The organism is Azotobacter vinelandii CA (genome assembly GCF_000380335.1).
GTDB lineage: Bacteria > Pseudomonadota > Gammaproteobacteria > Pseudomonadales > Pseudomonadaceae > Azotobacter > Azotobacter vinelandii.
In genome coordinates this window covers 2,595,723-2,711,065 of record NC_021149.1, presented here as the reverse complement: position 1 = coordinate 2,711,065, position 115,343 = coordinate 2,595,723, and the positions used below count along the sequence as shown (strand labels likewise).

General features: G+C 66.7%; 81 protein-coding genes (2 of these 81 cut by a window edge). 44 read left to right on the top strand and 37 right to left on the bottom strand.

Going from position 1 to position 115,343, the window contains the following annotated elements:
* Window positions 1–161, bottom strand: partial view of a hypothetical protein gene (locus AVCA_RS12085; protein ID WP_012701217.1) — the start only. Its footprint begins 2,434 nt before the window's first position; the window shows 161 of its 2,595 coding nt (coding positions 1–161); it begins with the start codon at window positions 159–161; its stop codon lies off the left edge, out of view.
* A gap of 1,303 nt (window positions 162–1,464) precedes the next feature.
* Here AVCA_RS12085 and nifA point away from each other — a divergent pair.
* A complete protein-coding gene (gene nifA, locus AVCA_RS12080) occupies window positions 1,465–3,039 on the top strand; it encodes a nif-specific transcriptional activator NifA (RefSeq protein ID WP_072432498.1) in 1,575 nt (524 codons plus the stop codon).
* 60 nt (window positions 3,040–3,099) lie between these two features.
* Here nifA and AVCA_RS12075 read toward each other — a convergent pair whose 3' ends face one another.
* Window positions 3,100–3,990, bottom strand: coding sequence for an alpha/beta fold hydrolase (locus AVCA_RS12075; RefSeq protein WP_012701215.1), 891 nt, complete (start codon window positions 3,988–3,990; stop codon window positions 3,100–3,102).
* A 108-nt stretch (window positions 3,991–4,098) separates the two neighbouring features.
* Between AVCA_RS12075 and AVCA_RS12070 the strand changes: the two genes are divergently transcribed.
* A complete protein-coding gene (locus AVCA_RS12070) occupies window positions 4,099–5,004 on the top strand; it encodes a LysR family transcriptional regulator (RefSeq protein ID WP_175555890.1) in 906 nt (301 codons plus the stop codon).
* A gap of 57 nt (window positions 5,005–5,061) precedes the next feature.
* On the opposite strand, the gene AVCA_RS12065 is transcribed toward AVCA_RS12070, so the two are convergent.
* The 6 genes from AVCA_RS12065 to AVCA_RS12040 form a co-directional block, all read right to left on the bottom strand.
* Window positions 5,062–5,805, bottom strand: a complete 744-nt coding sequence (locus AVCA_RS12065; protein ID WP_236616123.1) for an NADPH-dependent F420 reductase — start codon at window positions 5,803–5,805, stop codon at window positions 5,062–5,064.
* A gap of 63 nt (window positions 5,806–5,868) precedes the next feature.
* Window positions 5,869–6,663 (bottom strand): ABC transporter ATP-binding protein, encoded by a 795-nt coding sequence (locus AVCA_RS12060; protein ID WP_012701212.1) that lies wholly within the window; start codon window positions 6,661–6,663, stop codon window positions 5,869–5,871.
* Between the two features lie 12 nt (window positions 6,664–6,675).
* Window positions 6,676–7,674, bottom strand: a complete 999-nt coding sequence (locus AVCA_RS12055) for a FecCD family ABC transporter permease (protein ID WP_012701211.1) — start codon at window positions 7,672–7,674, stop codon at window positions 6,676–6,678.
* Between the two features lie 100 nt (window positions 7,675–7,774).
* A complete protein-coding gene (locus AVCA_RS12050; RefSeq protein ID WP_012701210.1) occupies window positions 7,775–8,857 on the bottom strand; it encodes an ABC transporter substrate-binding protein in 1,083 nt (360 codons plus the stop codon).
* Window positions 8,858–8,966: 109 nt separating this feature from the next.
* On the bottom strand, window positions 8,967–9,764 hold the full coding sequence (locus tag AVCA_RS12045; RefSeq protein WP_012701209.1) for a class I SAM-dependent methyltransferase: 798 nt from the start codon (window positions 9,762–9,764) through the stop codon (window positions 8,967–8,969).
* Window positions 9,765–9,771: 7 nt separating this feature from the next.
* Entirely contained in the window at window positions 9,772–11,970 is a 2,199-nt protein-coding gene (locus AVCA_RS12040; protein WP_231876344.1) for a TonB-dependent receptor, read from the bottom strand.
* Window positions 11,971–12,435: 465 nt separating this feature from the next.
* Between AVCA_RS12040 and AVCA_RS12035 the strand changes: the two genes are divergently transcribed.
* Window positions 12,436–13,407 (top strand): LysR family transcriptional regulator, encoded by a 972-nt coding sequence (locus AVCA_RS12035; RefSeq protein WP_081434884.1) that lies wholly within the window; start codon window positions 12,436–12,438, stop codon window positions 13,405–13,407.
* Window positions 13,408–13,465: 58 nt separating this feature from the next.
* Here AVCA_RS12035 and AVCA_RS12030 read toward each other — a convergent pair whose 3' ends face one another.
* The 10 genes from AVCA_RS12030 to AVCA_RS11985 form a co-directional block, all read right to left on the bottom strand.
* Window positions 13,466–14,485, bottom strand: a complete 1,020-nt coding sequence (locus AVCA_RS12030; protein ID WP_236616121.1) for a YncE family protein — start codon at window positions 14,483–14,485, stop codon at window positions 13,466–13,468.
* Window positions 14,486–14,594: 109 nt separating this feature from the next.
* Complete coding sequence (locus tag AVCA_RS12025; RefSeq protein ID WP_012701203.1) at window positions 14,595–15,902, bottom strand: NTP/NDP exchange transporter; 1,308 nt, start codon at window positions 15,900–15,902, stop codon at window positions 14,595–14,597.
* Between the two features lie 7 nt (window positions 15,903–15,909).
* On the bottom strand, window positions 15,910–16,833 hold the full coding sequence (locus AVCA_RS12020; protein WP_012701202.1) for an aldo/keto reductase: 924 nt from the start codon (window positions 16,831–16,833) through the stop codon (window positions 15,910–15,912).
* A gap of 348 nt (window positions 16,834–17,181) precedes the next feature.
* A complete protein-coding gene (locus AVCA_RS12015) occupies window positions 17,182–20,496 on the bottom strand; it encodes a bifunctional diguanylate cyclase/phosphodiesterase (RefSeq protein ID WP_012701201.1) in 3,315 nt (1,104 codons plus the stop codon).
* A gap of 389 nt (window positions 20,497–20,885) precedes the next feature.
* Window positions 20,886–22,451 carry an alkyl hydroperoxide reductase subunit F gene (gene ahpF, locus AVCA_RS12010; RefSeq protein WP_012701199.1) on the bottom strand — a complete coding sequence of 522 codons (1,566 nt, stop codon included), beginning with the start codon at window positions 22,449–22,451 and terminating at the stop codon, window positions 20,886–20,888.
* 198 nt (window positions 22,452–22,649) lie between these two features.
* Window positions 22,650–23,477 carry an alpha/beta fold hydrolase gene (locus AVCA_RS12005; RefSeq protein WP_012701198.1) on the bottom strand — a complete coding sequence of 276 codons (828 nt, stop codon included), beginning with the start codon at window positions 23,475–23,477 and terminating at the stop codon, window positions 22,650–22,652.
* Between the two features lie 115 nt (window positions 23,478–23,592).
* Window positions 23,593–24,981, bottom strand: a complete 1,389-nt coding sequence (locus AVCA_RS12000; RefSeq protein ID WP_012701197.1) for a formimidoylglutamate deiminase — start codon at window positions 24,979–24,981, stop codon at window positions 23,593–23,595.
* A 15-nt stretch (window positions 24,982–24,996) separates the two neighbouring features.
* Window positions 24,997–26,526, bottom strand: coding sequence for a histidine ammonia-lyase (gene hutH, locus AVCA_RS11995; protein WP_012701196.1), 1,530 nt, complete (start codon window positions 26,524–26,526; stop codon window positions 24,997–24,999).
* Between the two features lie 886 nt (window positions 26,527–27,412).
* Window positions 27,413–28,084 carry an RES family NAD+ phosphorylase gene (locus AVCA_RS11990; protein ID WP_012701195.1) on the bottom strand — a complete coding sequence of 224 codons (672 nt, stop codon included), beginning with the start codon at window positions 28,082–28,084 and terminating at the stop codon, window positions 27,413–27,415.
* Between the two features lie 2 nt (window positions 28,085–28,086).
* The gene (locus tag AVCA_RS11985; protein WP_175555886.1) at window positions 28,087–28,494 is read right to left on the bottom strand and encodes an MbcA/ParS/Xre antitoxin family protein; all 408 of its coding nucleotides are present in this window, start codon (window positions 28,492–28,494) and stop codon (window positions 28,087–28,089) included.
* 161 nt (window positions 28,495–28,655) lie between these two features.
* Between AVCA_RS11985 and AVCA_RS11980 the strand changes: the two genes are divergently transcribed.
* On the top strand, window positions 28,656–29,111 hold the full coding sequence (locus AVCA_RS11980) for a hypothetical protein (protein ID WP_012701193.1): 456 nt from the start codon (window positions 28,656–28,658) through the stop codon (window positions 29,109–29,111).
* Between the two features lie 213 nt (window positions 29,112–29,324).
* Entirely contained in the window at window positions 29,325–29,486 is a 162-nt protein-coding gene (locus AVCA_RS24895; RefSeq protein WP_012701192.1) for a hypothetical protein, read from the top strand.
* A gap of 223 nt (window positions 29,487–29,709) precedes the next feature.
* Here AVCA_RS24895 and AVCA_RS11975 read toward each other — a convergent pair whose 3' ends face one another.
* The gene (locus tag AVCA_RS11975) at window positions 29,710–29,988 is read right to left on the bottom strand and encodes a hypothetical protein (RefSeq protein WP_012701191.1); all 279 of its coding nucleotides are present in this window, start codon (window positions 29,986–29,988) and stop codon (window positions 29,710–29,712) included.
* 974 nt (window positions 29,989–30,962) lie between these two features.
* Between AVCA_RS11975 and AVCA_RS11970 the strand changes: the two genes are divergently transcribed.
* A complete protein-coding gene (locus tag AVCA_RS11970; RefSeq protein WP_231876346.1) occupies window positions 30,963–31,235 on the top strand; it encodes a hypothetical protein in 273 nt (90 codons plus the stop codon).
* 149 nt (window positions 31,236–31,384) lie between these two features.
* Here the strand turns inward: AVCA_RS11970 and AVCA_RS11965 are convergent, their stop codons facing one another.
* The 3 genes from AVCA_RS11965 to AVCA_RS11955 form a co-directional block, all read right to left on the bottom strand.
* The gene (locus AVCA_RS11965; protein ID WP_041807553.1) at window positions 31,385–32,308 is read right to left on the bottom strand and encodes a sugar ABC transporter substrate-binding protein; all 924 of its coding nucleotides are present in this window, start codon (window positions 32,306–32,308) and stop codon (window positions 31,385–31,387) included.
* Between the two features lie 179 nt (window positions 32,309–32,487).
* Window positions 32,488–33,684: a phytanoyl-CoA dioxygenase family protein gene (locus AVCA_RS11960; RefSeq protein WP_012701188.1), complete on the bottom strand. Its 1,197-nt coding sequence runs from the start codon at window positions 33,682–33,684 to the stop codon at window positions 32,488–32,490.
* A gap of 38 nt (window positions 33,685–33,722) precedes the next feature.
* Window positions 33,723–34,556 (bottom strand): SDR family oxidoreductase, encoded by an 834-nt coding sequence (locus AVCA_RS11955; protein ID WP_012701187.1) that lies wholly within the window; start codon window positions 34,554–34,556, stop codon window positions 33,723–33,725.
* Window positions 34,557–34,718: 162 nt separating this feature from the next.
* Between AVCA_RS11955 and AVCA_RS11950 the strand changes: the two genes are divergently transcribed.
* The 9 genes from AVCA_RS11950 to AVCA_RS11910 all read left to right on the top strand — a co-directional run bounded on the left by AVCA_RS11950 (window position 34,719) and on the right by AVCA_RS11910 (window position 45,037).
* On the top strand, window positions 34,719–35,741 hold the full coding sequence (locus AVCA_RS11950) for a LacI family DNA-binding transcriptional regulator (RefSeq protein WP_012701186.1): 1,023 nt from the start codon (window positions 34,719–34,721) through the stop codon (window positions 35,739–35,741).
* A 238-nt stretch (window positions 35,742–35,979) separates the two neighbouring features.
* Window positions 35,980–37,659: a urocanate hydratase gene (gene hutU, locus AVCA_RS11945; RefSeq protein ID WP_012701185.1), complete on the top strand. Its 1,680-nt coding sequence runs from the start codon at window positions 35,980–35,982 to the stop codon at window positions 37,657–37,659.
* Between the two features lie 91 nt (window positions 37,660–37,750).
* On the top strand, window positions 37,751–38,962 hold the full coding sequence (gene hutI, locus AVCA_RS11940) for an imidazolonepropionase (protein WP_012701183.1): 1,212 nt from the start codon (window positions 37,751–37,753) through the stop codon (window positions 38,960–38,962).
* Window positions 38,955–39,764, top strand: coding sequence for an N-formylglutamate deformylase (gene hutG, locus AVCA_RS11935; RefSeq protein ID WP_012701182.1), 810 nt, complete (start codon window positions 38,955–38,957; stop codon window positions 39,762–39,764). The genes hutI and hutG overlap by 8 nt, the downstream gene beginning before the upstream one ends.
* Before the next feature lie 198 nt (window positions 39,765–39,962).
* The gene (locus AVCA_RS11930) at window positions 39,963–41,078 is read left to right on the top strand and encodes a branched-chain amino acid ABC transporter substrate-binding protein (RefSeq protein WP_012701181.1); all 1,116 of its coding nucleotides are present in this window, start codon (window positions 39,963–39,965) and stop codon (window positions 41,076–41,078) included.
* Between the two features lie 182 nt (window positions 41,079–41,260).
* Complete coding sequence (locus AVCA_RS11925) at window positions 41,261–42,175, top strand: ABC transporter permease subunit (protein ID WP_012701180.1); 915 nt, start codon at window positions 41,261–41,263, stop codon at window positions 42,173–42,175.
* 2 nt (window positions 42,176–42,177) lie between these two features.
* Entirely contained in the window at window positions 42,178–43,452 is a 1,275-nt protein-coding gene (gene livM / locus AVCA_RS11920) for a high-affinity branched-chain amino acid ABC transporter permease LivM (protein ID WP_012701179.1), read from the top strand.
* The gene (locus AVCA_RS11915; protein WP_012701178.1) at window positions 43,449–44,324 is read left to right on the top strand and encodes an ABC transporter ATP-binding protein; all 876 of its coding nucleotides are present in this window, start codon (window positions 43,449–43,451) and stop codon (window positions 44,322–44,324) included. Before livM ends, AVCA_RS11915 begins: the two co-directional genes overlap by 4 nt.
* Window positions 44,321–45,037 carry an ABC transporter ATP-binding protein gene (locus AVCA_RS11910; protein ID WP_012701177.1) on the top strand — a complete coding sequence of 239 codons (717 nt, stop codon included), beginning with the start codon at window positions 44,321–44,323 and terminating at the stop codon, window positions 45,035–45,037. Before AVCA_RS11915 ends, AVCA_RS11910 begins: the two co-directional genes overlap by 4 nt.
* Before the next feature lie 301 nt (window positions 45,038–45,338).
* Here the strand turns inward: AVCA_RS11910 and AVCA_RS11905 are convergent, their stop codons facing one another.
* From AVCA_RS11905 to gcvP, 5 genes are all read right to left on the bottom strand, one after another.
* Window positions 45,339–47,579, bottom strand: coding sequence for a xanthine dehydrogenase family protein molybdopterin-binding subunit (locus tag AVCA_RS11905; protein ID WP_012701175.1), 2,241 nt, complete (start codon window positions 47,577–47,579; stop codon window positions 45,339–45,341).
* A gap of 11 nt (window positions 47,580–47,590) precedes the next feature.
* Window positions 47,591–48,049 (bottom strand): (2Fe-2S)-binding protein, encoded by a 459-nt coding sequence (locus AVCA_RS11900; protein WP_012701174.1) that lies wholly within the window; start codon window positions 48,047–48,049, stop codon window positions 47,591–47,593.
* A 157-nt stretch (window positions 48,050–48,206) separates the two neighbouring features.
* Entirely contained in the window at window positions 48,207–49,331 is a 1,125-nt protein-coding gene (gene gcvT, locus AVCA_RS11895; protein ID WP_012701173.1) for a glycine cleavage system aminomethyltransferase GcvT, read from the bottom strand.
* Window positions 49,332–49,407: 76 nt separating this feature from the next.
* The gene (locus tag AVCA_RS11890; RefSeq protein WP_012701172.1) at window positions 49,408–50,784 is read right to left on the bottom strand and encodes an L-serine ammonia-lyase; all 1,377 of its coding nucleotides are present in this window, start codon (window positions 50,782–50,784) and stop codon (window positions 49,408–49,410) included.
* Window positions 50,785–50,909: 125 nt separating this feature from the next.
* On the bottom strand, window positions 50,910–53,774 hold the full coding sequence (gene gcvP, locus AVCA_RS11885) for an aminomethyl-transferring glycine dehydrogenase (protein ID WP_012701171.1): 2,865 nt from the start codon (window positions 53,772–53,774) through the stop codon (window positions 50,910–50,912).
* Between the two features lie 626 nt (window positions 53,775–54,400).
* Here gcvP and AVCA_RS11875 point away from each other — a divergent pair.
* The 5 genes from AVCA_RS11875 (at window position 54,401) to AVCA_RS11855 (ending at window position 60,780) form a co-directional block, all read left to right on the top strand.
* A complete protein-coding gene (locus AVCA_RS11875; RefSeq protein WP_012701170.1) occupies window positions 54,401–55,324 on the top strand; it encodes a LysR family transcriptional regulator in 924 nt (307 codons plus the stop codon).
* 109 nt (window positions 55,325–55,433) lie between these two features.
* The gene (locus AVCA_RS11870) at window positions 55,434–56,627 is read left to right on the top strand and encodes a CaiB/BaiF CoA transferase family protein (protein ID WP_041807200.1); all 1,194 of its coding nucleotides are present in this window, start codon (window positions 55,434–55,436) and stop codon (window positions 56,625–56,627) included.
* Window positions 56,624–57,562: a hydroxymethylglutaryl-CoA lyase gene (locus AVCA_RS11865; RefSeq protein ID WP_012701168.1), complete on the top strand. Its 939-nt coding sequence runs from the start codon at window positions 56,624–56,626 to the stop codon at window positions 57,560–57,562. The genes AVCA_RS11870 and AVCA_RS11865 overlap by 4 nt, the downstream gene beginning before the upstream one ends.
* 168 nt (window positions 57,563–57,730) lie before the next feature.
* Window positions 57,731–59,080: an MFS transporter gene (locus tag AVCA_RS11860; protein WP_175555887.1), complete on the top strand. Its 1,350-nt coding sequence runs from the start codon at window positions 57,731–57,733 to the stop codon at window positions 59,078–59,080.
* A 404-nt stretch (window positions 59,081–59,484) separates the two neighbouring features.
* On the top strand, window positions 59,485–60,780 hold the full coding sequence (locus AVCA_RS11855) for an OprD family porin (protein ID WP_085930871.1): 1,296 nt from the start codon (window positions 59,485–59,487) through the stop codon (window positions 60,778–60,780).
* Window positions 60,781–60,980: 200 nt separating this feature from the next.
* Here the strand turns inward: AVCA_RS11855 and AVCA_RS11850 are convergent, their stop codons facing one another.
* Window positions 60,981–62,498, bottom strand: coding sequence for a sigma-54-dependent transcriptional regulator (locus AVCA_RS11850; RefSeq protein WP_012701164.1), 1,518 nt, complete (start codon window positions 62,496–62,498; stop codon window positions 60,981–60,983).
* A 95-nt stretch (window positions 62,499–62,593) separates the two neighbouring features.
* Window positions 62,594–62,791, bottom strand: coding sequence for a hypothetical protein (locus AVCA_RS11845; RefSeq protein WP_012701163.1), 198 nt, complete (start codon window positions 62,789–62,791; stop codon window positions 62,594–62,596).
* Window positions 62,792–63,017: 226 nt separating this feature from the next.
* On the opposite strand from AVCA_RS11845, the gene AVCA_RS11840 reads away from it, so the two are divergent.
* The 5 genes from AVCA_RS11840 (at window position 63,018) to AVCA_RS11820 (ending at window position 67,979) form a co-directional block, all read left to right on the top strand.
* A complete protein-coding gene (locus tag AVCA_RS11840; protein WP_012701162.1) occupies window positions 63,018–63,374 on the top strand; it encodes a metalloregulator ArsR/SmtB family transcription factor in 357 nt (118 codons plus the stop codon).
* A gap of 16 nt (window positions 63,375–63,390) precedes the next feature.
* Window positions 63,391–63,861 carry an arsenate reductase ArsC gene (locus tag AVCA_RS11835; protein ID WP_012701161.1) on the top strand — a complete coding sequence of 157 codons (471 nt, stop codon included), beginning with the start codon at window positions 63,391–63,393 and terminating at the stop codon, window positions 63,859–63,861.
* A 385-nt stretch (window positions 63,862–64,246) separates the two neighbouring features.
* The gene (locus tag AVCA_RS26410) at window positions 64,247–64,561 is read left to right on the top strand and encodes a YnfA family protein (protein ID WP_175555888.1); all 315 of its coding nucleotides are present in this window, start codon (window positions 64,247–64,249) and stop codon (window positions 64,559–64,561) included.
* A gap of 23 nt (window positions 64,562–64,584) precedes the next feature.
* A complete protein-coding gene (locus AVCA_RS11825; RefSeq protein WP_012701159.1) occupies window positions 64,585–65,589 on the top strand; it encodes an ArsJ-associated glyceraldehyde-3-phosphate dehydrogenase in 1,005 nt (334 codons plus the stop codon).
* Between the two features lie 236 nt (window positions 65,590–65,825).
* Window positions 65,826–67,979, top strand: a complete 2,154-nt coding sequence (locus AVCA_RS11820; RefSeq protein ID WP_012701158.1) for an LTA synthase family protein — start codon at window positions 65,826–65,828, stop codon at window positions 67,977–67,979.
* Between the two features lie 21 nt (window positions 67,980–68,000).
* Here the strand turns inward: AVCA_RS11820 and AVCA_RS11815 are convergent, their stop codons facing one another.
* Window positions 68,001–68,903 carry a LysR family transcriptional regulator gene (locus AVCA_RS11815; protein WP_012701157.1) on the bottom strand — a complete coding sequence of 301 codons (903 nt, stop codon included), beginning with the start codon at window positions 68,901–68,903 and terminating at the stop codon, window positions 68,001–68,003.
* A 117-nt stretch (window positions 68,904–69,020) separates the two neighbouring features.
* On the opposite strand from AVCA_RS11815, the gene AVCA_RS11810 reads away from it, so the two are divergent.
* From AVCA_RS11810 to AVCA_RS11790, 5 genes are all read left to right on the top strand, one after another.
* Window positions 69,021–70,010: an aldo/keto reductase gene (locus AVCA_RS11810; RefSeq protein WP_012701156.1), complete on the top strand. Its 990-nt coding sequence runs from the start codon at window positions 69,021–69,023 to the stop codon at window positions 70,008–70,010.
* A 137-nt stretch (window positions 70,011–70,147) separates the two neighbouring features.
* The gene (locus AVCA_RS11805) at window positions 70,148–70,618 is read left to right on the top strand and encodes a (2Fe-2S)-binding protein (protein WP_012701155.1); all 471 of its coding nucleotides are present in this window, start codon (window positions 70,148–70,150) and stop codon (window positions 70,616–70,618) included.
* A complete protein-coding gene (locus AVCA_RS11800) occupies window positions 70,615–72,927 on the top strand; it encodes a xanthine dehydrogenase family protein molybdopterin-binding subunit (protein ID WP_012701154.1) in 2,313 nt (770 codons plus the stop codon). Before AVCA_RS11805 ends, AVCA_RS11800 begins: the two co-directional genes overlap by 4 nt.
* On the top strand, window positions 72,927–73,916 hold the full coding sequence (locus AVCA_RS11795; protein ID WP_012701153.1) for an XdhC family protein: 990 nt from the start codon (window positions 72,927–72,929) through the stop codon (window positions 73,914–73,916). The genes AVCA_RS11800 and AVCA_RS11795 overlap by 1 nt, the downstream gene beginning before the upstream one ends.
* Window positions 73,913–74,515 carry a nucleotidyltransferase family protein gene (locus AVCA_RS11790; RefSeq protein WP_012701152.1) on the top strand — a complete coding sequence of 201 codons (603 nt, stop codon included), beginning with the start codon at window positions 73,913–73,915 and terminating at the stop codon, window positions 74,513–74,515. Before AVCA_RS11795 ends, AVCA_RS11790 begins: the two co-directional genes overlap by 4 nt.
* Window positions 74,516–74,521: 6 nt before the next feature.
* On the opposite strand, the gene AVCA_RS11785 is transcribed toward AVCA_RS11790, so the two are convergent.
* Window positions 74,522–75,085 carry a thermonuclease family protein gene (locus tag AVCA_RS11785; protein WP_231876273.1) on the bottom strand — a complete coding sequence of 188 codons (564 nt, stop codon included), beginning with the start codon at window positions 75,083–75,085 and terminating at the stop codon, window positions 74,522–74,524.
* A 348-nt stretch (window positions 75,086–75,433) separates the two neighbouring features.
* Here AVCA_RS11785 and AVCA_RS26405 point away from each other — a divergent pair, with 348 nt between their 5' ends.
* From AVCA_RS26405 to groL, 3 genes are all read left to right on the top strand, one after another.
* Window positions 75,434–75,607: a hypothetical protein gene (locus tag AVCA_RS26405; protein WP_175555889.1), complete on the top strand. Its 174-nt coding sequence runs from the start codon at window positions 75,434–75,436 to the stop codon at window positions 75,605–75,607.
* A gap of 72 nt (window positions 75,608–75,679) precedes the next feature.
* Window positions 75,680–76,615: a universal stress protein gene (locus tag AVCA_RS11780; protein WP_012701150.1), complete on the top strand. Its 936-nt coding sequence runs from the start codon at window positions 75,680–75,682 to the stop codon at window positions 76,613–76,615.
* Window positions 76,616–76,618: 3 nt separating this feature from the next.
* A complete protein-coding gene (gene groL / locus AVCA_RS11775) occupies window positions 76,619–78,232 on the top strand; it encodes a chaperonin GroEL (RefSeq protein ID WP_012701149.1) in 1,614 nt (537 codons plus the stop codon).
* A gap of 187 nt (window positions 78,233–78,419) precedes the next feature.
* Here the strand turns inward: groL and AVCA_RS11770 are convergent, their stop codons facing one another.
* Complete coding sequence (locus AVCA_RS11770) at window positions 78,420–79,016, bottom strand: Hsp20/alpha crystallin family protein (protein ID WP_012701148.1); 597 nt, start codon at window positions 79,014–79,016, stop codon at window positions 78,420–78,422.
* A gap of 228 nt (window positions 79,017–79,244) precedes the next feature.
* Between AVCA_RS11770 and AVCA_RS11765 the strand changes: the two genes are divergently transcribed.
* Window positions 79,245–80,069 carry an FAD/NAD(P)-binding protein gene (locus tag AVCA_RS11765; protein ID WP_012701147.1) on the top strand — a complete coding sequence of 275 codons (825 nt, stop codon included), beginning with the start codon at window positions 79,245–79,247 and terminating at the stop codon, window positions 80,067–80,069.
* Between the two features lie 18 nt (window positions 80,070–80,087).
* Here the strand turns inward: AVCA_RS11765 and AVCA_RS11760 are convergent, their stop codons facing one another.
* Complete coding sequence (locus AVCA_RS11760) at window positions 80,088–80,567, bottom strand: BCAM0308 family protein (protein ID WP_012701146.1); 480 nt, start codon at window positions 80,565–80,567, stop codon at window positions 80,088–80,090.
* Window positions 80,568–80,684: 117 nt separating this feature from the next.
* Between AVCA_RS11760 and AVCA_RS11755 the strand changes: the two genes are divergently transcribed.
* Complete coding sequence (locus tag AVCA_RS11755; RefSeq protein WP_012701145.1) at window positions 80,685–81,371, top strand: phosphoribosyltransferase; 687 nt, start codon at window positions 80,685–80,687, stop codon at window positions 81,369–81,371.
* Between the two features lie 23 nt (window positions 81,372–81,394).
* Complete coding sequence (locus AVCA_RS11750) at window positions 81,395–82,027, top strand: dienelactone hydrolase family protein (RefSeq protein WP_012701144.1); 633 nt, start codon at window positions 81,395–81,397, stop codon at window positions 82,025–82,027.
* Between the two features lie 712 nt (window positions 82,028–82,739).
* On the opposite strand, the gene AVCA_RS11745 is transcribed toward AVCA_RS11750, so the two are convergent.
* Window positions 82,740–83,717, bottom strand: a complete 978-nt coding sequence (locus AVCA_RS11745) for a site-specific integrase (protein ID WP_012701142.1) — start codon at window positions 83,715–83,717, stop codon at window positions 82,740–82,742.
* Between the two features lie 177 nt (window positions 83,718–83,894).
* On the opposite strand from AVCA_RS11745, the gene AVCA_RS11740 reads away from it, so the two are divergent.
* Complete coding sequence (locus tag AVCA_RS11740; RefSeq protein ID WP_012701140.1) at window positions 83,895–84,917, top strand: DNA-binding protein; 1,023 nt, start codon at window positions 83,895–83,897, stop codon at window positions 84,915–84,917.
* Window positions 84,918–85,036: 119 nt separating this feature from the next.
* The gene (locus AVCA_RS11735; RefSeq protein ID WP_012701139.1) at window positions 85,037–86,329 is read left to right on the top strand and encodes a tyrosine-type recombinase/integrase; all 1,293 of its coding nucleotides are present in this window, start codon (window positions 85,037–85,039) and stop codon (window positions 86,327–86,329) included.
* Between the two features lie 15 nt (window positions 86,330–86,344).
* Here the strand turns inward: AVCA_RS11735 and AVCA_RS11730 are convergent, their stop codons facing one another.
* Window positions 86,345–87,958 carry an FMN-binding glutamate synthase family protein gene (locus AVCA_RS11730; RefSeq protein WP_012701138.1) on the bottom strand — a complete coding sequence of 538 codons (1,614 nt, stop codon included), beginning with the start codon at window positions 87,956–87,958 and terminating at the stop codon, window positions 86,345–86,347.
* A gap of 644 nt (window positions 87,959–88,602) precedes the next feature.
* The gene (locus tag AVCA_RS11725; protein ID WP_085930851.1) at window positions 88,603–89,115 is read right to left on the bottom strand and encodes an RNA polymerase factor sigma-70; all 513 of its coding nucleotides are present in this window, start codon (window positions 89,113–89,115) and stop codon (window positions 88,603–88,605) included.
* 380 nt (window positions 89,116–89,495) lie between these two features.
* Here AVCA_RS11725 and AVCA_RS11720 point away from each other — a divergent pair, with 380 nt between their 5' ends.
* The 5 genes from AVCA_RS11720 to AVCA_RS11700 all read left to right on the top strand — a co-directional run bounded on the left by AVCA_RS11720 (window position 89,496) and on the right by AVCA_RS11700 (window position 105,953).
* Window positions 89,496–102,452, top strand: a complete 12,957-nt coding sequence (locus AVCA_RS11720; protein ID WP_012701136.1) for a non-ribosomal peptide synthetase — start codon at window positions 89,496–89,498, stop codon at window positions 102,450–102,452.
* A gap of 34 nt (window positions 102,453–102,486) precedes the next feature.
* A complete protein-coding gene (locus AVCA_RS11715) occupies window positions 102,487–103,881 on the top strand; it encodes an aspartate aminotransferase family protein (RefSeq protein WP_012701135.1) in 1,395 nt (464 codons plus the stop codon).
* Between the two features lie 76 nt (window positions 103,882–103,957).
* Window positions 103,958–104,200 carry an MbtH family protein gene (locus tag AVCA_RS11710; protein WP_012701134.1) on the top strand — a complete coding sequence of 81 codons (243 nt, stop codon included), beginning with the start codon at window positions 103,958–103,960 and terminating at the stop codon, window positions 104,198–104,200.
* 11 nt (window positions 104,201–104,211) lie between these two features.
* A complete protein-coding gene (locus tag AVCA_RS11705) occupies window positions 104,212–104,958 on the top strand; it encodes a thioesterase II family protein (protein WP_012701133.1) in 747 nt (248 codons plus the stop codon).
* Between the two features lie 11 nt (window positions 104,959–104,969).
* Entirely contained in the window at window positions 104,970–105,953 is a 984-nt protein-coding gene (locus AVCA_RS11700) for a TauD/TfdA family dioxygenase (RefSeq protein WP_012701132.1), read from the top strand.
* Between the two features lie 765 nt (window positions 105,954–106,718).
* On the opposite strand, the gene AVCA_RS11695 is transcribed toward AVCA_RS11700, so the two are convergent.
* Window positions 106,719–108,080, bottom strand: coding sequence for a lysine N(6)-hydroxylase/L-ornithine N(5)-oxygenase family protein (locus AVCA_RS11695; protein ID WP_012701131.1), 1,362 nt, complete (start codon window positions 108,078–108,080; stop codon window positions 106,719–106,721).
* A 638-nt stretch (window positions 108,081–108,718) separates the two neighbouring features.
* Here AVCA_RS11695 and AVCA_RS11690 point away from each other — a divergent pair.
* Window positions 108,719–115,343, top strand: partial view of a non-ribosomal peptide synthase/polyketide synthase gene (locus AVCA_RS11690; RefSeq protein ID WP_012701129.1) — the start only. 7,619 nt of this gene lie beyond the right edge of the window; 6,625 of the gene's 14,244 nt are visible here — the first part of the coding sequence; it begins with the start codon at window positions 108,719–108,721; its stop codon lies off the right edge, out of view.

The window sequence follows — 115,343 nt, the reverse complement described above, 5'->3', positions numbered from 1 at the left end:
AACCAGGCCCGGAGTTCGGCGCGCCGTCCGCTCGGGGCCACGCCGAATATTTCGTTGGCGATGGACTGGACGAATATACGGATATCTTCGGTGTTCAGAACATTGCGCGCTTTTTTTCCGACGCCTACGGTATCGGTCGTCGTGTCGGATGATTTCGACATGCCCGGCTCCTTTTATTCGGATACAAATGCATTGCCGCAGGACCGAGTCGAATACCGATGACTTATTCGGTCGCTGCAGGTACTCGATGAACTTGTCCCGGCTGGCCATGGCGGCTGGATGTCCGGTGCGTGGTTTTAACGCCCCGCCGATTGGCCGGCCGGGGTTTCGCGATTATTTCCGGGAGCGACATCCGTATTGCCGTGCGCGCTATTGCGATTGCTGGCGCAAGCATGATTCAACCGACCTTTTGCAATATCTCTGGAGTTGCCGCTCCGATACCGGGAGGGCCATCCGGGGAATATTGGCCAAGCCGTTTTCTGATTTTTCAGCCAGTTCGTCTGGTTGCTGTACGAAAGTACCGCTCGTGGATTGCAGTAAAGTGAATTCCTGCCGATATTTGTCCACCGGCTCCAGTCATGAAGATGGGCGGAGTTTCGTGGATATGCTCGAAAGAGCAGGCGCAGCCGTTTCGGGCGCGGATTCACGGGTAGTATCGAGGTCGCTTTCCCGGCGAGAGGCGGTGCGCCTCTTTTAGCGGGGTGGTTCGTTTAATGACGATGCGACCCGAGCGAATGTCGCCATGGCAGTCGATACCACGCCGGAGCCCAGGAAAATCAATCGATTGGGCGAGGGATTCGGAGGATTGCCGATGATCGGGCAAACGACCTGTTGTATCGGGAAGCGGTTTTTATATAGGCGAATAATTTCATGTTCGTTATCTGTAGAAATGTGAGGGGGATTCGCTGTGAGGCATCCCGGCAGGCGCTGGCGGATGTATCGATATCATTGATGCGGCATTTTGTCGCAATATGCTGAAGTTAAACTTCAGCAATTCCGCTTGCAGTCAGGATTCATGCACTGGGCTGCTGTGTTTTTCTTGTTTTCATGTTATCGCTCATGCGGCGTCGTGAAGCTCGGCCGACAATGGCTGTCGATAAAGTCAGAATGCCATTGTCTGTCGATGTGTCCTGCCGGTGTGGATCTGGACATATCCTCGTCATAGTTCTTTGCAACACTGCTTCATCGAGAAGGTTGGCGAAGTGGCATTATCGATTATCCGAACTTCTGGATTCTTCGATCACTTTTTTCGAAGCGCCGATATTATCGGCATGGTTGAGTACTTGAGTAATGCGTGGCCCGGGTTCGATTGCGCGACCGGGCCTGCGCCAGGGAGGCTGAAGCCTGCCCGTGGGTTCGATGGCAGACGATGTTCGAGTCGGGAACGATAATAAAAATTAATGTGCAGCGATGATGTCGAGTCGTTGCCGGGCCGTTCTCTCGACTGGATATGGAGGAATGTTCATGAATGCAATCTTTCCCCTTAGCACTCCGACCTACTTCAAACCTGACCAGCCAAAGTCGAACAGGCTAGAGCCCGATGATTGTCAATTACGGGCTCTCGCCCGTATCGCCGGAGTTCTGCGCCGGACCCGACAGGCCAAGGAGGCAGTGGCGCAGGTATTGGCCATATTGCATGACTACCTGGGATTGCTGCACGGCCTGGTATCCATCATTGCCGCCCCGCAGCCCCGCATGCTGCGGGTCGTCGCCATCCATACGAGTTCCAGGCTGGTAGCCAAGGCTGCCGAGGAGGTCCGCTATCGGCGCGGTGAGGGCGTCATGGGCCATGTGCTCGAGCACAGCGAAAGCGTCATGCTCGAACGCGTTTCCCTGGCTCCCCGTTTTCTCGACCGGCTGGCGCTCTACGATCCCGAGTCGCCCTTCATCGCCGTGCCGATCAAGGGGCCCGAAGACGACACCATCGGTGTTCTAGCGGCCCAGCCCGATGGGCGGAAGGACGTATCGCTGCCGGAACGCGCCCATTTTCTCGAAATCGTCGCCAACCTGCTGTCGCAGACGGTTCATCTCATGGCGAAACTCACGGGCAGCCGCTGCACGACGAGCGAGCGCGACGAACCTCGCGGCAATGTGCGAACCCAACATGGCATCGAAAACATGATGATAGGCAGCACCCCCTCCATGCGTCGGGTATTCGAGCAGATCAGACAGGTGGCCAGATGGGACAGCACCGTCCTGGTTCTCGGCGAATCCGGTACGGGCAAGGAACTGATCGCCAGCGCCATTCATTGCAACTCGCCACGCGCGCGTTGTCCGCTGGTCCGCCTGAACTGTTCCTCCCTGCCCGAGACGCTGCTGGAGTCGGAACTCTTCGGCCATGAGAAGGGCGCCTTCACCGGTGCGGTCAAGCAGCGCAAAGGGCGTTTCGAGCAGGCCGATGGCGGTACCCTGTTCCTCGACGAGATCGGCGAAATTTCACCCACGTTCCAGGCCAAGCTCCTGCGGGTGCTCCAGGAGGGGGAGTTCGAGCGGGTCGGCGGCAACCAGACGGTGAGGGTGAACGTACGCATCGTGGCCGCGACCAACCGCGATCTGGAAAGCGAGGTGAAAAAGGGCAATTTCCGCGAGGATCTCTACTATCGCCTGAACGTCATGCCCATTCAGGCTCCGCCGCTTCGCGAGCGCCTTGCCGACATTCCCGAACTGGCCAGATTCCTGCTCGACAAGCTGTCGTCCCAGCAGGGGCGATCCCTGGACATAACCGATTGCGCCATCGAGGTGCTGAAGAAGCACCACTGGCCGGGCAACGTGCGCGAGCTGGAAAATTGCCTGGAGCGCTCGTCGATCATGAGTGAAAACGGCGTCATCACGCGCAACGTGCTTTCCCTGGCCGGCCTGGATGACGGAGGTTCTCCATCGCTGGCCGATGATGGAACCCTGGACGATCGCGAACGGCTGATCGCCGCCCTGGAACAGGCGGGATGGGTCAAGGCGAAGGCGGCCCGCCTGTTGGGGATGACGCCCAGGCAGGTCGCCTACCGGATTCAGACCCTGAATATCTGCATGCAGAAGATCTGAACGCCGGCTTCCCGGCTGTTCCGTTCGCGGTTTCCGCAGCGGGATGCGGCCGGGCTCCGTTCACTCCGTGGAGCAGAACCGCACGATGGCATCGCTCACCCGCGAGGGCGACTCGCGCTGCGGGAAATGCCCGATGCCATCGAGCAGCAGGCGTTCGTAGCGAGCGCTGAAAAAGCGCTCGCGCCCGCTGGAACTCTCGGGATCGTTGCAGGCGTCCGCGGCGCCGTGGATCGCCAGGGTCGGGATGGACAGCAGCGGTGCGGGATTCAGGCGCTGCTCGTCTGCGGCGAAGCGCGCGTCTCCCCCGACGAATCCCCAGCGATGGCGATAGGAATGCAGCACGACGTCCGCCCAGTCGGGCCCATCGAAGGCCTGCGCGGCCTGGTCGAAATCGGCCTCGTCGTACCAGCCGGCGGGCGACCAGGTATCCCACATCCGGCGCGCGAAGGCCCGGCGCTCTTCCCGCACCGTCCTTTCCCCGCGCGGTGTGGCCATGAACCAGTGATACCAGTAGTTGCGCGCCTGTTGCAGCGAAATGGACTGGTTCGGATCGTTGGTGCCATAGCCCACCGACAGCATCACCAGGTGCGAGGCGACCCGCTCCCGCAGTCCGCAGGCATTCGCGGCGGCCCGCGCGCCCCAGTCGTGTCCGACCAGCACGGGGCGGCGCAGGTCCAGCGCGTCGATGAAATCCAGCAGGTCGCGGCCCAGCGCCGCCAGTTGCCCGCTGCGCGGCGTCGCCGCATCGCGAAAGCGCGTCGGCGCGAAGCCCCGCAGCGCGGGGGCCAGGACCCGGTAACCGGCATCGGCCAGCGCGGGCGCCACCGCTTTCCAGCAGGCCGGGCTGTCCGGCCAGCCGTGCAGCAGCACGGCCGTGCGGATTCCGTGCGGGTTCCATTGCCGATAGGCGATTTCGAGCTGTGGGGTGGTGACGAAGGCGTATTCGGTCATCGCGATTCTCCGGACGGGCATGGTTCGCCATGATGTTAAGTGGATGGAAAAACGCGATTGATGAATAATCTCCATCCATTATTGAGTTATCTCGTTGAATGGGGCGCCATGGACAAGACCGTGGGTACGAGCTCTCCGACGCTCGATATCGTGCTGCTGCGTACCTTCCTGGAGGTGGTCGACAGTGGTGGCTTCGCCCTGGCGGCGGAACGTCTGGCGCTCACACCGTCCGCGGTCAGCGGCCATATCAAGCGCCTGGAGCTGGCCGCTGGCGACACCTTGCTGGCGCGTACCACGCGACGCCTGGATCTGACCCAGGCCGGAGAAACCCTGTACGCCTATGCCCGCAACATCGTGGATCTGGAGCGCGAGGCGCGGGCCAGGCTGCGCGGCTCGACGATTCAGGGCCGGCTGCGCGTCGGTGCCTCCGAGGATTTCGCGGGCACTTGGCTGCCCCAGGTGTTGCAGGGCTTCCACCGCTGGCATCCGCAGGCGTCGATCGAGCTGAAGGTCGGTATCACCGCCGACCTGTTGCGCCAGCAGGAGCGGGGCCATCTGGATGTGGTCTTCGGCAAGCGCTGCAGCCGGACGAACGGCGAGGGCGAATTGCTGTGGCGGGAGCCGCTGGTCTGGGCCTATGCCTCGGCGTGCGCGGCGGACCTTGCCGAAGCGCTGCCGCTGGCGGTGTTCCCGGAGCCCTGCATCTACCGCGAGGCGGCCCTTGCCGCTCTCGGCAGCGTGGCCCGTCCCTGGCGCGTGGTCTTCGAGAGCGGCAGCATGGCCGGCTGCCTGTCCGCGGCGCTGGCCGGTTTTGCGGTGACGGTCGTCGCCCGCAGCCAGTTGCGCGAAGGTTTGCGCGAACTGGGGGAGGAGGAGCGCTTGCCCGCGCTGCCGGCCGCCTGCTTCTACGCTTTTTCGCCGCGGACGAATCCGGCCGCGCGCGCCCTGATCGAAGCGGTGCGGAGCATTGGGCAGCGCAGCCGGTTCATGGCGGCGCGGCTCCACGGCGGCTGAGCGCCATGCGGCCATCGGGCCGTGGGCGGTTTCCGTCGCGGCCGGAGCCGCTGCCTGTCAGCGCTGTTCGTCCAGGCGGCTGCGCAACCGTTCGGCGCTCATCACCTGCCGGAACAACGGTGTGCCCGGCTGGAACAGGCGTGCGCTCGCCAGGGGCCCGGCGACGACCGGTTCGAAGCCGGCATCGCGGACCAGGGCCGAGACCTCTTCCAGCGCCGCCTGGTCGTCGCCGGCCAGCGGGATGCCGATCGCAGGCGAAGCCTTGTGGGCGTTGCCGGCGACCGCGCTGGCATCGATCGAATTGAAGCCGCGCACCAGATGCGCGTCGGGAAAGTAGCCCGCGCTGGTCAGGCCCACGCCTTGCCGTTCGGCAAGGTCCGCCGCCTCGCCGTCGCGCCAGCGGTAGGGGTTGGTCGCGTCGAGGACGGGCTTGCCGCGCAGCAGGGGCGCGAGATCGCGGCCGAGCTGGGGCAGCGCGCCGTAGGGCACCGCCAGGAGAACGATTTCGCCGAAACGCGCCGCCTCGGCCGGACTGCCCGCGCCGGCCCGCTCGCCGAGTTCGGCGACCAGCCCGCCGAGCCGGTCCGGATGGCGGGAGGCGAACATCACCCGGTGCCCGCTTTCGATCCACAGGCGGCCGAGCGTCGAGCCGACCTGCCCGGCGCCGATGATGCCGATCCTGCGTTCCCGTCCGGTCCGTGCCGGGGCGGCCCACGAGGCGGGCGCGATCCCGGCCGCCAGGGCGACCGCGGCCGTCGCGCCGGCCAGGAGCCGGAGTGTTCTTCTACGCTGCTTGTCCATGTCCATCTCGTCGACGTGGGAGGAAGAGGATTATCGCTTCGAACCCGTCGACGCCGGTTGCGTTCAGGTTTTCCCCGTGTCGCCGGCGGGAATGCAGATACGGGTCTTGCGGCCGTCATGGCGGTCGATCTCGTGGATTTCCGTTTCCACGCCATAGGTGCGGCGCAGGTAGTCTTCGCTGATGAGCGTGGCCGGGTCGCCGACCCGGTAGCGTTTTTCCCGGTCCAGGGTCAGCACCCGGGAAGCGTAGAGCAGGGCGTGATCGGGGTGGTGGGTGGTGAGGATGATGCCCATGTCCCGGCCATGGGCGATCTGGCGGATGTGCGCCATCACTTTCAACTGGTTGCCGTAGTCCAGGTTCGAGGTGGGTTCGTCCATCACCAGGATGCGCGGCTGCTGGGCCAGGGCGCGGGCGATCAGCACCAGTTGCCGTTCGCCGCCGCTGATTTCCGTGTAGCTGGCCTTGGCCAGGGCGCTTATGCCGAGGGTTTCCAGGGCTTCGGCGGCGACTTTCCGGCCCTCCTGGCCGGGGCCGGAAAACAGGCTGCCGTGGGCCGTGCGGCCCATGGCGACCACGTCCTCGACCTGAAAGGGAAAGGGCGGCGTATGGGCCTGCGGCACGTAGCCCACCCAGCGGGCGAACTCGCGTCGCGACCAGTGGCGGGTCGGCCGGCCGTCGAGGCGGATTTCCCCGGATCGCGGCGGCAGCAGGCCGAGCAGGGTCTTGAACAGGGTGGTCTTGCCCACCCCGTTGGGGCCGAGCAGGCAGAGCAGTTCGCCCGGGTTCAGGTCGAAGGTGATGTCTTCGAGGACGGTCCGGCGGGCGTAGCCGCAGTTCAGGCGCTGCACTTCCAGCATGGTTTCGCTCCCTCAGATCCAGGCCTTGCGGCTGCGGTTCATCAGATACAGGAAAAAGGGCGCGCCGATGATGGAGGTGACGATGCCCAGGGGCACTTCCACTTCGAACAGGGAACGGGCCAGGTCATCCACCGCCAGCAGGAAGCCGGCGCCCAGCAGGGTCGAGACCGGCAGCAGGACCCGGTGGTCCGGCCCGACCAGCATGCGCGCCAGATGCGGGACGATCAGCCCGACCAGGCCGATGATCCCGGCGATGGCCACCGCGGCGGCACTGACCAGAGTGGCGCAGAGGATGACGACGAAACGCAGGCGGCCGGTTTCCAGCCCCAGGGCCCTGGCCTCCTCGTCGCCGAAGCAGAGCACGTTGAGGGTCCAGGACATGGCCAGCAGTCCCGCCAGGCCGGCGAGGATCGGCAGGGCGGCGATGGACAGGTCGGGCAGATCGACCGAGGCCAGGCTGCCCATCAGCCAGAAGGTGATGGCGGGCAGGGTGTTGTAGGGATCGGCGACGAACTTCACCAGGGAGACCAGGGCGGTGAACAGGGTGCCGATGACGATTCCGGCCAGCACCATCACCAGCACCGGGTCGCCCTGGCGACCGATGGTGACGCCGATCGCCCAGGTGGCGCCGACGGCGGCCAGCCCGCCGGCGAAGGCCAGGCCCTGGATGCCCGGCATGCCGTGACCGAGCAGGATCGCCAGGGCCGCTCCCAGGCTGGCGCCGGCGGACACGCCGAGGATACCGGGCGAGACCATGGGGTTGCGGAACAGGCCCTGGTAGGCGGCGCCGGACACGGAAAGGGCGGCGCCGACCAGCAGCGCGGCGAGAATCCGCGGCAGGCGGATGCCCATCACCACGGCCTCGGTTTCCGGCGTCCAGAAGGGGTCGATGGAGAAGAGCTTGCCCGCCAGAATGGCCAGCACGGTATCCGGCGAGACCGGGTAGCGGCCGATGCCGAAGGAGACGAGGACGAGCATGAGCAGGAGTGCGCCGAGGCCGATGAGTCGCATGCGGGGTTCCGGGGGAATGATGTGATGATCGAGCGCGCCGGCGGGGGCGCGGCGCTTCCGGCTCGCGGGAGTCTTTTGCGCCGGGGGCCGGTCGAGCGGCTCAGGAGCGTGGCTGCAGGAATTCGGCGATTTCATCGTCGTTCAACCGATAGCCGTAGAAGCGCTGGTAAAAGGTCCGGGTCTCCTCGCGCATGTCGATTCCGGCGAGCGCGTCCGGGTAGAGCAGCCGGGCCAGCCAGAGGAATTGCAGGGCTTCTTCCGAGGTTTCCCGGCACCACCAGAACATGCCGCGCGGGTTGGCGTGCACCTGGCCTTCGCGCACGGCACGCAGGCCGGCCCAGCGCGGATCGCGCCGGATCAGCGCGGCATCGTCGGCGCGCATCGCCACGATGACGTCGGGGTCGGCGGCGATGATCTGCTCCAGGGAGACCTTGCCGCTCGGAACGGGGGTGGCGAACCAGTGTTCGGCGACATTGATGGCGCCGCCGAGATCCATCCAGTCCTGGTTCAGCGAGGGACGCCCGGAAGTGCTGAGCGGATCGCCCATGCAGTGGTAGAGGCGCCGGCGTTTTTCCGCCGGCACCCCTTCCAGCGCGCGCCGCACCCTGGCGACGTTGTCCTGGAAATACGCCTGGTAGTCCCGCGCTTTCTCCTGGGCCTGCGGGCCGAGGATTTCTCCGCTGATCCGCACGCGCTCCAGCAGGGCATCGAGGGAGTTGGCGCGCAGTTCGACGATGGCGATGCCCGCGCCTTCGAGTACCTTGCGCTTGGCCGGCGGCAGGCTGCCGGCGACGAACAGCAGCTCGGGGCGCACGCGCAGCAGTTCCTCGACGTTGACATCGTTGGCGCCGCCGCCGCTGGCCAGCGCGGCGTCGGCGATGGAGGGCACGAAGCGGCGGAACACCGGCATCTGGCGCACGATGCGCGTGGAGGCGACGATGTCCTGGCCATGGCCGAGCATGGCGATGACCGCGTTCTGTGCCTCCCAGGCGGTGGCGATGCGGGTGATGCGTTCCGGTAGCCGGAGTTGTCCGCCGTAATAGCTCAGGGTGCGCCGGGTTTCCGCCCTGGCGCCGGGCATGCCCAGCAATGCCAGCAAGGCGCCGCCGGCCATGGCGCTGCACAGGCGGCGGCGTGTCGGGCCGGCCGGCAGCGTGGCGGTGAGGGGGGCTTCGATGCTCATGGATTACCTCTTTCGGGGCCGGAGCGCTGGTTCGCCGGCCGTTTCCGCGGGAGTGCGGCGAAGAACGATCGGTCCGGGTCTCGCGGTTCTCGACGCTGCGCCTCGCGGCTCATTTGCACCACCAGACGACCGCGGTGCGGGTTTCCATGCGCAGACGCAGCCCACCGTTCTCTTCCTGCAGGTAGGCGGCGAGGTTGGCGCGCAGGCGCGCCTCGCTGCCGGCGGGCAGATCCAGCCAGGCGAAATCCGCCACGGCGGCCTCTTCGTCGGGATACCAGCGGCTGAAGCCGTCGGCGAGGTAGTCCACGCGGGCCTCGATGCCCATGTCGAGCAGGCGGTTGAAGATCAGGGCGTGGCCCGGCAGGGCCGAGCGGCCAGCGCCCACCGGCGGCGTTTCTTCGATGCCGGCCACCAGGCGGTCGTGGAAGGACTTCAGGCTGGGGCCGGAATACAGCATCACGTAGGCGGCGCGGCGCACCAGGGCGTCCACCTTGGCCAGGTCGCGCATCGCCGGCGAACGCGACAGCAGCACCACGTCGTGCAGCGGGACGTTTTCGCCCGGCAGCACCTTGTCCCAGGCGATTTGCAGGGGCTGGATGTTGTCGACGCCGGCCGCGGCGGCGTTGCGTTCCAGTTCGTCGAGCATGGGGCGCGAAATGTCGAGCGCCGTGACCTGCCGCGCCCGGCGCGCCGCCGGGATGGCGAGGCGCCCCGGTCCGGCGCCGACGTCGAGCAGGCTTTCGTCGGGCCGCAGGCCGAGGATGTCCACCTGCGCATCCACGTAGTCGGCGCTCAGGCGGGTGTAGCCGTCGTAGCGGCGGGCGAAGCCGTCCCACATGGGCGCGCGTTCGAGCGCCGGCGGCCAGGTGAGCTGCATGAGGAGTTCCCAGTTGATCAGTCCGGACATGAGGTTTTCACAGGTCGAAGGATACGGAGGCGCGGAATTCCCGCGGTGCGCCCAGGTAGGCGCCGTTGCTGGTGGCGGAGCCGTCCACGGAGTTGGCGAAGATGGAGGCCCAGTAGTGCCGGTCGGTCAGGTTGTACAGGTCGGCCCGCCAGACCACGTTCCTGCCCATGACCTTGTGGGTGTAGCGGGTACCGATGTCGAAGGTGCTGTAGGCGCCCACCCACTGGGTGTTGGTCTGGTTGGCCGCGCGCTTGCCGGTGTGATGCAGGTTGGTGATCAGCACCAGGCCGGGCAGCCGGGGAACGTCGTATTCGAAGAGCAGGTTGGCCTGGATCTTGGGCACGCTGACGATGCGCTTGTCGCTGGTGTCTTCCCGCGCCGTGTCGCGCAGCCTGGGGTCGAGCCAGGTGGCGCCGCCATAGACGGACAGGCCGGGGAGGATCTCGCCGTTGGCGCTCAGCTCCAGGCCACGGTTCACCTGGGTGCCCTGTTCGCTGAAGACACCGTTGTCGAGGTAGGCGAAGGGGCGCTCGATGCGGAAGATCGCGGCGGCCAGATCGATGCCGCGGGCGCGCCACTTGAAGCCGGCTTCCCATTGCTCGCTTTCGTAGGGAGAGAGGGTCTCGCCCTCGTTCAGCGCGCCGGTGGGCGCGGTATCGCCAACTTCCAGGCTTTCCGCGTAGGACACGTAGAAGGTCATGTCGTCCCGCGGCTTGTAGCTTATGGAATAGGTCGGGTTGATGCCGTCGTCGCTGCTGTCGTTGGTCCGCTGGCTGTTCCTGTCGTAGCTGCGGGACTGGATCCAGGTCTTGCTGAACATGGCCATGAGCGACCAGCGCCCGTAGCCGATGGTGTCGCCCAGGGTCACCGTGCGGTATTCGGTGGTGCCGGAGCGGTAGCGGTCATCGGTGTGGAACAGGTCGATCTCCGGGAAGTTGCGCGGCGAATCGATGTTGGCCGTGCCGAGGATCTGGTTGGCCTGCCGGGGGGGATTCTCCACACCGTAGATGTCCCAGTCGAAACCGGTGGTGCCGAGCACCAGGTCGTGGCTGAAGGGGCCGCTTTGCAGCTTGCCGTTGAAGCGCAACTGGTCGCTGGTGACGATGAAGCGGCTGGCCGCCTGGCTGGCGTTGACCAGGGTGGTGTAGTCGCCCCGGTCGTTGTCCAGCCGGTTGGTGCCGTTGTACATGTCGCGGTCGGCGATCTGCCGGGAGACGCCGGCGACCATCTTCCAGTCCTCGTTGAAGTCGTGCCGCAGGCGCAGGGTGCCGGTGTTGGTTTCCAGGTAGGCGCCGGTGAAGCCCTGGCCCAGTCCGGAGTCCTCGGGGTCGGGCGCGTGGGGCAGGCGCCGGTTGTCGCCGTAGGAGAACTGGTTGGGGAGGCCCCAGGCTTCGTATTCGTAGTGGCTGGCGTTGACTTCGAGCACCGTGGCGGGGCTCAGGTGGAAGTCCAGGGCCAGGTCCACCAGGCTGCGCTGGGTATCGCTCTTGCCGGAATAGCTGTCGCCCTGTTCGTTCAGCAGGTTGAGCCGGTAGCCGAAGAAGCCGAGGGTATCGCTCAGGTCCACATGGCCGAGCAGCCGGCTGTCGTCGGCGAAGCCTAGGCGGACGTGCTGCAGCGGCGTGGCGGTGGGGCGCTTGTGGACCAGGTTGAAATCGCCGGCCGGAGCCGCGGGTCCGTACAGGGCGCCGCTCAGGCCGTTGATCACTTCCAGGCGTTCCACCTGCTCCATGGGATAGGCGGTGGTGATGGCCACGTTGAAGCCATCCAGATGGCTGTTCGAGACTACGCCACCCTGGAAGCCGCGGGTCTGCGGGCGGCCGATCTCCATGCCGCCGCGGGCCTGCATCTGGGTGCTGGGCAGGTACTTGAGCAGATCGCTCAGGCCGGTGGCCTGGGTGTTGCGGATCATGTCCGAGTTGATCACGCTGATGCTCAGCGGGGTATCGCGGATATCGCGATCCCCCAGCAGCCCGAACTCCGCATTCCGCGAACGGAAGCCGGCGCCGGCTTCCAGGCCGGCGGCGCCGACGGTGACACCCTTGGCCGAAACGTCCAGGGTGTCGAGCACGACGGTTTCTTCTTCGTTTTCCTCGTCCTGCTCCACCGACTGCGCGGGGAGGGACAAGGAGGCCATCGAGATGGCCAGGGCCAGCAGCAGGGAAGGGCGCGGCGTAGGGGCGGGCGGGGCGATCGAGGTGGACATCGGGATTCTCGCGCAGGGAATGAACAGCATCCCGTACCGGCGAGCCGTATCGACCCGATCGAGGGAGCGCTACGGGCAGTTCGAGCAGGCGTGGTTTCCTGAAGGGGGGCCGGATGGGACAGAACGCCCGAAATATATCCTTATACATAGAAAAATGATTAGCGTACAATTTCGAACGATCCGTTCGCGACGATAGTTCTTTTGCTTGGCTATCTGTATGAAATATATTGAATATTTTTTATTTTTAGAGTGCCTTGCAGGCCGTCTGCCAAAGGTGTTCCTGCGCTTCCTGTCGATATCGATATGTATACATTCATATAGATTGGTTGTGTCGTCGTCATCGAGCCATTCGTTGCATTGTGGGGCGCTGCCGGCGTGAGGCGGGGTCGTTCGGCCACCGGGCGCACGCCGGTTTCGTTCCGGTCGACGGCGCGGATGTCGGTCCGACGGGGCACGGGAGGTTGAATGGATCGTCTGCTTTGCATGGAGGCATTCGTCCGTGTGGCGGAAACCGGGAATTTCGCCAAGGCGGCCAGGCAACTGGGCGTCACGCGCTCGGTCATCAGCCACCGTATCCAGCAACTGGAGCAGTTCATCCAGGCGCCGCTGTTCCATCGCAGCAGCCGGCACGTCCGCCTGTCCGAGGTGGGCGAGACCTATTACCAGGATTGCGTGGAGATGCTGGCCGGTTTCGAGCGGCTGACCGAGAACATGCGCAACCTGCGCGCCAAGCCCCAGGGCAGGTTGCGCATCCAGGTGACTTCGGCGTTCGCCATCGATTACCTGGGTTACCTGCTGGCCGAGTTCATGCAGTTGTATCCCGGCATCGAACTCGAAGTGGTCGTCCAGGACCGGATCGTGGATCTGATCCAGGAGGGTTTCGACGTCGCCCTGCAGTTTTTCCCCGCGCTGGTCGACACCCTGGTCGAGCGCCAGTTGTTCCGGGTCCGGCGGATTTTCTGCGCGTCGCCCGGCTATCTGCGCAATCACGCCGCGCCCTGTCATCCCGGTGACCTGCTGCGGCATACGATCGGCCTGTACGACGGTTATCCGAGTCGCTATCAGTTCGTGTTCCGTCGTGGCGACGAGCGGCTGGAAATCAATCTTCCCGGCCAGGTGCGTTCCAGTTCCGTCCATCTGCTGCGTGATTTCGCCCTGGGCGGGGCGGGGATCGTGTGCCTGCCAAGCCTGGTCGCCGGCAAGGAGCTGCTGGCGGGGCGCCTGGTGCCGGTGCTGGGCGACTATGTGGTGGGTACTTTCGCGTTCCGCGCGGTCTATCCCACCACCCAGCGCGGTTCCCTCAAGGTCCGCAAGCTGATCGAGTTCCTCGCCGAACGCCTGGCGCAGATGCCGCACTGGGAGGGGGATGATTCCTTCGCGCCGCTTGGCGAGGCCCTGTCCGCTGGCGGTGTGGAGCCTGCATGGCGACCGGCCTGACGCTCCGGCCGTCCGGCGGCGGCCGGCGTCTCCTGCCCGCCCGGCGCCGCCATCGGGGTCATGCGCCGGCCAGGACGACCGCGCTGTCGGGGCCCGCCTGCGTCGGGAAATAGCCGTCGACCTTCCAGCCGGCGAGGTCGACGACTGCCACGCGGTTGTCGTCGAGCGCGGCATACAGCCGTTGCCGGCCGGCGTCCAGGTTCAGCCCGGGAGCCGCCGCTTCCAGCGCTAGCCGACGTTCCTCGGTCAGGGTTTCCGGGTGCAGCAGCGACAGGCTGCGGTCCGCTTCGTTGGAAACGATCAGCCGTCCGTCCGGCAGCGAAACCACGCGCACCGCTTCGCCCCGCGTCGGCGCGCGGCGCAGCTCCCGCAGGTCCTGGGCGTCCAGCGCGACGATCTCTCCGCCATAACGGTTGACGACGTAGAAGACCTTCTCGTCCGGGCTCAGGCAGCAGCCTTCCGGCCCCTTGCCGGTGAAGCGCTTGAGCGGCGCCCTGGATGGATCCTGCGGATCGACCAGGATCGCCAGGCCGCTGAGGGAGTCGGCGACATAGGCGCGCTGGCCGTCGCGCCGCAGCACGAAATAGTGGCTGCGCACGCCGCCCACCGGCACCGCCTGGTCGGGCAGGTCGCTGTTGGCCGGATCGTCGAAGCGCAGCAGCACCGACTCCATTTCGGCCAGCACGTAGAGCCGCCCGGCCTGGTCCATGCGGATGCCGTGCAGGCGCCGGTACGGAGACAGGTCGATGGTGCGGTGCAGGCTGCGGGCGGCCAGGTCGATGACGAACACCTTGTCGCCCCCGGCGCCGGGACCGCGCCAGCGGGCCACGCCGTATTGCGCGATGTAGGCGTAGCGGCCCGCCGGGTCGGCCACGATCTCGTGCGGCTGGGTCGGCAGCGGGACGCTGGTCAGTCGCTTGCCCTGCGGCAGTTCGTAGAAGCTCACGGCGGGCGCATCCTTCTCGACCAGCACCAGGGTCGGGCCGGCCTCGGCCGCGCGGGCCGGCAATCCCAGGGCGGACAGGGCCAGGGTCGAGCCGGTCAGGGCGAGCATCTCACGTCGGGTCAATCGCCACATGGCGTACTCCTTGCGTTCATGAAGTGGGGTTTGAGGGGATGGGGCCGTCGCGTGCCGGACGGGGGCGCATGGCTCCCGACCGATCTCGCCACGCGGCGGCCGGAGGAGGCTAGGGGGCGGCGTCGGGCTGTTGGGCGTGCGTTTCGCGTCTGTGCTGGGCACGGCCCAGGCCGGCGCCTACCAGGCCCCAGCCGAGCGCGATGAACATGCCGGTGAACATCGCCAGGGCGGGATGCTCGGCCACCAGGTCGAGGCCGCGCTTGATCCAGCCGCTGAGCGCATCGCCGCCCCGGTACACCACGGTGTCGATGAAGTTCTTCGCCTTGTATTTCTGCTCGACCGGCACGACGGTGTAGAGCATTTCCCGGCCCGGACGCACCAGGGCGTATTCGCCCGCCCGCCGCGCCACCATCACGATCACGAACACCGCGAACTCCGGAGCGAGGGCCAGCCACAGGAAGCCGGCGGCCACCGCCAGCGGCACGGCCACGAGCAGCACGCCGACGCCCAGCTTCTGCGCGATGCGGCCGGTGAAAAACACCTGGGTCAGGATCGCCAGGGTCTGCACGACGCTGTCGATCAGGCCGAACACCTGGGTCTGGCGGGCGCGGTCCGGAAAATGCTCGGCCATCATCCGCGCCTGTTCGAAGTACAGGAAGGTGCTCACGGTTGCCAGCAGCAGCACGAACACCGCGATGCCGATCAGGTAGGGGGAGCCGAACACCGCCGTGGCGCCCGCGAACGGGTTGCCGCCCAGCGGCCGGCCGCGTGGCTCGTGGCCGGAGGGACTGTCCGCGGGCGGCGGGTTGCGGTCGCGCCAGCGATGCAGCCAGGCTGCCGCCAGCGCACTGGCGGCCAGCATGATCGCGGCCAGGATCAGCAGGCCGGCATGCCCGAGCGGTTCGACCAGCAGGGTGCCGAGGATCGGCCCGACCAGGCCGCCGATGCTGGCTCCGCCGGCGATCAGCGCGAACAGGCGCTTCGCCTCGCCGCTGGCGAACACGTCGGTCAGCACGCTCCAGGCCAGCGAGATCGCCAGCAGGTTGAACACCGACAGCCAGATGTAGAAAACGCGTCCGGCCCATACGCTGTCCGGCCAGGCCAGCAGGGCGATCGCGAAGCCGAGCAGGTTGAGCACGAAGAAGCCGTAGACCCACGGCAGGATGCGGCGGCGCGATACCTTCGAGGCCAGCCAGCCGAACAGCGGCAGCGCCACCAGCGTGGCGACGAAGGTGCCGGTGAACAGCCATTGCAGGTTGTCCACGCCGCCGGCCACGCCCATGGTTTCGCGCACCGGGCGCAGCATGAAATAGCCCGCGAACAGCAGGAAGAACATCAGCAGGCCGGCCAGTACGGCCGGCGCTTCGTTCGGCTCCAGATTGAACAGGCCGGCCAGTCGGGAAGAGGCTGTGTTCATTTCGGCCTCAGGCTAGCAGTTCGATCAGGGATTGCCGCTGTGCCTCCGTCAGGGTCGGACCGCTGCCCGCCTTGAGGTTGTCGCTCTGCCGATCCGGCTTTCCGGTGGCCGGGATGACCGCGGTGACCGCCGGATGGCTCAGCGCGAACCTGAGGAAGGCCTGCGCCCACGAGTCGATGCCGGCTTCCGCTGCCCAGCCCGGCAGGGCCTTGTCCTTGACCCTGGAGAACAGCCGTCCGTCGTCGAAGGCGCGGTTGACCAGGACCGCCACGCCCAGCTCTCGGGCCAGCGGAAACACTTTCGCTTCGGCGCTGCGCGAAATCACCGAATAGTTGACCTGCAGGAAGTCCGGGCGTACCGCACGGACCACTTCGGCCAGTTCGTCGTGGCCGCTGTCCTGCCAGTGGGTGACGCCCGTGTAGCGGGTCTTGCCCTGTGCCTTCAATTCGCCGATCAGCGCGATCTGCGTCTTCCAGTCCTGCAGGCTGTGCACCTGCAGCAACTCGACCTTGTCGGTCTTCAGCAATTCCAGCGAGCGGCGGAACTGGGCCAGCCCGGCCTCGCGGCCCACGGCGCCGATCTTGGTGGCCAGAAAAGCCTTTTGCCGCAGGTTCGTTTCGGCCAGCAGCTCGCCGATGACCGCCTCGGCGCGGCCGTAGCCGGGCGCGGTATCGATCAGGCTGGCGCCCGCTGCGAAGAAGCGCCTGAGCACTTCGCGCAGCGGATCGCGCTCGGCGGGGCTCGCGCCGACGTCGAAACTGCCGGAGCTGCCCATGCCGATCACCGGCAGAAGCTCGCCGGTCGAGGGGATGGGGCGGGATTGCAGGACTGTGGCGGCATCGGCGGCGCGAGCGAGGCGGATCGGCTGGGCCAGGGCCAGGCTTGCGGCGGAGAGGGCGAGAGCGGAGAGGACACGACGACGGGACGGCATTGGCGCACTTCCTTTGTGTGGCTGCTGTGACCCGTCTAGTCTAGATCGATTATTATTAATTCATAATTAATAATGATTGATCGGATAATTAATGGATTATTGCTTCCGGTGGGAAGAATCCGCTCCGGCCAGCATTTTCATGCAATACCCGATCAACAGGCTTTCAGCTCCTTCTCCCCCGATCCCTCTCCCAGGCATGGGAGAGGGGAGAAATCCGTGCATGCCGTTCGCTACGAAAGGTGAGCGGGAATCGTGCTGGAAATGCTCTGACTTCCGGCGTGGCCAGTTCCGCGCCCACGAACTTGCCGGCGTCAGCAATGAGCTGCAGGCGATGAAGGACTCAACGCGTCAGGACAAGTGCTTGCCGGCGCGCAGCATCGTCTCGAACGCCTCGGCCGTCACGGGTTCGCTGAAATAATGGCCCTGGATCTCGTCGCAGCCGTTCGAACACAGGAAACGGCTGTGCTGTTCGGTTTCCACGCCCTCGGCGATCACCTTGAACTTGAGGTTGTGGGCGAGGGCGATGACCGCCAGCACGATGGTCTCGTCCTCCATTTCGGTCAGCATGTTACGCACGAAGGACTGATCGATTTTCAGCGTATCGACGCGGAAGCGTTTCAGGTAGTTGAGGCTCGAATAGCCGGTGCCGAAATCGTCGATGGACAGTTTCACGCCGATGTCCTTGAGCTGGTCGATGGTCGCGGTCACCTTCTCGATATCCCGGGCGATCAGGCTTTCGGTGAGTTCGAGTTCCAGCCGGGCGGCTGGCAGGCCTGTCTCCCGGAGCGTGCGCGTCACCCAGGCGACCACATCCTGCTGCAGGAACTGGCGCGTGGAGACGTTCACCGCAACGCAGACGGGCGGCAAGCCGGCATCCATCCAGGCCCTGGCTTGCATGCAGGCGGTGCGCAGCACCCAGTCGCCGATCGGCACGATCAGGCCGGAGTCCTCCGCGATCGGAATGAAGTGCTCGGGAGATACGATGCCCAGCTCGGGATGATGCCAGCGCAGCAGCGCCTCGCAGCCGCTGATGCCGCCATTTTCCAGGCTCACCTTGGGCTGGTAGACGAGTTGCAGTTGTCCTGCCGTCGCCGCGCCGCGCAGCTTGATTTCCAGGTCGACGCGGCGCTGCGTCTCCAGGCTCATGGCGCGCGTGAAGAACTGGTAGGTGTTGCGGCCCAGTTCCTTGGCCCGGTACATCGCCATGTCGGCGTTGTCGATCAGCTCGTCGGCGGTTTCGCCGTCGCGGGGGAACAGGCTCACGCCGATACTGCCGGACAGGTGGATTTTTCGCTCCTGCACGACGATCGGGCAATCGAGGCTCCCGACGATCTTGCGGGCGACGGCATCGGCGTCGGCCGGCTGCTCCAGGTCGGCCAGCAGGATCAGGAACTCGTCGCCGCCGAGGCGGGCCACGGTATCGCCTTCGCGCACCAGCTTGAGCAGCCGTTCGCTGGCGGTCTTCAGTACGGCGTCGCCGAACAAATGGCCGTAGCCGTCGTTGAGAACCTTGAAGCGATCCAGGTCGAGATAGAGCAATGCGAGCAGGCGGCCGCCACGGCGCGCCCGGACGATCGCCTGTTCGATGCGCTCCTGGATCAGGTTGCGGTTCGGCAGGTCGGTGAGGCCGTCGTGCATAGCGAGGTGGCGGATACGCTGTTCGGCGCGCTTGCGTTCGCTGATGTCGTAGCCGACGCCGACGAAACCGCGCCGACCGTCGTACTCGAAGCGCACGCCGGTGAACAGGTAGGGAATCCGTTGGCCATCCTTGAGCAGGTAATCCGCCTCGACCGAGGATTCTCCCTTCTCGAAGACTTCGCCGATCCGGCTCGCGACCAGCGCCTTGTCCTCGTCGGCGAAAAAGATCGTCGGCTCGACTCCCGCGAGTTCTTCGGATTTATAGCCGGTGATCCGTTCGAGGTTCCTGTTCCAGCGCCTCAGGCGCACGTTTTCGTCGTAGTGATAGAAGACGCCCGGCAGGCTGTTGAGCACCGCGTCGGCGTAGTCGCGCTCCTGCCGCAACTGCCGCTCGGTGTGTTTGCGTTCCGAGATATCGTTGAGAACGAAGGTGTGGATCTCGCGCTCTTCCTGCGTGAAGGTCACGAATCGCAGTTCCGCGTCGAACGGGCCATGCGCGCCGAGGAATTGGAACGTGCCGGTAGCCGTCGAGCCCAGGATCGCCGCCCAGTCGGCGGGCCCGTTCGGAGCCGTCACCACTTCGCCAGCGGCCCGGCCGAGCACCCCGTCCCGCTCCTGGCCGAACAGGCGTTCCGCGGCGGCATTCCATTCGATGACCTTCAGTTGGCGGTCGAGGCTGAAGATCGCCGCGGAGGAAAAATCGAAAAGGGCCCCTTTCAGGGCGAGCGAGGCCACTTGCTGCTCCTTGGCCCGGACCTGCTGCCGGACGGCCGCGGCCATGCGGTCGAGGGCCTTGCCCAGGAGCTGGGTTTCCCGAAAGTCGTCCGCGGAGGACAGGGGGCTCGTCGCCGAGGCGTTCAAGTCATGCAGCCCGATGCCGGTGACACGCCGCTCCAGTTCGGCGAGCGGCCTGCCGAAACGGCGGGCGGTGCGGACCGAAACCAGCACCAGGCCCAGCGCGATCGCCAGACCCATGCCCAGCACCTGGAACAACTGGTGACGCAGCGGGGCCTCGATGAAGGGCGCCGTGCGCGAGGCGACGACCAGCCACGAAATGCCGCCCTTGAGATCCAGGCGCCGCGCACCGACCCATCGCTGCTCGCCTTCCAGCTCCATCCGATCGACGAAAGCATCGCCGGAAAATCCGCTCAGCGAAGCGAGTTCCGCGGGAAGTGGAAGCGGCTCCCGGCCGACATCGGGACCGCCGATCAGGCGGGGCGTCGCCCCCAGTTCCACGACATGGAGCCGGGAGTGATATTCCGTGGCGAGGGATTTCAGGAAACCGTTCAGGGCCGGTATGTCGAAGTCGGTATCGAGTACGCTCACCAACTTGCCGGCCTCGTCACGAAGCGCCTTCGCGTAACTGAGTCCCCAGAGAGGCGGCTCGCTGTCGTCCGAGAAATGGACGATCCACCGATATGCCGGCATCCAGGTGCCCTCGGCCGGGCCGTTCGACGCCGCCTGGTAGAACGGTCGGCGGCGCGGGTCATAGCCGTTGGCGGGGTAGGTCCGATGGGGGACGAAGCCTTCGTCGGTCAGGATGAAATTGCGTACGGCCGGGTCGGTGGGGCGATTTCCGGGAAACAGCCAGAGGAGGATCTCTCCCGTGGCGGTCCGCTCCAGGTTCCCGTATTCGCCCGTCTCGGGCTGGACGATGCCGAGATAACTCAGTTCCGGGCGCTGTTCGAACGCGGCCAGCGAATTTTCCAGGGTCGGGCGCAGCATGGCCCCGCTCGCACCGAGCGTACGTACACCGCGTTCGGCCGATTCCGCCGTCATCTCGGCGGCACGGACCAGAATCCGCAAACGTCCCAGCGTCCGGTTGAGCGTTTCGGCGATTTCCTGTCGTGCCGCCTCCTCGCTACTGGCGGTGCCCTGCCAGGCCATCGCGACTAGCAAGGCCAGTCCGAGCGCGACGACCAGAACGGCGACATTGGAGACCAGGGCTCGGGTGAACGAAGGCGCCAGCCGTTCCCGAACGTCCTGCGCATGGATGATGCCTTCGATGTCTGGGTTGCATGCCATTGCCGCCAGCTCCGATAATCCCTGATTTTTTAAGTAATATCATATTGCTGTATGTCGGTATTCCGGGAGGCGAAAAAATGCTGGCACGGACCCGGCGGCTTCCGGGCGCCATGCGGTGCGGCCAGTGCCGGCTTCTTTCCGATGCCGGACGAGACGCCTGGAAAAGCTGCGCTCGATGCGCCTGAGTCGTTCGTCCGGGGCGGTTGCGAAGGGTACGGCGGCGGATGGAGGCGTTTCGGGCATTCCGGCTGTTCTTCGACGAGCGCCGAGGGACGTTCGGCCGCGTGAGACGTTTGGCCGTCGCCCTTCGTCGATAGGCATGGAATGAAAAAACCGCCGGCCTCGCGGCCGGCGGTTTTTCGTTTTGCCGATTGCCCGGAGGCCGGTCGTCAGGCCGGAGCCGAACTGCGGATCAGGTGGTCGAAGGCGCCCAGCGAAGCCTTGGCGCCTTCGCCCACGGCGATGACGATCTGTTTGTAGGGCACCGTGGTGGCGTCGCCGGCGGCGAACACGCCGGGAACCGTGGTGGCGCCGTGGGCATCGGTGATGATCTCGCCGCGCTCGGTGAGTTCGACGGAGCCCTTCAGCCACTCGGTGTTCGGCAGCAGGCCGATCTGCACGAACACGCCCTCCAGCTCGATACGGTGCGCTTCGCCGCCGAGGCGGTCCTTGTAGACCAGACCGTTGACCTTCTGGCCGTCGCCGAGCACTTCGGCGATCGGCGCGTTGAGCAGCACGGTGATGTTCGGCAGGCTGTGCAGCTTGCGTTGCAGCACCGCGTCGGCGCGCAGCGCCTCGCCGTGGGTCAGCAGGGTGACGTGGGCGACGACGCCGGCCAGGTCGATGGCCGCCTCGACGCCGGAGTTGCCGCCGCCGATCACCGCCACGCGCTTGCCCTTGAACAGCGGGCCGTCGCAGTGCGGGCAGTAGGCCACGCCCTTGGTGCGGTATTCCTGCTCGCCGGGCACGCCGAGGGCGCGGTAGCGGGCGCCGGTGGCGATGATCACGGTCCTGGCCTTGAGCGCGGCGCCGGACTCGAACCGCACCTCGTGCAGACCGCCCTTGGCGGCAGCCGGCACCAGCTTGACCGCGCGTTGCAGGTTCATGATGTCGACCTCGTACTGGCGGACGTGCTCTTCCAGGGCGCGGGCGAGTTTCGGGCCTTCGGTCTCCGGCACGGAGATGAAGTTCTCGATGGCCATGGTATCCAGCACCTGGCCGCCGAAGCGCTCGGCCGCCACGCCGGTGCGGATGCCCTTGCGCGCCGCGTAGATGGCCGCCGAGGCGCCGGCCGGGCCGCCACCGATCACCAGCACGTCGAAGGCTTCCCTGGCGTTGAGCTTCTCCGCCTCGCGGGCGCTGGCGCCGGTGTCGAGCTTGGCGATGATCTGTTCCAGCTCCATGCGACCCTGGCCGAACAGCTCGCCGTTCAGGTAGATGGTCGGCACGGCCATGATCTGGCGCTTCTCGACTTCGTCCTGGAACAGCGCGCCGTCGATGGCGACATGGCTGACCCTGGGGTTGAGCACCGCCATCAGGTTCAGCGCCTGGACGATGTCCGGGCAGTTCTGGCAGGACAGCGAGAAGTAGGTTTCGAAGCGGTATTCGCCCTCCAGCGCCTTGACCTGGGCGATGGTGTCCTCGCTGGCCTTGGGCGGGTAGCCGCCGACCTGCAGCAGGGCCAGCACCAGGGAGGTGAATTCGTGGCCCATGGGGATGCCGGCGAAGCGCAGGGAAATGTCCGCGCCTGGGCGCTCCAGGGCGAAGGACGGGACGCGCGCGTCCTTGCCGTCGGTGCGCAAGGCGATCTTGTCGCTCAGCGCCTGGATGTCCTGCAGCAGGCCGAGCATTTCCTGGGATTTGGCACTCCCGTCGAGGCTGGCGACGATCTCGAAGGGCAGGGTGACGCGTTCCAGATAGGCCTGCAGTTGGGTCTTAAGGCTCTCGTCCAACATGGATTTCGACTCCTCGATGGGGTGAATAAGGTGGGGTGAAGAACTTCGATGGATGCAACCTTACGATGCGCAGGGCGTTTTGACTAATCGATTGAACCTGTCGGGGCGATTTCATTTTTCTATCCATGGCGGCGCGGCCGGACTCCGTCCGGGCCTGGAGACGGCGCGTCGGTCCCGTCGGCACGTGTCTTTTCGCCATCAGGAACCGGCCCGCCGTCCGGCATGCAGGAAGCCGGCGACCAGATCCAGGACGGCCTGTTCCCGTTCGCGGTGCGGGACATGGTGGGTATCGGCCAGCACCTCGGCGCGCGAGGGGCCGCCGGCCCATTGCGCGATGAGTTCAGGGTGCCGGGGCGAGCCGTATTCGTCGTCGAGGCCGTGAATGGCCAGCAGCGGGCATTCGACCCCGGGCAGGACGGACGCCAGGGACCAGGCGGAGAAGCCCGGCGAAAGCCAGGTGTCGAGCCAGGCGTCGAGCACCCAGCGGGCTTTGTCGCCGTGGTATTTGCCGAGCCGGGCGAACTGTTCCTCCTGGCCGAACAGCGCCTTGGCTTGCAGAAGACCGGCGATGGTCCGCTCCTCGACGAAGGCCTGGGCGGATTCGGTGATCAGGGCCTCGCAGGCATCGGCGAAGCGGCTCGCGCAGTGGACGGCCATGCCGCCGCCGACGCTGTGGCCGAAGGCGACGAAGTGCCCGATGCCGAGTCCTTCGCGAACCGCCGGGAAGTGGCGTTCGGCCTCTTCGACGATGAAGTCCGCCGTCGGCCGGTCACTGCGCGGCGCCGACCTGCCGAAGCCGAGCCGGTCGTAGGCGATGACCCTTCTGCCGGTGCTGGCGCTCAGGCGCGCCGGAAAGCCGCGCCACAGCTCCACGCAGCCGAGGGAGTCGTGGAACAGTACGATCGGGCTTTCCCTGCCTTCCCGGGCCGCTGCGGGCGGGGTCCAGACGCGGGCGAAGACACGTCCGTGGGGCGTTTCCAGCCAGTGGTCCTGCTGGGCGGCGTATTGTGCTTCCTGTATCGACATGAGGGGGCGGTTCCTTGGCGAATGAAGTGGCGAGCCCGCTGGCAGGTGTGTGATCGCCAGGGCGTCCGGGACATCCAATACGAATTGCGGGGTGCTTCGCAAGCTGGCGCGGGGATCACCTGGCCGCCGAGGCGAAGGGCGTCGCCGAGAGTGTCGCCAGCACCTTGGCGAAGGCACGGGCGCTGCGCTCCTCGTCCGCGTGGCGGCCTTCGCGCACCACCCAGCGGCCGGCGACCATCAGGTCGCGCACCTGGCGGTCGTTGCCGGCGAACAGCCAGCGGTTGAGCAACTGATCGCCCTCGGCGCTCGCCAGATAGGGATCGTCGCCGTCCAGCACCAGCAGATCGGCGCGTCGGCCGACTTCCAGTGCGCCTATCGGCTGTCCGAGGGCCTGGGCGCCACCGCTCAGGGCCGCCTGGTAGAGCACGGCGCCGACCGCCGGACGCTCCAGCCGGGCAAGGCGATTGCGCCGACGGTCGCGCAGGCGCTGGCCGTATTCCAGCCAGCGCAGCTCTTCCAGCGGGCTGACCGATACCTGGCTGTCCGAGCCGATGCCGAAGCGCCCGCCATGGGCCAGGTAGTCGGCGGCCGGAAACAGGCCGTCGCCGAGATTGGCCTCGGTCGTGGGGCACAGGCCGGCGACCGCGCCGCTCGCGGCCAGGCGGGCGAGTTCTTCCGGCTGTGCCTGGGTGGCGTGCACCAGGCACCAGCGCCGGTCCACCGGGCAATGCTCGAACAGCCATTGCAGGGGGCGGCGGCCGCTCCAGGTCAGGCAGTCGTCGACTTCCTTCTGCTGTTCGGCGATGTGCAGGTGGATGGGGCCGTCGATGGGCGAATCTTCCAGCACCCGGGCGATCTGTTCGGGGGTGACGGCGCGCAGGGAGTGGAAACCCTGCGCCAGGTGCTGTCCGTTCCGCCTGAGCACCGGACGCAGGCGCGCCAGGAGGCCGAGATAGCCGTCCACATCGAGGACGAAACGCCGCTGCGCGGCCCCCGGCGGCTGGCCGCCGAAGCTGGAATGGCTGTAGAGCACCGGCACCAGGGTCAGGCCGATGCCGGCCTCGCCGGCGGCGCGAGCGAGTCGCAGGGACAGCTCGGCGCGCTCGGCGTAGGGGTGGCCATGGAGGTCATGGTGCAGGTAGTGGAACTCGGCGACGCTGCTGTAGCCGGCCTTGAGCAGCTCGATGTAGAGCTGGCGGGCGATGGTTTCCAGTTGTTCCGGAAGGAGCCGGGCGACCAGCCGGTACATCTGTTCGCGCCAGGACCAGAAGCTGTCCGCGGAACCGCCGGCCACCTCGGCGAGCCCGGCCATGGCGCGCTGGAAGGCGTGCGAATGCAGGTTCGGCATGCCGGGCAGGAGCGGTCCGTGCAGGCGCTCGGCTCCCGCGGAGCCGGCATCGGGCTCGATCCGTTCGATCCGTCCGGCGGTATCGATCTGCAGGCGCACATTGTGCGCCCAGCCCCCCGCCAGCAGGGCGCGTTCGGCGAACAGGACGGTGGTCATGAAAGGACTCCGTGCTCAGAGATGGAGGCGGGCGCAGGACACCCAGCGCTCGAAGGCGCCGCCCTCGACCCAGGCTCGCGCGGTGGCGATGTCCGGGGCGAAATAGCGGTCCTCTTCGTAGTGCGCCACCCGGCTGCGGATCAATGCCATGACCTCGTTCAGTTGCGGCGAACTGGACAGCGGCGCGTGGAAGTCCACGCCCTGGGCGGCGGCCAACAGCTCGATGCCCACCACGCCCGCGGCGTTGCCGGCCATGTCCTGCAGGCGGCGGGCGGCGAAGGTGGCCATGGAGACGTGATCCTCCTGGCCGGCCGAGGTCGGCAGGCTGTCCACCGAGGCCGGATGGGCCAGGGTCTTGTTCTCCGAGGCCAGCGAGGCCGCCGTGACCTGGGCGATCATGAAGCCGGAATTCAGCCCGCCTTCCTTGACCAGGAAGGCCGGCAGGCCGGACAGCGCCGGGTCGATCAGCAGGGCGATGCGCCGCTCGGAAAGGGCTCCGATCTCGGCGATGGCCAGGGCCAGCGCGTCGGCGGCCATGGCCACCGGTTCGGCGTGGAAGTTGCCGCCGGACAGCACCTCGGCATCGTCGGCGAACACCAGCGGGTTGTCCGACACCGCGTTGGCCTCGCGCAAAAACACCCCGGCGGCGAAACGCAGGTGATCCAGGCAGGCGCCCATCACCTGCGGCTGGCAGCGCAGCGAGTAGGGGTCCTGAACCCGCGCGCAGCGGGCATGGGAGCGGTTGATGGCGCTGTCGTGGAGCAGTTCGCGGTAGAGCGCGGCCACCGCGATCTGTCCCGGCTGGCCGCGCACCGCCTGGATGCGGGTATCGAAGGGCACGAAGGAACCCTTCAACGCCTCGGTGCTCAGGCTGCCGGCGACCACCGCGGCGCCGAACAGCCGTTCCGCGGCGAACAGCCCGCGCAGCGCCAGGGCGGTGGAAACCTGGGTTCCGTTGAGCAGCGCCAGGCCTTCCTTGGGCCCGAGCGTCAGGGGTTCGAGACCGGCGAGGGCCAGTCCTTCGCCAGCCTCCAGCAGGTGGCCCCGGTGGCGCACCTGGCCGATCCCGAGCAGTGTCGCCGCCAGATGGGCCAGCGGCGCCAGGTCGCCGGAGGCGCCCACCGAGCCCTGGGAGGGAATGCACGGATAGACCCGGGCCCGGTAGAGCCGCAGCAACGCCTCGATCAGCGCCCAGCCGACGCCCGAGTGACCGCGCGCCAGGGATGCGATCTTCAGTGCCAGGATCAGCCCGACGCTGGCGTCGTCCAGCAGCGCTCCGGTACCGGTGCAGTGGGAGAGCACCAGGTTGCGCTGCAGGGCGGTCAGCGACTCGGCCGGGATCGAGGTGCGCGCCAGCAAGCCGAAGCCGGTGTTGATGCCGTACACGGTGCGCTGGCTGGCGAGGATCGCCGCGACGCTGCGGGCGCTGGCCTCGACCCCGGTCCGGCAGGCCGGATCGAGGTCGATTCCGACCTGACTCCAGTAGATGGCGCGCAGGTCGTCCAGGCTGAGCTGGCCGGGGCGGAGAAGCAGGGCGGAAGGCATGGGGACATCCTGCGAAAAGGCTTCTCTATATAGATAGGCAGAAAGCCCCGGCCTTGTCGAAGATGCTCCTTATCGACGGCGTCGGAGTGGGGGAGAACCTGTCTCGTTCTATCTCTGTTTTCCAAAAATCGGAAATTTGCGATCAGAGCACTGGCAGTTATGTCTTGGCACGGGACGGGCGATGGCCCGGCCGAAGCGGGGGAGGGGTTCGTTGCATGCCAGGGACGGCCAGGAGGGAGGCGGGAAAACCGGGGGACAAGAAAAAGCCCACCAAAACTGCGGTGGGCTTTGTCACACGATGGAGCTGATCCTTCAGCAGGTCTCATGGTGCTCCACCGAGCGTGAAAGTTCTATTAAAAAAGGACCGAAAAGCTCTTTTTCGCGGGTATTCCGACAGGTGGCGATCCCCTGTGCCGGCAATGTTGCGAAAGCTCCTTTCCTGGAGGCTTCCCCGCGTCGGATCGCGGCTGGAGAGGGCTCGCTCTCCGGCTGGCGGAGCCGCTGTCGCTATCGAGCGGGCGTTCGTAGAGCCATGCGAGCGGAGTGGGCGAACGCAGCCAGCCATGGGCCGGCTTCTCGGGACGATGGGCGGTCCCTCGTCAGGGAAGCCTGGGTTTCGATGTTCTCCTTAAATCGGAAATCAAGCGATGGCACGCATCGAGCTTGCCGCCTCCGGGCAAGTTTGTGCGAGCAGATAGACAGAAGGACTCGGCGGAAGTGGCAAAAGTACCCTGTCCGTTCGTTTTTATTTCTGAAATCGGAAATCAAGAGTCAAGGCAGACTCCTATACCAACTCTCCTGATCGACTACAGGTAATCAGAAAAACACTGGGGTTGGGGCGGACGGTTGTTTCCTGCCAGCCGCCCTGGATGGCAGGAGAGGGCGGTCAACGGATTTCCGAGACTTCCAGAACGTGGGTGAAGGCTTGCTGCTGGCCATCCCAGACATAGCGCAGGTGCTTGCCCTGTACCGGGATGCTGGTCGCCGGCGGGCGAAACAGCGCCGCGCATTCGGCGCCTGGACGGCGCACGCTGTCGTAGAGCAGGCCCCATGTGCCTTCCAGGCGCAGCCGGGCGGCGAAGGATTGGGCCGGGCCATAGCGGTCGGGATCGGGGGCGTAGAGTTCGGGGGCGCCGGCGCGAATGTCCACCAGCGGCCGGACGATCAGGCTCAGGTAACAGCGCATGGTCAGCTCCAGGCTGGGTTGCTCCGTGGCGGCGAGAAAGCGCGCGCGGTGGAACTGGGTTTCCGCGATGGCCGCTTCGAGGCTGTCGGCCGCGTAGTAGACGCCGTAGCTGCCGTCGGTGAAGCGGCTCGGATTGCCGATGTGGGTGAAGGCCGCCATGACCGGGCTGGAGCCGGGGCCGGAAACCCGGTCCTCGGGGGCGACCAGGCGAATCTCGCCGGCTTCCTCGCGCAGGCGATCGTTGGTCAGCGCCTCGATCTCGAAGGCGATCTCCAGGTCGGCGGGGTCCAGGGTGTCCTCGAACACGCCGATGGGTGGGAAATGGCTGGCGACCAGCCGGTGCGCCTGCCAGTCGGGAGTGACTTCGTTCATTCCTAGCCCCGCTGCGCCGCCAGATAGCGGTTGACGTCCGACAGGTCGACCAGCGATCCGGCCAGCATCCGTTGCAACGCCGAGTCGCCGTTGAAGGGCGCGGCCTTGTTCGGGCGCTTGATCCAGTCGTAGGTGGAGGGCGAGTCGCCGAACAGGATGCGCAGCGACTTGTGGATGCCCATCAGATGGGAGATCCGTTCCAGCAGGTCGCGGCCCAGGCGGACCTCCGGGAGCTTGCGGTAGTTGAAGTAGGTGGAGCGGCCGATGCCGCCGAGAAGCACCATCTGCTGCTCCGGGGTCAGTCCCCAGAGTTCGGCGAGGCGGAAGAAGAACTTCAGTGCCACCTGTCCGGCCCGGGGTGTGTCGACACTGGTGCGGGTGCTCGGGGCGGTGCGCGAATGGGGGGCCATGGGGGAAAGCTCCGCGAATATCCAGATATGATCTATTTATGCGAATATAGTCCATAAGTGGATACAAGGGAACGGCGTCGGGCCTGATTTCGTGCAGTGCGCTACCATGCACCGAGTGAAACCCGAGGCCACTCGGCCCTTTGCCGCGATGGGGAATACCGATGTTCGGAAAAGCTGCCGGTGAGGTATTGGGAAGCGGGATCTCCGCACTGGCCAGGAATGCCGCCAACGAAAAGGGACGGCTCGGCGAGGTGTTCCGCCGGATCGCCAGCCATCCGGTCAAGGTGCTCGCCTCCTTCATCTCGGCGCCGGTATTGATCGTCCGGGTCGCCTTTCTGGTGAAGGACCCCAGGCGGCGCCTCGTCGCTATCGTCGGCCTGCTGCTCTCCGTACTGCTGTCGTACGGGGCGGCCACCTTCCTCGGCACCTTGGTCGGGGCGGCCTTCGTCGCTTCGCACATCGGCTTGCTGGCGGGTATCGGCTTTCTGTTCGGTACGACCCTGAGCGTCTACCTCAGTGTCGTCTTCTCGATCGTCGTGTTTCACGCCGTGTCGTTCGTCTTTCTCAAGATCAGCTCGCAGGAGGTGCTCGACTACCTGCGCGACATCTCCGCTTGAGGAAGCGCCGAGGCATCGGTGGCCAACTTCGGCATTTTCATCGCGCATCTGCCGGTCGTTCGGGCGGAAAGTCCATGCGGAGTCCGGCATGAGGGAATGTTTGGCGCGAACCAGGGCCTAACAGGGGAAATGGCTTGGGCGGAATCGACAGGAAGAGGTATCGGCCACGGCTCGCGACCGAGTCCTGGCGATGCCGGTCGAAGGAGGTGCGCCATGCAGCAACGCCAATACATGACCATCCGACTGGTCGATGCCTCCGGGCGTATCACGGGCTTGATTCATTTGCCGATTCATTCCCGTTTCCACGATCCGGAAGCTGGAAATACCGGACGTAAAGACGGTCACGAAAGATGCTCAGAGCGTTATCGGGATTGATCGCATCCGATCCGGTAACGGATTTCCCGACAAATGCGCGATGCTCATGGCCAGTATATGGATTCCATCTTGCCGGGTTCGATTGTACCGGCCGACCGATGCCTCATGTGAAGAAGACATCGGTCGGATCGCCGGAAAAGCGAAATGACCACGTTCTGGTTGCCGCAGCCATTCCGGTTATCCGGAATAATGCTGTCTGTACGACGGACATACTGGCAGACGTTCAGTTTTCCCGCCGGTGGGAACTTGGCCTGGAGTGTTTTTCCATCAGCCGAAGCAATTGCCAGGAGCCGTCGGAATATCCGCTCCGGCGGCGCGGCAGCCACATCCTGGCCATGCGCATTTGATTATCGGCAAATCCTCTCAATTCGTTTGCCAGATCGTGCAGATGGAGACGGTCGAGTTCCCGGGCGACACGTTTGTTGTCGCGGGCATGATGCACGAGATCGCTGGCATGGACGCGAGCGGTGCCGCTATGTTCGAGATTGGTCATGCTGGACATAGGAGTACCTCTTTGGGAAAGAGGCCATCCCTGGCGATGGTCATCGCTGAGGGTGCAAACGTTCCTTCCCGTTGTTCAATTCGCTCCTGGTCTCTTGTATCGGTCTCTCTGTTTACAGAGATAATAACAGTGCTATCGAAGTTCTGTACATTCTCCTCCTGTTTGAATTGACCTTTGCGCCTGTCCCATGTTCCGTGCCATTGAAGCCGGAAGGGCCCATAGAACTTGTCTGGCGTTGCAGCGATGTGTGTCGGTACCAAAAGTCACAGTCGCTGCCGGCGTCCGATGGTTTTTTCGAAGATCGTATGCCACATCGTGTCCGTCCCGGCCATTTTGGCCGATGGAATCTTTTCGCGATCCCGATCGCCGGCATCGCTCGATGGACGGCCGGGCAGTCGATCGCCAGCCTGGATCTGCGCCGAATATCGGGCCACAGGAGCGGTCGTCGGCCGGCATGGCGGCGTCATGAGTCGAAAGGCGCCGTCATCTGGCGGATGGATGGCGCACGAAGCCTGACGCCAAGGGCGGAAGGGCGCATTTGTAACAAGACAAAGAATCCTGAAAAAACGACGAAACATAAGTAGCGGTTCGCTTCGCCAGCGGCGAACGGGGAATCGCCTGTTCCGTCTGGGAGACTGTGGAGGATGCCATCGTTCGGACGACGAGACGCGTGACGGGACATGCCGGCCACAACTGCCTGAAGTATGGGGGGTTTCCTGTTCCCTGCCGGATGCCGGGCTGCTCTGCGCTGCCGTACATGCGCTCATGAGGCGGGGACGACAGCGGAAAGCCGCTTCTCCGAAAGGCTGGCAAATGGATATTCATTTGGCACTTTAATGATAGATAGCGGAGTTCGCCGGATCTTCCATGTGAAGAGCCGGGCAATCATCGGGATAGATCGTCGTCTACGCTTTCAATGCGTTCCGCTGCATGTCCGGATGTCTAGGGAAATGACAAGGGTGAAAGGAATAATGATGCTTAAAGACTTGGCTGCTCGTTCTTCCAGCTTCAATAGACGTTTGAATAGCCTGCAGGGCAATTCGATAATGAACTGGGACAAGATGAAGATTCCCGAAACAGATCAGGCGACTCTTCTTCGGCGAATGCATCGTGACTCCACTACCTGGATGTATGGCTATATTGCCGCTCTGGTGGATCGAAAACTTGTCGGGGTAGGGGATGCCGAGCAGATGTACTGCGAGCTTCTATATCTGCATGAGAAGCATTCTTCCGTGGTTAACTCCTGATGGAACCATGAACTCCGGAAATGGCCGCAATGCTGTCCCACGCGAGAGGGCAGCATTGCGGTTGGCTGGAAAGCGGAGGACTCGGGAAGCTTTCGATCATACTGGCAGCGCCACCGCTTCATCGGCGCGGCAGCGCTTCGAGGCGCTTCTCAGCGGTTGAGGAAGTTCTCGTAGTTACCCTGGGTGACCAACTGGAAGGGAATGCTGACTTCCGCTTCGAAAGTTTCCTTCCTGACCATTTTCACCGCCAGATCGATGGAGCCTTTCGCCTGCCCCTTGCCGTCCTGATAGACCGTCGCCTGCAGCAAGCCGTTCCTGATCGCATCCAGGCCGTTCGGGCCGCCGTCGGTGCCGGCGATCAAAATATCCTTGCCGGGGTTCAGGCCGGCCTGTTTCAGCGCCAGGGCGGCGCCGATGGCCATCTCGTCGGCATTGGCCGCGACGGCATCAATCCTTTGCCCCGAAACCATCCAGTTGTTCATCAGGTCCATGCCTTTCTCCCGCAGCCAGTCGGCATTCTGCTCCTCGACGATATGAATATCGGGGTACTTCTTGAGCACTTCCTTGAGCCCGCGCGTGCGATTGCGCGTGGCATCGTTCGACAACAGGCCGAGCATGATGGCCAGGTTGCCCTTACCCCCCATCCGCTCGGCCAGGTATTGCATTTGCAATTCGCCGGCCTTGAATTCGTCGGAGCCGATATAGGCCACGCCTGGCGGAAATGTGGCTTCCTCGGGACGGCGATTGACATAGACCAGGGGAATTCCGGCCTGGGTGGCCTGGCGAGTGATATTCCTGGTCGCGGCGGTATCGACCGGATTGACGATGATGGCGTCCACGCCTTGGGCAATGAAGTTCTGGACCTGGTTGAGTTGTCTCACCACATCGCCCTGGGCGTCTTCGAATTGAAGGTCGATATCGGGCAGTTGTCTGGCGTGTTCGGCCATGTCGTTGCGCATTCGGGCGAGGAAAACGTCGTTGGTCTGCGCGATGCTGACACCGATGCGGATATCCGCCAGTGCCAGCGGCGCGAGAAAGCAGGAAAGCAGAAGTGCGATAAGCCTGGTTTTCATCATGGATTTTTCCTGATTGTTCTTATTCGGGATGAGCCAAAACTTAAATTCATTGCCGTATGGGAAGGCAAAGTGCTGTTGGATGTCGGTTGTGTTATCCGCATTAATCCGATTCACGGGCCTGAAATGCTCCGGATCACTTCAGGCCCGCTGTCCGGCCAAGCCTTCGGAGCGTCGCGTCAGTGCGACAGCTTGTCGAAGGACTTCGCCTGGCGCCTGCGCTGCATGTCCCGGACCCCCTCGCTGAAGCGCTCGAAGGAATAGCCTTCCTGCAGGGCCTGCCAGATGAATTGCTGGGCGGTCTGCGGGGCCAGGTCTTGCAAGGGCGGATCGGTATCCAGGTTGGTCGGGAAGGAATAGCCATCCGCCACGGCGGCGACGACCGCGCGCAGATTCACCTCATCCAGCTTCTTCTGCGCCACGATTCTGGACAGCGCCGGATACAGCGCCAGCGACATGGCATCCCGGTCGACGCTTTCCATAGGCTTGCCGAAGGCCACCGAAATCTGCAGCAGATTCGCGATCCTCTGCCGGTCCGTCGTCCGGTTGGTACCGGCGGCGTGGAAGAGCCCCGGATTGAAGAACACTATGTCGCCCTTGCTCAGCGGCAGTTGCACGGCATGGCGCTGGAAGTGATCGATGAAGTCGGCGCGCCGCCAGGCGAGATAGCCCAGTTCGTACTGCTGGGAGAAAGGCAGCAGCAAGGTCGGCCCCGTCTCCACCGGCATGTCGGAGTGGGCGACGGCGCATTGCAGGGTCAGGGATTTCGACAAGGTGTGCAGCGGAACGGGATAACGGGCCACTTCCTCGACGCTCTGGAAGCCCAGGTGGTAATCGCAGTGCGCCTGCTGCGCCTGTCCGCCGGGACGGACGACGTTCACCTGGGTCGTCAGTTGATAGTGGGGGCCGAGCCAGGCTTCGGCCACCAGGCCGATGAGCGGGTTGGCGTAGTATTCGATGAAGGATTCCGGCGAAAGCTCGGCGGATTTCTGCAACGAGTTCCAGATCCGACCGTTGGCGCCGGCCTTGGCGAAGTGGTCGGAGGCGATGCCCTGCCTGGCCTCGGCTTCGAAAATCCGCTCGAACACCTCGGTGTGGCGGTCGACGACGGCCAGGTCGGCATAGGCGCCGCTGACGACCAGCACGCCGGGTCCGTTGCGCAGCAGATCGTGCATTTCCTTCTGCACGGCCGGCTTGTCCCGCTGCAGGTCGGCGAGCAGCGCCTGGCCGTCGTAGATGACCACGTTCTTCTGCACCGCCGAACTGTGCGGATAGAGGGCCGGGTCCGTTTCCCTGGCGCACAGCGCGGCGAATTCTTCGATGTCGGCGGCCTCGGGGCCGACGAACAGCCGGTCGGACGGACGGATCTCACTCATGGTTCACTCCTTTCATTGTGCTTGTCGGGTAGGGGGATTCAGAGTTGCAGCGGGGCTTCCGGACGCGGCGTGGGGCCGTCGCCGCAGCCGATCACGCCCTGGTCGAAGTCGATCAGCGCGCCGGTCATCATTCCCGACTCCTCGGAGAGCAGGAACGCGACGGCCCGGGCGACCTCTTCCGGCTTGAGCAGGCGACCGAAGGGCTGCTCGCGCTCGTGCCGGCTGAGCCAGTCGTCCTCGGCAGCGTGGTAGTGCTGCTGGATCTCGTGCTCGTGAGGCGTATCCATCCAGCCGATGTTCAGGCCGTTCACGCGGATCCGGTTGCGCAGGACGGAAAACGCGACGTTCCTGGTCAGGGCCGCCAGCGCGCCCTTGGAAGCGACATAGGGCGCGAGGAACGACTGTCCGCCATGGGAACTGATGGTGATGATGTTGACGATGGCGCCTTCCACCTGCTTGCGGATCATCAGCTTGATGGCTTCCTGCATGAGGAAGAAGGGCGCGCGCGCGTTGACGGCGAAGATCCGCTCGAACAGCTCGGCCGAGGTATCGAGGATGGTTCCGCGATCCGACATGCCTGCGCAGTTGACCAGGCCATGCAGGGTGCCGAAGTGCTGTTCCGCCGTCGCGATCACCCGGCGGCAATCTTCCACGCGCTCCATGTCGGCTTCGACGAAATGCGCCTGGCAACCCAGTTCGGCCAGCCGTCCGACTTGCAGTTCTCCCTTCGGGCGGTTTCGCCCGCAGATGACCAGGCCGGCCGCGCCGCGCCGCGCCAGCAACTGCGCGACCGCCGCGCCCAGTCCCTGGGTGCTTCCGGTCACGACGAAGTAGCGTCCGGCGAATGAAGACGGGAATTGGGATTCGGGCATGACACTCTCCTATGCGTTTGTTTTTGTTATCCGGGCGAGCGTGCAACCATTTGCATCCGCCCGCCTGTACATATCGGCGGGGACGAGATTAGCATCGGGGGCGCTTCATAAAAGCGCATGAAAACCTCAGAAAAACCTCATACGGAACGGCGGCGGAAAAGCGTGCTCGATCAAGCGAAGAAGTTCTCCATCAAACAGATCGCCGCCCAGGCCGGCGTCAGCAAGGCCACGGTCGACCGGGTCCTGCACCAGCGCGGCGGCGTGCATCACCAGATGCGCCGGCGCATCGAGCAGGCATTGCAGGAGCTGGAGGCCCAGGAAACCGCGGGCCTGGCCTCGGGGCGGACCTTCCATATCGACGTCATCATGCATACGCCGCGGCGCTTCAGCCGGATCGTGGAGGAGGCGATCACCGCCCAGGTCGGCAGCATGGCGCCGTTCCGGATCAGGACGCGCTTCCACCTGTTCGAGGACATCGACGCCTCGCGGATGTACAAGCTCATGCTGCGTTGCGCCGCCAACGGTTCGCAGGGGCTCATTCTCAAGGCGCCCGACGAGCCGCTGCTCAACGAGGCGGTGAACCGGGTGACGCAGGCGGGCGTCCCGGTGGTGACGCTGGTGACGGACCTGCCGCAAAGCCAACGCATCGGCTACGTGGGGATGGACAACCGCACCGCCGGGCAGACCGCCGCCTACCTGCTCGCCAACTGGCTGGACGACAGCCCCCGGGAAGTGGCGGTGGTGATCAGCAGCGACAGCTTTCGCGGCGAGGAAGAGCGCGAAATGGGCTTTCGGCTCTGGCTGAGAAACCGCATGCCCCATCTCTCGGTGCGGGACATCAGCGGTGGCTACGGCGTGTACGAACTCACCTACGAGCGGGTGAAAAGCGTACTGCAGGAGCATCCCTCGCTGAGCGCCGTCTACAGCGTCGGCGGAGGCAACCGGGCGATCGTCGATGCCTTCGCCGCGCTCGAACGGCCGCTGCAGGTCTTCATCGGCCACGACCTGGACGAGGAGAACCGGCGATTGCTGGCCGAGGAACGGGTCAATGCCATCATCGATCACGATCTGCATGCGGACGCGCGGCATGCCTTCCTGCACATCCTGCAGTTCCACAGGGTCTGGCAGTCGGGACCCGTGCCGTCCTCGCCGATCCGGATCGTCACGCCTTTCAATCTGTATTAGGGGCTGTCAACACTACTCCACGCGGCCGGACGGAGCCCGTTTTTGCACGGGGTTGGGCGCGAGGAGAGAAGTCGGCTCATTCCAATCGAACGACGGGCAATGACACGCCGCGCAAAAACAGGCCCTGGGGGCCGCTCGGCGGCCGGGCGCCATCGATACGCCTCCATCCGCTGGCCCGCCGATTCCCGGCGACTATGCTTGAGGCACGTCCCGGCGATCCAGGCGTGAGGATGCCCCCATGCGCGAAGCCTTCCACAAGTACCGCGACATCGAGATCCGCGCCCCGCGCGGCACCGCCCTGAACGCCAGGAGCTGGCTCTGCGAGGCGCCGCTGCGCCTGTTGATGAACAACCTCGATCCCGAGGTGGCGGAGAACCCGAAGGAACTGGTGGTCTACGGCGGCATCGGCCGGGCGGCGCGCAACTGGGAGTGCTTCGACAGGATCGTCGAGTGCCTGAAGAACCTGGAGGAGGACGAAACCCTGCTGATCCAGTCGGGCAAGCCGGTGGGGGTGTTCCGCACCCAGCGCGACGCGCCGCGGGTGCTGATCGCCAACTCCAACCTGGTGCCGCACTGGGCCACCTGGGAACACTTCCACGAGCTGGATGCCAGGGGCCTGGCCATGTTCGGGCAGATGACCGCCGGCAGTTGGATCTACATCGGCAGCCAGGGCATCGTCCAGGGCACCTTCGAGACCTTCGTCGAGGCCGGCCGCCAGCATTACGGCGGCGATTTGCGCGGGCGCTGGCTGCTCAGCGCGGGCCTGGGCGGCATGGGCGGCGCGCAGCCGCTGGCGGCGACCCTGGCCGGGGCCAGCGCGCTGCTGGTCGAGTGCCAGCAGAGCCGCATCGACTTCCGCCTGAAGACCGGCTATCTGGACGAGCAGGCGCGCGACCTGGACGACGCCCTGGCGCGCATCGCCCGCTACCGCGGCGAAGGTCGGGCCGTGTCGGTCGGCCTCTGCGCGAATGCCGCGGACATCCTGCCGGAGCTGGTGCGTCGTGGCGTGCGCCCGGACCTGGTCACCGACCAGACCAGCGCCCACGATCCGCTCAACGGCTACCTGCCCAGGGGCTGGAGCTGGGCCGAGTACCGCGAGCGCGCCGCCCGCGAGCCGGCCGCGACCGTCGCGGCGGCCAAGCGCTCGATGGCCGGGCATGTGCGCGCCATGCTGGCCTTCCACGAACGGGGCGTGCCGGTGTTCGACTACGGCAACAACATCCGCCAGATGGCCAGGGACGAGGGCGTGGAGAACGCCTTCGACTTCCCCGGCTTCGTCCCGGCCTATATCCGCCCGCTGTTCTGCCGGGGGATCGGTCCGTTCCGCTGGGTGGCGCTGTCGGGCGAGGCCGAGGACATCTACCGTACCGATGCCAGGGTCAAGGAACTGATCCCCGACGATCCGCACCTGCACCGCTGGCTGGGCATGGCCCGCGAGCGTATCCGCTTCCAGGGCCTGCCGGCGCGCATCTGTTGGGTCGGCCTCGGCCAGCGCGCCCGGCTCGGGCTGGCCTTCAACGAGATGGTCCGGCGCGGCGAACTCAAGGCCCCGGTGGTCATCGGTCGCGACCATCTCGACTCCGGCTCGGTGGCCAGCCCGAACCGCGAGACCGAGGCCATGCGCGACGGCTCGGACGCGGTGTCCGACTGGCCGCTGCTCAACGCCCTGCTGAACACGGCGAGCGGCGCCACCTGGGTGTCCCTGCACCACGGCGGCGGCGTCGGCATGGGCTACTCGCAGCACGCCGGGGTGGCCATCGTCTGCGATGGCACGGACGAGGCCGCGGCACGCATCGCCCGCGTCCTGCACAACGATCCGGCCAGCGGGGTGATGCGCCACGCCGATGCCGGTTACCCGGAAGCCATCGCCTGTGCCCGCGAGCGAGGCTTGAAGCTGCCGATGCTGGGCGACGCCTGATGGCGCGCCAGCGCGGTGCATCGTCCTCTCCCGGGCCTGGGAGAGGGGAGAAACACGGATCGATTCATGAGCGCCGGAGGGGACGAGGGCGATGACCGACACCCGTTGCTGGTTCCACTGCCATGCCGCCACCATGAAGGGCGGTCACTACTCGGTGATCGAGGACGCCGCGATCCTCGCCCGCGGCGAGCGGATCGCCTGGATCGGCCCGCGCGACGCCTTGCCGCCCGGCGATTGCCAGGCCGTCGACCTCGGCGGCGCCTGGGTCACGCCGGGGCTGATCGATTGCCACACCCATCTGGTGTTCGCCGGCGAGCGCAGCGCCGAGTTCGAGCTGCGTCTGGAGGGTGCCAGCTATGCCGAGATCGCCGCCCATGGCGGCGGCATCCTCAGCACGCTGCGCGCCACCCGGGCGGCCAGCGAGGAGCAGTTGCTCGACGGCGCGTTGCGCCGCGCCCGCCAGTTGCTGCGCGACGGGGTGACCTGCCTGGAGGTGAAGTCCGGCTATGGCCTCGACCTGCCCGGCGAGCGCAAGCAGTTGCGTGTCGCCCGCCAGCTCGCCGAGCGCCTGCCGCTGACGGTGCGCACCACCTGCCTGGCCGCCCATGCCGTGCCGCCGGAATACGCCGGGCGCGCCGACGCCTATATCGAGCATGTCTGCGCCGAGCTGCTCCCGGCGCTGGCCGACGAGGGCCTGGTGGATGCGGTGGACGCCTACTGCGAGCATCTGGCCTTCTCGCCCGAGCAGGTCGAGCGGCTGTTCCGGGCCGCCGAGGCCCTGGGCTTGCCGGTCAAGCTGCATGCCGAGCAGCTTTCCGCGCTGGGCGGGACGCGGGTCGCGGCGCGCCACCGGGCGTTGTCCGCCGATCACCTGGAATACGCCGGCGAGGCGGACGTCGCCGCCCTGGCGAAGGCGGGCACGGTGGCCGTGCTGCTGCCGGCGGCCTTCTACCTGCTCGACGAGAGCCGCCGGCCGCCGGTCGAGGCGCTGCGCCGGCACGCCGTGCCGATGGCCCTGGCCAGCGACCTCAACCCCGGCACCGCGCCGGTGCTGTCGCTGCGCCTGATGCTGGCCATGGCCTGCACCTCCTTCGGCCTGACCGCCGAGGAGGCCCTGGCCGGGGTAACCCTGCACGCGGCCCGCGCCCTCGGCCTGGCCGACGACCATGGCAGCCTGGAGCCCGGCAAGTACGCCGATTTCGTCGCCTGGGACATCCATCGTCCGGCCGAGCTGGCCTACTGGCTGGGCGGCGAGCTGTCCAGGCGGATCGTCTTTCACGGAAAGGAAGTCAGCCATGGATGAAGTCCTGGAGTTCAGCCGCGGCCGGACGCCGCTGTTGATCGGCATGCCCCACGCCGGCACCCTTCTTACCCCCGAGGTCGAGGCCGCCCTGGTGCCGGCGGCCCGCAGCCTGCCGGACACCGACTGGCACCTGCCGCGGCTCTACGATTTCGCCGCCGGGCTGGGCGCGAGCCTGCTGGCGGGGCGCTATTCGCGCTACGTGGTGGATCTCAACCGTCCGCCGGACGACAGCCCGCTGTACGCCAGTCCGACCACCGGGCTGTTCCCCACGACCTTCCTCGACGGCACGCCGCTGTTCCAGCCGGGCAGGGCGCCCGCTCCCGCGCTGCGCGCCGAGTATCTGCAGCGTGTCTGGAGGCCCTACCACGAGACCCTGGCGGCCGAGCTGGCGCGGCTGAAGGCGGAGTTCGGCTATGCGCTGCTGTTCGACGCCCACTCGATCCGCGCCGTGGTGCCCTGGCTGTTCGAGGGCCGGTTGCCCGACCTCAACCTGGGCACCCATTCCGGCGCCAGTTGCGATCCGCGCCTGGCCGAGCGGCTGATGGCGGTGTGCGCGGCGGCCGAGGGCTATGGCCGCGTGCTCGACGGGCGCTTCAAGGGTGGCTACATCACCCGCCACTACGGCCGGCCGGAGCAGGGCATCCATGCCGTGCAACTGGAACTGGTCCAGTGTCGCTACATGGAGGAGCAGGAGCCCTTCCGCTACCGCGAGGATCTCGCCGGGCCGACCCGCGACGTGCTGCGCGCGCTGCTGGAAGCCATGCTGGCCTGGGGCCGGGAGCAGGGGCGACGCAGCCGGTGATGTGCGACGGCGCGCCGTCGACGCCTTGTAAGTCATTGTTTAAACTCGCCGACGTCCCTCATGCGAGTGTGCCTTTGCCGCTCGCGCATCCATTTTCCCGGACTTCCCCGCCGGACAACCGGCGGGGCCTGGATGCGGCGGACCGCGCGTCTCGCTGAAAACGATCCCCAATACTCCAATAACAAGGAGCTTCACTTCATGACGATGGTGAGAAAAGGAATCCTGGCTTTCGCGGTCTCGGCCGCGCTGGGCCTGTCCCCGGTGCTCCGGGCCGATGTGCTGATCGGCGTCGCCGGCCCGCACACCGGGCCCAATGCCGCCTTCGGCGAACAATACTGGCGTGGCGCCAGCCAGGCCGCGGCCGACATCAACGCCACCGGCGGGATCAACGGCGAGCCGGTCAAGCTGATCAAGGGCGACGATGCCTGCGAACCGAAGCAGGCCGTGGCCGTGGCCAACCGGCTGGTCGACCAGGACAAGGTCGCCGCGGTGATCGGCCACTTCTGTTCTTCCTCGACCATTCCGGCCTCCGAGGTCTACGACGAGGGGGGCATCATCGCCATCACCCCCGGCTCGACCAACCCGCAGGTCACCGAGCGCGGCCTGACCGGCATGTTCCGCATGTGCGGCCGCGACGACCAGCAGGGCCAGGTCGCCGCCGACTTCATCGTCGACACCCTGAAGGGCAAGCGCGTGGCGGTCATCCACGACAAGGACACCTACGGGCAGGGCATCGCCGATTCCGCCCGCGCCCAGTTGGCCAAGCGCGGCGTCAGTGCCGTGCTCTACGAGGGCCTGACCCGCGGCGAGAAGGATTTCAACGCGCTGGTCACCAAGCTGCGCGGCGCCAACGTCGACGTGGTCTACTTCGGCGGCCTGCACACCGAGGCCGGCCCGCTGCTGCGGCAGATGCGCGAGCAGGGCCTGACCGCCAGCTTCGTTTCCGGCGACGGCATCGTCACCGACGAACTGGTCACCACCGCCGGCGGTCCGCAGTACGTCAAGGGCGCCTTCATGACCTTCGGCGCCGATCCGCGCAAGATCCCCGAAGGCCAAGCGCTGGTCGAGAAGCTGCGCGCCGCCGGCTACGAGCCGGAGGGCTACACGCTGTATGCCTACGCTTCGCTGCAGGCGCTGGCCGCGGCCTTCAACGCCACCGGCGGGACCGACGCGGAGAAGGCCTCCGAATGGCTGAAGAGCCATCCGGTGACGACCGTGATGGGGACCAAGGAATGGGATGACAAGGGCGACCTGAAGGTCAGCGACTACGTCATCTACGAGTGGGACGACCAGGGCAAGTATCATCAGAAGTGACGGGTCGCCCAGACCGGGTAGGGTGGATGGCCACCCCGTGGAAAACCCGCGCAGCGGTTTTCCACCGGGACCGTTGTGGTGGATAAGGCTGCGCCGTTATCCACCCTACGCTTCGGTCTGCTCCTGCAGGCTTGGCTGCGCAGCCGAACCCTCCATGAACCGCCCATAGACGAGACTTACGCATGGACGGCATCTTCCTGCAACAAATGGTCAACGGGCTGACCCTCGGGTCGGTCTACGGTCTGATCGCCATCGGCTACACCATGGTTTACGGGATCATCGGCATGATCAACTTCGCCCACGGCGAGGTGTACATGATCAGTGCCTACCTCTCGGCCATCGGCCTGGCCCTGCTGGCGTCCTTCGGCCTCGAATCCTTTCCGCTGCTGATCTTCGGCACGCTGCTGTTCACCGTCTGCGTCACCGGCCTGTACGGCTGGGTGATCGAGCGCATCGCCTACCGGCCGTTGCGCAACTCCACGCGCCTGGCACCGTTGATCAGCGCCATCGGCATCTCGCTGATCCTGCAGAACTACGTGCAGATCAGCCAGGGCGCGCGCCAGCAGGGCATACCGACCCTGCTCGACGGCGCCTTCCGCCTGCCGATCGGCGAGGGCTTCCTGCAGATCAGCTACACCAAGGTGTTCATCCTGGTCGCCGCCTTCGCCGGCATGGCCGCGCTGACCTGGGTGATCCGCTGTACCCGGCTCGGCCGCATGTGCCGCGCCACCCAGCAGGACCGCAAGATGGCGCAGATCCTCGGCATCGACACCGACCGGGTGATCTCCTGGGTGTTCGTCATCGGCGCCGCCATGGCCGCGCTGGCCGGCCTGCTGATCACCCTGAACTACGGCACCTTCGATTTCTACGCCGGCTTCGTCATCGGCATCAAGGCGTTCACCGCCGCGGTGCTCGGCGGCATCGGCTCGCTGCCCGGCGCCATGCTCGGCGGCCTGATCCTCGGGGTGGCCGAGGCGCAGTTCTCCGGCATCGTCAACACCGACTACAAGGACGTGTTCAGCTTCTCGCTGCTGGTGCTGATCCTGATCTTCCGACCGCAAGGACTCCTGGGCCGGCCCCAGGTGGCGAAGGTGTGAGCATGGCAGAGCCTTCCCTGGATATCCGCCAGCCGCTGCTGGACAGCCTGCTGGCCGGGCTGATCGCCCTGGTGGTGTTCGGCCCCATCGTCGGCGTGGTGCTCGACGGCTACAGCTTCCACCTGGAGTCCTCGCGGGTGGCCTGGATCGTCGGCGCGGTGATGCTCGGCCGCTTCCTCCTCAGCCTGTTCCTGCACAGCGCCGGCGGCCGCGGCTGGCTCCAGCGCCTCGAAGGCGGCGGCGCCGGCGTGCAGGTGCTGCCGCCGGAGCATCGTTCGCACCTGCGCTGGCTGCTGCCGCTGGTGCTGCTGGCCGCCGTGGTCTTCCCGTTCTTCGCCGGCAAGTACCTGCTCACCGTGGTCATCCTCGGCCTCATCTACGTGTTGCTCGGCCTCGGCCTGAACATCGTGGTCGGCCTCGCCGGGCTGCTCGACCTGGGCTACGTGGCCTTCTACGCCATCGGCGCCTACGGCCTGGCGCTCGGCTACGAATACCTAGGACTCGGCTTCTGGAGCGTGCTGCCGCTGGCCGCGCTGATGGCGGCGCTGGCCGGGGCGCTGCTCGGTTTCCCGGTGCTGCGCATGCACGGCGACTACCTGGCCATCGTCACCCTGGGTTTCGGCGAGATCATTCGCCTAGTGCTGAACAACTGGCTGTCCTTCACCGGCGGGCCGAACGGCATGTCGGTGCCGGCGCCGACCTTTCTCGGCCTGGAGTTCGGCCGGCGCGCCAGGGATGGCGGGGTGCCGTTCCACGAGTTCTTCGGCATCGCCTACAACCCCAACCTCAAGTTCCTGTTCATCTACGTGGTGCTGCTGCTCACCGTGCTGCTGGTGCTCTACGTCAAGGGTCGGCTGGTGCGCATGCCGATCGGCCGGGCCTGGGAGGCGTTGCGCGAGGACGAGATCGCCTGCCGCGCCATGGGTCTCAACCATGTGCTGGTCAAGCTCTCGGCGTTCATGCTCGGCGCCTCCACGGCGGGGCTGGCCGGGGTGTTCTTCGCCAGCTACCAGGGTTTCGTCAATCCGACCTCGTTCACCTTCTTCGAGTCGGCGCTGATCCTCGCCATCGTGGTGCTCGGCGGCATGGGCTCGACCCTGGGCGTGGTGCTCGCCGCCTTCATGCTGACGGTGGCGCCGGAGCTGCTCAGGAGCTTCGCCGACTACCGGGTGCTGCTGTTCGGCATGCTGATGGTGCTGATGATGATCTGGCGGCCGCGCGGGCTGATCCGCATCAGCCGTCGCGGTTTCGCGCGACGTCCGGGGGTGGCCCCATGAGCGACGGCGAGATTCTCCGCGTCGAGCGCTTGTCCATGCGCTTCGGCGGCATCCGCGCGCTGCACGACGTCAGCCTGGGCGTGAAGTGCCACTCCATCACCGCGCTGATCGGCCCCAACGGCGCCGGCAAGACCACGCTGTTCAACTGCCTGACCGGTTTCTACCGCGCCAGCGGCGGCCGCATCCTCTTCGAGGCGCGCGGGCGCAGCACCGACGTGCTGCAGGTGCTCGGCGGGCCGTTCCGGGCGGGCGATTTCCTCAGTCCGCGGCGCTTCGCCAGCCGGCTCTGGTACAAGCTGTTCGGCGGCACCCATCTGGTCAACCGCGCCGGCCTGGCGCGGACCTTCCAGAACATCCGTCTGTTCCGTGAAATGTCGGTGCTGGAGAACCTGCTGGTGGCCCAGCACCTGTGGGTCGAGCGCGGCCTGCTGGCCGGCATCCTCAATACCCGTGGCTTTCGCCGGGCCGAGGAGCAGGCGCTGGAGCACGCCTTCTACTGGCTGGAGGCGGTCGATCTGGTCGATTGCGCCAACCGTCTGGCCGGCGAACTGTCCTACGGCCAGCAGCGTCGCCTGGAGATCGCCCGGGCCATGTGCACCCGGCCGCAACTGCTTTGCCTGGACGAGCCGGCCGCCGGCCTCAATCCGGCCGAGACCGCCGCGCTCAGCCGTATCATCCGTACCCTGCGCGACGCCCATGAGGTCACGGTGCTGCTGATCGAGCACGACATGGGCCTGGTGATGGGCATTTCCGACCACATCCTGGTGCTCGACCACGGCGAACTGATCGCCGAGGGACCGCCTGCGGCGATCCGTCACGATCCCAAGGTTATCGCCGCTTACCTGGGCGCCGACGAGGAGGAACTGGCATGAGCGTGCCCCTGCTGGAATTCCGCGCTGTCGACCTGCACTACGGGCCGATCCAGGCGCTGCGCCAGGTCAGCCTGCACGTCGACGAGGGCGAGACGGTCAGCCTGATCGGCGCCAACGGCGCGGGCAAGTCGAGCCTCCTGATGTCGATCTTCGGCCAGCCGCGGCCGAGCGCCGGGCAGATCCTCTATCGTGGCGAGGACATCACCCGCAAGTCGGCCCACCACGTCGCCTCCAGCGGCGTGGCGCAGTCGCCGGAAGGGCGGCGGGTATTTCCCGACATGAGCGTGGAAGAGAACCTGCTGATGGGCACCATCCCGATCGGCATGGCGCACGCCGACGAGGATCTCGGGCGGATGTTCGAGCTGTTCCCGCGCCTCAGGGAACGGCGCAACCAGCGCGCCATGACGCTCTCCGGCGGCGAGCAGCAGATGCTCGCCATCGCCCGCGCGCTGATGAGCCGGCCGAAGCTGCTGCTGCTCGACGAGCCGTCGCTGGGCCTGGCGCCCATCGTGGTCCGGCAGATCTTCCAGATCCTGCGCGAGCTGGCGTCCGGCGGCATGACCCTGTTCCTGGTGGAGCAGAACGCCAACCATGCGCTCAGGCTTTCCGACCGCGGCTACGTGATGGTCAACGGGCAGATCCGCCTGTCGGGAAGCGGAGAGGAACTGCTCGGCGACCCGGAGGTGCGCAGCGCCTATCTGGGTGGGCATTGAGGGGCCGGCGGGGGAGCGGTCGGTTTCCCCCCTCGGACGAGGGGCGCTCGAAAATCCCTGCCATGAAATATAGTGATCGGGTCGGGTTGGAAGTCGGGCGTGCGGTTGCCTGGAGGTCGCGATATGGATATCGAATTTCACTTCTGGTTCGGGATTTCCGTGCTGGCGCTCGCCGGTATGGTCTGGCAGGGCATCCGTAAATAGGCGAGCCACTGGCGGGAGGCTCGGCATGGCGCGCGGATGCCATTGCCTGGATGGCGCCCGGCATCCCCGTCGAAACGAAGAAGCCGGGCGTCCCGTCCTATGCCTGCAACTGCTTGCCGATCGGTAGCCGGCGGATGCGCTTGCCGCTCGCGGCGAACAGCGCATTGGCCAGCGCCGGCGCCAGCGGCGGCACGCCCGGCTCGCCGACGCCGCTGGGTGCTTCCGCCGAGGGCACGATGTGCACCTCGACCCGCGGCATCTCGTTGAGGCGGAGCACCTGGAAGTCGTGGAAGTTCGACTGCTCGACCACGCCATCCTTCAGGGTGATGGCGCTGTGCATGGCCGCCGACAGGGCGAAGCCGATGCCGCCTTCCATCTGCGCGCGGATCACGTCCGGGTTGATCGCCACGCCGCAGTCCACCGCGCAGACGACCCTGTCCACCGTGTAGCTGTGGTCGGGCTTCAGGGTCACTTCCACCACCTGCGCCACGAAGCTGCCGAACGACTCGTGCACCGCGATGCCGCGCCCGCGCCGCTCGCCCTGCGCTCCCGGCGGCAAGGCGCTCGTCCAGCCGGCCTTCTCCGCCGCCAGGTCGAGCACGCCGAGGTGGCGCGGCTGCCTGTCCAGCAGCGCCCGGCGGTACTGGTAGGGGTCCTTGCCGGCGGCCTGGGCGGCTTCGTCGATCAGGGTTTCCGCCGCATAGGCGGTATGGGTGTGGCCCACCGAGCGCCACCACTGGGTCGGCACGCCGATGTCCTGCGCCAGGTGCAGTTCGACGCGCAGGTTGGGGACCGCGTAGGCGAGATTGTCGACGCCCTCCACCGCCACCTTGTCGATGCCGTCCTTGAGCATCACCGATTCGAACGGCGTGCCCTGCATGAACGACTGTCCCACCAGGCGATGCTGCCAGGCCGTCAGCCTGCCTTCTTCGTCCAGGCCAAGGCTGGCCCGGTGCAGGAACAGCGGCCGGTAGTGGCCGCCGCGGGTGTCGTTCTCGCGGGGCCAGACCATCTTCACCGGCCCCTTCAGCCCCTGGTCACGGGCCGCCCTGGCGATGGACACCGCCTCCAGCACGTAGTCCGAGTGCGGGTTGGCGCGCCGGCCGAAGCTACCGCCGGCGTAGAGCTGGGTGATCGACACATGCTCCGGGGCAATGCCCAGCAACTGCGCCACCAGTCGCTGGTCGCCGGACTGCCACTGCTCGCCGTTCCAGATTTCGCAGCGCCCCTCGTCCAGCCTGACCACGCAGTTCAGCGGCTCCATGGCGGCGTGGGCCAGATAGGGGAATTCGAACTCGGCGTCGATGCGCCTGGCCGCCCGCTCCAGCGCGCCGCCGGCGTCGCCTTCGTCGCGCGCGACCTTGCCGGGCTGGCCGGCCAGATCGCGGTACCGGGCGAGGATCTCCGCGCTGCCGAGGCGGAAGGCCTTGCTCTCGTCCCATTCCACCTGCAGCGCGTCGCGTCCCCGGATCGCCGCCCAGGTATTGCGGGCCAGCACGGCGACGCCGGCGAAACGGTGCTCGTCGCCGGGATACTCGACCACCGCGACCACATCCGGCAGCGCCCTGGCCTTGCTCGCATCGACTTTCGCCGGACTGGCGCCGAAGCGTGGCGGATGGAGGGGGACGGCCACCAGCATGTCCGGCAGGTGGATGTCCTGGGTGAAGACCGCGCTGCCGTCGGTCTTGTCCGGGCTGTCGGTGCGCGGCAGCGTCTGCCGGCCGATGAGCCCGAAGTCCTTCGGCTCCTTGAGCTTCACATCGGCGGGCAGCGCTTGCCTGGCCGCGGCCTCGGCCAGCTCGCCGAAGCCGGCCTTGCGGCCCGAGGCGGCGTGCTCGACCACGCCCTGGCGCACCCCGATCTGCTCCGCCGGCACCCGCCATTGCTCGGCGGCGGCGGCCACCAGCATGGCACGGGCGCTGGCGCCGGCCTTGCGCATCTGCTCGAAGGAGTTGGCGATGGCGCTGCTGCCACCGGTCCCTTGCAGGCCGAAGGCAAGGTTCTTGTACAGCTCGGTATTCGCCGGGGCGCCCTCGACGCGCACGCGGCCCCAGTCCGCATCCAGTTCCTCGGCGACCAGGGTGGCGAGGCCGGTGTAGCTGCCCTGGCCCATCTCGACGTGCTTGGCGATCACCGTGACCAGGCCGTCGGAGCCGATGCGCAGGAAGGCGTTCGGCTCGAAATCGCCGGCCGCTCCGGCCAGGCTCCCGCGCCCGAGCAGCGGCGCGAAGTAGATGCCCAGCGCCAGGCCGCCGGTGCCGCGCAGGAAGGCGCGGCGGCTGAAGTTGCGGATGCCGCCGGTGGCGGCCGTCTCGTCCGGGAAGTGCAGCTCTGCCATGGGGAGGCTCCTCAGGCCAGGCTCCGGGCGGCTTCGTGGATCGCCGCGCGGATGCGTACGTAGGTGGCGCAGCGGCAGAGGTTGCCGCTCATGGCCGAGTCGATATCGGTATCGCTGGGGTTCTTGTTGGCGGACAGCAGCGCGCTGGCGGCCATGATCTGCCCCGACTGGCAGTAGCCGCACTGCACCACGTCGAGCTTGCGCCAGGCTTCCTGCACCGCCTTGCCGGCGGGTTGTCCGGCGACTCCTTCGATGGTGACGACCTGCTTGCCGGCCACCGCCGCAAGCGGTGTCACGCAGGCGCGCGTCGGCTGTCCGTCGACATGCACGGTGCAGGCGCCGCACAGCGCCATGCCGCAGCCGTACTTGGTGCCGGTCAGCCCGGCGACGTCGCGCAGGGCCCATAGCAATGGCATTTCCCCGGGCGCATCGAACTCGTGGTCCTTGCCGTTCAGGTTCAACTTGATCATCGCGAGGTTCACCTCTGGTCTTGTCGCGGCTGCGGGTCTTGTCCTGTCTCAAGCGTAGGTGGCCAGCGCAGGGGCCGTGGCATGGCGCGTTCCCGCGGCGGCCGGCAGGGCGAGCGAATCGGCCCCTCTTCCATGCTCGGAAGAGGGGCGGCGGGGCTCAGCCGCGATAGTAGCGCTGCGCTACGAAGGGCGTCCTGGCGACCTTCATCGGCACGCGCTTGCCGCGGACGATGGCCCAGACCTCGCTGCCTTCGGCGGCATGGGCGCTGGCGACATAGCCCATGGCCAGCGGCGCGCCCAGGCTCGGCCCGAAGCCGCCGCTGGTGACCTTGCCGATCGGCGCGCCCTGGGCATCGACGATCTCCGTGCCTTCGCGCACCGGCGTGCGCTCCTGCGGCAGCAGGCCGACGCGCCTGCAAGCCACGCCTTCCTGCTGCTGGGCGAAGATCCGCGCGGCGCCGGGAAAGCCGCCGGCGCGCGCGCCACCCTCGCGGCGCGCCTTGGAGATGGCCCACAGCAGGCTGGCCTCGACCGGCGTGGTGGCGCTGCTCATGTCGTGGCCGTACAGGCACAGGCCGGCTTCCAGGCGCAGCGAGTCGCGGGCGCCGAGGCCGATCGGCTGGACTTCCGGTTCAGCGAGCAGGGCGCGGGCGAGCTTATCGGCGTGCTCGACCGGCACGGAGATCTCGAAGCCGTCCTCGCCGGTGTAGCCGGAGCGGCTGACGATGCACGGGATGCCGAGCAACTCGATCTCGGCGATGCGCATGAAGGTCATCTGCGCCACTTCCGGCGCCAGGCGCGCCAGCACGTCGACCGCCCTGAGGCCCTGCAGGGCGAGCAGGGCGCGCGACTCGAACAGCGATTCGATCTGGCAGCGCGCGCCGATGTGCGTTTTCAGGTGGGCGAGGTCCTGCTCCTTGCAGGCGGCGTTGACCACCAGGAACAGGCGCTCGTCGCCCAGGTTGGCGACCATCAGGTCGTCGAGGATGCCGCCGTTGTCGTCGGTGAACAGCGCGTAGCGCTGCTGGCCCACCGGCAGCTCGACGATGTCCACCGGTACCAGGGTTTCCAGGGCCGCGCCGGCATCGGCGCCGCGCAGGAGGATCTGGCCCATGTGTGAAACGTCGAACAGTCCGGCCTGGTCGCGGCTGTGCAGGTGCTCCTTGAGCACCCCCAGCGGGTATTGCACCGGCATCTCGTAGCCGGCGAAGGGCACCATGCGCGCGCCCAGTTCGAGGTGCAGGGCGTGCAGCGGGGTTTTGGCGAGGGTTTCCGTGGTCATGCAGGAACTCCGAGGGTCGATGGGGGCGGGAGCGGGTTCGCTCCCGAGAGGCCGGCCGAGGCGGCGCAGATACGGTTCAGCATTCGATGATATTCACCGCCAGCCCGCCGCGGGCGGTTTCCTTGTACTTGCTCTTCATGTCGGCGCCGGTCTGGCGCATGGTGGCGATCACCTTGTCCAGCGAGATGCAGTGCCGGCCGTCGCCGCGCAGGGCCATGCGCGCGGCGTTGAGCGCCTTCACCGCGCCCATCGCGTTGCGTTCGATGCAGGGCACCTGGACCAGCCCGCCGACCGGATCGCAGATCAGGCCGAGGTTATGCTCCATGCCGATCTCGGCGGCGTTCTCGACTTGCCGCGGGCTGCCGCCGAGTACCTCGCAGAGCGCGCCGGAGGCCATCGAGCAGGCCACCCCGACCTCGCCCTGGCAGCCGACCTCGGCGCCGGAGATCGAGGCGTTCTCCTTGTAGAGGATGCCGATGGCGGCGGCGGTGAGCAGGAAGCGCTCGACCCCCTCCAGCGTGGCGCCGGGGACGAAGCGCATGTAGTAGTGCAGCAGCGCCGGGACTATGCCGGCGGCGCCGTTGGTCGGGGCGGTCACCACGCGGCCGCCGCTGGCATTCTCCTCGTTCACCGCCAGGGCGTAGAGGTTGATCCAGTCGAGCGCCCACAGCGGATCGTCCCGCCTGCTCTCGGCGCCGTGGTTCAACTGCTGGTAAAGATCGGCGGCGCGGCGCCTGACCTGCAGTCCGCCGGGTAGTACGCCCTCGCTGCGGCAGCCGGCCTCCACGCATTCCTGCATTACCTGCCAGATGCGCCACAGGCCGGCGCGGGTCTCGCTGTCCGGGCGCCAGGCCAGTTCGTTGACCCGCATCAGCGCGCTGATCGAGAGTCCCTTCGCGTCGCACAGCGCCAGCAGTTCGCCGGCGCTCCTGAACGGATAGGGCAATTGCGTGCAGTCTTCCTTGAGCCGGTCGGCGCCGGCGCTGTCGGCACCAACTACGAAGCCGCCGCCCACCGAGTAGTACTCGCGGCTGCGGAACTGCAGGCCGTCGGCGTCGAAGGCGCGGAAGAGCATGCCGTTGGGATGGCAGGGCAGCGCCTTGCGGATCAGCGCCAGATCGTTCTTCTCGACGAAGCGGATCGGCCGGTCGCCGAGCAGGCGCAACTCGCCGCTGGCGCGGATCGCCGCCAGGCGTTCGGGGATATGGTCGGTATCGACTCGTTCCGGCTGCTCGCCTTCCAGGCCGAGCAGCACCGCCCCGTCGCTGCCGTGGCCCTTGCCGGTGGCGCCGAGGGAGCCGTACAGCTCGACCCTGACGCGCGCGGTGAGCGCCAGCAGGCCGTCGCGGCGCAGGCCCTCGACGAAGCGGGCCGCGGCGCGCATGGGGCCGACGGTATGCGAGCTGGAGGGACCTATGCCGATCTTGAACAAGTCGAATACGCTGAGGGACATGATGAATGCTCCGGCTGCGGCGAACTGCCGCAGCAATGGCCCGGGTATTTCTTTTTATAGACCCTGGCGGCGATACCGGGACGGTATCGACGCCTCGGCATCGGGGAGCCCACGGAGCGTCGCCGTCAGGCGTCCCGGCCGTCCTCCGGCGCCGGGCAGGTGCAGATCAGGTTGCGGTCGCCGTAGACGTTGTCGACCCGCGCCACCGGCGGCCAGTACTTGCCCTCGACCAGGCTGGCGAGCGGGTACACCGCCTGCTCGCGGCCGTACGGATGGCGCCACTCGCCGACCAGTTCGGCCGCGCTGTGCGGTGCGTTCTTCAACGGGTTGTCGTCCTTGTCCAGGGTGCCGTTCTCCACCGCGCGGATCTCCTCGCGGATGGCGATCATGGCGTCGCAGAAGCGGTCCAGCTCTTCCTTCGATTCGCTTTCGGTCGGCTCGATCATCAGGGTGCCGGGGACCGGGAAGGACATGGTCGGCGCGTGGAAACCGAAGTCGATCAGGCGCTTGGCCACGTCGTCGACGCTGATGCCGCTGGTTTCCTTGAGCGGGCGCAGGTCGAGGATGCACTCGTGGGCGACCAGGCCGTCGGCGCCGCTGTAGAGCACCGGATAATGGTCCTGCAGGCGGCTGGCGATGTAGTTGGCGTTGAGAATCGCCACCAGCGAGGCCAGGCGCAGGCCGGCGCCGCCCATCATGCTGACGTACATCCAGGTGATCGGCAGGATGCTGGCACTGCCGAACGGCGCCGAGCAGACCGCGCCTTCCTTGTGTTCGAGGCGGCCGTGGCCGGGCAGGAAGGGCGCCAGGTGGGACTTGACCGCGATCGGGCCGACGCCCGGTCCGCCGCCGCCGTGGGGAATGGCGAAGGTCTTGTGCAGGTTGAGGTGCGAGACGTCGCCGCCGAACCGGCCCGGCGCGCACAGGCCGACCATGGCGTTCATGTTGGCGCCGTCGATGTAGACCTGGCCGCCGTGCCGGTGGACCAGCTCGCAGATCTCGCGCACGCCCTCCTCGAAGACGCCGTGGGTCGAGGGGTAGGTGATCATCAGCGCGGCCAGTTGCGCGCCGTGCCGCTCGGCCTTGGCGCGCAGGTCGTCGATGTCGACGTTGCCCCGGGCGTCGCAGGCCACCACCACCACGCGCAGGCCGGCCATGCTGGCGGTCGCCGGGTTGGTACCGTGGGCCGAGGCCGGGATCAGGCAGACGTCGCGGTGGCCTTCGCCACGGCTGGCGTGCCAGGCGCGGATCGCCAGCAGACCCGCGTACTCGCCCTGGGAGCCGGCGTTGGGCTGCAGCGACACGGCGTCGTAGCCGGTGGCGGCGCAGAGCATGCGCTCGATGTCGGCGGTCAGGCGGGCATAGCCCTGGCTCTGCTCGGCCGGGGCGAAGGGGTGCAGGTCGGCGAACTCGGCCCAGGTGATCGGGATCATCTCGCTGGCGGCGTTGAGCTTCATGGTGCAGGAGCCCAGCGGGATCATGCTGCGGTCCAGCGCCAGGTCCTTGTCCGCCAGCCGGCGCAGGTAGCGCATCAGCCCGGTTTCCGAACGGTAACGGTTGAACACCGGCTGGCGGAGGAACGCCGAGCCGCGCAGCAGCGCCGGCGGCAGGCGCTCGCCGACGCTCGCGGCCAGCGCGGCGAAGTCCGGCAGGGCCTGGCCGTCGGCGGCGAAGATCGCCCACAGCGTCTCGACCTGCTGCGCCGTGGTGGTTTCGTCGAGGGACAGGCCGAGGCGGCCGGCGTCGATCTCGCGCAGGTTGATGCCTTGGGCGCGAGCTCGCGCGTGCAGCCCGGCGGTGCGCGCGCCGCTGGCGATGCTCAGGGTATCGAAGAAGTGTTCTTGTTCGACCGCCAGGCCCAACTGGCTCAGGCCACGGGCGAGGATCGCGGTCAGGCGGTGCACGCGCCGGGCGATGGCCTGCAGTCCTTCGGGGCCGTGGTAGACGGCGAACATGCTGGCGATGTTGGCCAGCAGCACTTGGGCGGTGCAGATGTTGCTGGTGGCCTTCTCGCGGCGGATGTGCTGTTCGCGGGTCTGGATCGCCAGGCGCAGCGCCGGCTGGCCGTGGCGGTCGACCGACAGGCCGACCAGGCGGCCGGGCATGTCGCGCTTGAAGGCGTCGCGGGTGGCGAAGTAGGCGGCGTGCGGGCCGCCGAAGCCCATCGGCACGCCGAAGCGCTGGGCGCTGCCGAGGACGACATCGGCGCCGAATTCGCCGGGCGGGACGAGCAGGGTCAGCGCCAGCAGGTCGGCGGCCACCGCCACCAGGGCGCCGGCGGCGTGGAGGCGCTCGACCGTTTCGCGCTGGTCGAACAACTCGCCGTCGCAGGCCGGGTATTGCAGCAGGGCGCCGAAGTAGGGGCTGGCATCGTCCAGTTCGCGTTCGTCGCCGACCACCACCTCGATGCCCAGCGGCGCGGCGCGGGTGCGCAGCACGTCGAGGGTCTGCGGCAGGCAGTGACGGGAGGCGAAGAAGGCGCGGGCGTTCTTGTTCTTCGACAGGCGCTTGCAGAAGGTCATCGCCTCGGCGGCGGCGCTGCCCTCGTCGAGCAGGGAGGCGTTGGCGATCGGCAGGCCGGTGAGGTCGCCGATCAGGGTCTGGAAGTTCAGCAGGGCCTCCAGGCGGCCCTGGGAGATTTCCGGCTGGTAGGGGGTGTAGGCGGTGTACCAGGCCGGGTTTTCCAGCAGGTTGCGCAGGATCGGCGCCGGGGTGTGAGTGCCGTAGTAGCCCTGGCCGATGAAGCTGACGAACGGGCGGTTCTGCGCGGCGATGGCCCTGAGCCGGGCCAGGGCTTCGGCCTCGCCCAGGCCGGCGCCGGAATCCAGCACGCTGGTGCCCTTGATGCTGTCCGGAATCACCCGCTCGCCGAGCCGTTCCAAGGAGTCGTAGCCGAGCCGGCGGAGCATGGCGGCGATCTCGGCCTCGCGCGGGCCGAGATGGCGGGCGATGAATTCGTTGCTGGTGCTGAGGGCGTGGCGGTCGGTCATCGGTGAATCCTGCAGGTTCGCCCGCGGTCTGGCGGGCGAGGGATCGAGGGCTCGTACGAGGCGACGAGCGGTTGCCAACGAGCAAGGTAGATGCCACTTTCAGTAAATATTTTATAAATCAATATGTTATGTGTTTTTATGAAAGCGGCTTGGAAATCGTTCGGAACGAAATCGTTACGGAAAGGCTGGCACTTCGGTACCAAGGCTCGATTTGGCGGCAATTGCCTTCTTTGTTTCGAAATCGTTACGACGTATCCATTCGGTTACAGGTGAGATAGACATTACCCGGCAAGCCCTCTGAGGAGAGCTGCGGAGGGCGGAGTGAATCCTGGCGCGATGGGGTCGCCGGAGCACATTCCCCGTGAACACCTCGGTGCGCACCGCTATTGGCTGCTCCGGCCTGACAGGATTGGTGCGAGCGATGGATCTTTCGAGACAGACGTGCCGAAAGCCGGCATCTTGGCGCGGCACCGGGGGAAACCCTTCCTGAAAGCCGACCCGCTACTCGCGGACATGGATAGGGAGCGTCAGCATGTGGCCGAGCGCTTGTTCCGCTTTGCTTGCGCTGGTACGCCAACAGAACCGGTCATGTATTACTGACTCTTTTTCTCTTATGCGCGAAATCCATGATCAGCAGAAATCTCTTGCGCCGTCTCGATCTGACTACTTTGCAACTGCTCGTGGCAGTGGCCGAGGAGGGGACTCTGACTCGTGCCGCCGAGCGCGAGGCAATTGCCGTATCCGCCGCCAGCAAGCGCCTGGTGGATCTCGAATCCTCGCTGGGGGTGACGCTGTTCGTTCGGCAGGCCAAGGGCATGCAGCTCACGCCTATTGGCGAAACTCTGCTACAGCATGCCCGGCGGATGTTGCTGGGCGTGGAGAAGCTCGGTCTCGAGCTCAGCGAGCATGTGCAGGGCGTGCGTGGTTACGTGCGGATGCTGGCCAATCTGTCTGCCATCGTGCAGTTTTTGCCTGAGGATTTACGTGCCTTCATTGTCTTGCACGAGCGGATCAAGATCGATTTGGAGGAGCGCCCGAGCGATGGCGTCGTGCAGGGCGTCGCGGATGGCTGGGCCGACATCGGTATCTGTTCGGGAGACGTGCGGGTTCAAGACCTGGTCAGTGTGCGTTATCGGGAAGATCGCCTGATCGTGGTCATGCCCCCCGATCACCCGCTCGCCGGGCAACAGCAGGTAAGTTTCAGCGACACGCTGGACAGCGATTATGTCGGTCTGCACTCGGCCAGCTCCATCTACCGGCGCACCCAGCTCGCTGCATACCAGGCGGAGCGTCCGCTGCGTTTGCGCATCCATGTGCCCGGTTTCGATGCCGTCTGCCGGATGGTGCAGGCGGGGATGGGGATTGGCATCATTCCCCGCATAGCCTACGAGTCATTGGGCCAGCCACTCGGCCTCCGGGCGGTGGATCTCAGCGATGCCTGGGCCCGACGCGAACTACGTCTGGTGGTCCGCGACGAGGAGGGGCTGTCGCCGTGTGCCCGGTTGTTCTTCGATCACTTGCGCCAGATAGAGCGGAATACCGTGCGATAGAGCCTGTGTTCGAAAAACGCGAACGATCGTTGGCCAATAACGGTTAGATTTCGCCTTGGCCCACTCGTAACGTTCCCCTCGAGCGATAACGACAACGAGGTAACGCTATATGAGTGGTCCACTCCAAGGCCTTCGCGTAATCGAGATTGGAACCTTGATTGCCGCGCCGTTCGCTGCTCGACTGATGGCCGAGTTCGGTGCCGAGGTAATCAAGATCGAAGCTCCCGGTGATGGCGATCCCCTTCGCAAGTGGCGAAAGCTACATGAGGGCACCTCGCTCTGGTGGTATTTGCAGTCGCGCAATAAGAAATCCATTTCCATCAATCTCAAGTCCGCCGAAGGCATCGAGCTGATCAAGCAGATGGTCGAAAGCGCCGACGTGCTGATAGAGAACCTGCGCCCCGGTGCACTGGAAAAGCTGGGGCTGGGGTGGGACACCCTGCATGCGCTGAATCCAAAACTGACTCTGGTACGCATTTCCGGCTACGGCCAGACGGGCCCTTACCGCGACCGGCCCGGCTTCGGTGCCATCGGCGAAGCCATGGGCGGTATCCGTTACACCACTGGCGAGCCGGACGGTGCGCCCGCTCGGGTTGGCGTCAGCCTGGGCGATTCACTGGCGTCGCTGCATGCGGTAATCGGCGCGCTGATGTCGGTGTTGCGCGTCAAGACCGGTCGAGGCGACGGTCAGGTGGTCGACGTTTCGCTGGTGGAGAGCGTATTCAACTTGATGGAAAGCCTGGTGCCGGAGTACGACCTGCTCGGCCATGTACGCGAGCGTAGCGGCGGCGCCCTGCCGGGCATCGCGCCGTCGAATACCTACCCGACCCGCGACGGCGGCTACGTGGTGATCGCCGGCAACAGCAATCCGATCTTCAGACGCTTGATGCGGGCCATTGGCCGTCCTGAGCTGGGCGAAGACCCGGCGCTGGCCCACAACGACGGTCGCGCGGCACAAAGCGCACAACTGGACGAGGCCATCGCTGCCTGGACTTCCGCTCATTCCATGGACGAGGTGCTCGCGTCGCTGGAAACGGCGGAAGTCCCGGCCGGGCGCATCTATTCGGTGGTCGATATCGTTGCCGATCCGCACTATCAGGCACGCGAGATGCTGGTGCAGGCCGAGTTGCCGGGCGGTACGAAGGTGAAGATGCCGGGCATCGTGCCGAAGCTTTCCGATACGCCCGGCGAAATACGCTGGCAGGGGCCGAGCCTGGGTGAACACACCGCCCAGGTGCTGGCCGAATTTGGCTTGACCGACACACAGATCGCGCAACTGAAAGAGGAGGGGATCGTCCAATGATCGCTCCATTTTCCGGGCGTCTCATCGTACAGGAGGTCGCTCCGCGCGATGGCTTGCAGATCGAGCCCACCTGGGTCGAAACGCTGGACAAGATCGCGCTGATCGACCAGTTGTCCGGTTTCGGCTTCAGCCGTATCGAGGCCGGCTCGTTCGTCTCGCCCAGGGCCGTACCGGCACTGCGCGACGGCGAGGCCGTATTCACCGGCATCCAGAGAGTACCCGGTACGATTTACGTGGCGCTGGTGCCGAACCTGAAAGGTGCGCAGCGTGCCCTGGAGAGTGGCGCCGATGAACTGAATCTGGTGATGTCCGCCAGCCAGACGCACAATCGCGCCAATATGCGCATGAGCTGCGAGGCCTCGCTGGCTGCGTTCGGCGATGTCGTCGAACTGGCGCAAGGTACCTCGCTGAGCCTGAATGGTACGGTGGCGACCGCCTTCGGTTGTCCGTTCGAAGGGCGTATCGACGAGGAGCGGGTGCTTGGCTTCGTCGACACCTACCTGGAAATGGGCATGCAAGGCATCACTCTGGCCGATACCACCGGTATGGCTAACCCGCGTCAGGTCGCGCGACTGGTCGGTCGCGTGCTCGAACGACTGCCGGCAACGGATCTGACCTTGCATTTTCACAACACACGCGGCTTGGGGCTGGCCAACGTGCTGGCGGCATACGAGGTCGGCGCCCGGCGTTTCGACGCGGCGCTCGGCGGACTCGGCGGCTGCCCATTCGCGCCCGGAGCCTCGGGCAACATCTGTACCGAAGACCTGGTCAACCTGTGTGACGAAGTAGGTATCGAGACCGGTATCGATCTGGCGCGCTTGATCGATCTGTCACGCACATTGCCTCGGCTGTTGGGACACGAGGTACCGGGCCAGGTGGCCAAGGCCGGGCGCAACTGCGACCTGCACCTGTCGCCGGATTACGCGAAGCTCTGATCTTTTCTTTCCGAGTCTTCTCACGAAGAAGGTTTGTGATTTTGCAGTGATGACTATCGTTTTTCTCCCGGCAGGGACAGAAAGCCGATTGAAGTTTCGACACCGATTTCGAGGATGGAATCCAGCGGTTGGGAAGATATATAAAAACAATCGATGCCAGAGAGTGATATGAATATAAATACAACTGCAAAGGCGGACGCGATAGCGTTGGATGAGGATGCTTGCTCATTATCCGAAGAGGCTCGGATCATCCGTAAGGTGGCATGGCGCCTCATGCCGCTGATCATGATCTGCTATCTGTTCGCCTTCTTCGACCGGATCAATATCAGCTTCGCCAAGTTTCAGCTACAGAGTGCTCTGGGCTTGAGCGATACTGCTTACGGACTCGGTGCCAGCCTATTTGTCGTCGGCTATGTGCTATTCGAGGTACCAAGCAACTTGATGCTATACAAGGTCGGGGCGCGCCGTTGGATTGCCCGGATCATGATTTCTTGGGGCATTGCCACCGCCGCAACGGTATTCGTCAGCACCGACTGGCAATTTTATATCTTGCGCTTTTTGATCGGTGCCATGGAGGCAGGTTTTGCGCCGGGCGTGCTTTATTACCTGACTCTGTGGTTTCCGGCCAGTTTCCGGGGACGCATCACTTCGATGCTGTTTCTTGCCTCCGCTTTCGCCGGTCTCTTCGGTGCGCCTGTGTCAGGCCTCGTGCTTGGCCATATGGATGGCGTGTTGCAAATACCCGGCTGGCACTGGCTGTTTCTGGTCGGTGGAATACCATGCGTGCTGCTCGGTATCCTGGTGTTGAAGGTGCTCAAGGACCGTATCGAGGATGCCGGCTGGCTGAGCCTTGAGGAAAAGGCATTTTTATCCGGCCGAATCGACCAGCAGAGCCAGCATGCCAACGAGCACTCGCTGTTGGATGCGTTGAAAATGCCGGGCTTTCTTACGCTCGGGCTGATCTATTTCCTCATCCAAACGGCTTCTTACGGGCTGAACTTCTGGGCGCCGCAACTCATTCGCAGCACGGGTATCGAGAGTCCGACCGTCATTGGTCTGCTCACGGCGATTCCCTATGTGTGCGGAGCGATCAGCATGGTGATAGTCGGACGCCTGTCCGATGCCTCCGGCGAACGACGGCTATTTGTCTGCGGTCTGCTATTGATCGCCGCTGCCGGCTTCTTCGGTGCCGGATTGTTCGATAGCCATAGCACTTTCTTGATCATCGCCCTGGCTGTATTGGGGATCGGTGTGGTGGCTGCGATTCCGACTTTCTGGACACTGCCACCGAAACTGGTCAAAGGCGCTGGTGCGGCCGGCGGCATCGCCCTCATCAATACCTTGGGACAATTAGGTGGTATTGTCAGCCCGGTGCTGGTCGGACGGGTCAAGGATCTCACTGGCAGCACCACGCCTGCGCTGTACGCGATCGGCACGCTGTGTATCCTTTGCGCTTGCATTCTAATCTTTGCGCTACCTGAGGCCTTGCGTCGGCGCGATGCCCGACAAAGCGACTGACTTCGCTGCCCGAGGCATGAACAAATCACCAAGTCAGGAGTGAGGCTGGATTGGTTCGCTGATCCAGCCTCTCGTTGAACAAAGGATTACGCTCCGTCCTTTGGATAAAGCTTTCTGTCGAAGCGCTCGAGGGTCATCGATAGCGTTGGCGTCTTCATGAATCGAGAAAAGTTCTGGCAATAGTGAAAGTTGCTTCGAGTTTGCCTGCTGCGCAACCAAGGGAATTTACCGCAACCCATTGCGTTTCTACATGAGCATGAATGAAAGCCTTATTTCTGCTTGGCGTGTGGCGCTAAAAAGCTCGGCATGTTTCGAATGAAAATATTCGATTTGTAAAACCTGCTCCTATAAAAACAAGAGTGAAGGGGATGAATGGCATGAGTAAGTTTCACCCGGCCTTGCCCATGACTGCAGCCATATTGACTGCGGTTTTGTCACAACAGCTCAACGCCGCCGGCTTCATCGAGGACAGCAAGGCCACGCTGAGCTTCAAGAACTTCTACATCAACCAGGACGTCCGCAACCAGGAGGCGCCACGCTCGGAGGAGTGGGGCCAGGGCTTCTTCCTCGACTTCAAGTCCGGCTTCACCGAAGGCCCGGTCGGCTTCGGCCTCGACGTGCTGGCCATGCATGCCGTCCGCCTGGACGGCGGCGGCCATGCTGGCAAGGCGGACATCGAGCGTACCCCCGGCGGCATGTTCCCGCTGGAAAGCAACGGCAAGGCGAAGACCGACTTTGGCCGCGTCGGTGTGACCGGCAAACTGCGCTTCTCCAAGACCGAGGCGCGCCTCGGCACCCTGCTGCCGAAGATGCCGGTGCTGGTCTACAACGACGGCCGCCTGCTGCCGCAACTGTTCCATGGCGCGCAGATCACTTCCAACGAGATCGACAACCTGAGCCTGACCGCCGGCAAGCTCGAACACTCGACCGAGCGTAACTCCGGCGACAGCCACGGCCTGTCCATCGGCGGCGCCAACAGCGGCAGCAAAGCCCGGTTCAGCAACGAGTTCCACTTCGCCGGCGCCGACTACAAGGCCACCAAGGACCTCCTGCTGCAGTACTACTACGGCAACCTGCGCGACTTCTACAAACAGCACTTCGTCGGCCTGGTGCACGACTGGAAGCTGCCGGTGGGTTCGCTGAAGACCGACCTGCGCTACTTCTACAGCGACTCCGACGGCAAGAACGAGAGCGCCTCCGGGCGTGCCGAGGGCTATGTCAGCAGCGGCGCCGACGGCAGCAGCGGCGAAGTCGACAACGACCTGTGGAGCGCGCTGTTCACCTACAGCCTGAAAGGTCACGCGCTGAGCCTCGGCTACCAGAAGGTCAGCGGCGACAGCGACTTCCCGCACATCAACCTGGGGAGCGGGCGCAGCCTGCATCTGATCACCAACGCTCAGCTCGGCAAATTCGCCAGCGCCGGCGAGAACACCTGGGTGGCCGGCTACGCCTACGACTTCGCGCAGCTCGGCGTGCCGGGGCTGAAGGCCCGGCTGGTCTACTTCAGCGGCGACGACATCGACGCCGCCGGCAGCGACAACAAGGAGTGGGAGCGCAACTTCCGCGTCGACTACGCGGTGCAGAACGGCCTGTTCAAGGGCGTCGGCCTGTCCTGGCTGAACGCCGCGCTGCGTGGCAACGACAGCCGCAATCTGGACGAAAACCGCCTGGTCATTAGTTACACCTTGCCGCTGCTCTAATCCCTTCCCCGATTGAAATCGCAAGGACGCGATTCCTGCGCGGCGATCCAGCCCTTCAAGGCCTTGACGGGGCACTCGCTGGAGAGATGGACACAGGCCGTCCCACCATCGACCTAGCCTTGGGGTCATCCACCTCGGGGGCGCTCTTGTGGAATACGCAGAAATCCGCGAGACCCCTTACCCCGGAATGCCCGGACCTTTCAGGAGCGGGCGGGAATGCCGTACTTGCGCAGGCGCTTGGCGATGGCGGTGTGCGAGGTCTGCAGGCGGGCGGCCAGCAGGCGGCTGGAGGGATAGCTGGCGTAGAGCCTTTCCAGGATGCCGCGCTCGAAATTCTCGACCGCCGCGCCGAGGCTGCCGATCTCGTCGGCCTGCGGCGCCACGGCGGTGCCGGCGATGTCCAGGTCGCCGATCTCCACCAGATTGCCTTCGCTGATCGCCGCGGCGCGGAAGATCACGTTCTGCAACTGGCGCACGTTGCCCGGCCAGCGGTTGGCGAGCAGCGCCGGGTAGGTGTCCGGGGCCAGGCGGCAGGGCGGGCGGCGGATCTGCGCGCAGGCCTGGTCGAGGAAGTGGCGGGCCAGCGGCAGGATGTCCTCGCTGCGCTCGCGCAGCGGCGGCACGGCCAGGTTGAGCACGTTGAGCCGGTAGAACAGGTCTTCGCGGAAGCGGCCCTCGCCAACCATCTGCTCCAGGTTGCGGTGGGTCGCGCTGAGGATGCGCACGTCGACCCGGATCTCGCGCTCGCCGCCGATGCGCCGGAAGCTGCCGTCGCTGAGAAAGCGCAGCAGCTTGGCCTGCAGGTAAGGCGACATTTCGCCGATCTCGTCGAGGAATACCGTGCCCTGGTGAGCCAGTTCCAGCAGGCCGGGCTTGCCGCCGCGCTGGGCGCCGGTGAAGGCGCCGGGGGCGTAGCCGAACAGCTCGCTCTCGGCGAGGTTCTCCGGCAGGGCCGCGCAGTTGAGGGCGAGAAAAGGCGCATTGCGCCGCGCGCTGACCGCGTGGCAGGCGCGCGCCACCAGTTCCTTGCCGGTGCCGGTCTCGCCCTGGATCAGCAGCGGCGCGTCGAGCACCGCCACCCGCTGGGCGCGGGCCTTGAGCGTACGCAGCGCCGGCGAGTCGCCGAGCAGGGCATCGAAGCCTTCGGCCTGCTCGTGATGCAGGGCGGCCAGGCGCTCGCCGATGCGGTTGGGCGCGTACAGGCTGAGCAGGGCGCCGGCCAGCCCGGCGTTCTCGCCGATCGGCATGGCGTCCAGCAGCAGGGTCCGGCCGTCGAGGACGACCTCGCGCATCGGCAGGCGGAAACCGTGGGCCAGCAGTTCGTCGTGCAGCTCCGGGGCGGCGAACAGTTCGCCGAGCGTCTCGCCGTCGGGATCGCGGCCGGCCAGCTCGATCAGCGCCGGGTTGGCCAGCAGCACCCGGCCGTTGCCGTCCACCGCGAGCAGCGGGTCGGGCATGGCGGCGAGCAGGGCGTAGAGCTGCAGGCTGCGCCGCTGGCCGGGGAGAATGTCGACCACCTCCACCGCCCGCACCCCGCGTACCTTGAACAGGGCGTCGCGCAGTTCCTCGAGGACCTCGGGGCCGAGCGTCGGCGCGTCGATGTAGACGTTGGGCGGAACCATTTCCACGGCGTCCAGATTGAGATTGCGCCCGCCGAGCAGAGCGAGGACTTCCTGGGTGATACCGACGCGGTCGATGAAGGTGACGTGAATACGCATGACGGGAGGCAGGGTTACCGAGTGAACGTGCGAGTATGCGGTCCGATGCCGCAGCGAGAAACGGCCGGCGACGCCGACCCCGAGGAGAAGCTTCTTCAGCGGCCGCGCGCGTGCCAGGCACGACTATCGTTGACCAGCCAGCGCATCACCGCCCCCTCGATCGGCACACCGGCCACCGTGGCCAGCGTGGCGCCCGGGGCGAAGCCATAGAGCACGCTGGCCGTCGCCGGTTCCCGGGCGATCTTCAGCGCGCCGATGGCCTTGGCGACCGCCGTTTCGCATTGACTGGACATGGGATACCTCCTTCTTCCGGCCTGTTCGGATCGATTGTCATGCTTTTTTCATCTGTTCATCCGAACATACGTCTCCGCGAATGAGTCGGCTCTCGGACGGATGTAAAGGCCGGATGTATCGGCGAAAAAGCACGGGTCATGGCCAGTGCGTCCGCTTTACTTGATATATGGATATCCATATATTCAGGCCTTCCCATTCATCAGGCAAGGACTCCCGGGGGCTGCCATGGTCGAGCACCTGACGCCCACAGCGCTCTTCAAGTGTCTGGCCGACGAGACCCGGGCGCGGATGGCCCTGCTGATCGCCCGCGAGGGCGAGCTGTGCGTCTGCGAGTTGACCGCGGCGCTGGAAGAAAGCCAGCCGAAGATTTCCCGCCACCTGGCGCTGCTGCGCGGCAGCGGCGTGCTGGCAGACCGTCGCCAGGGCCAGTGGGTGTACTACCGCCTGCATCCCCATCTGCCGGACTGGGTGCACGAGACGCTCGCCACCGTCCTGGCCGCCAACCGGAACTGGCTGCGTCCCGACGCCGAGCGTCTGGAAGGCATGCGCAGCCGTTCCGGGCGAAGCACGATCTGCACCTAGCCAAGCGAGCGAAACGATGAAGGTTCTCTTTCTATGTACGGCCAATAGCTGCCGCAGCGTTCTCTGCGAGGCGCTGTTCAACCATCTGGCGCCCGCCGGCATGCGCGCGTTCAGCGCCGGCAGCCGGCCGAGGGGCTTCGTCCACCCGTTGACGCTCGACGCCTTGGAAAGAGCAGGCGTGGCGATCTACGGGCTGGCCAGTAAATCCATTGAAACCCATGCCGGGCTGAGGCCCGATCTGCTCATTACGGTCTGCGACCGGGCGGCCGGAGAGGACTGCCCGGTATTCTCCGGCCCGGCGATCCGGGCCCACTGGGAACTGGCGGACCCCTCCGAACTGGCGGGGACCGGGGCAGAGGTCGCTGCCGCCTTCGACGCCACCGTCGCGCGGATCGGGACGCGCATCCAGGCCTTTCTCGCCTTGCCGCTCGAACGGTTGGACAACTCGGCCCTGAAGGCCGAACTGGAGCGGATCGGCACTCTGTGACTTGCCTGTGAGCCGACACCTTGCTGGCACGGTGCCGATCGCCCTGGCGCCGGCCGGGGAACCACGCCTGAATCGAGCGGACGAGTTGCCTGCCCTGTGCGCCGTGCGCGGCATAGAATGGTTTCACCTGCCGATGGCCGACGAGCAGGGGCCGCTGGACGACTTCGACAGCGCCTGGATGCAGAGGCATCTGGCGCCGTTCGTGGAGGGGCGCCGCATCGCCATCCGGTTCAGGGGCGGTTCCGGGTGTACCGGGACGAGCGCCGCGCATCCGGATCGACCGTGCGCCGATGCCATCGCCTGCTGCAGGCGCCGCGCTCCAGGGCCGTCCGGCGCATGCGCTCTGAATCGTACGGTTCGGCCGGTAGGGGACGGGCGGCATGTCATGTTGAAGACCCTGGCGCTCTTCGTTCTGACCGCTCTGGCCGAGATCCTCGGCTGCCATCTGCCCTGGCTCTGGCTTCGGGAGGGCAGGAGCGCCTGGCTGCCGCCGCCGGGGGCGCTTTGCCTGGCGCTGTTCGCCTGGCTGCTGTCGGCGGCCGGGCGGGTCTATGCCGCCTACGGCGGGGTGTACATCTGCGTGGCCCTGCTCTGGCTATGGCTGGTCGACGGTATCCGTCCGACGGTCTGGGATCTGTTCGGCGGCGGCGTCGCCCTCGCCGGCATGGCGATCATCGTGCTGGCTCCGCGAAGCCCCTGAATCTCTGAAGCGAGGAGACCTTCATGACCATCAAGGTAGGCATCAACGGCTTCGGCCGCATCGGACGTCTGGTCCTGCGCGCCGCCTGGGACTGGCCGGAGCTGGAGTTCGTGCAGATCAACGATCCGGCCGCCAACGCGGCGACCCACGCCCATCTGCTCAATTTCGATTCGGTGCACGGCCGCTGGCGGTACGAGGCCGGCAGCGACGGCAATTATCTGGCGATCGATGGCCGGCGCATCCCGGTCAGCGCCAACAAGGCCATCGCCGACACCGACTGGTCGGACTGCGATGTGGTGATCGAGGCCAGCGGCAAGATGACCAGGGTGGCCCTGCTGCAGGCCTATCTGGAGCAAGGCGTCGGGCGCGTGGTGGTCAGCGCGCCGGTCAAGGAGGAGGGCGCGCTCAACGTGGTGATGGGCGTCAACCATCAACTGTTCGAGCCGGCCCGGCACCGTATCGTCACCGCCGCCTCCTGCACCACCAACTGCCTGGCGCCGCTGGTCAAGGTGATCCATGAGAACCTGGGCATCCGCCACGGCTCGATCACCACGATCCACGACCTGACCAACTCGCAGAACATTCTCGATGCGCCGCACAAGGACCTGCGCCGCGCCCGCGCCTGCGGCATGAGCCTGATCCCGACCAGCACCGGTTCGGCCACCGCCATCGCCGAGATCTTCCCGGAGCTGCGCGGCCGTCTGAACGGCATGGCCGTGCGCGTGCCGCTGGCCAACGCCTCGCTGACCGACTGCGTGTTCGAGGTGGAGCGCGCGACCACGGTGGAGGAGGTCAACGCCCTGCTCGAGGCCGCCGCCGAGGGGCCGCTCGCGGGCATCCTCGGTTACGAGGAGCGGCCGCTGGTGTCCATCGACTACCGCAGCGACCCGCGCTCGTCCATCGTCGACGCGCTGTCGACCATGGTGGTCGACGGAACCCAGGTGAAGCTCTATGCCTGGTACGACAACGAGTGGGCCTACGCCAACCGCACCGTCGAGCTGGCCCGGCTGGTGAGTTCGGTCCACTGAACCCCGGCGGATGCCAGTCGCCACGTCGCTGCCGTCGACCCTGGTCAGTGCCGGGTTTTCGTTGCCCATCGCCACCACCTTCCGTGAGCCGGTCCGAGGCTTGAAAAAGATACAAGGGGACGGGCGACGGCGGGGAGTCGCCGGGGTTGACGCTTTGTTCACTCGGTTTTGACGGGCCCTGCATGTCCCCATGAATAGAGTGGTTGCCACAGCTTTCTTCGAGGAGCGTGGCAACCATGTTCTCGAGCCGCCCTGCCGGACTCGCCTCTTTGCAAAAGCGCCGGGCGTCGGCCCGGCAATCTCAGGAATCGCCCCCGGGGACGCGGGACGAGGCAAGTTTCCAGCAGTCTGCCGCTCGAACCTCCTGCAGTGTCCGCCAGCACCTGGCCTTCACCCTGGCCAGCGCCGCGCTGCTGATGCTTCTGTATTCCCTGCTGCGCCTGGCCCTGCTGATCTACAACCGCGAGCAGATCGGCGCGGCGTCCGCCGCGACCCTGGCCGAGGCGTTCTTCAACGGTTCGCGCTTCGATCTACGGCTGGTCGTCTATATCTGTGCGCCCCTGGTGCTGGCCGTGCTCAGTCGGCGGGCGATGCGAGCGAGGACGCCGTTGCGTGTCTGGCTGATCTCGTCCGCCAGCCTCACCCTGTTCCTCGGCATGCTGGAGCTGGACTTCTACCGCGAGTTCCACCAGCGCCTGAACGACCTGGTATTCCAGTACCTGAAGGAAGATCCGCGAACCGTCCTGAGCATGCTCTGGCACGGTTTCCCGGTTTTCCGTTATCTGCTCGCCTGGTTCCTGGCGACGCTGGCGCTGGGCTGGATGTTCAAGCGCCTGGATCTGCTCACCCGCTCGCCGGCCGGGACTGGCCGGGGCGAGGGCGGTCGCTGGCCGATCCGGGTTCTGGCCTTCTCGCTCTGTCTGGCGTTCACGGTGCTCGTGGCGCGCGGAACCCTGCGCCAGGGGCCGCCGTTGAAGTGGGGCGATGCTTTCACCACCGACTCGATGTTCGCCAACCGGCTCGGCCTCAACGGCACCCTGAGCCTGGCGGATGCGCTGCGCAACCGGCTCTCCGATCGACGCGACAATCTCTGGAAGGCCGAAATGGCGGATGGCGAGGCGCTGCGGACCGTACGGCAGATGTTGCTGACCGGCGCCGACCGGCTGGTGGATGGGGACAGGGCGCCCGTGCGCCGCGATTATCGGCCGTCGCCCGGCGGTACCCTGCCGGTTCGCAACGTGGTGGTGATCCTGATGGAAAGCTTCGCCGGCCACTATGTCGGCGCCCTGGGCGCGCCGGGCGGCATTACGCCGAACTTCGACCGGCTGGCCGGGGAGGGGCTGCTGTTCACCCGCTTCTTCTCCAACGGTACCCATACCCACCAGGGCATGTTCGCCACCATGGCCTGCTTCCCCAATCTGCCCGGCTTCGAATACCTGATGGAGACGCCCGAGGGCGGCCATCGGTTCTCGGGCTTGCCGCAATTGCTCGGCGCCCGTGGCTACGACAGCCTGTACGTCTACAACGGCGATTTCGCCTGGGACAACCAGTCGGGTTTCTTCGGCAGTCAGGGGATGAAGAACTTCATCGGTCGGAACGACTTCGTCGATCCGGTGTTTTCCGACCCGACCTGGGGCGTTTCCGACCAGGACATGTTCGACCGCGCCGCCCAGGAGCTGGAGCGCCGGAGCGAGGACGGGAAACCGTTCTACGCCCTGCTGCAGACGCTCTCCAACCACACGCCCTATGCCTTGCCGGAGCACCTGCCGATGGCGCCGGTGAGCGGTTTCGGCGAACTGGACCAGCGCCTGACCGCCATGCGCTATTCGGACTGGGCGCTCGGGCGCTTCTTCGACAGGGTCCGCCACGCGCCTTATTTCGAGGACACCCTGTTCGTGGTGGTCGGCGACCACGGCTTCGGCAGCCGCGAGCAACTCACCGAGCTGGACCTGCTGCGCTTCAACGTGCCCCTGCTGCTGATCGGTCCGGGCGTGCGGGAGAAGTTCGGCGCCCGCCGCGACATCGTCGGCACCCAGGTCGACGTGGTACCGACCATCATGGGCCGGCTGGGCGGCGAGGTGCGTCACCAGTGCTGGGGACGCGACCTGCTCGCTCAGCCGGCGGGAAGCCCGGGGTTCGGCGTCATCAAGCCCTCGGGCGGCGACCGGAGCGTCGCCCTGGTCAGTGGCGACCGGGTGCTGGTGCAGCCACCGGGGCGGGCGGCGAAGGTCTATCGCTACCGCCTCGGCAGCGATCCCGCCAGTCTGCCGCTCGCCGAGGTGCCCGACGAGGCACTGCTGAAGCGGCAACTGGGCGCCTTCCTGCAGGCGGCCACCGCCAGTCTGCTGGACGATACGGCCGGAGCGGACGACGGCGGGACGGAGCGCTGAGGTCGGCAGCGGAGACGGGATTCAAAGCTCGAGTGCGCGAATGCTCTCGATCAACTGGCGCAGGCCGGGCTGGGACTGGCGGCGGCTGGGGTAGTACATGCAGAAGGGTGGGCCCATCGACGACCACTCCGGCAGCACCACCTCCAGCCGGCCGCTGCGCAGTTCCTCGGCCACCCGCAGTTCCAGGCAGTAGGACAGGCCCAGGCCGTCGAGCGTGGCCTGCAGCAGGATGTCGGTCTCGTTGGCGCCGAGCGAACCGGGTACGTCCAGGTGGATCGCTCGCGGAGCGTCGCCCAGCTCCCACTTGTACGGTGTGTTGTCGCCCAGGCGGATACGCATGCACTGGTGGCGCAGCAGATCTTCGGGCGAGCGCGGACGGCCGTGGTGGCTCAGGTAGTCGGGGGAAGCGACCACGATCCAGCGCAACTCGCCGGTCAGCGGCATGGCGATCATGTCGCGGGGCACGGTACCGCCGTAGCGGATGCCGGCGTCGAAACCGTCGGCGACGATGTCGACCATGCGGTCCTCGACCGCCACCTCCAGTTGCAGCTCCGGGTAGCGGGCGAAGAAGCCCGGCAGCACCGGCCCGAGCAGCAGGCGCGAGGCATCGCGGGGTACGTTCAGGCGCAGCCGGCCGACCGGCGCGTCGCGGTGCGTGTCCAGCTCGGCCAGGGCCTCGGCAATGGTCTGGAAACCCTGCTCCAGGCGTTCGGCCAGGGCGCTGCCGGCCTGGGTGGGGACCACCGAGCGGCTGGTGCGGTTGAGCAGCTTCACGCCCAGGCGCGATTCCAGGTTCTTCATCGCATGGCTCAGCGCCGAGGTGGTGACGCCCAGCTCGACGGCCGACTGACGGAAGCTGCGGCGCCGGACGATGGTCATGAAGACGTTGAGGTCGGCGAGTTCCGCGCGGGTGAAGGCGGGCATCCGGAGTCTCCCATGCTTGCCGTGAAGTCAATGGATTATTGAACCTCATTCAACGATACATGAGATAGATTTATCCACCTCCGGTTCTGTCCGTCCGCTTTGTCCAAGGAGGATCTCATGAGCATCGAAACCATCCGGATCGAAGGTATCGCCACACCCGTTTCGCGCATCGGCCTCGGCACCTGGGCCATCGGCGGCTGGATGTGGGGCGGCGCCGACGATGCGCGCTCCGTGGAAACCATCCGCCAGGCCGTCGAGTCCGGCATCAACCTGATCGATACCGCCCCGGTCTACGGCTTCGGGCATTCCGAGGAGGTGGTCGGCAAGGCTCTGGAGGGCATCCGCGAGCGGGCGGTGATCGCCACCAAGGTGGCGCTGGAGTGGTCGGACAGCGGCATCCACCGCAACGCCACGGCCAGGCGCATCCGCCAGGAAATCGAGGATTCCCTGCGCCGCCTGCGCACCGACCGCATCGACCTCTACCAGGTCCACTGGCCCGATCCGCTGGTGCCCCACGAGGAAACCGCCCGCGAGCTGGAGAGGCTGCGCGAAGAGGGCAAGATCCTCGCCATCGGTGTGAGCAACTACTCGCCCGAGCAGATGGACGGCTTCCGCCGTTTCGCCCCGCTGGCCGCGGTGCAGCCGCCCTACAACCTGTTCGAGCGCGCCATCGAGGCGGATGTGCTGCCTTACGCCAGGGAGCACGGCCTGGTGGTGCTGGCCTACGGGGCACTGTGCCGCGGCCTGCTGTCGGGGCGGATGCACGCCGATACCGCCTTCGAGGGCGACGATCTGCGCAAGGTCGATCCCAAGTTCCAGGCTCCGCGCTTCGCCCGCTACCTGGCGGCGGTCGAGGCCCTGCGCCAGTTGGCCCGGGAGCGTCACGGCAAGTCGGTGCTGGCCCTGGCCATCCGCTGGATTCTCGACCAGGGGCCGACCATCGCCCTGTGGGGCGCGCGTCATCCCGGACAGCTCGCCGGCATCGACGAAGCCTTCGGCTGGAAACTGGATGCGGAGGACCTGCGCCGGATCGACGTCCTGCTGGCCGAGCACGTCAAGGACCCGGTCGGCCCCGAATTCATGGCGCCGCCGGCGCGCCAGGGCTGAGAGGCTTGAAAAGACTTCCGCCTACTTTCCACGACCTCCGAGAGGAGCGGCCGGCTGTCACGGAGTTCGCCTAACATTCTTCCTTCCGGCCCGAAGCTTCGCTCGGACGACTTCTTCAAGGATCACACGATATCTCCATGATCACCCTCAACCTGAACGGCAAGGATCATTCGCTCGACGTGCCGCAGGACATGCCCCTGCTGTGGGCCATCCGCGACGTCGCCGGCTACAGCGGCACCAAGTTCGGCTGCGGCATGGGCCTGTGCGGCGCCTGTACCGTGCATGTCGACGGTCAGGCCACCCGCGCCTGCGTCACGCCGGTGAGCGTGGCGGTCGGCAAGAAGGTCACCACCCTCGAGGCGCTGCATGCCGACCCGGTCGGGCAGGCGCTGCAGGCCGCCTGGCTGGAACTCGGCGTGGCGCAGTGCGGCTACTGCCAGGGCGGGCAACTGATGACCGCCACCGCGCTGCTCAAGGGCAACCCGAATCCCGACGAGGCGCAGATCGAAACGGCCATGGCCGGCAACGTCTGCCGCTGCGGCACCTACAACCGGATTCGCGCGGCCATTCAGGTCGCCGCCGGAAAGCTGCGGGAGAGCCGGGCATGAGCGGGACGGACATCAACGATTTCGCTGTCGCCAATCTCAGCCGGCGCGGCTTTCTCAAGGGCGTGGCGGCCGGCGGCGCGCTGCTGATCGCCGCCAGTTGGGGGGCGCGCGACGTCTTCGCCGAGGAGCGCAAGTACGGTGCCGATGGCATGGAGCACGGTTGGGTCGACGATCCCAAGGTGTTCCTCGCCCTCGGCGCCGACGGGCTGGTGACCTTCGTTTGCAGCCGTTCGGAGATGGGGCAGGGCGTGCGCACCAGCCTGGCGATGGTGGTCGCCGACGAGCTGGAGGCCGACTGGGCGATGATGCGGGTGGTGCAGGCGCCGGGCGACGAGCAGCGCTACGGCAACCAGGACACCGACGGTTCGCGCAGCATGCGTCACTGGTTCGAGCCGCTGCGTCGTTGCGGCGCGGCGGCGCGGCAGATGCTGGAACAGGCCGCCGCCGAGCGCTGGCAGGTGCCGGTCGGCGAGTGCCGGGCCGAGCTGCACAAGATCGTGCACGTACCGAGCGGGCGCAGCCTCGGCTATGGCGAGCTGGCTGAAGCCGCCGCGGCCCTGCCGGTGCCGGCGCGCGACAGCCTGCGCCTGAAGGCGCCGGAGCGCTTCCGCTACATCGGCAAGGAGTCGACCCGCTCCATCGACGGCGCCGATATCGTCAATGGCCGCGCCGTCTACGGCCTCGACCCGCGCTTCGAGAACATGCTCTACGCGGTGGTGGCCCGTCCGCCGGTCTACGGCGGCAAGCTGAAGGCTCTGGAGGCGAGCGCCGCGCTCCAGGTGCCGGGCGTGGTCAGGGTGGTGGAGATCGCCGGTTCGCCGCTGCCCTCCGAATTCCAGCCGCTGGGCGGCGTGGCGGTGGTGGCCTCCAACACCTGGGCGGCGATCAAGGGCCGGCAGGCCCTGCAGCTCGACTGGGAGGACGGCGCCAACGCCGTCTACGATTCGGTCGCCTATCGCCAGGCGATGAGCGCGGCGGCGAAAGCGCCCGGCAAGGTGGTACGCGAGGCCGGCGACGTGGAGGCGGCGTTCGCCGGGGCCGGGCGGCTGGTCGAGGCCGAGTACTACATTCCGCATCTGGCCCAGGCGCCGATGGAGCCGCCGGTGGCCACCGCATACTTCGCCGACGGCGCCTGCGAGGTCTGGGCGCCCAGCCAGGCGCCGCAGGTCACCCGCGAACGCATCGCCGAGCGCCTGGGCATCCCCTTCGACAAGGTGAAGGTCAACGTGACCCTGCTCGGCGGCGGTTTCGGCCGCAAGTCCAAGCCGGACTTCATCCTCGAGGCGGCCGTGCTGGCCAAGGAGTTCCCCGGCCGTCACCTGCGCGTGCAGTGGACCCGCGAGGACGACCTGCAGCATTCCTACTTCCATACCGTCTCGCTGGAATACCTGCGCGGCGCCCTGGACGCCGACGGCAAGCCGAGCGCCTGGCTGCATCGCAGCGTGGCGCCGAGCATCGGCGCGCTGTTCGGGCCGGACCCCCGCCACGAGAACGCCGTCGAACTGGGCATGGGCTTCGTCAGCATGCCCTACGCATTGCCCAACCTGCGCCTGGAGAACCCCGAGGCGGCGGCCCACACCCGGGTCGGTTGGTACCGCTCGGTGTCGAACATTCCCCATGCCTTCGCCGTGCAGAGCTTCATCGCCGAACTGGCCGCCGCCGCCGGCCGGGATCACCGCGACTTCCTGCTGGAACTGCTCGGGCCGGCGCGCAAGATCGATCCGCACAGCCTGGGCGACACCTGGAACCACGGCGAGTCGCCGACCCTCTACCCCATCGACACCGGCCGTCTGCGCGCGGTGATCGAGGAGGCGACCCGCCAGGCCGGCTGGGGCAGGAAGCTGCCCAGGGGACGTGGGCTGGGACTGGCGGTGCACTACAGCTTCGTCACCTACGTCGCCGTGGTGCTCGATGTGGAGGTCAGGGACGACGGTACTCTCGTCGTGCACCGGGCGGACATGGCGGTGGATTGCGGCCCGCAGGTCAACCCGGAACGCATCCGCTCGCAGATGGAAGGGGCCTGCGTGATGGGCCTCGGCAATACCGTGGTCAGCGAGATCAGCTTCAAGGCGGGCCGGGTGCAACAGAGCAACCTGCACCAGTACGAGGTGGCGCGTATGCCGCTGGCGCCGAAGACCATCGCCGTGCATCCAGTCCGCCCGACCGGCGAGGTGCCGCTCGGCGGGGTCGGCGAGCCGGGCGTGCCGCCGGTCGGTCCGGCGCTGGCCAACGCCATCTTCGCCGCCACCGGCAGGCGCATCCGCGATCTGCCGATCCGCGACCAGCTCAAGGGCTGGCGGGAGGCCTGATGGACAGCGCCGACCTGAATGTCCTGCGCAGCGTGCTGGCCTGGCGGCAGGCCGGCCAGCGCGTGCTGCTCTACACGGTGGTGCAGACCTGGGGCAGCGCGCCGCGGCCGCCCGGCGCGATGCTCGCCCTGCGCGGCGACGGCATGCTGATCGGCTCGGTGTCCGGCGGCTGTATCGAGGACGACCTGATCGAGCGGCTGCGCGACGGGCGCAGCGCGCCCGGCCGGCCGGTGTCCCTGGTGACCTACGGGGTGACCCGCGAGGAGGCGGCGCGCTTCGGCCTGCCGTGCGGCGGCACCCTGCGCCTGACCGAGGAGGAGGTGCTCGACACCGCCTGGGTCGCGGCGCTGCTGGCGCGTTGCGAGAACCATGAACTGGTCGCCCGCGAGCTGGAGCTGGCCAGCGGCGCGGTCAGCCTGCACGAGGCCTCGCGCGGCGATGCCCTGCGCTTCGACGGACAGCGCCTGCGTGCGGTCTACGGGCCGCGCTGGCGCCTGTTGCTGATCGGCGCGGGGCAGTTGTCGCGCTATGTCGGCGAAATGGCGCGGATGCTCGACTTCGAGGTGCTGATCTGCGACCCGCGTGAGGAGTTCGCCTTCGGCTGGGAGGATGGCACCGCCCGCTTCGTGCCCGGCATGCCGGACGACGCCGTGCTGGCCATCGAGCCGGACGAGCGCACCGCCATCGTCGCGCTGACCCACGATCCGCGTCTCGACGACATGGCGCTGCTCACCGCGCTGCAATCCCGCGCCTTCTACGTCGGCGCCCTGGGGTCGCGGGTCAACAGCGCCAAGCGCCGCGAGCGCCTGGCCTTCCTCGGCCTGGCCGCCGCTGACATCGAGCGTCTGCACGGCCCCATCGGCCTGCCCATCGGCAGTCGGGTGCCGGCGGAGATCGCCCTGTCGCTGCTGGCCGAGATCGTCGCCTTGAAGAATGGGATCGCCAGCGACGCTCCGTCGGCCTCGCGGGCGTGCGGGCAGCCGGCATGAGCGGCGAAGTCTGCGCCGTGCTGCTGGCGGCGGGACACGGCAGCCGCTATCGCGAGGTCGCCGGGGAAGGGCAGGACAAGTTGCTGGCGCGCTGTCGTGGCCGCGACGGCAGCGAGCGGGCGGTACTGGAGCATGCCCTGCTGGCGTTGCGGGCCAAGCTCGAGCGGGTCCTGCTGGTGACCCGCCCCGGCAACGCCGGGGCGATCGACATCGGCGAGGCGCACGGCAGCGAAGTTCTGGTCCTGGACTCGGCCGGCATGGGCCAGAGCATCGCCGCGGCGGTGGCGCGGACGGCGGACAGCGCTGGCTGGCTGATCGCCCTGGGCGACATGCCGTTCATTCTGCCGGCGACCGTCGGGCGGGTGTTGGACGCACTGCAGGAGCACCCGCTGGTGGTGCCCACCTGGCACGGGCGCTACGGTCATCCGGTCGGCTTCGGCCGCGGCCACCGACCGGCGCTCATGGCGCTGGACGGCGACCGCGGGGCGAAGCGCCTGCTGCGCGAGGGCCGGGCATGCGAGCTGGCGGTCGAGGATCGCGGTGTGCTCTGGGATGTCGACAGTCCCGCGGCGCTCTGCTTCGAGGGCGCGGCCGGCTGAGTCGGCTCAGTGCCGTTGTTCCTGTTCCTCCTGCGGCACCCAGTTCAGGCGACGCACGGGACAGTTCGGCTCGGATCGTTCGGCGCAGCCCGCGACCACCGTTGTCTGTACGGCCTGCGGCTTGTTGTCGCTCCAGATCCAGGGCGCCACTATGTCCCCCTTGGCTTGCGCCCAGAGTCCCCGGCGCTGCCGCTTGGCTTCCGCTTCGACGGGCAGCAGATGGGGAGGCGGAGCGTCCTGGTTGCGGGCGACCCAGGCCGCACCGCAGCGAACCATCTCGAGATTGATGTCCTGTCCCTCGACGGTCAGTTGGGCGACGCTGCGCCCGGTCGAGTCGCGGGCCGCGACCTGCAGGGTGGCGCGCTTGCCGAGCGCCAGTTCGGAGAGGGTCTGGCGGGCCTGGTCGCCGTAGGGCTGGCTGGCTTCGGGGGCATCGATGCCGGCCAGGCGGACGTGGATCTGCCAGTCGTCGGAGGTGAGGAGGCTGAGGGTGTCGCCATCCAGGACTTCGACCACCTGTCCGGTGACCTCCTCGGCCGGAACCAGTGGGCTGCCCAGCAGCAACAGCATGGAAAGCAGGCTGTTCCTGACGGTCGTCTGGTTTGCAAATGGGGTGCGATAAAACACGTATTCGCCTCCTTGCGGGAGCACCGGTCCCCGTGATGTGAATGCTCTTGTTCCTTAGCCATTGGCTGAAACCGTTGAACCCGGCCTCATGTCAGGCAAAATGCTAGCCAATGGCTTTAATGATGGCAATTCTTATCTTAAAGGGACAGCCTGTAAAAGACAGGAAAATTCCTCGCAGACCGAATCGCCGTGCGGATGACGCCATGATGTTCGGGTTTTTGCCGACCTGTTGGAGCTGGCCCGGCTACGCCACGGCGCGCATCTGATGGCACTGCTACGGGTCGTCCGGCGTTGCTGCGGCAGCGCCCGAGTGCTCGCGGCCGGGAGACGCTGGAGGAGATCGCCGAGCGGGTCGAGCGCGCTCGGCGGCTGTCGGCGGAGCGCCCGGCGGACGCTGTCGTCATCGACAACAGCGGCGAACTGGACATGGCGCTCGTCCGGCTCGCGCAGGTCGTGCTGCGCTGACCGGCGATCGATGTGCTCTCCGGCAGGCCTACTAATATGAAAGCGTGGCCTGTCACCTCGGAGGATCGCGCCATGAGCCAGTTCCAACGCCTGTTGCTGGTCGTCACCCCGGACATGTGCCGAACACCGGCATTCGAGCGCGCCGCCGCTCTGGCCAGGGCCTCCGGCGCGCCCCTGCACATGGCCCTGTTCACCTACGTGGAAACCCTGGCGGCGGTCGGCAGATTCACTTCCGAAGGCATGAGGCAAGCCGTGGACAGCTATATGGCCGGGCACCACGAGTGGCTGGAGGAGGAGGCCTCGATCCTGCGCAGCCAGGGTCTGGAAGTGACCTGCGAAGTGGTCTGGACCCGGCATCCGGCGGAGGAAATCATCGCCCATGTACGGGAAATGCCGGTCGATCTGCTGATCAAGGACGTCCGCCCGGAGCCGGCGGTCATGCGCGCCTTCGTCACGCCGCTGGACTGGCAGTTGCTGCGCCGCTGTCCCGTGCCGCTGCACCTGGTGACCGATGCGCACAATCCGCTGCCGCGCAAGGTGGTGGCGGCGGTCGATCCCTTCGTCCACACGGACGGGGCCAGCGAGTTCAACGACCGGATCATCCGGGCGGCGCACGATCTCGCCCTGCAGTGCGATGCCGAACTGCACCTGCTGCACGCCTGCAATGCCATGGGCGGCCAGCCCTTCGGCAGCGCCACGCTCAACCTGCCCTGGCTGGGAACGCTCGGGGCGAAAATGAAGAGCACGGCCCAGGAGGCTTTCCGGCTGCTCGCCGACCGCCATGGCGTACCGGAGAAGCAGCGGCATTTCCTGCTGGGGCCGCCGGTCCCGACCCTGACCGATTACGCCTGCCGTCATGAGGTCGACGTGGTAGTGATGGGCAGCAGCCTGCGCAAGTCGCTCGAACAGGAAATCCTCGGCAGTACCAGCGAGGCGTTGCTCTACCGGCTGCCTTGCAGCGTGCTCGTGGTTCATCCGGAAGGGGTCGGCGAGCCCCAGGGGAGGTGAGGCATGGCGAAGAGCCGCATCCTGTTTCGCAACGCCGCGCGCGAGAAGGTCCTGCAGGGGGCGACCCAACTGGCCGACGCGGTGCGCGTGACCCTGGGGCCGAAATCCAAGTCGGTACTGATCCAGAGGCAGTGGGGCCCGCCCACGGTCTGCAACGATGGTGTGACCATCGCCAAGCAGGTGAGCCTGGAGGATGCCGAGGAGAACCTCGGCGCGGCCATGCTGCGCCAGGCCGCCGAGCGCACCGGCGAGGCGGTCGGCGACGGTACCAGCACCTCCACCGTGCTGGCCCAGGCGATCTTCGCCGACGGTGTGCGCAACGTGGTCGCCGGCGCCAGCGGCATCGATCTCAAGCGTGGCCTCGACCGCGGCCTGCAGGTGGCTGTCGACTCCCTGAAGGCGCAGTCTCGGCCTGTGCTGGAGCGCAAGGAAAAGGCTCAGGTCGCCAGTATTTCCGCGCACAACGACGACGAGATCGGCGAGTTGGTGGCCGAGGCCATGGAGAAGGTCGGCGGCGAGGGCGTCATCACCGTCGAGGAATCGAAGACCACCGAGACCATCCTCGAAGTGGTCGAGGGCATGCAGTTCGAGCGCGGCTACGTGTCGCCGTACTTCGTCAGCGATCCGGAGAAGATGCAGGCCGTGCTGGAGGATGCCTTCGTCCTGCTCTGCGAGCAGAAGGTCAGCCTGTTGCAGGATCTCATTCCCCTGCTGGAGGAGGTCGCCAAGGCCGGCCGGCCGCTGCTGTTCGTCGCCGAGGACATCGAGGGCGAGGCGCTGGCCACGTTGATCCTCAACCATATCCGCGGCGTGCTGCATGCCGTGGCGGTCAAGGCGCCGGGTTTCGGCGACCGGCGCAAGGAAATGCTGGAGGACATCGCCGTGCTGACCGGCGGCGAAGTGATCAGCCGCGATCTGGGGCGCAGCCTGGCGGACACCACCCTGGCCCAGCTCGGTCGCATCCAGCGCGTGGTGGTCGACAAGGAAACCACCACGCTGATCGGCGGCGCCGGCGACTCGGCGGCGCTCGAATCGAGGATGAAGCAGATCCGCGCGCAGATCGACAAGACCGCTGGCGACTACGACCGCGAGAAGCTACAGGAGCGCCTGGCCAAGCTCTCCGGTGGCGTGGCGGTGATCCGTGCCGGTGCACCGACCGAGGCCGAAATGAAGGCCCGCAAGGACGCCCTGGACGATGCCATCGCGGCCACCAAGGCGGCGATCGCCGAAGGCATAGTCCCCGGCGGCGGTCTCGCGCTGCTGCGCGCGGTGCCGGCGCTGCTCGCCGAGGAGGCCCGGCTCGAAGGCGACGCGCGCACCGGTCTGCAGATCCTGCGCCGCGCCCTGGAGACGCCGGTGCGGACCATCGCCGAGAATTCCGCGGTGGACGATGGCGTGGTGGTCGCCAGGCTGCTGGGCGAGGAGGGCGATATCGGCTTCGATGCGGCGCAGAACCGCTATGTCGACATGTTCGAGGCCGGCATCATCGATCCGACCAAAGTGGTGCGGGTGGCCCTGGAAAACGCCGTATCGGTGGCCAGCATCCTGCTGCTGACCGAGGCGACCATGACCGAACTGCCCGAGCCCGGGCCCGAGGAGCCGCGCCTGCCGGAGTGAGCGGTGGGGGTTTCCGCTGCCGTGTGTCTGCCGTGCGCAGAGAACAGGCAGAAGGAGTGTCGGCTAGCAGGGGGGTGAACCTGTGTGGCTGGGGCGCCCTCGATGACGGGCGGCCCGATCATCTTTGCGCCCCAGCGAAGCGGATCATGCGGACTGTCTGGCAGCCGCGAACTACTCCATCAGGGCATCAATGGGTAGTGGCCTGGGTAGTATCCTGCTGCTGCGCAGCCGCTTCCCCGCGCCGGATCTCGATGGCCCTCTCCGACTGTTGCGCCTCGGGGCGTTTCGGCAGGGTGATGGTCAGCACCCCCTTGTCGAAGTGGGCTTCGATGTTGTCGGCATCGACGCTGTCCGGCAGGGCGAAACTGCGCTGGAAGGCGCCATAGCTGCGCTCGGAGAGGTAGAGGCCCTGGCTGTTTTCTTCCCGTTCCTCCCTCTTCTCGCCCTTGAGCATCAGGTTGCCGTTACACACCTTGAGCTCGATGTTCTGCTCGTCCATGCCGGGTAGTTCCGCACTGATGAGAATGGCCTTGTCCTGATCGACGATGTCGACCGCGGGCATGCTGGCCATTTCCCTGCCGGCCCGGCCGAAGGGCTCCATCAGGCTGCCGAAGGCGCTGCGTCCCATCGGCCAGAACGGCGATATGCGATCGAAATCCTCGAAAAGATGATCGATCTGCTGGCGCAGGCTGGTCAGCGGGCGCCAGAGATCGCCGGACGAGGCCGCGGGCCGCTGGGACTGCCGCTCCCTGTTGACAGGAACATTCTGATTTGCTTGAGCCATGATTATTTCCTCCATGTGATTTGATGGAAAAGGAAAGTTCAAGCGCATCTCAGTCAAGCACATGACCGGGCGAATTCTATTGCCTGCCCATGGCAGGCGACGAAATGCCGGCCAGCGCTCTGCATGGAAAGGATAGTATTCTCTGGCCATACCCGCCGTCCGCGACGACGGCTACGACCTTTCTTCCTGTCGTATGCATCGGCTCCCAATGCAGAGGATTGAATCATCATGGTCAGCCTGGTTCCGCGCTCCGTGCAGTTGCTCGAATTCCACGACGAAGGCGAAGGAATCCGGCATTTCAGCTTTGCGCTGCAGTCGCTCCGGTCCGGCGACCAGGCCGTCATGCCCGGGCAGTTCTTCATGCTGACGGTGCCGGGCGCCGGCGAGGCGCCCTTCAGTTATGTCCGCCCGCCGGACTGGCAGGGGCGGTTCTCTGCGTTGATCCGCCGGGAGGGCACGGTGAGCGCGGCCCTGTTCGCGCAGGAGCCGGGCTCGCGCCTGGGCTACCGGGGCGCCTTCGGCACCGGCTGGCCGGAGCTGTCGGGCGCTCGCCGGGTGCTGGTGGTCGCCGGCGGCAGTGGCCTGGCGGCGCTGGCCGGGTTGATCGAGGCGCTGCTCCGTGCCGGCCATCAGGCGGCCCTGACGCTCGTCTATGGGGCGCGCAGCCCGGGCCACCAGGTGCTGGCCCGGGAGCGGGCACGCTGGCGGGAAGCCCTGGAGCTCATCGAAACCCTGGAGCGGCGGGAAGACGGCCGTGTCGGCTGCAATCCGCTGGAGCCGCTGCGGAGCCGGCTCGCCAGCCAGGTTCCGGACGCCGTGCTCTGTTGCGGGCCGGAGCCGCTGATGCGCAGTGTCGCCGAACTCTGCCTGGCGCACGGTGTGCCGCCGACCGGGATCTGGCTGTCGATCGGGCGGCGCCTGGACTGCGGCATGGGCCATTGCGGACGTTGCCATGTCGGGCGCGGATCGGTCTGCCAGGAAGGGCCGGTCTATCGCTACGACCGCTATCTCGACCGGATCGCCGAGGAGCAGGATGCGCGCCGGCCCTGCTGAGGCCGATGCGGCAGCCTTTCAGTCGCGCTCCCAGCGGACCCGCAGCGCGCTCCGATCGTCGCTGTAGCTGTAGTCGGCATGGCCCTTGAAGGCCGCTTCCAACACATGTCCGAGACGATTGGCCAGGTGTATGCCGGTGGTCGTCACCATCAGCCCTTCGGCTTCGTCGCTGATGGTCATCAGCCGTTCGAGGGGATGCTCCCGCTTTTCCAGCGCTTCGGTGTTGTGCAGCAGGTTGCAGATTTCGTCGCTGTGTTCCCTGACGAAACTACCGGCCAGGGTCAGGTTGCCGGCCGGAGCCTTGTCGGCGATGCGCCGGCAGGCCGGGCAGAGGGTCCGTTCCGCCTGTTCGGCGTCGTCCAGCCCCTCCCAGGACCAGCGTCCCGCCCGATAGGAAACCCCGCACTCCGGACAGAGCGCATTGCCGTGGGCATGCCAGTGGCGGAGATAGGGATCGTGGACGTCCTGCTGGTACAGTTGGTCGTGTCGCGTGTCCATGACAGCACCTCGCTGCATAGGGAGTTCGGCTATCCGTCGCGATTTCCGTCCAGCCGTCCATGACGCGGATTTATTGGGCCAGACTTCAAAGCATAGAAGTGCAGCGGAGCCGTGCAAATGAACCTGACCATTCCTTTTCCCGACCGGGTTCATGCCGGTCGAGCCCTGGCGGAGCGGCTGGCCTCGGAAGGTCCATGGGACGATGCCCTGGTGCTCGCCCTGCCGCGCGGCGGGGTGCCGGTGGCCTACGAGGCGGCCAGCCGCCTGGGCTTGGAGCTGGACGTTCTGCTGGTGCGCAAGCTCGGTCTGCCGGGCCATGCGGAGCTGGCGATGGGCGCCATCGCCAGCGGCGCGGTGCGGGTGATGAACGAGGACATCGTCCACTACGCCCATGTGACCACGGCCACGGTCGACGCCGTCGCCGAACGCGAACTCCAGGAGTTGCAGCGTCGCGAGCGGGTCTATCGAGGGGAGCGGCCGCCACCATCGGTACGCGGCCGGCCGGTGATCCTGATCGACGATGGCTTGGCGACCGGCGCCACCATGCGCGCGGCCATCGAGGCGGCGAAGCTGCTGGGGGCCGCGCAGGTGATCGTCGCCGTGCCGGTCGGTGCGCTGGATACGGTCGAGCGGCTACGCCGGCAGGCAGATCGGGTAATCTGCCTGTTCTCGCCGCAGGATCTCGTGGCCATCGGCTACTGGTACCAGGATTTCGGCCAGACCTCCGATCGCGAGGTACAGGAATTGCTGCGGCAGGCATGGTCAGCGAACAGAACGAATAACGATGGAGAAAGACAAGCATGAAGAGTCCTGTTGTGCCGCATCCGATGCGTTTCCCCCTGGGCAAGGTCAGGCTGCATGGCGACCTGATCGCCCCCGAGGACGCGCAGGGGCTTGTGGTGTTCGTGCATGGCAGCGGCAGCAGCCGGCACAGTCCGCGCAATCGCAGCGTCGCGCGGTTTTTCAACGGCCTGGGGATGGCCACCCTGCTGTTCGACCTGCTCACCGAGGAAGAGCAGCCCATCGACGAGGTCAGCCGTCAGTTGCGCTTCGACATTCCGTTGCTCAGCGAGCGCTTGAGCGGCGTGGTCGACCAGTTGCGCGCCAATGCCGATCTGCGTGATCTGAAGCTCGGTTTGTTCGGCGCCAGCACCGGCGCCGCTGCCGCGCTGATCGCCGCGGCGGCGCGTCCGGCCGACATCGCCGCGCTGGTTTCCCGGGGCGGCCGCGTCGATCTGGCGACCGACGTTCTGGAAAAGGTGCATGCGCCTTCGCTGTTCATCGTCGGCGAACTGGACAGCGAGGTCCTCGCCTTGAACCGGCAGGCCGCCGGGCGGCTGCGTTGCCAGCACGAACTGGCGGTGGTGCCGGGCGCCACCCACCTGTTCGAGGAGCAGGGGAAACTGGAAGAGGTGGAGCGGCTGGCCGGCCAGTGGTTTCTCCAGCATCTGGCGGGTTGAGAAGGGCGCCAGGAGAGTTTCAGGCCCGCCGATGGCGACACGGTCCGCTGCAAGACCGGTCCATGGGGCGGCAGGTGGCAATCGATGACTCCTCCATGACGATACACGGGCGAACTCCGCCAATGTCGGTATGCAATAGACGCGGCTCACGCAGGGGCGACCGGCGCCAGACCACGTACCTCGCCGGTCCCGGTTGGCTCAGGCAGGGGTAATTGCACAGCAGCGAATGACCTTCACGGAGCAGTCGTCCGGCAGCGGCGAAGTGCCGGCCCGTCCAGGCCGGCCAGGGCCGGGACTCCTCTCGCTGGGCATCGCGGTACAGTGCTCGGGATGTCCATATAGCGCTTGTCCCGCAAGGGAATGAGCGGTGCCGGTTCAGTGATTCGCCGCACCGCAACATATCGAACATCCGCAGATGCCCAGGCCGAAGCCGTTGTGCGGCTTGCCACGCCATGTGCCGCCGCACCTGTTTCGACTCGCCGATGCCGTGGAAGCACTGCGGTCGTTCGGTGCCACTCATGGCATATGGCATTCCATCCAGATGCTGTCATTTCTCCACAACCGTCGCCGGCCGGCCGGTCGTCTTCAATTCGACTGGCCTGGCGGGCTGTGGCAGGCATTGCAAGAGGCTCTGGGTAGTTCTTACTGAAATCGGAAATCATGAATAAAGATACATTCACCCAAATAACCCCTCACACCAAAAAACACGCAATCAAGAGTCAGACGGATCGAGGCTTTCCGGCAGGGCATCATTCCCGCTTTCCAGGAGCGGCCTGGCGGCTAAACCGCCGAAGGACAGGGTGGGGTCGATGTAGCGCATGGCCGACTTCACATCCTTCCAGCCTACGTAGCCCATCAGGCTCTTGAGGTCCCAGCCATTGGCGGCGGCCCAGGTAGCAAAACCGCGGCGCAGCGAGTGGCTGCTGTACGACTCGGCGGGCACTCCGGCGCGCTCGAGGATCTGCCGTAGCAGAGCAATGAGGCTATTGGGGTTGAGGCCGTCCGCGCCGAGATTGCCCCAGCGGTCTAGCCGGCGGAACACCGGTCCCCGCGTCAGGCCAGCGAGGGCGATCCAGTCCAGATAGGCCTGCACCGGGCACAGCCGTTTCAGCGCCGGAGCGCGATGGGTGGTGCCGAGAAAGTCGCGATCGCCTTTGCTGCGTGGCAAGTGGATTTCCATGCCTACGCCGGCCACCGCCTGGATGCGTTCGACTTCCAGGCGGCACAGCTCGTCGCTGCGAAAGCCCCGCCAGAAGCCGATCAGCAGCAGGGCGGAATCGCGCCGGCAGCGCAGCAGGCTGGCTCCATCCCCGCGGACCTCGGCCGCGCTGGCTTCGGCGTTCAGCCAGTCGACGGCCTGCTGGAGATGTTGCAGTGGCAGCGGTGCGGCCTGTTTCTCCCGTACCGGATGCAGGGCGCGGACCCCCTTGAGCACCTGACGCACCACCGGCGCCTTGGTCGGATCGGGGAAGCCCTGGCTGATGTGCCACTGGGCCAGGGCGGCGAGGCGCAGCTTCAGCGTATTCAGCGACAGTTTGCCGGCGTGGGCGACCAGATAGCGCGCCACGCTGTCGCCGGTCGCCGGCAGGAAACCGCCCCAGCTCACCTCGAAGTGCTCGATGGCCGACTGGTAGCTGCGCCGGGTGTTCTCCCGGGTGCCGGCCTGCAGATAGCGCTCGATCTCACTCATCGTCCGTCTCCAGTACGAAAGGCGCCATTCTCGCAGCCGCCTGCATGGCTGTCAGCGGATAATCCTTAATTATCAGCTATCAGAAATTCTGGTTTTCATCGTCGTATTGGCTGAAAGTAACCATGTAATTACATACTATGTAAAACAGTATGAAATAGGCTGGAGAGCGAATCATCCATGGCGCGCGGCGGCATCAATAAGGCATTGGTCATGCGGGCTCAGCAGGCACTGCTGGCCCGTGGCGAGCATCCCAGCATCGATGCGGTACGCGTCGAGCTGGGCAATACCGGCTCGAAGACCACCATCCATCGCTATCTGAAGGAACTGGAGGAGAGCGAGGCGGAGCGGGCAGGAAATGCCGCCGGCCTGAGCGACGAACTGGCCGCGCTGATCGCTCCGCTGGCCGCACGCCTGCAGGAGGAGGCCGAGGAAACCGTCGCGCGGATGCGCCAGCAGTGCGAAGTCGAGCGGGCGGAGTTCGAGGCGCGTCAGGCTCGGGCCCAGGAGCGAATCCAGCACTTGGAAGAACAGGTCGGCAGCCTGACTGCCAGCTTGCAGGCCGAGACAGAACACCACCGGCACAGCCGCGAACAGTGGCAACTGGCCGAGATCGATCGGGCGCGCCTGCTCCAGGCCAACCAGGACCAGGCCGCGCACCTGAAGGATCGCGACGAGCAGGTACGCTCGCTGGAGGAAAAGCATCGCCACGGCCGCGAGGCCTTGGAACATTACCGCCAGGCCAGCAAGGAACAACGCGAGCAGGAACAGCGCCGCCATGAGGCTCAGCTACAGCAGGTACAAATGGAGCTGCGCCAGTTGCAGCAGAGCCTGATCCTCAAGCAGGACGAGGTGACCCGACTGAACCGTGCCAACGAACGCCTGGCCAGCGAAAGCCTTCATAAGGATAAGGAGCTGGACGGGCAGCGCGACCGGCTGGAGCGGCAGGCCGGCGAGTTGGCCGCATTGCACGACCGGATGACGCAATCCCATGCCGCCAGGGAAGTCCTCCAGGAACGCCTGGGCCTGTCGCGGGCGGAAACGGACGGCCTGAAGGCGGCCCTCGATGCGCAGCGCCAGGAGGCGCAGCGGCTGCACATCGACCTGGCGGCGGCCGGCACCGAATTGCAGTTGCTGCGCCAGGTGCTCGCGGACGAGCGGGAGAGGGCGCGGCCGACGTCGCCGGAGCCGGAGAAGTCCTGAGCCGGTTTCAGCGCGAGTCTTGCGCCCATGCGGGAAGCATGGCGTTCCGCGGCCGGATGTCGTGCCTATAATCGGAACCGGTATTCCAACGCCCAGCCACCCGACGGACTCCCCGCCCGATGACCGATCCCGCTCCCGCTCCCCAGCCGCTGTTCGATACCCATCCCCGTTTCCTGGCGCTGTCGCCGGGCAGTCTGGTGTTCGAGAACCGCTTCGTCGTGCGTTTTCTCAACAAGCTCGAACCGGAGGTCCCGGCCAAGGCGGATTACCTGCACGCACGCGACTTCCTGCGTGCCTACGCCGGCTGGGAAACCACCTACAAGGCCTACCGCATCCAGGTGGAGCGGCTGCTGCTGTGGCGCTGGCTGAAGCAAGGGGGTTCGGTGCTGAAGCTGACCCGCGAGGACGCCGAGGCCTTTCTCGGCTTCAGCCGCGAGCCGGACATGGAGTGGGTCGGCCAGGCGGTGCGGCGGCGCTTCATCGCCGGCGAGGAGCCCGGCGAACTGGTCCCCAATCCGCAATGGCGTCCCTACGAGATCCTCGGCAGCAAGGCGGCGCGCAAGCTCGCCGACGAAACCGGCATGCCTCGCCAGGCGCCGGAGCGCTACAAGGTCACGGCAAGCTCGCTGAAGCAGGCCTTCACCATCTGCTGTTCCTTCTACGACTTCCTGGTCGGGCAGGACCGGCTGCTCGACAATCCATTCCGCGCCATCGAGGAGCCGGGCCGCTTCTTCGAGACGCGTGCGCCCTCGATCGAGGGCAAGGTGCTGAACCCGCTGCAATGGGCCTTCGTCATCGAGACGGCGGAATGGATGGCCCAGCAGGACCCGGAGCGACACGAACGCACCCTGTTCGTGGTCGCCACGCTGTTCTCCCTGTACCTGCGCATCTCCGAGCTGGCCGGCCGTCCCGACTGGCATCCGACCATGCAGGCCTTCCAGCAGGACAGCGCCGGCGCCTGGTGGTACGTGACCGTCGGCAAGGGTGGCAAGGAGCGGCGGATCTCGGTGAGCAGCGAACTGCTCGGCTACCTCAAGCGCTATCGCCTGTCGCGCAAGCTGACGCCGCTGCCGCAGCCGGGGGAGAACGTGCCGCTGCTGCTGAAGCTGGACGGCCGTGGCGGACTGACCGACCGGCAGATCCGCAACATCGTGCAGAAGTGCTTCGACAGCGCGGTCAGACGGATGCAGGCCGAGGGTCGCGGCGAGCGGGAAGTCTCCAGCCTGCGCGCCGCCAGCACCTACTGGCTGCGCCATACCAGCGCCAGCTACGACGCGCCGCATCGGCCGCTCAGGAACCTGCAGGTCGATCTCGGCCACGCCAAGGCCAGTACCACCCACGAGACCTACTACGGCGGCGTCGCCGCGGAACGGACGCCGACCGGACGCCCGCGCCGGGTGAAACGGCGCTAGCCTCCGCGAGGCCGTTCAGAAGGGCGCCGGCTCGAAGCTGTCCGCCCGCGCCATCCGCCACATCCGTGCGTAGAACTCGCTGCCGATGCTGTCGCCGAGCAGTTCGCCCGGCTTGAGGAAGGCGTGCAGTTGCGCGTACTGGCGGATCTCGCTCGCCGACATGCGCCGCAGCAGGTGGCGCGGCTCCAGCCGCGCCGGGTGTTCGAGCCCTGCGGCGGCGACCATCTCGGCCAGGGCCGCGAGCGTGTTGTGGTGGAAATTGCGCACCCGTTCGGCCTTGTCCGGCACCACCAGGGCGAGTTGGCGCAGCGGGTCCTGGGTCGCCACGCCGGTCGGGCAGCGGTTGGTGTGGCAGCTCTGCGACTGGATGCAGCCGAGGGCGAACATGAAGCCGCGCGCCGAGTTGGCCCAGTCGGCGCCGATCGCCAGCACGCTGGCGATGTCGAAGGCGCTGATGATCTTGCCGCTGGCCCCGAGGCGGATGCTGTCGCGCAGGCCGGCGCCGACCAGGGTGTTGTGGACGAAGCGCAGGCCATCGCGCAGCGGCACGCCCATGTGGTCGGCGAACTCCAGGGGCGCGGCGCCGGTGCCGCCTTCCTTGCCGTCGACGACGATGAAGTCGGGCAGGGTGCCGGTTTCCAGCATGGCCTTGACGATGCCCATGAACTCCCAGGGATGGCCGACGCAGAACTTGAAGCCGACCGGCTTGCCGCCGGACAGCTCGCGCAGCCGGACGAGGAAGTCGAGCAGTTCCCTGGGGGTGGAAAAGGTGTTGTGGCGGGCCGGCGAAACGCAGTCGCGATCCATGCGCACGCCTCGGGTGGCGGCGATCTCCGCGGTGATCTTGTCCTTCGGCAGGATGCCGCCGTGACCGGGCTTGGCGCCCTGGCTCAGCTTGACCTCGATCATCTTCACCTGGTCGTGGCGCGCCTGGGCGGCGAAGCGCTCCGGATCGAAACGGCCATCCTCGCTGCGGCAGCCGAAATAGCCGCTGCCGATTTCCCAGATCAGGTCGCCGCCATGCTCGCGGTGGTAGGGGCTGATGCTGCCTTCGCCGGTATCGTGGGCGAAGCCGCCGAGCCTGGCGCCCAGGTTGAGGGAGCGCACGGCGTTGGCGCTGAGCGAACCGAAGCTCATCGCCGAGATGTTAAAGAGCGAGGCCGAATAGGGCTTTTCGCACTGCGGCCCGCCGACCGTCACGCGAAAGGTCGCGGGATCGCGGAGCGGTGCCGGGGACATCGAATGGGTGATGAACTCGAAGCCGCTCTGGTAGACGTCCTGCAGCGTGCCGAAGGCCTTTTCGGCGCTCCGGTTCCTGGCCCGTGCGTAGACCAGCGTGCGCTGGGCGCGGGAGAACGGCAGGCAGTCGTCGTCGGTTTCCAGCAGGTACTGGCGGATTTCCGGGCGGATGTACTCGATCAGGTAGCGGATGTTGCCCAGCACCGGGTAGTTGCGTCGCACCGCGTGCTGTTTCTGCAGCAGATCGGCGATGCCCAGCAGGCTGAGCAGTCCGCCGATCAGGGTCAGCGGCCAGAGGCCGGGCGAACCGGGCAGCAGGGGCAGGGTAACGAGCGCGAGCAGTACGCAGGCGGCGAAGAAAGCGTAGCGGCTGAACAGGGTGAAACTCATTCGGCGGGTTTCCTGAGGCTGGTCGGAAAGGTTCCGGGCTGACGGCTTGCGGGCCGGGGCGGTTGGCTGCCTCGTCGCCGGCCGTGCAATGCCTCGATGAACGAGCCATGTACTGGCGCGACGGCCGGCAGTCGGTCCGGTCCGCCGGCAAGGATACCCGCCGATGCGGACGACGTGTCGTCGTGGAAGGGGGGTCGAGGATGGCCGTTGCCCGCTCGGCGCCACTGGCCGGGGGCAGGCGGGGCGAGGTGCCAGCCTCTTCGGGGCGCGTCTATTGAAAAGATAGTTAAATTCTACCGGGTCAATTTCGTCATTCTGGTTAAATCGATGCCATCGGGCTGCTCCGCAAGGGCGCTCGAAAGCATGCCGACACAGACGACGGATGCGGAAAGATGTTTGCGAGCGAGCGAAGTAGGCACTGGCCGCGGCCATTCCGGCGGCCCTATTCCTGCGGGGTGCGGACGTGCGTGCCCCCCGATCGCCGTTCGGGCGACGCGGGCCGGATACCGGGAGAGGTCCCGGGCGATGCAGGCGAAACGCGGCGGGGCGGGGCTGAAGCGAGTACCGACGACGGCACGGCCAGGATCGATACTCGTCCTCCAGTACCGGGTGTTCACGGAGTCCCGATGGCGGATGGCGGGGGTTCAGTCGTGCAACTGACCCACCGTCTTGCGGCAATGCACCAGCGCGTCGCGGATCATGAAGTTGACCAATGTGGGAGAGACGCCCAGTTCCTTGGCGATGTCCTTCTGGGGCACGCCATGCAGGCGATACATCTCGAAGGCATAGCGGGTTCTCGCGGGCAACTGGCTCAAGGCATCGCTGACCCTCTCCAGAGTCTCCTGGTGAAGGTTGGTGGTCTCGGGAGTGGCGCCGCTGATCGCGGTGTTCAGGCCTTCTTCTTCGCTGCCGGCGTAGCGCTGTTCCATCGCCTGCTTGCGGTAATGGTCGATGGCCAGGTTGCGCACGATCCTGAAGACGTAATTGATCCGGGCCTTGAGGGGAAGGCTGATCTTCTGTGCGCCGGCCAACCTGAGGAAGGCATCCTGCACCACGTCTTCGGCACGACTGTGGCAGCCGGTTATCCGGGCTGCCGCCTTGACCAGAGTCGAACGGTTTTCCATCAACGCTTGCAGCAGAGACGGAGATCCGTCCATAGAGCGCTCTACAGTTCCATATTCCTGCATGGTTCTACCTGTGCGGCGGGGGTGCGAACTGGGGGGAGGTCGGTTGATCCTTGACGACGCGAACCACGGTAGACATTGTGGGAACATATGTCAAATGAGAATTATTATAATTTAATTATTTAAAGACCTAACGCCGTGCATATTGTCATGAGGCAGGGGAAAAGCCGATCGCAGGGGCCGTTCAAGAAAGAACGAGCCGCCTGCCGGGATCTTTACCCCCGGCTTCGTTTCCGTCGTCCTTCCCGTGCCCGCGGCCACTAATTTTCTTTCTCGTCGATCCGTCATCGCTCCATGACCCCGGGCCTCTCCCGGTGGTTCGCTTGCCCAGTCGAATCGAGAAAGGTGCAGAGATGACGGATACCTTCGAACGCCCCGTTTCCATGGCCGATGCCCTGATGCGGCGCGCCGCCGCCCAGCCGGAGCGGCTGGCGTTGCGCTTTCTCGGCGGCGACGGGGAGGAGGTGTTGAGCTACCGGCAACTGGACCGCCAGGCGCGCATCATCGCGGCGGCGCTGGCGGAGCGCGGCGAGCCGGGCGAGCGCGCGGTCCTGCTGTTTCCCAGCGGGCCGGACTACGTCGCGGCATTCTTCGCCTGCCTGTACGCCGGGGTGATCGCGGTGCCGGCCTATCCGCCGGAGAGCAGCCAGGAACAGCACCTGCGCCGACTGATCTCGATCATCGCCGACGCCCAGCCACGGCTGATCCTCACCACCTCCGGGGTGGCCGGTTCGCTGGCCGCCCTGGGGGAAGGCCGCGGCGACGCGCTGCCCGAACTGCTGGCGGTGGACGCGCTGGACCCGGCCCTGGCCGACGGCTGGCGGGCGCCGGCGGTGCCGGCCGAAGCCATCGCCTTCCTTCAGTACACCTCCGGCTCCACCGCGACCCCCAAGGGCGTGCAGGTCAGCCACGCCAACCTGGAGGCCAACGAATGGCTGATCCGCCAGGGCTACCGGATCGGCGACGACGACACTATCGTCAGTTGGCTGCCGCTGTACCACGACATGGGGCTGATCGGCGGACTGCTGCAGGGCATCTATAGCGGCGTGCCGGTGGTGCTGATGTCGCCGCAGCATTTCCTCGAACGGCCGGTGCGCTGGCTGGAGGCGATCGGCCGCTACCGGGGCACCATCAGCGGCGGTCCGGACTTCGCCTATCGGTTGTGCCACGAGCGTATCGCCGAGGGCAACCTGGCCGGCCTGGACCTGTCCGGCTGGCGGGTGGCCTTCTCCGGTTCCGAGCCGATCCGCCAGGACAGCCTGGCGGCGTTCGCCGAACGCTTCGCGCCCTGCGGCTTCCGTCCCGATGCCTATCTGGCCAGCTACGGCCTGGCCGAGGCGACCCTGTTCGTCAGCGGCGGCCGGCCGGGGCAGGGCATCTCCGCCCTGCGGCTCGACGCCGCCGCGCTGGCGGCCGACCGCGCCGAGCCCGGCGAAGGTCCGGTACTGATGAGCTGCGGCTGGGAACAACCCGGCCATCCGCTGCTGATCGTCGACCCGCGCAGCGGCGAGGCGCTGGGCGACGGGCTGGTCGGCGAGATCTGGTCGAGCGGACCGAGCGTCGCCCAGGGCTACTGGCGCAATCCGCAGGCGACCGCACAGGTTTTCGTCGAGCGTGACGGTCGCACCTGGCTGCGCACCGGCGACCTGGGATTCCGCCAGCGGGGCGAACTGTTCGTCACCGGGCGGCTCAAGGACATGCTGATCGTGCGAGGCCAGAACCTCTATCCCCAGGACATCGAGCGCACCGTGGAGGAGTGCGTCGCCGAGGTGCGGCGCGGGCGCGTGGCGGCCTTCGCGGTGGAGCACGAGGGCCGCGAGGCGCTCGGCGTGGCGGCGGAGATCGGCCGGCGCACCGCCCAGCAGGTGGCCGCCGACGAACTGCTCGGGCGCATCCGCCAGGCGGTGGCCGAAGCGCACCACGAGGCGCCCGTACTGGTGCTGCTGCTGGAGCCCGGCGCGCTGCCGAAGACCTCCAGCGGCAAATTGCAGCGTTCCGCCTGCCGGCAACGCCACGAGGCGGGGGAACTGGTGCCGATCGCTTCCTTCCGCGAGGGACGGGGCGCCGAGCCTGCCGCCGACGCGACGCCGCCCGGCGAACGCCTCGCCGCGCTCTGGCGGACGCTGCTCAAGGTCGAACGGCTCGACCCCGACGCGCACTTCTTCGCCCTGGGCGGCAATTCCATCCAGGCCATCCAGATGATCGCCGAGCTGCGCGACGAACTGGGCGTCGACCTGGAGCTGCGCAGCCTCTACGAGGCCCCGACCCTGCGGGCGTTCGGCGCCGAGCTGGAGCGCCTGCTGGCCGAAGGCGGCGCGTCCGCCACCGGTATCCCGCGCCTGCCGCGCGAGGGCGCCCTGCGCCAGTCGGCGGCGCAGAACCGCCTGTGGTTCCTCTGGCAACTGGAGCCGCACAGCGTCGCCTACAACATTCCCGGCGGCCTGCGCCTGCGCGGCGAACTGGACGAGCAGGCGCTGCGACACAGCTTCGCGACGCTGGTCGAGCGCCACGAATCGCTGCGCACCACCTTCTATGAGGAAGACGGCATCGGCTTCCAGTGCGCCGGAACGGCGTCCGACTGGACGCTGCTGCGCGACGATCTTTCCGCGCTGCCCGAAGCGCAGCGCGAGGAGCGGGCGTGGACGATCCGCGAGGAAGAGGCGCGTTTCCATTTCGACCTGGAGCACGGCCCGCTGCTGCGCGTGCGGCTGGTCAGCCTGGACGAACAGGAGCACCTGTTGCTGGTGACCCTGCACCACATCGTCGCCGACGGCTGGTCGCTGGGCCTGCTGCTCGACGAATTCGCCCGGCTCTACGCCGCGCGGATCCAGGGGCAGACGGCATCCCTGGCGCCCCTGCCGATCCGCTACGCCGACTATGCGGCCTGGCAAGCGGACGATGGCGAACGCCTCGCCGCGCAACTGGACTACTGGCGCGCCGAACTGGCCGACGAGCACCAGCCCCTGGCGCTGCCGCTGGACCGGCCGCGCGGCGGCCGGGAGTCGTCCGCCGAGCGTTTCGGTCTGCGCCTGGACAAGGCCCTCGGCGAACGCCTGCAGGCCATCGCCAGGGCGCGGGGCACCACGCTGTTCGCGGTCCTCCTGGCGGCCTTCCAGACCCTGCTGCACCGCTATACCGGGCAATCCGACATCCGCCTCGGCGTGCCCAACGCCAACCGCCCGCGCCGCGAGTTGCAGGGACTGGTCGGCTTCTTCATCAATACCCAGGTGCTGCGCGGGCGGCTGGATTCGCGGCAGACCTTCGCCGCGCTGCTGGAGGCCGCGCGGCGCACGGTCGAGGGCGCCCAGGCCAACCAGGACCTGCCGTACGAGCGGCTGGTCGAGGCGCTGGGCGGCGAGCCGCCGTTCGAGGTGATGTTCAACCACCAGCAGCGCGACCTGGAAGCGCTGCGCCGCCTGCCGGGGCTGCTCGCCGAGGAACTGCCCTGGCACAGCCGCGAGGCCAAGTTCGACCTGCAACTGCACAGCGAGGAGGACCGCCAGGGGCGTATCCGCCTGTCTTTCGACTACGCCTGCGAACTGTTCGAGCGCGCCAGCGTCGAGCGTCTCGCCGGGCATTTCGTGCGCCTGCTGGAACAGATCGGCGAGAACCCCGAGCGCGCCATCGGCGACTTCGAGCTGCTCGGTGTCGACGAGCGCCAGCGACTGCACGACTGGGCGCGCGGGCCGGCCGAACCGGCCGGCGTCCTGCTGCCCGAATTGCTGACCGCCCAGGCACGGGCGACGCCGCAGGCCATCGCCCTGGTCAGTGGCGAGGCGACCCTCGACTACACCGACCTGGAGCGCCGCGCCAACCGCCTGGCGCACCGCCTGCGCGAGCTGGGCGTCGGCCCGGAGGCGAAGGTCGGCCTGCTGGCCGGACGCGGCGTCGAACTGATGGTGGCTCTGCTGGCGGTGGTCAAGGCCGGCGGCGCCTACGTGCCGATGGACGCCGACTACCCGCGCGAACGCCTGGCCTGGATGATCGGCGACAGCGGCCTGAGCCTGCTGCTGGGCCACCGGCGGGTGCTGGACGCGCTGGAAGCGCCGGCCGGACTGGCGACGCTGCCTCTGGAGGAGCTGGACGCCGAGGGCTACCCGGACACGCCGCCCGCCCTGGCGCTGGACGCCGGCAACCTGGCCTACGTGATCTACACCTCCGGCTCCACCGGCCAGCCCAAGGGCGTCGGCGTCAGCCATGGCGCGCTGAGCGAACGCCTGCACTGGATGCGCCGCGAGTACGCCCTGGATGCTTCCGACGTGCTGCTGCAGAAGGCGCCGCTCGGCTTCGACGTGTCGGTCTGGGAATGCTTCCTGCCGCTGATCGCCGGCAGCCGCCTGGTGCTGGCGGCGGATGGCGAGCACCGCGACCCGCGCCGGCTGGTGGAACTGGCACGGGCGCACGGGGCGACCTGCCTGCACTTCGTGCCGCCGCTGCTGCAACTGTTCGTCGAGGAACCGGCGCTCGGCGACTGCCGCCGCCTCAGGCTGCTGTTCTCCGGCGGCGAGGCGCTCTCCGCCGAGCTGTGCCGGCGGGTGCGCGAACGGCTGCCGCAGGTCGCGCTGCACAACCGCTACGGGCCGACCGAGACGGCGATCAACGTCACCCACTGGCGCTGCGCGGAAGAGGGCGCGCGGGTGCCGATCGGCCGGCCGTTGGCCAACGTGGTCTGCGAGCTGCGCGACGCCGAACTGGAACTGGCGCCCGGCGGCGCGGTGGCCGAACTGCTGCTCGGCGGCAGCGGCCTGGCGCGCGGCTATCTGGGGCGTCCGGCGCTGACCGCCGAGCGCTTCGTGCCGGGCGAGGACGGCGCGCGGCTGTACCGCAGCGGCGACCTGGCGCGCTGGCGGGACGACGGGGCGCTGGAATTCCTCGGCCGCGCCGACGAGCAGGTGAAAGTGCGCGGTTTCCGCATCGAACCGGAGGAAATCCGCGCGCACCTGCTGTCGCAGCCGGCGGTGCGCCAGGCCGTGGTGCTGGTGCGCGAGGGCGCCGCGGGTGCGCGACTGGTCGCCTACCTGACCAGCGACGGCGCACAAGACGATCCGGCCCTGGCCGAACGCCTCAAGCGCGCCCTGGCCGCCAGCCTGCCGGAGTACATGGTGCCGGCGCAGTTCGTCCGCCTCGACGCGCTGCCGCTGACGCCGACCGGCAAGCTGGATCGCAAGGCGCTGCCGGAGCCGGACTGGCGGGCGGGCGAATACGTCGCTCCGCGCGACGAGCGCGAACGGCGCCTGGCGGCGATCTGGCAGGAGGTGCTGGGCTTGCCGCGCGTCGGCCTGGACGACGACTTCTTCGCCCTGGGCGGCCATTCGCTGCTGGCCACCCGCATCGTCTCGCGGGTGCGCCAGGCGTTCGACCTCGACCTGCCGCTGCGCAGCCTGTTCGAAGCCAGCCGCCTCGGCGAGTTCGCCGCCGAAGTGGCCCGCCTGCAGGCCGAGGGCGCGCGCGACGGCTGGGGCGCGATCGAGCGGGCGGATCGTGGCCAACGCATCCCGCTGTCGCATTCCCAGCAGCGCATGTGGTTCCTCTGGCAGCTCGACCCGCAGAGCCCGGCCTACAACGTCGGCGGCATGGCGCGGCTGAGCGGGCCGCTCGATGCGCAACGCTTCGAGATGGCCCTGCAGGCGCTGATCCGGCGCCACGAGACCCTGCGCACCACCTTCCCCAGCGACGACGGCAAGCCCTGGCAGCAGGTGGCCGAGCGATCCGACCTGTGCATGCAGCGGCTGGACCTGTCCTCGCTGCCGGCCGACCAGCGCCGGGCGCGCCTGCAGGAACTGGCCGACGAGCAGGCGCACCAGCCCTTCGACCTGGAGCGCGGGCCGCTGCTGCGCGTGTGCCTGGTAAAGGCCGGCGAACACAAGCATTACCTGGTGGTGACCCTGCACCACATCGTCACCGAAGGCTGGGCGATGGACGTGTTCGCCCGCGAACTGGGGGCGCTCTACGAGGCGTTCCTCGACGGGCGCGAATCGCCTCTGGAAGCCTTGCCGGTGCAGTATCTCGACTACAGCCAGTGGCAGCGCCGCTGGCTGGAGGGCGGCGAGCGCCAGCGCCAGCTCGACTACTGGAAACGGCAGTTGGGCGACGAGCATCCGCTGCTCGAGCTGCCCGCCGACCGTCCGCGTCCGCCGGTGCAGAGCCATCGCGGCGAGCTGTTCCGCTTCGACCTCGAGCCGGCGCTGGCCGGGCGGGTGCGCGCCTGGAACGCGGCCCACGGCCTGACCATGTTCATGACCGCCACCGCCGCCCTGGCGCTGCTGCTGTACCGCTACAGCGGACAGGGCGACCTGCGCATCGGCGCGCCGGTGGCCAATCGCATCCGCCCGGAAAGCGAGGGACTGATCGGTGCCTTCCTCAACACCCAGGTGCTGCGCTGCCGGCTGGACGGGCGGATGAGCGTCGACGAACTGCTCGAACAGGTACGCGACACGGTGATCGAGGGCCAGGCCCACCAGGACCTGCCGTTCGACGAACTGGTGGAAGCCCTGCAACCGCCGCGCAGCGCCGCCCATCACCCGCTGTTCCAGGTGATGTGCAACGTGCAGCGCTGGGAGTTCCAGCAGACCCGGCAACTGGCCGGGATGACCGTCGAATACCTGGTCAACGACGCGCGGGCGACCAAGTTCGACCTCTACCTGGAGGTGACCGATCTCGACCAGCGCCTGGGCTGCTGCCTGACCTACAGCAGCGACCTGTTCGACGAACCGCGCATCGTGCGCATGGCCGGGCACTGGACGCGCCTGCTGGAGGCGATGGTCGAGCTGCCGTCGCGGCGCCTCGCCGAACTGCCGATGCTGGCCGAGGCCGAAGCCACCCGGCTGGCCGAAGCGCCCGGCGACTACCCGCTGGACGCCTGCCTGCACGAACTGTTCGAAACCCAGGCGGCGCGGACGCCCGAAGCGCCGGCGCTGACCTGCGCCGGGCGGACCCTGAGCTACGCCGAGCTGGATGTCCGGGCCAACCGCCTGGCCCGCGTGCTGCGCGAGCGCGGCGGCGGCCCGGAAGTACCGGTCGGCCTGGCCCTGGAACGCTCGGCGGAGATGGTCGTCGGCATCCTGGCGATCCTCAAGGCCGGCGGCGCCTACGTGCCGCTCGACCCGGAATACCCGCTGGAGCGCCTGCGCTACCTGATCGAGGACAGCGGCATCGCCCTGCTGCTCGGTCACGCCGTGTTGTTCGAGGCGCTCGGCGAGCTGCCGGCCGGCGTCGCGCGCTGGTGCCTGGAGGACGACCTCGCCGCCCTGGACGGCCAGTCCGGCGCACCGCTGCCGAGGCTCGCCGGCCCGGACAACCTCGCCTACCTGATCTACACCTCCGGCTCCACCGGCCAGCCCAAGGGCGTGGCGGTGTGCCACGGCGAGATCGCCATGCACTGCCGGGCGGTGATCGAGCGTTTCGGCATGGCGGCCTCCGACTGCGAGCTGCACTTCTATTCGATCAACTTCGACGCCGCCACCGAACGGCTGTTCGCGCCGCTGCTGTGCGGCGCGCGGCTGGTACTGCGTGGGCAGGGACAATGGGATGCGGAATCGATCTGCCAGTTGATCCGCGAGCAGAGCGTGAGCATCCTCGGTTTCACCCCCAGCTACGGCAGCCAGTTGGCGCAATGGCTGATCAGTCGCGACGAGCGCCTGCCGGTGCGGCTGTGCATCACCGGCGGCGAAGCGCTGAGCGGCGAGCACCTGCAGCGGATTCGCGCGGCCTTCGCGCCGCAAGCCTTCTTCAATGCCTACGGGCCGACCGAGACGGTGGTCATGCCGCTGGCCTGCCGGGCGCCGGAAACCCTGGAGGAGGGCGCCGCCAGCGTGCCGATCGGCAGCCTGGTGGGCGCCCGCCGCGGCGCCATCCTCGATGCCGACCTGGCGCCGCTGCCGCAGGGCGCCGCCGGCGAGCTGTACCTCGGCGGCAAGGGCCTGGCGCGCGGCTACCACCGGCGCCCGGCGCTGACCGCCGAACGCTTCGTGCCGGATGCGGACGGCGCGCGCCTGTACCGCAGCGGTGACCGGGTACGCCTGCGCGACGACGGCCAGGTGGAGTATCTCGGGCGCATCGACCAGCAGGTCAAGGTGCGCGGCTTCCGTATCGAACTGGGCGAGATCGAGGCGCGCCTGCGCGAGCATCCGGCCGTGACCGACACGGCGGTGCTGGCCCTGGACACATCGTCCGGCAAGCAACTGGCCGGCTACGTGGCGACCGCCACGGCAGGGCTCGACGAAGCGGCGCGCGCGGCACTGCGCGAAGCGCTCAAGGCCCACCTGCGCGCGCAACTGCCCGACTACATGGTGCCGGCGCACCTGTCGCTGCTCGAAAAACTGCCGCTGACCCCCAACGGCAAGCTCGACCGCCGCGCCCTGCCGGCGCCCGACCCTGAGCAGGACCGCCAGGCCTACCAGGCGCCGCGCAGCGAGCTGGAACGGCAACTGGCGACGATCTGGACCGAAGCGCTGAACGTCGGCCGCATCGGTCTCGGCGACAACTTCTTCGAACTGGGCGGCGACTCGATCCTGTCGATCCAGGTGGTCAGCCGCGCCCGCCAGGCGGGCATCCACTTCACCCCGCGCGATCTGTTCCAGCACCAGACGGTGCAGGCCCTCGCCACGGTGGCCCGGAGCGTCGCCACGGTAGCCAGCGAACAAGGGCCGCTGAGCGGCGCCACGCCGCTGACGCCGATCCAGCACTGGTTCTTCGAACAGCATCTCGCCAAGCCACAACACTGGAACCAGAGCCTGCTGCTGGAGCCGAGCGGCCGGCTGGATGCCGACTGCCTGGAAAAGGCCCTGCATTACCTGCGCAACCACCACGACGCCCTGCGCCTGGCCTTCCGCCGGATCGACGGCCACTGGCGGGCCGAATACCGCGCGGTGGGCGAGGGCGGCGGGGAACTGCTGTGGCGGGTCCGGCCGGCCGGCCCGGAAGAACGCCGGGCGCTGTTCGCCGAAGCCCAGCGCAGCCTCGACCTGGCGCACGGCCCGCTGCTGCGCGCGGTGCTGGCGGAGGACGCCAGCGGCCGGCAGACGCTGCTGCTGGCGATCCATCACCTGGCGGTGGACGGGGTGTCCTGGCGGGTGTTGCTGGAAGACCTGCAGAGCCTCTACCGGCAGTTCGAAGCCGGCCGGTCTCCGGCATTGCCGGCGCGGACCAGCTCGTTGCGCGACTGGGCCACACGACTGGAAGCCTACGCCGCCAGCGAATCGCTGCGCGAGGAACTGGTCTGGTGGCGGACGCACCTGGCCGGGACGGACGGCGAGCTGCCCTGCGACCGGGCCGGCACCGACGACCGCTACCGGGACGCCCGCAGCCTGAGCCTGCGCCTCGACACCACGCGCACCCGGCAGTTGCTGCAGCAGGCGCCGGCGGCCTACCGCAGCCGGGTGGACGAGCTGCTGCTCACCGCCCTGGCCCGCGTGCTGTGCCGCTGGAGCGGGCGCGACGCGGCGCTGGTGCAACTGGAGGGGCACGGCCGCGAGGCGCTGTTCGACGACATCGACCTGACCCGCACGCTGGGCTGGTTCACCAGCGCCTACCCGGTGCGCCTGCAACCCGCCGGGGAATTGGCGGATGCCATCAAGGCGGTCAAGGAACAACTGCGCGGCGTGCCGCACAAGGGCCTCGGCCACGGCGTGCTGCGCCATCTCGCCGACGCCGACACGCGCGCGGCGATGGCCGCGCTGCCGCAGGCGCGGATCACCTTCAACTACCTCGGCCAGTTCGACCAGAGCTTCGCGCATGACGCGCTGTTCCGGCCGCTTGACGAACCGGCCGGCCCGGCCCACGCCGAGGACGCGCCGCTGCCCAACCGGCTGTCGATCGACGCCCAGGTCTACGGCGGCGAGCTGCGCCTGCGCTGGACCTACGGCGCCGGCCGCTACGACGAAGGCAGCGTGCGGGCGCTGGCCGAGGAGCTGCTGGCGGAACTGCAGCGGCTGATCGAGCACTGCCTGGAAGAGGAGAGCGGCGGCCCGACGCCCTCGGATTTCCCCTTGGCACAGCTCACCCAGGCCCAGCTCGACGCGCTGCCGGTGCCGGCGGCGGCGATCGAGGACATCTACCCGCTGACCCCGATGCAGGAGGGCCTGCTGCTGCACACCCTGCTGGAGCCGGGCACCGGCATCTACTACATGCAGGACCGCTACCGGATCGACAGCGAACTCGACCTGCAGCGCTTCGAGCAGGCCTGGCAGGCGGTGGTGGCGCGCCATGAGGCGCTGCGCGCCTCCTTCACCTGGAACAGCGGCGAGACCATGCTGCAGATCGTCCACAAGCCGGGCGCCGCACGCATCGACTACCAGGACTGGAGCGCGCTGGACGCGGACGGCCACGAGGAACGCCTGCAGGCGCTGCACAAGCGCGAGCGCGAAACGGGCTTCGACCTGCTGCGCGAGCCGCCCTTCCATCTGCGGCTGATCCGCCTGGGCGAAGCGCGCTACTGGTTCATGATGAGCAACCATCACATTCTCATCGACGCCTGGTGCCGCGGCCTGCTGATGGGCGACTTCATGGAGATCTACGCCGCCCTCGGCGAGGGCCGCGAGCCGCGGCTGCCGTCCGCGCCGCGCTACCGCGACTACATCGCCTGGCTGCAACGCCAGGACTTCGAGGCGGCGCGCAACTGGTGGCGCGACAACCTGCGCGGCTTCGAGCGGCCGACCGCCATCCCCGGCGACCGCCCGCTGCTGCGCGAGCACACCGGCGGCATGCAGGTCGGCGACTGCCTGACGCGGCTGGAGGCCGCCGACGGCGCGCGCCTGCGCGAACTCGCCCAGCGCCACCAACTGACCGTCAACACCTTCGCCCAGGCGGCCTGGGCGCTGGTGCTGCACCGCTACAGCGGCGAACGCGACCTGACCTTCGGCGTCACCGTGGCTGGACGGCCGGTGAGCATGCCGGCGCTGCAAGGCACCGTCGGCCTGTTCATCAACAGCATCCCGCTGCGCCTGCGCCTGCCGGAAGCGGGCGAGCGCCGCGCGGTGCGCGACTGGCTGCGCGAACTGCTGGAACGCAACCTGGAACTGCGCGAGTACGAATACCTGTCGCTGGTGGACATCCAGGAATGCAGCGAGCTGCCCAAGGGCCAGCCGCTGTTCGACAGCCTGTTCGTGTTCGAAAACGCGCCGGTGGACAGCGCGGTGCTGGACCGCGCCCAGGGCCTCAAGGCCCGCTCCGAGTCCGGACGCACCCACACCAACTTCCCGCTCACCGTGGTCTGCTACCCGGGCGACGACCTGGGCCTGCACCTGTCCTACGACCGGCGCTATTTCGAGGCCGCGACCATCGAGCGTTTGCTCGGCGACTTCAAGCGCCTGCTGCTGGCCCTGGCCGACGGCATCCTCGGCGACCTGTCCGACTTGCCGCTGCTGGACCACGGCGAGCGCGAATTCCTGACCGAGGGCTGCAACCGCAGCGAGCGCGACTACCCGCTGGAGCAGGGCTACGCACGGCTGTTCGAGGCACGGGTGGCGGCGCATCCCGAGCGGATCGTCGCCCGTTGTCAGGACGCACAGTGGAACTACGCAGGGCTGAACGCGCGCGCCAACCGCCTGGGCCACGCCCTGCGCGCGGCCGGCGTGGGAGTCGACCAGCCGGTGGCGCTGCTCGCCGAGCGCGGCCTCGACCTGCTCGGCATGATGATCGGTGCCTTCAAGGCCGGCGCCGGCTACCTGCCGCTCGACCCGGGCCATCCGGCCCAGCGCCTGACCCGCATCCTCGAACTCGGCCGCGTGCCGCTGCTGGTCTGCTCGGCGGCGTGCCGCGCGCAGGCCGTCGAGCTGCTGGAGGCGCTGGCCGGCCAGGGACGTCCGCGCCTGCTGGTGTGGGACGAGGTGCAGGCGGGCGACTGGCCGACGGCGAACCCCGGCGTCTACAGCGGCCCGGACAGCCTCGCCTACGTGATCTACACCTCCGGCTCCACCGGACTGCCCAAGGGGGTGATGGTCGAGCAGGCCGGGATGCTCAACAACCAGTTGTCCAAGGTGCCCTACCTGGGCCTGGACGAAGCCGATGCGATCGCCCAGACCGCCTCGCAGAGCTTCGATATCTCGGTCTGGCAGTTCCTCGCCGCGCCGCTGTTCGGCGGCCGGGTGGAGATAGTGCCGAACGCCATCGCCCACGATCCGGGCGCCCTGCTGGCCCTGGCGCGCGAGCGCGGCGTCACGGTGCTGGAAAGCGTACCCTCGCTGATCCAGGGCATGCTCGCCGAGGAGCGGGACGGGCTCGGCGCGCTGCGCTGGCTGCTGCCCACCGGCGAGGCGATGCCGCCGGAACTGGCCCGCCAGTGGCTGCAGCGTTACCCGCAGGTGGGGCTGGTCAACGCCTACGGACCGGCGGAATGCTCGGACGACGTGGCGCTGTTCCGCGTCGACATGGAGGCCACCGCCGGCAGCTACCTGCCCATCGGCAGTCCCACCGACAACAACCGCCTGTACCTGCTCGACGAGGCGCTGGAACTGGTGCCGGCCGGCGCGACGGGCGAACTGTGCATCGCCGGCACCGGCGTCGGCCGTGGTTACGTGGGCGATCCGCTGCGCACCGCGCTGGCCTTCCTGCCCAACCCCTTCGCCCGCGAGCCCGGCGAGCGTCTGTACCGCAGCGGCGACCTGGCGCGGCGGCGCGTCGACGGCCTGCTGGAGTACGTCGGGCGCATCGACCATCAGGTGAAGATCCGCGGCTTCCGCATCGAACTGGGCGAGATCGAGGCGCACCTGCACGAACAGGCGGAAGTCCGCGAGGCCGCCGTGGCGGTGCAGGAGGGGCCGAACGGCAAGTACCTGGTCGGCTACCTGGTGCCCGCCGACATGGAACTGGCGGAGGTTTCCCCGGCCACCGCGCCGCTGCTGCACGGCGAGCTGTTCGAGCGCGTCAAGCAGCGTCTGCGCGCCGAACTGCCCGACTACATGGTACCGGCGCACTGGCTGCTGCTGGAGGGCCTGCCGCGCAACACCAACGGCAAGCTGGACCGCAAGGCGCTGCCGGAACTGGAGATCGGCCAGTCGCGCGGGCAGGCCTACCTGGCGCCGCGCAACGATCTGGAACGGACCCTGGCGACGATCTGGGCGGAGCTGCTCAAGGTGGAGCGGGTCGGCGTGCACGACAACTTCTTCGAACTGGGCGGGCACTCCCTGCTGGCCACCCAGATCGCCTCGCGGGTGCAGAAGGCACTGCAGCGCAACGTACCGCTGCGGGCGATGTTCGAGTGCAGCACGGTGGGCGAACTGGCCGCCTACATCGAATCGCTGGAGGGCTCGGCCCTCACCGAACAGAAGGCCAGCCGCCTCGACGACCTGATGTCGCGGCTGGAGGCGCTGTGATGCACGACCAATTCTTGCCACGGAGAACGGAACCATGAACATCGCGGTAGCGGACATCGAAGCGGCGACGGACGAGCCGCCGCTCTATCAACTGGACGAGAACCCGCTGCTGGCCCGCCAGGCCCGCCAGGAATCCAACGCGCGCAGTTACCCGCGGCGGATTCCCCTGGCGCTCAAGCGCGCCCGCGGCATCCATGTCGAGGACGTCGAGGGGCGGGTGTTCATCGACTGCCTGGCCGGCGCCGGCACCCTGGCGCTCGGCCACAACCACCCGGTGGTGGTCGAGGCGATCCGCCAGGTACTGGCCGACGAACTGCCGCTGCACACCCTGGATCTCACCACGCCGGTCAAGGACCGCTTCGTCCAGGACCTGTTCGGCGCGCTGCCGGCGGAATTCGCCCGGCGGGCGAAAATCCAGTTCTGCGGCCCAACCGGCACCGACGCGGTGGAGGCGGCGCTCAAGCTGGTGCGCACCGCCACCGGGCGCAGCACCGTGCTGGCCTTCCAGGGCGGCTACCACGGCATGAGCCAGGGCGCGCTGAGCCTGATGGGCAACCTCAAGGCCAAGACCCCGCTGGGCGCGCTGCTCGCCCAGGGCGTGCAGTTCCTGCCGTTCCCCTACGACTACCGCTGTCCGTTCGGGCTGGGCGGCGAGCAGGGCGTGGAAGTGGGTCTGCGCTACATCGCCAACCTGCTGAGCGATCCCGAAGGCGGCGTGCAGCCACCGGCGGCGGTGATCGTCGAAGCCGTGCAGGGCGAGGCGGGCGCCATCCCGGCGGCCGACGCCTGGTTGCGCGGCCTGCGCGAGATCACCGCGCGAGCCGGCATTCCGCTGATCCTCGACGAGATCCAGAGCGGCTTCGCCCGCACCGGACGGATGTTCGCCTTCGAGCACGCGCAGATCGTGCCGGACGTGGTGGTGCTGTCCAAGGCCATCGGCGGCAGCCTGCCGCTGTCGGTGGTGGTCTACCGCGACGAACTGGACAAGTGGCAGCCCGGTGCCCATGCCGGCACTTTCCGCGGCAACCAGATGGCCATGGCCGCCGGCTCGGCGGTGATCCGCCATATCCAGGAGCACGACCTGGCACGACACGCCGAGCAGGTCGGCGAGCACCTGCGCGGGCTGCTGCAGGCGCTGCAGCGGACCTATCCGCAACTGGGCGACGTGCGCGGGCGCGGCCTGATGCTCGGCGTGGAGATCGTCGAGCCGGACGGCGAGCCGGACGCCCTCGGCCATCCGCCGCTGGACCCGGCGCTGGCCTCGGCGATCCAGCGCGAGTGCCTGAAACGCGGACTGATCCTCGAATTGGGCGGCCGCCACGGCAGCGTGGTGCGCTTCCTGCCGCCCCTGATCATCCGCCACGAGGAAGTCGAGCAGGTGGCCGGCATCTTCGCCAGGGCGGTGTCGGCGGCGGTTTCCGCCGGCTAATTTCCCGACGCCCCCATACGTCTATCCGTACGAGCCCCAAGGGCAAGCCGACTCAACCAGCACAGAGGAACACGCCATGATTTCTGTTTTCGATCGCGAGGACATCGTTTTCCAGGTCGTCGTCAACCATGAGGAGCAGTACTCCATCTGGCCGGACTACAAGGAAATCCCCAAGGGTTGGCGCAAGGCAGGCAAGAGCGGCTTCAAGAAGGAATGCCTGGCCTACATCGAGGAGGTGTGGACCGACATGCGTCCCCTGAGCCTGCGCAAGAAGATGGAGGCGATGGCCAAGGAGCGCGAAGGCGCCGCCGCGAACTGAGGCCGACGACCGTGCCGAGACTGAACCTGTTCTGCCTGCCGTATTCCGGTGCCAGCGCCATGGTCTACAGCCGCTGGCGGCGCGGCCTGCCGGACTGGCTGCAGGTGCAGCCGGTGGAACTGCCGGGACGCGGCGCGCGTCTCGGCGAACCACTGCAGACCGACATGCACGCCCTGGCCAGGCAACTGGCCGGGGAACTGGCGCCGCGCCTGGACCAACCCTACGCGCTGTTCGGGCACAGCCTCGGCGCCCTGCTGGCCTTCGAGATCGCCCACGCCCTGGGCGATCTGGCCAGCCCGCCGCCACTGGCGCTGTTCGCCTCCGGCACAGCGGCGCCCACGCGTCGGGAAGAGTACGAGAAGGATTATTCGCAGCCCAAGACGGACGAAGAACTGGTCGCCGAGCTGCGCGACCTGCAGGGCACCCCGGAGGAAGTCCTCGACAACGAGGAACTGATGAGCCTGACCCTGCCGGTCCTGCGCGCCGATTTCCTGATGTGCGGCCGCTACCGATACCGGCCGCGACCGCTCCTGGAACTGCCGATCTATGTGCTCGGTGGCAAGGAAGACCGGAGCAGCATGGAGCAGTTGCTGGCCTGGCAGGAGGAAACCGCCGTCGGCTTCTCGCTGGACATGGTCGCGGGCGGGCATTTCTTCATTCACGAGCATGAAAGCCGGGTCCTGAAGCTGATCAGGAACAACCTGAGCGTTCATCTGCGTCGTGTTCAACCCTGTTCCGCTGTTGGGGCGGACGCCTGAGGTACACAAGCATGAGCGAATTGTCGCGCTTCGATATCCATCCGCTGCAGGCGGGAAAGGGCGATCTGCCGATGCTCGTGCAAGCGCCGGAGCCGGGAGTGAATCTGCTGGAGGCATTCGCCGAACTGAAACCCCTGGTCGACAGGTATCTGCTCGACTGCGGAGGCATCCTGTTCCGCGGTTTCCAGGTCGCTGGCATCGAGGACTTCCGGGAGTTCGCGGCCGCCTTCGGTCATCCGCTGCTGCGCTACGAATTCGGCTCCACTCCGCGAACCAATGTCGCGAGCGGGATCTACACCTCCACGGAATATCCCGCTCACCAGGCCATCCCGCTCCACAACGAGCAGGCCTACACGCTCGAATGGCCGCTGAAAATCTGGTTCTACAGCGTGATTCCGGCGGAAACCGGCGGCGAGACGCCGATCGCCGACAGCCGGGAAATCTACCGACGGATACCGCTACGTATCCGCGAGCGTTTCATCGAGAAAAAACTGATGTACGTGCGCAACTATGGCAACGGCCTGGACGTAGCCTGGGAGCAGGTGTTCAACACGGACGATCGCCAGGCCGTCGAGTCGTACTGCCGCGCCCATGCGATCCAATGCGACTGGAAGGACGACGGCGAACTTCGAACCCGTCAGATCTGCCAGGCCGTCGCCTGTCATCCGGTGACGAAGGACATGGTCTGGTTCAACCAGGCCCACCTGTTCCACGTCTCCAACCTGCCATGGGAAGTGCGCGAAAGCCTCCTGGAGGTCGTGGACGAGGAAGATCTGCCACGCAACGTCTACTACGGCGACGGATCGCCGATCGAAGATGGCCTGCTCGACGAGATACGCGGCGTGCTGAACAAGTGCACCATCAGCTTCCCCTGGCTGCAGGACGACGTGATGATGCTCGACAACATGCTGGCCGCCCATGCGCGCTCCCCCTTCACCGGCAAGCGCAAGCTCGTGGTGGCGATGGCCGAGGGGTATTCGGAAGAGTTGCCATGATTCCGGCAGGCCTCGGCCTGCCTTGGCAAAAGTATCGCGCCTGACGGTCCCTGGACAGTCGCGCTGCGGGCCTTCTATCCCTGTACACGGCCAAAACAAGCCAGCTAACTCAAGAATCTGGATAGTAGCTTTCACACGCTCCCTGGGCCGCCCCCATGTGGAGAGAATCGACTCCACCTGCCTCAGCACCACCAGCCTCCTCCTGTCTGCTCTTGACGCCAACCGCTCAGATACGACGTAGCAATGCACTCCGCACTCGCTCAGCCGGATTTTGTTGTTCTCGTGGACAAAAGTCTTCGGTATTACCCAGTCGCCATGGCCGTACATGGGGAGCGCAGATGTGATCATCGTGGTGATGTGCAGGACATGCAGCTTGTTTGCGGCTTTCACGGCGTGGGTTGAGAAGCTCAATGAAGCAGGACTCGAGGCAGAGTATTTTCCAGGGGGACATTGATTGAAACGAAGACTTTACATTGAGCATCCCGTCTCAATAAAGAAAAGTACCGTTCCCGGTCTTCCGAGGCTTTATGCCACCGTTTGGTTCAACATGCTCTTTACAGCGTAACCGCAAAGCCGAACGCTTTATCCCTGCGAGCTCATATAAACGGGTTGTGCTCGGAGCCATGAAGAGTCCGAGCAGAAATCCGTCTGCTTCCCGCAACTGTATCGATACAACTGACGCAGAGCGAATGCCACTCTCGATTGCAACCCGCTGATCGACTGTTTTGCACTTTCTCTCACTGCACCATGTATGACTCTACACAGCTAGCTGGCCGATTCGAGCAGACCTCCGAGTGCCTTGAGCGGACGGATCGAACGTTGGACCGTCTGGTTATGCTTGCCGACAGCGTTGTGGAGCGAGCAGGCGATCTCTTCGGCACGAACCGGCAGTACGGAGAGCAGGGTATCGCTCAGACCGTGGCTCGACTCGCAAACGCCTTGCATGAACACGGCCGGCTTGAAAGTCTCGTGGGTTACCAGGCGATAGTCGCGGCCAACCCGATAACCGTCCAGATACTCCTCGATCGAAGCGAGCAGTTGACGATGCTCTCGACGTTCGTAACCGGTGGCCAGAATCAGCGCATCGTAGTCGCAGGTTTCGATCTCTCCGCTGGCGATATTGCGCAGAGTCAGGGCGATATGACCTTCGTTGGCCAGCACCTTTTCCACCGTGCGCAGACAACGGAAGGCGTGACGCTGTTGGCCGGATACCTTTTGCCGGTAGAAGATGCCATAGATACGTTCGATCAGATCGAGATCCACCACCGAGTAATTGGTGTTGTGGTATTCATCGATCAGTCGCTGGCGATCGCCCTCCGGCTGGTTGAACATCAGCTCGGTGAAGGCCGGCGAAAAGATCTCGTTGACGAAGGGGCTGTCGTCAGCGGGCTTGAGTGCCGAGCCACGCAGGATCATGTCCACCTGCACGGACGGGAAGCTGTCGTTGAGATCGATGAAGGCTTCCGCGGCACTTTGCCCACCACCGACGATCGCAATTCGCATGGGTTTACCCGACACGCACGGCTGTTTGGATATCCACTCCAGATACTGTGCGTGGTGACAGACCCTGGCATCGTTTTTCAGGCTGTCGAACACCTCGGGGACCTTCGGCGTGCCACCGACGCTCACCACCAGCGAGCGGGTGTGGCGAGTCGTTTCGCGGCCATCGACGGTACGGGAAATCACTTTCAAGCTTTCTACCAGTCGCTGGCTGTTACGCTGAGGCTCGATGCCGATCACCTGCTCGCCATAACGGCACTGGCTGGCGAAATGTCCTGCGACCCAGCGCAGGTAGTCGTCAAACTCCATCCGGCATGGATAGAAGGTGCCCAGATTGATGAAGTCCACCAGTCGGCCGTGATGGTGCAGATAGTTGACGAAGGAGTAGCGGCTGGTCGGATTGCGCAGCGACACCAAGTCCTTGAGGAAGGAAATCTGCAGCTCGCTCTGGGTCACCAGCGTATTGCCATGCCAGCGGTAATCCTCTTGCTTGTCCAGGTACAGACTTTTCAGGGGGCCATGCTGGCTGGCCATTTCCTCGAGAGCTATCGCCAGCGCAATGTTCGAGGGGCCGAAGCCGACACCGATCATGTCGTAGATTTCAGTGGATGAAAGTCCCGGGGTCATATGCATGTCCTTCCTCTATGGATGGGCTCAATATCGAGCGTACGGCCTGCTGGGTGCCATTCGGGGGGCAGGTATGTCAGAAGACGGGAGGAAATGTTGGAAATTTAGTTACTGAGCGAAGCTCAGTTTTTCAGCGGCAGAGGAAGGGGCGGCAATACTTCATTTTGTTGACGATATGCTTTTCCACCATCGGCATTGGAGACGCCCAGGCGTCTGGTGATCCCAGGGCAAATCAAGCTTTTCACCTTGCACTGAGAAGAAGCGTTATGCCAGCTCTCCGTACACCGTGCTTCAGCTTTATATAGAGCATCTCGCCCTAACGCCGATCCAAAATCTGATACCTCAATCATTCGGCGAGAGCGGTTTACTTGGAATGGCAGCGTCAGCGCCGATAGCTACCACGGACCAATGGGGGCGCAATGCGGATGGGCAGGATAGTGACGTCCGTGTCGGTGCTGGGCATACCGCAGCAGAGCTGATCATGGTTGTTTTAGTTCCTCCAGGCCCACCGAGCATGAGGCCGACCTTGCTGATCGGTATAGCCACGGCAATCCGTTAAATCAAATCTTCGTCTGTTCGTTCTTGTTGGTACGGCCAGTCCTTCGGGATGCGCCATGCCATTGGTAAGGACGGACCTTATGAACGCCGAAGACGCACAGAAACTTGCCCGCCGCTTCATCGAATTGCCACAGGAAAAACGCCGTCTGTTTCTGCAAGGCTTATGGGAGGAGGGAGTCGACTTCTCACTGTTTCCCATCCCGGCAGACGTGGGTATCCCCGAACGCCAAGGTCTGTCCTATGCCCAACAACGCATGTGGTTTCTCTGGCAACTGGATCCGCAAAGTCCCGCCTACAATTTGCCAATGGCTGTTCGTCTGGAGGGTGAACTGGAGCGAGTTGCGCTGCAGGATGCTTTCGACGCTTTAGTGACACGCCATGAAACCTTGCGAACCCGCTTTCGCCAGCAGGATGGCGGAATTCGCCAAGAGGTGCTGGAACCATTGTCGGTCACCATCGGCTTCGAAGATCTGACGGCGCTGCTACCTGCCAAGCAGGATGAACAGGTTAGTAAACTGGCCCAAGTAGAGGCTATGGCACCTTTCGACTTGGCCGAGGCGCCCTTGTTGCGGGTACGCCTACTGAAACTGTCGGACTCGGAACATGTGTTGTTGCTCACCCTGCATCATATCGTTGCCGATGGTTGGTCACTGAATCTGCTGATCGACGAGTTCATCCATCTCTACGACACGGCCTGTTCCGGCAGGCAGGCTGAACTGCCGGCGTTACCGATCCAGTATCGCGACTATGCTCTATGGCAGCGCAGTTGGCTGGAAGCCGGCGAGCGAGAGCGGCAACTGATCTACTGGCGCGACAAACTGGGAGGCGAGCACACATCGCTGGAGTTGCCCACCGATCGCCCTCGCCCAGCAGTTCCCAGTTACCGGGGGACCCGTCATGAGTTCCGGATCGAGCCATTGCTCTCCGACCAACTGCGGGCATTGGCCAAGCGCCATAATGTTACTTTATTCATAGTCTTGCTGGCTGCCTTCAAGCTGCTGATGCAACGCTACAGCGGACAATCCGTTATCCGCATCGGCTCCCCCATTGCCAACCGTCATCGCTCGGAAGTAGAGGGATTGATCGGTTGTTTTATCAACACCCAGGTTCTGCATACGGAGATCGATCCGCTGATCGATGTCGGCGAACTGTTACGGCGGGTCAAGGAAACTGTACTAGGTGCACAGGTACATCAGGATCTGCCGTTCGAACAACTGGTCGAAGTACTGAATCTGGAGCGCGACACGGGACAGTCGCCCTTGTTCCAAGTGCTGTTCAACCATCAGCCGAACGTTACCGACGTTCGGGAACTGAAGACCCGTTCCGGCTTGACGCTGGAGCGTATCGAGCCGGCAAGGCACACGGCCCGTTTCGATCTGGCGCTGGATACCTACGAGAGTGCGGGACAGTTGTACGCAGCTTTCACCTATGCCCTGGAGGTGTTCGACGGCACGACCGTCGCCAAGTTGGAGGAGCACTGGCTGCGGTTGCTGGAAGGAATCGCGGAAGAAGAGCCGACTGTCGTCGGCGAACTGTCCTTGTCGCAGGTAACAGATGCGGCGGACGAGCGTGTCGACCACAGCCTGGAGGAGAGCGACTGCGTTCATCAACTGATCGAACGAGCTGCGAGCCAACATCCGGAACGACTGGCGGCAGTCAGCGGCAATGATGTCATCAATTACGCTCGCCTGAACGAGCGAGCCGACGAACTCGCCCGGGTGTTGTTCGATGCCGGTGTTCTGCCCGACCAGCGGGTTGGGGTGGTGGGTGATCGTTCCATCGACATGCTGGTCGGCATTCTGGGCATCCTGAAGGCAGGGGCGGCCTATCTGCCTCTGGAACCCGACCAGCCACAAGAACGCCTGGCGTTCATGCTCGCCGATAGCGATGTGCGACTGGTTCTGGGGCGTTCTTCCTGGGAGGGGCTCCTGCCGGATGGCGTCCGGATGATATGCCTGGACGAGCCCCTGCCGCCTGTTTCCGGGAGCGCCGGGCTACACGTCCGTGTTTCCCCCGGCAATCTTGCCTATGTGATCTATACCTCGGGGACCACGGGCATGCCAAAGGGCGTGGCGGTTCCCCATGGAGCGCTGGCGAACTACGTCGAGGGCATTTCCCGGCGGCTTCCCCTGGAAGCGATCAGCAGCATGGCCATGGTGTCCACGCCCGCCGCGGACCTGGGGCACACGGTCCTTTTCGGCGCCCTGTGCGCGGGCAAGACCCTGCACTTGCTGGACAAAGAGACGGTCCTCGACGCCGAGGCGTTCGCTGCCCACATGGATGCACATGGGGTGGATGCACTGAAGATCGTACCCTCGCACCTGGATGCCATGCTGTCGGCCGGCCGCTCGGCACTGCCCAGGCGTTGCCTGGTCCTCGGCGGGGAAGCCTGTCCGCCCGCGCTACTGGCCAGGATCGTCGCCTTGGCTCCCGAACTGAAGGTACTCAACCACTATGGCCCCACGGAGACCACCGTGGGGGTCCTGATCGGAGAATTGAAGGGACTGCCGGTGCTGGGAAGCCCGCTGGAGAATGTCGGGGTCCGGAGACTGGATGCCTGCCTGCAGCCCGCTCCCGGTCCGGCCAAGGGAGAGCTGCACATCTCGGGGGCGGGGCTTGCCAGAGGGTATCTGGGACGTCCTGCGCTGACAGCCGAACGCTTCGTCCCCGATCCCTCCGGCACTCCTGGGGGACGAATGTACCGGACTGGCGATTGGGTGCGGCGCAACGCCGATGGCGGACTGCTGTTCGCCGGGCGCATGGACGGCCAGGTGAAGATTCGCGGCTATCGTGTCGAACTGGCCGAGATCGAAAGCCGCCTGCGGGCCTTGCCAGGTGTCGGGAACGCATTGCTGCGGGTGATCGGCGAGGAACATGCCCGGCAACTGGTGGCCTATCTGGTGCCGACAGCGGTACCGGATGGCCAGGCGGGACAGGCGTTCCTGGACGAGATACGTACGGTCCTGAAACGGGTGCTGCCGGAACACATGGTGCCGACGCATCTGCTGGTCCTGGAGCACCTGCCGGTAACCGCCAACGGCAAGGTCGACCTCAAGGCCCTGCCCGAACCCGTCGCCACCTCGGCGACTTACGTCGCACCCGGAACGCCTCTGCAAACGCGGTTGGCCGAGATCTGGGCCGAGGTGCTCAAGGCCGAGCAGGTGGGCCTGACCGACAACTTCTTCGAGCTGGGCGGACATTCCCTGCTGGCCACCCAAGTGATTTCCCGAGTACGCCAGAGCCTGGGCATCGAGTTGCCCCTGCGCGCCCTGTTCGAAGCGCAGGACCTGGCCGGTTTCGTCGGGCGGGTCGGCCTAGGCCAGGTCAGCCAGGCGCCCGCCCTCGAAAAGGCCGACCGCGACCAGCCCCTGGTCGCCTCCTACGCCCAGCAGCGCCAGTGGTTCCTCTGGCAACTGGAGCCCGGGAGCGCCGCCTACCACATCCCGGCGGCGCTACGCCTGAAAGGCGCCCTGGACATCGAGGCCCTGCGGCGCAGCTTCGACGCGCTGATCCGGCGCCACGAGTCCCTGCGCACCACCTTCCGCCAGGACGGCGAGCGGACGCTCCAGGTCATCCACCCCAGCGGCAGCCTCTGGTTCGAGCAGGAGCCGCTGCCGGCGGATGCCGCCATCGGCCTGGACGAGCGGATCCGGGTTCAGGTCGAAGCAGAGGTCCAACGCCTGTTCGACCTGGAGCAGGGCCCGCTGCTGCGGGTGAAGCTGCTGCGCCTGGACGAGGACGATCATGTCCTGATCCTGAGCCTGCACCACATCGTCTCGGACGGCTGGTCCACCCCGATCATGGTGGACGAGCTGGTCCGTTTGTACGAAGGCTATAGCCAAGGCCACGAGGTGACGCTGCCGGAGTTGCCGGTCCAGTACGCCGACTATGCCCTCTGGCAGCGCCAGTGGATGGAGGCCGGCGAACGGGACCGGCAACTGGCCTACTGGACCGCGCAACTGGGCGGCGAACAGCCGGTGCTGGAGTTGCCCGGCGACCGGCCGCGGCCGGCCGTGCAGAGCCATGCCGGAGCCCGGCTGGCCGTCGAACTCGACGGCGAACTGGCCCGCTCCCTGCGGGAACTGGCCCGGCGGGAGGGTGTGACCCTGTTCATGCTGCTGCTGGCCAGCTTCCAGAGCCTGCTGCACCGCTACAGCGGGCAGGACGACATCCGGGTGGGCGTGCCGATCGCCAACCGCACCCGGGCGGAAACGGAAGGGCTGATCGGCTTCTTCGTCAACACCCAGGTGCTGAAGGCCGAATTCGAGCTGCAGACCACCTTCGTCGAGCTGCTGCGCCAGGTGAAACGGACCGCCCTGGAGGCCCAGGCACACCAGGACCTGCCGTTCGAGCAACTGGTGGAGGCCCTGCAGCCGGAGCGCAGCCTGAGCCACAGCCCGTTGTTCCAGGTGATGTACAACCACCAGACGGCGGTGAAGGGCGCGGCGCGAAGCCTGCCCGGGCTCAGCGTGGAAGGGCTGGCATGGGAGAACCGTACCACCCAGTTCGACCTGACGCTGGACAGCTACGAAGGCCCGGACAGCCTGGGCGCTTCGCTGACCTATGCCACCGACCTGTTCGATGCCTCGACCGTCAAGCGCCTGGCCGGGCACTGGCGCAACCTGTTGGCAAGTATCGTCCGCCAGCCGGAACGGCGCATAGGCGAACTGCCGCTGCTGACCCCGGAGGAATACCGCCAGATCGTCCACGCGTGGAACCGGACCGAGGCCCGCTACCCGAGCGAGCGCGGCGTGCACCAGTTGATCGAGGAGCAGGTGGCGAGGACCCCGGAGGTGGTGGCCCTGGTGTTCGGCGAGCAGGAAATGAGCTACAGGGAACTGAACCGCAGGGCCAACCGCCTGGCGCACCGGCTGATCGAACTGGGCGTGGGCCCGGATGTGCTGGTGGGCGTCGCGGTAGAGCGGGGCTTCGAGATGGTGGTCGGGCTGCTGGCGATCCTCAAGGCCGGCGGGGCCTATGTGCCGCTGGACCCGGAATACCCGCGGGAGCGGCTGGCGTACATGATCGAGGACAGCGGTATCGGTCTGCTGCTGACCCAGCGGCACCTGCAGGACCGGCTGCCGTCGGCCGACGGGGTGCAGAGCCTGTTCCTGGAGCCGGGCGACGACTGGCTGGAGAACTATCCGCCGGAAAACCCGGCGAACCGGACGGCGCCGCAAAACCTGGCCTATGTGATCTACACCTCCGGATCGACCGGCAGGCCGAAAGGGGCGGGCAATACGCATACGGCCTTGATTAACCGCCTGCACTGGATGCAGAAAGCCTACCAGCTCGATACAACGGATACGGTCCTGCAAAAGACGCCGTTCAGCTTCGATGTTTCGGTATGGGAGTTGTTCTGGCCGCTATTGAATGGAGCACGGCTGGCGATCGCACGGCCCGGCGAGCACCGCGATCCGGAGCGCCTCATCGACACGATTGAGCGTCATGGAGTAACGACCCTGCATTTCGTGCCCTCGATGCTCCAGGCTTTCATCTCCGTCGAACACATCGAAGGCTGCCGGAGCATCCGCCGGCTCGTGTGCAGCGGCGAGGCCCTCCCGGCGGAGCTTGCCCGCAAGACCCTGGAAAGAATGCCCGCGGTTGGCCTGTTCAATCTGTATGGTCCGACCGAAGCGGCTATCGATGTGACCCATTGGACTTGTGATCATGTCGATCCCGAGGGCGTGCCGATCGGCCAACCGATCGATAACCTGAAGACCCACATACTGGAGGAGAGCCTTCATCCAGTAGCACCGCGTTGTTGCGGCGAGCTGTATCTGGGGGGAGTGGGGCTTGCCCGTGGTTACCACAACCGCCCGGGCTTGACCGCCGAGCGCTTCATCCCCGATCCATTCGATACCAGCGAACAGGGCGGCGGACGCCTGTACCGTACCGGCGACCTGGCCCGCTACCGGGCCGGCGGGGTGATCGAGTACCTGGGCCGTATCGATCATCAGGTGAAGATCCGCGGCTTCCGTATCGAGCTAGGCGAGATCGAGGCCCGGCTGCGGCAGCACGGGGCGGTACGCGAGGCGGTGGTGATCGACGTCGAGGGAGCGGGCGGCAGGCAACTGGCCGCCTACCTGGTGCCCGACGACCCGGCGATGCTGGACGGCGACGAACGCCAGGGCGCTCTGCGCGGCGAGCTGAAGGACCATCTCCGGGCAGCGCTGCCGGACTACATGGTGCCGGCGCACCTGGTGTTCCTCGCGCGGCTGCCGCTGACGCCCAACGGCAAGCTGGACCGCAAGGCGCTGCCGCGGCCGAACGCCAGCCTGCTGCAGCGGGCCTACGTGGCCCCGGCGAGCGAGCTGGAGCAGCGGATCGCGGCGATCTGGGCCGAGGTGCTCAAGGTCGAGCGGGTGGGCCTGACCGACAACTTCTTCGAGCTGGGCGGCGACTCCATCGTCTCGATTCAGGTGGTCAGTCGGGCGCGCCAGGCCGGCATCGCCTTCACGCCCAAGGAGCTGTTCCAGCACCAGACCGTTCAGGGGTTGACCACGGTAGCCCAGCGCACGGGAGGTCTGTGCATCGACCAGGGAGCGGTTACCGGTACGATGCCCCTGACCTCGATCCAGCGCATGTTCTTCGAGGAGGAAATCCCCGAGCGTCACCACTGGAACCAGTCGGTATTGCTCGAGCCGAACGAGCGGCTCGTCGTCGAGCCTTTGGAGGCGGCCCTCCAGAGGGTGGTCGAGCACC

Coding starts and splice junctions, on each gene's coding strand:
- AVCA_RS11795 (WP_012701153.1), top strand. CDS start 72,927: ATGGACAGCGCCGACCTGAATGTCCTGCGCAGCGTGCTGGCCTGGCGG.
- AVCA_RS11985 (WP_175555886.1), bottom strand. CDS start 28,494: ATGGCCCCCCATTCGCGCACCGCCCCGAGCACCCGCACCAGTGTCGAC.
- AVCA_RS11715 (WP_012701135.1), top strand. CDS start 102,487: ATGAACATCGCGGTAGCGGACATCGAAGCGGCGACGGACGAGCCGCCG.
- AVCA_RS11790 (WP_012701152.1), top strand. CDS start 73,913: ATGAGCGGCGAAGTCTGCGCCGTGCTGCTGGCGGCGGGACACGGCAGC.
- AVCA_RS11845 (WP_012701163.1), bottom strand. CDS start 62,791: ATGTCCAGTCAATGCGAAACGGCGGTCGCCAAGGCCATCGGCGCGCTG.
- AVCA_RS11990 (WP_012701195.1), bottom strand. CDS start 28,084: ATGAACGAAGTCACTCCCGACTGGCAGGCGCACCGGCTGGTCGCCAGC.
- AVCA_RS11955 (WP_012701187.1), bottom strand. CDS start 34,556: ATGCCCGAATCCCAATTCCCGTCTTCATTCGCCGGACGCTACTTCGTC.
- AVCA_RS11905 (WP_012701175.1), bottom strand. CDS start 47,579: ATGGCAGAGCTGCACTTCCCGGACGAGACGGCCGCCACCGGCGGCATC.
- AVCA_RS11975 (WP_012701191.1), bottom strand. CDS start 29,988: ATGTCCAGCATGACCAATCTCGAACATAGCGGCACCGCTCGCGTCCAT.
- AVCA_RS12030 (WP_236616121.1), bottom strand. CDS start 14,485: ATGTGGCGATTGACCCGACGTGAGATGCTCGCCCTGACCGGCTCGACC.
- nifA (WP_072432498.1), top strand. CDS start 1,465: ATGAATGCAATCTTTCCCCTTAGCACTCCGACCTACTTCAAACCTGAC.
- AVCA_RS11765 (WP_012701147.1), top strand. CDS start 79,245: ATGGTCAGCCTGGTTCCGCGCTCCGTGCAGTTGCTCGAATTCCACGAC.
- AVCA_RS12015 (WP_012701201.1), bottom strand. CDS start 20,496: ATGGCATGCAACCCAGACATCGAAGGCATCATCCATGCGCAGGACGTT.
- AVCA_RS11865 (WP_012701168.1), top strand. CDS start 56,624: ATGATCGCTCCATTTTCCGGGCGTCTCATCGTACAGGAGGTCGCTCCG.
- AVCA_RS11960 (WP_012701188.1), bottom strand. CDS start 33,684: ATGAGTGAGATCCGTCCGTCCGACCGGCTGTTCGTCGGCCCCGAGGCC.
- AVCA_RS11755 (WP_012701145.1), top strand. CDS start 80,685: ATGAACCTGACCATTCCTTTTCCCGACCGGGTTCATGCCGGTCGAGCC.
- ahpF (WP_012701199.1), bottom strand. CDS start 22,451: ATGTTGGACGAGAGCCTTAAGACCCAACTGCAGGCCTATCTGGAACGC.
- AVCA_RS11900 (WP_012701174.1), bottom strand. CDS start 48,049: ATGATCAAGTTGAACCTGAACGGCAAGGACCACGAGTTCGATGCGCCC.
- groL (WP_012701149.1), top strand. CDS start 76,619: ATGGCGAAGAGCCGCATCCTGTTTCGCAACGCCGCGCGCGAGAAGGTC.
- AVCA_RS11820 (WP_012701158.1), top strand. CDS start 65,826: ATGTTCTCGAGCCGCCCTGCCGGACTCGCCTCTTTGCAAAAGCGCCGG.
- AVCA_RS11860 (WP_175555887.1), top strand. CDS start 57,731: ATGAATATAAATACAACTGCAAAGGCGGACGCGATAGCGTTGGATGAG.
- AVCA_RS11925 (WP_012701180.1), top strand. CDS start 41,261: ATGGACGGCATCTTCCTGCAACAAATGGTCAACGGGCTGACCCTCGGG.
- hutG (WP_012701182.1), top strand. CDS start 38,955: ATGGATGAAGTCCTGGAGTTCAGCCGCGGCCGGACGCCGCTGTTGATC.
- AVCA_RS11970 (WP_231876346.1), top strand. CDS start 30,963: ATGCTTAAAGACTTGGCTGCTCGTTCTTCCAGCTTCAATAGACGTTTG.
- AVCA_RS11850 (WP_012701164.1), bottom strand. CDS start 62,498: ATGCGTATTCACGTCACCTTCATCGACCGCGTCGGTATCACCCAGGAA.
- AVCA_RS11915 (WP_012701178.1), top strand. CDS start 43,449: ATGAGCGACGGCGAGATTCTCCGCGTCGAGCGCTTGTCCATGCGCTTC.
- gcvT (WP_012701173.1), bottom strand. CDS start 49,331: ATGACCACGGAAACCCTCGCCAAAACCCCGCTGCACGCCCTGCACCTC.
- AVCA_RS12070 (WP_175555890.1), top strand. CDS start 4,099: ATGGACAAGACCGTGGGTACGAGCTCTCCGACGCTCGATATCGTGCTG.
- gcvP (WP_012701171.1), bottom strand. CDS start 53,774: ATGACCGACCGCCACGCCCTCAGCACCAGCAACGAATTCATCGCCCGC.
- AVCA_RS12065 (WP_236616123.1), bottom strand. CDS start 5,805: ATGGACAAGCAGCGTAGAAGAACACTCCGGCTCCTGGCCGGCGCGACG.
- AVCA_RS11825 (WP_012701159.1), top strand. CDS start 64,585: ATGACCATCAAGGTAGGCATCAACGGCTTCGGCCGCATCGGACGTCTG.
- AVCA_RS12045 (WP_012701209.1), bottom strand. CDS start 9,764: ATGTCCGGACTGATCAACTGGGAACTCCTCATGCAGCTCACCTGGCCG.
- AVCA_RS11695 (WP_012701131.1), bottom strand. CDS start 108,080: ATGACCCCGGGACTTTCATCCACTGAAATCTACGACATGATCGGTGTC.
- AVCA_RS11710 (WP_012701134.1), top strand. CDS start 103,958: ATGATTTCTGTTTTCGATCGCGAGGACATCGTTTTCCAGGTCGTCGTC.
- AVCA_RS11855 (WP_085930871.1), top strand. CDS start 59,485: ATGACTGCAGCCATATTGACTGCGGTTTTGTCACAACAGCTCAACGCC.
- AVCA_RS11800 (WP_012701154.1), top strand. CDS start 70,615: ATGAGCGGGACGGACATCAACGATTTCGCTGTCGCCAATCTCAGCCGG.
- AVCA_RS11730 (WP_012701138.1), bottom strand. CDS start 87,958: ATGAGTTTCACCCTGTTCAGCCGCTACGCTTTCTTCGCCGCCTGCGTA.
- AVCA_RS11965 (WP_041807553.1), bottom strand. CDS start 32,308: ATGAAAACCAGGCTTATCGCACTTCTGCTTTCCTGCTTTCTCGCGCCG.
- AVCA_RS11870 (WP_041807200.1), top strand. CDS start 55,434: ATGAGTGGTCCACTCCAAGGCCTTCGCGTAATCGAGATTGGAACCTTG.
- AVCA_RS11760 (WP_012701146.1), bottom strand. CDS start 80,567: ATGGACACGCGACACGACCAACTGTACCAGCAGGACGTCCACGATCCC.
- AVCA_RS11810 (WP_012701156.1), top strand. CDS start 69,021: ATGAGCATCGAAACCATCCGGATCGAAGGTATCGCCACACCCGTTTCG.
- AVCA_RS11725 (WP_085930851.1), bottom strand. CDS start 89,115: ATGGACGGATCTCCGTCTCTGCTGCAAGCGTTGATGGAAAACCGTTCG.
- AVCA_RS11720 (WP_012701136.1), top strand. CDS start 89,496: ATGACGGATACCTTCGAACGCCCCGTTTCCATGGCCGATGCCCTGATG.
- AVCA_RS11735 (WP_012701139.1), top strand. CDS start 85,037: ATGACCGATCCCGCTCCCGCTCCCCAGCCGCTGTTCGATACCCATCCC.
- AVCA_RS12005 (WP_012701198.1), bottom strand. CDS start 23,477: ATGTCGATACAGGAAGCACAATACGCCGCCCAGCAGGACCACTGGCTG.
- livM (WP_012701179.1), top strand. CDS start 42,178: ATGGCAGAGCCTTCCCTGGATATCCGCCAGCCGCTGCTGGACAGCCTG.
- AVCA_RS12040 (WP_231876344.1), bottom strand. CDS start 11,970: ATGTCCACCTCGATCGCCCCGCCCGCCCCTACGCCGCGCCCTTCCCTG.
- AVCA_RS24895 (WP_012701192.1), top strand. CDS start 29,325: ATGCAGCAACGCCAATACATGACCATCCGACTGGTCGATGCCTCCGGG.
- AVCA_RS12075 (WP_012701215.1), bottom strand. CDS start 3,990: ATGACCGAATACGCCTTCGTCACCACCCCACAGCTCGAAATCGCCTAT.
- AVCA_RS11785 (WP_231876273.1), bottom strand. CDS start 75,085: ATGCTGTTGCTGCTGGGCAGCCCACTGGTTCCGGCCGAGGAGGTCACC.
- AVCA_RS11770 (WP_012701148.1), bottom strand. CDS start 79,016: ATGGCTCAAGCAAATCAGAATGTTCCTGTCAACAGGGAGCGGCAGTCC.
- AVCA_RS11745 (WP_012701142.1), bottom strand. CDS start 83,717: ATGAGTGAGATCGAGCGCTATCTGCAGGCCGGCACCCGGGAGAACACC.
- AVCA_RS12050 (WP_012701210.1), bottom strand. CDS start 8,857: ATGAGCATCGAAGCCCCCCTCACCGCCACGCTGCCGGCCGGCCCGACA.
- AVCA_RS11750 (WP_012701144.1), top strand. CDS start 81,395: ATGCGTTTCCCCCTGGGCAAGGTCAGGCTGCATGGCGACCTGATCGCC.
- AVCA_RS11910 (WP_012701177.1), top strand. CDS start 44,321: ATGAGCGTGCCCCTGCTGGAATTCCGCGCTGTCGACCTGCACTACGGG.
- AVCA_RS12055 (WP_012701211.1), bottom strand. CDS start 7,674: ATGCGACTCATCGGCCTCGGCGCACTCCTGCTCATGCTCGTCCTCGTC.
- AVCA_RS26410 (WP_175555888.1), top strand. CDS start 64,247: ATGTTGAAGACCCTGGCGCTCTTCGTTCTGACCGCTCTGGCCGAGATC.
- AVCA_RS11840 (WP_012701162.1), top strand. CDS start 63,018: ATGGTCGAGCACCTGACGCCCACAGCGCTCTTCAAGTGTCTGGCCGAC.
- hutU (WP_012701185.1), top strand. CDS start 35,980: ATGCGCGAAGCCTTCCACAAGTACCGCGACATCGAGATCCGCGCCCCG.
- AVCA_RS12000 (WP_012701197.1), bottom strand. CDS start 24,981: ATGACCACCGTCCTGTTCGCCGAACGCGCCCTGCTGGCGGGGGGCTGG.
- AVCA_RS11805 (WP_012701155.1), top strand. CDS start 70,148: ATGATCACCCTCAACCTGAACGGCAAGGATCATTCGCTCGACGTGCCG.
- AVCA_RS11930 (WP_012701181.1), top strand. CDS start 39,963: ATGACGATGGTGAGAAAAGGAATCCTGGCTTTCGCGGTCTCGGCCGCG.
- AVCA_RS11740 (WP_012701140.1), top strand. CDS start 83,895: ATGGCGCGCGGCGGCATCAATAAGGCATTGGTCATGCGGGCTCAGCAG.
- AVCA_RS12020 (WP_012701202.1), bottom strand. CDS start 16,833: ATGCCGTCCCGTCGTCGTGTCCTCTCCGCTCTCGCCCTCTCCGCCGCA.
- AVCA_RS12025 (WP_012701203.1), bottom strand. CDS start 15,902: ATGAACACAGCCTCTTCCCGACTGGCCGGCCTGTTCAATCTGGAGCCG.
- hutH (WP_012701196.1), bottom strand. CDS start 26,526: ATGCCTTCCGCCCTGCTTCTCCGCCCCGGCCAGCTCAGCCTGGACGAC.
- AVCA_RS11890 (WP_012701172.1), bottom strand. CDS start 50,784: ATGTCCCTCAGCGTATTCGACTTGTTCAAGATCGGCATAGGTCCCTCC.
- AVCA_RS12060 (WP_012701212.1), bottom strand. CDS start 6,663: ATGCTGGAAGTGCAGCGCCTGAACTGCGGCTACGCCCGCCGGACCGTC.
- AVCA_RS12035 (WP_081434884.1), top strand. CDS start 12,436: ATGGATCGTCTGCTTTGCATGGAGGCATTCGTCCGTGTGGCGGAAACC.
- hutI (WP_012701183.1), top strand. CDS start 37,751: ATGACCGACACCCGTTGCTGGTTCCACTGCCATGCCGCCACCATGAAG.
- AVCA_RS11700 (WP_012701132.1), top strand. CDS start 104,970: ATGAGCGAATTGTCGCGCTTCGATATCCATCCGCTGCAGGCGGGAAAG.
- AVCA_RS11875 (WP_012701170.1), top strand. CDS start 54,401: ATGATCAGCAGAAATCTCTTGCGCCGTCTCGATCTGACTACTTTGCAA.
- AVCA_RS11980 (WP_012701193.1), top strand. CDS start 28,656: ATGTTCGGAAAAGCTGCCGGTGAGGTATTGGGAAGCGGGATCTCCGCA.
- AVCA_RS11815 (WP_012701157.1), bottom strand. CDS start 68,903: ATGCCCGCCTTCACCCGCGCGGAACTCGCCGACCTCAACGTCTTCATG.
- AVCA_RS11780 (WP_012701150.1), top strand. CDS start 75,680: ATGAGCCAGTTCCAACGCCTGTTGCTGGTCGTCACCCCGGACATGTGC.
- AVCA_RS11835 (WP_012701161.1), top strand. CDS start 63,391: ATGAAGGTTCTCTTTCTATGTACGGCCAATAGCTGCCGCAGCGTTCTC.